This window comes from Gracilibacillus lacisalsi DSM 19029 (genome assembly GCF_000377765.1).
Classification (GTDB): Bacteria; Bacillota; Bacilli; order Bacillales; family Amphibacillaceae; genus Gracilibacillus; species Gracilibacillus lacisalsi.
In genome coordinates this window covers 13,094-109,402 of sequence record NZ_KB898673.1, presented here as the reverse complement: position 1 = coordinate 109,402, position 96,309 = coordinate 13,094, and the positions used below count along the sequence as shown (strand labels likewise).

Annotated in this window: 87 protein-coding genes, 1 pseudogene and 1 riboswitch; of the genes and pseudogenes, 23 read left to right on the top strand and 65 right to left on the bottom strand. The window is 37.9% G+C overall.

The genetic code is table 11. The annotated features are described in order from the left end of the window. Nucleotides 1-118: pseudogene (locus tag D569_RS24905) on the top strand (IS110 family transposase); the annotation flags it as partial. Between the two features lie 663 nt (nucleotides 119-781). Here the strand turns inward: D569_RS24905 and D569_RS0116455 are convergent. The 6 genes from D569_RS0116455 to D569_RS0116430 all read right to left on the bottom strand — a co-directional run bounded on the left by D569_RS0116455 (nucleotide 782) and on the right by D569_RS0116430 (nucleotide 7,288). After that, on the bottom strand, nucleotides 782-2,068 hold the full coding sequence (locus D569_RS0116455; RefSeq protein ID WP_018933529.1) for a UDP-N-acetylglucosamine 1-carboxyvinyltransferase: 1,287 nt from the start codon (nucleotides 2,066-2,068) through the stop codon (nucleotides 782-784). A gap of 361 nt (nucleotides 2,069-2,429) precedes the next feature. After that, nucleotides 2,430-3,284, bottom strand: a complete 855-nt coding sequence (gene fba / locus D569_RS0116450) for a class II fructose-1,6-bisphosphate aldolase (RefSeq protein WP_018933528.1) — start codon at nucleotides 3,282-3,284, stop codon at nucleotides 2,430-2,432. 181 nt (nucleotides 3,285-3,465) lie between these two features. Beyond that, nucleotides 3,466-3,825, bottom strand: a complete 360-nt coding sequence (locus tag D569_RS0116445) for a response regulator (RefSeq protein ID WP_018933527.1) — start codon at nucleotides 3,823-3,825, stop codon at nucleotides 3,466-3,468. Between the two features lie 270 nt (nucleotides 3,826-4,095). Continuing rightward, the gene (locus D569_RS0116440) at nucleotides 4,096-5,694 is read right to left on the bottom strand and encodes a CTP synthase (protein ID WP_018933526.1); all 1,599 of its coding nucleotides are present in this window, start codon (nucleotides 5,692-5,694) and stop codon (nucleotides 4,096-4,098) included. Between the two features lie 388 nt (nucleotides 5,695-6,082). Then, nucleotides 6,083-6,589, bottom strand: coding sequence for a DNA-directed RNA polymerase subunit delta (rpoE, locus tag D569_RS0116435; protein WP_018933525.1), 507 nt, complete (start codon nucleotides 6,587-6,589; stop codon nucleotides 6,083-6,085). Between the two features lie 111 nt (nucleotides 6,590-6,700). Continuing rightward, nucleotides 6,701-7,288 carry a P-loop nucleotide/nucleoside kinase family protein gene (locus D569_RS0116430; protein ID WP_018933524.1) on the bottom strand — a complete coding sequence of 196 codons (588 nt, stop codon included), beginning with the start codon at nucleotides 7,286-7,288 and terminating at the stop codon, nucleotides 6,701-6,703. A 130-nt stretch (nucleotides 7,289-7,418) separates the two neighbouring features. On the opposite strand from D569_RS0116430, the gene D569_RS0116425 reads away from it, so the two are divergent. After that, nucleotides 7,419-8,558, top strand: a complete 1,140-nt coding sequence (locus tag D569_RS0116425; protein WP_018933523.1) for a phospholipase D-like domain-containing protein — start codon at nucleotides 7,419-7,421, stop codon at nucleotides 8,556-8,558. Nucleotides 8,559-9,451: 893 nt separating this feature from the next. Here the strand turns inward: D569_RS0116425 and argS are convergent. The 5 genes from argS to speE form a co-directional block, all read right to left on the bottom strand. After that, nucleotides 9,452-11,119 carry an arginine--tRNA ligase gene (argS, locus tag D569_RS0116420; protein ID WP_018933522.1) on the bottom strand — a complete coding sequence of 556 codons (1,668 nt, stop codon included), beginning with the start codon at nucleotides 11,117-11,119 and terminating at the stop codon, nucleotides 9,452-9,454. A gap of 13 nt (nucleotides 11,120-11,132) precedes the next feature. Then, complete coding sequence (locus D569_RS0116415) at nucleotides 11,133-11,561, bottom strand: YwiB family protein (RefSeq protein ID WP_018933521.1); 429 nt, start codon at nucleotides 11,559-11,561, stop codon at nucleotides 11,133-11,135. Nucleotides 11,562-11,574: 13 nt separating this feature from the next. After that, nucleotides 11,575-12,612 carry an AimR family lysis-lysogeny pheromone receptor gene (locus tag D569_RS0116410; protein WP_018933520.1) on the bottom strand — a complete coding sequence of 346 codons (1,038 nt, stop codon included), beginning with the start codon at nucleotides 12,610-12,612 and terminating at the stop codon, nucleotides 11,575-11,577. Between the two features lie 75 nt (nucleotides 12,613-12,687). Further along, complete coding sequence (gene speB / locus D569_RS0116405; protein WP_018933519.1) at nucleotides 12,688-13,560, bottom strand: agmatinase; 873 nt, start codon at nucleotides 13,558-13,560, stop codon at nucleotides 12,688-12,690. 14 nt (nucleotides 13,561-13,574) lie between these two features. Next, nucleotides 13,575-14,402: a polyamine aminopropyltransferase gene (gene speE / locus D569_RS0116400; RefSeq protein ID WP_018933518.1), complete on the bottom strand. Its 828-nt coding sequence runs from the start codon at nucleotides 14,400-14,402 to the stop codon at nucleotides 13,575-13,577. Nucleotides 14,403-14,599: 197 nt separating this feature from the next. Between speE and D569_RS0116395 the strand changes: the two genes are divergently transcribed. Further along, nucleotides 14,600-16,717 (top strand): transglycosylase domain-containing protein, encoded by a 2,118-nt coding sequence (locus D569_RS0116395; RefSeq protein WP_033405094.1) that lies wholly within the window; start codon nucleotides 14,600-14,602, stop codon nucleotides 16,715-16,717. 140 nt (nucleotides 16,718-16,857) lie between these two features. Here D569_RS0116395 and D569_RS0116390 read toward each other — a convergent pair whose 3' ends face one another. Then, nucleotides 16,858-17,367, bottom strand: a complete 510-nt coding sequence (locus tag D569_RS0116390; protein ID WP_018933516.1) for a YwhD family protein — start codon at nucleotides 17,365-17,367, stop codon at nucleotides 16,858-16,860. A 134-nt stretch (nucleotides 17,368-17,501) separates the two neighbouring features. Here D569_RS0116390 and D569_RS0116385 point away from each other — a divergent pair, with 134 nt between their 5' ends. Continuing rightward, on the top strand, nucleotides 17,502-17,684 hold the full coding sequence (locus tag D569_RS0116385) for a 2-hydroxymuconate tautomerase (RefSeq protein WP_018933515.1): 183 nt from the start codon (nucleotides 17,502-17,504) through the stop codon (nucleotides 17,682-17,684). A gap of 115 nt (nucleotides 17,685-17,799) precedes the next feature. Further along, nucleotides 17,800-17,991, top strand: coding sequence for a hypothetical protein (locus tag D569_RS0116375; RefSeq protein WP_018933514.1), 192 nt, complete (start codon nucleotides 17,800-17,802; stop codon nucleotides 17,989-17,991). Nucleotides 17,992-18,019: 28 nt separating this feature from the next. Here the strand turns inward: D569_RS0116375 and D569_RS0116370 are convergent, their stop codons facing one another. Both D569_RS0116370 and D569_RS0116365 read right to left on the bottom strand, forming a co-directional pair. Beyond that, nucleotides 18,020-18,514, bottom strand: a complete 495-nt coding sequence (locus D569_RS0116370) for a YwgA family protein (RefSeq protein ID WP_018933513.1) — start codon at nucleotides 18,512-18,514, stop codon at nucleotides 18,020-18,022. A gap of 18 nt (nucleotides 18,515-18,532) precedes the next feature. Continuing rightward, nucleotides 18,533-19,837, bottom strand: coding sequence for an HD domain-containing protein (locus D569_RS0116365; protein WP_018933512.1), 1,305 nt, complete (start codon nucleotides 19,835-19,837; stop codon nucleotides 18,533-18,535). A 76-nt stretch (nucleotides 19,838-19,913) separates the two neighbouring features. Here D569_RS0116365 and D569_RS0116360 point away from each other — a divergent pair, with 76 nt between their 5' ends. Continuing rightward, nucleotides 19,914-20,735 carry a lipoate--protein ligase family protein gene (locus D569_RS0116360; protein ID WP_018933511.1) on the top strand — a complete coding sequence of 274 codons (822 nt, stop codon included), beginning with the start codon at nucleotides 19,914-19,916 and terminating at the stop codon, nucleotides 20,733-20,735. On the opposite strand, the gene menC is transcribed toward D569_RS0116360, so the two are convergent. The 3 genes from menC to pta form a co-directional block, all read right to left on the bottom strand. Next, nucleotides 20,728-21,816, bottom strand: coding sequence for an o-succinylbenzoate synthase (gene menC / locus D569_RS0116355; protein WP_018933510.1), 1,089 nt, complete (start codon nucleotides 21,814-21,816; stop codon nucleotides 20,728-20,730). The genes D569_RS0116360 and menC overlap by 8 nt on opposite strands. Before the next feature lie 147 nt (nucleotides 21,817-21,963). Further along, nucleotides 21,964-22,920, bottom strand: a complete 957-nt coding sequence (locus tag D569_RS0116350; RefSeq protein ID WP_018933509.1) for a nuclease-related domain-containing protein — start codon at nucleotides 22,918-22,920, stop codon at nucleotides 21,964-21,966. Nucleotides 22,921-22,968: 48 nt separating this feature from the next. Beyond that, nucleotides 22,969-23,949 (bottom strand): phosphate acetyltransferase, encoded by a 981-nt coding sequence (pta, locus tag D569_RS0116345; RefSeq protein ID WP_018933508.1) that lies wholly within the window; start codon nucleotides 23,947-23,949, stop codon nucleotides 22,969-22,971. Nucleotides 23,950-24,164: 215 nt separating this feature from the next. Between pta and hemQ the strand changes: the two genes are divergently transcribed. From hemQ to D569_RS0116330, 3 genes are all read left to right on the top strand, one after another. After that, nucleotides 24,165-24,911 (top strand): hydrogen peroxide-dependent heme synthase, encoded by a 747-nt coding sequence (gene hemQ / locus D569_RS0116340; protein ID WP_018933507.1) that lies wholly within the window; start codon nucleotides 24,165-24,167, stop codon nucleotides 24,909-24,911. Between the two features lie 126 nt (nucleotides 24,912-25,037). Next, on the top strand, nucleotides 25,038-25,565 hold the full coding sequence (gene gerQ, locus D569_RS25100; protein WP_018933506.1) for a spore coat protein GerQ: 528 nt from the start codon (nucleotides 25,038-25,040) through the stop codon (nucleotides 25,563-25,565). A gap of 147 nt (nucleotides 25,566-25,712) precedes the next feature. Beyond that, the gene (locus tag D569_RS0116330) at nucleotides 25,713-25,958 is read left to right on the top strand and encodes a hypothetical protein (protein WP_018933505.1); all 246 of its coding nucleotides are present in this window, start codon (nucleotides 25,713-25,715) and stop codon (nucleotides 25,956-25,958) included. A gap of 43 nt (nucleotides 25,959-26,001) precedes the next feature. On the opposite strand, the gene D569_RS0116325 is transcribed toward D569_RS0116330, so the two are convergent. From D569_RS0116325 to D569_RS0116315, 3 genes are read right to left on the bottom strand one after another with little or no spacing between them, the layout of a single operon-like run. Then, entirely contained in the window at nucleotides 26,002-26,370 is a 369-nt protein-coding gene (locus tag D569_RS0116325) for a DUF423 domain-containing protein (protein WP_018933504.1), read from the bottom strand. A 19-nt stretch (nucleotides 26,371-26,389) separates the two neighbouring features. Then, entirely contained in the window at nucleotides 26,390-26,668 is a 279-nt protein-coding gene (locus tag D569_RS0116320; RefSeq protein ID WP_018933503.1) for a YwdI family protein, read from the bottom strand. 24 nt (nucleotides 26,669-26,692) lie between these two features. Beyond that, the gene (locus D569_RS0116315) at nucleotides 26,693-28,030 is read right to left on the bottom strand and encodes a sodium-dependent transporter (protein ID WP_018933502.1); all 1,338 of its coding nucleotides are present in this window, start codon (nucleotides 28,028-28,030) and stop codon (nucleotides 26,693-26,695) included. A gap of 115 nt (nucleotides 28,031-28,145) precedes the next feature. Here D569_RS0116315 and D569_RS0116310 point away from each other — a divergent pair, with 115 nt between their 5' ends. Next, the gene (locus D569_RS0116310) at nucleotides 28,146-29,009 is read left to right on the top strand and encodes a fructosamine kinase family protein (protein WP_018933501.1); all 864 of its coding nucleotides are present in this window, start codon (nucleotides 28,146-28,148) and stop codon (nucleotides 29,007-29,009) included. Between the two features lie 517 nt (nucleotides 29,010-29,526). Here D569_RS0116310 and D569_RS0116305 read toward each other — a convergent pair. Together D569_RS0116305 and D569_RS0116300 are read right to left on the bottom strand one after the other, a co-directional pair. Beyond that, on the bottom strand, nucleotides 29,527-30,570 hold the full coding sequence (locus tag D569_RS0116305; protein WP_018933500.1) for an acyltransferase family protein: 1,044 nt from the start codon (nucleotides 30,568-30,570) through the stop codon (nucleotides 29,527-29,529). A gap of 118 nt (nucleotides 30,571-30,688) precedes the next feature. Then, nucleotides 30,689-31,921 carry an aminopeptidase gene (locus tag D569_RS0116300; protein WP_018933499.1) on the bottom strand — a complete coding sequence of 411 codons (1,233 nt, stop codon included), beginning with the start codon at nucleotides 31,919-31,921 and terminating at the stop codon, nucleotides 30,689-30,691. Between the two features lie 149 nt (nucleotides 31,922-32,070). Here D569_RS0116300 and D569_RS0116295 point away from each other — a divergent pair, with 149 nt between their 5' ends. Then, nucleotides 32,071-35,115 carry an efflux RND transporter permease subunit gene (locus tag D569_RS0116295; protein WP_018933498.1) on the top strand — a complete coding sequence of 1,015 codons (3,045 nt, stop codon included), beginning with the start codon at nucleotides 32,071-32,073 and terminating at the stop codon, nucleotides 35,113-35,115. Nucleotides 35,116-35,190: 75 nt separating this feature from the next. Here D569_RS0116295 and D569_RS0116290 read toward each other — a convergent pair whose 3' ends face one another. The 4 genes from D569_RS0116290 to D569_RS0116275 all read right to left on the bottom strand — a co-directional run bounded on the left by D569_RS0116290 (nucleotide 35,191) and on the right by D569_RS0116275 (nucleotide 40,369). After that, nucleotides 35,191-36,585 (bottom strand): L-cystine transporter, encoded by a 1,395-nt coding sequence (locus D569_RS0116290; protein WP_018933497.1) that lies wholly within the window; start codon nucleotides 36,583-36,585, stop codon nucleotides 35,191-35,193. A 495-nt stretch (nucleotides 36,586-37,080) separates the two neighbouring features. After that, entirely contained in the window at nucleotides 37,081-37,530 is a 450-nt protein-coding gene (locus D569_RS0116285; protein WP_018933496.1) for an OsmC family protein, read from the bottom strand. 62 nt (nucleotides 37,531-37,592) lie between these two features. After that, nucleotides 37,593-38,369 (bottom strand): TerC family protein, encoded by a 777-nt coding sequence (locus tag D569_RS0116280; protein WP_018933495.1) that lies wholly within the window; start codon nucleotides 38,367-38,369, stop codon nucleotides 37,593-37,595. Nucleotides 38,370-38,650: 281 nt separating this feature from the next. Beyond that, nucleotides 38,651-40,369, bottom strand: coding sequence for a phospho-sugar mutase (locus D569_RS0116275; RefSeq protein ID WP_018933494.1), 1,719 nt, complete (start codon nucleotides 40,367-40,369; stop codon nucleotides 38,651-38,653). A gap of 147 nt (nucleotides 40,370-40,516) precedes the next feature. Between D569_RS0116275 and D569_RS0116270 the strand changes: the two genes are divergently transcribed. Next, nucleotides 40,517-41,623: an AI-2E family transporter gene (locus tag D569_RS0116270; RefSeq protein ID WP_018933493.1), complete on the top strand. Its 1,107-nt coding sequence runs from the start codon at nucleotides 40,517-40,519 to the stop codon at nucleotides 41,621-41,623. A gap of 111 nt (nucleotides 41,624-41,734) precedes the next feature. Here the strand turns inward: D569_RS0116270 and D569_RS0116265 are convergent, their stop codons facing one another. From D569_RS0116265 to D569_RS0116250, 4 genes are all read right to left on the bottom strand, one after another. Then, the gene (locus D569_RS0116265) at nucleotides 41,735-42,253 is read right to left on the bottom strand and encodes a GNAT family N-acetyltransferase (RefSeq protein ID WP_018933492.1); all 519 of its coding nucleotides are present in this window, start codon (nucleotides 42,251-42,253) and stop codon (nucleotides 41,735-41,737) included. A 674-nt stretch (nucleotides 42,254-42,927) separates the two neighbouring features. Beyond that, a complete protein-coding gene (gene dctP, locus D569_RS0116260; protein ID WP_018933491.1) occupies nucleotides 42,928-44,055 on the bottom strand; it encodes a TRAP transporter substrate-binding protein DctP in 1,128 nt (375 codons plus the stop codon). Between the two features lie 65 nt (nucleotides 44,056-44,120). Continuing rightward, complete coding sequence (locus tag D569_RS0116255; RefSeq protein ID WP_018933490.1) at nucleotides 44,121-45,392, bottom strand: TRAP transporter large permease; 1,272 nt, start codon at nucleotides 45,390-45,392, stop codon at nucleotides 44,121-44,123. Nucleotides 45,393-45,420: 28 nt separating this feature from the next. Then, nucleotides 45,421-45,993: a TRAP transporter small permease gene (locus D569_RS0116250; RefSeq protein ID WP_342662693.1), complete on the bottom strand. Its 573-nt coding sequence runs from the start codon at nucleotides 45,991-45,993 to the stop codon at nucleotides 45,421-45,423. 323 nt (nucleotides 45,994-46,316) lie between these two features. On the opposite strand from D569_RS0116250, the gene D569_RS0116245 reads away from it, so the two are divergent. Together D569_RS0116245 and D569_RS0116240 are read left to right on the top strand one after the other, a co-directional pair. Then, nucleotides 46,317-46,505: an SE1832 family protein gene (locus tag D569_RS0116245; protein WP_018933488.1), complete on the top strand. Its 189-nt coding sequence runs from the start codon at nucleotides 46,317-46,319 to the stop codon at nucleotides 46,503-46,505. A 5-nt stretch (nucleotides 46,506-46,510) separates the two neighbouring features. Beyond that, a complete protein-coding gene (locus D569_RS0116240; RefSeq protein WP_018933487.1) occupies nucleotides 46,511-46,693 on the top strand; it encodes an SE1832 family protein in 183 nt (60 codons plus the stop codon). Nucleotides 46,694-46,706: 13 nt separating this feature from the next. Here the strand turns inward: D569_RS0116240 and D569_RS0116235 are convergent, their stop codons facing one another. After that, on the bottom strand, nucleotides 46,707-48,554 hold the full coding sequence (locus tag D569_RS0116235; RefSeq protein ID WP_026287357.1) for a cation:proton antiporter: 1,848 nt from the start codon (nucleotides 48,552-48,554) through the stop codon (nucleotides 46,707-46,709). A 260-nt stretch (nucleotides 48,555-48,814) separates the two neighbouring features. Between D569_RS0116235 and recQ the strand changes: the two genes are divergently transcribed. Next, nucleotides 48,815-50,587 (top strand): DNA helicase RecQ, encoded by a 1,773-nt coding sequence (gene recQ, locus D569_RS0116230; RefSeq protein ID WP_018933485.1) that lies wholly within the window; start codon nucleotides 48,815-48,817, stop codon nucleotides 50,585-50,587. Nucleotides 50,588-50,743: 156 nt separating this feature from the next. Here the strand turns inward: recQ and D569_RS0116225 are convergent, their stop codons facing one another. The 4 genes from D569_RS0116225 to D569_RS0116205 form a co-directional block, all read right to left on the bottom strand. Continuing rightward, on the bottom strand, nucleotides 50,744-51,982 hold the full coding sequence (locus D569_RS0116225; RefSeq protein ID WP_018933484.1) for an aminopeptidase: 1,239 nt from the start codon (nucleotides 51,980-51,982) through the stop codon (nucleotides 50,744-50,746). Then, nucleotides 51,982-53,865 (bottom strand): ABC-F family ATP-binding cassette domain-containing protein, encoded by a 1,884-nt coding sequence (locus D569_RS0116220; RefSeq protein ID WP_018933483.1) that lies wholly within the window; start codon nucleotides 53,863-53,865, stop codon nucleotides 51,982-51,984. The genes D569_RS0116225 and D569_RS0116220 overlap by 1 nt, the downstream gene beginning before the upstream one ends. Before the next feature lie 717 nt (nucleotides 53,866-54,582). Continuing rightward, nucleotides 54,583-56,025 (bottom strand): cardiolipin synthase, encoded by a 1,443-nt coding sequence (cls, locus tag D569_RS0116210; RefSeq protein WP_018933481.1) that lies wholly within the window; start codon nucleotides 56,023-56,025, stop codon nucleotides 54,583-54,585. 82 nt (nucleotides 56,026-56,107) lie between these two features. Beyond that, nucleotides 56,108-56,563, bottom strand: a complete 456-nt coding sequence (locus D569_RS0116205) for an Hsp20/alpha crystallin family protein (protein ID WP_018933480.1) — start codon at nucleotides 56,561-56,563, stop codon at nucleotides 56,108-56,110. Between the two features lie 154 nt (nucleotides 56,564-56,717). Further along, nucleotides 56,718-56,829: riboswitch (SAM riboswitch) on the top strand. 76 nt (nucleotides 56,830-56,905) lie between these two features. Between D569_RS0116205 and D569_RS0116200 the strand changes: the two genes are divergently transcribed. The 3 genes from D569_RS0116200 to D569_RS0116190 all read left to right on the top strand — a co-directional run bounded on the left by D569_RS0116200 (nucleotide 56,906) and on the right by D569_RS0116190 (nucleotide 60,675). Next, complete coding sequence (locus D569_RS0116200) at nucleotides 56,906-58,576, top strand: PLP-dependent aspartate aminotransferase family protein (protein WP_018933479.1); 1,671 nt, start codon at nucleotides 56,906-56,908, stop codon at nucleotides 58,574-58,576. Between the two features lie 599 nt (nucleotides 58,577-59,175). After that, nucleotides 59,176-60,060 (top strand): SGNH/GDSL hydrolase family protein, encoded by an 885-nt coding sequence (locus tag D569_RS0116195; RefSeq protein WP_018933478.1) that lies wholly within the window; start codon nucleotides 59,176-59,178, stop codon nucleotides 60,058-60,060. 12 nt (nucleotides 60,061-60,072) lie between these two features. Then, nucleotides 60,073-60,675 carry a YpmS family protein gene (locus D569_RS0116190; RefSeq protein ID WP_018933477.1) on the top strand — a complete coding sequence of 201 codons (603 nt, stop codon included), beginning with the start codon at nucleotides 60,073-60,075 and terminating at the stop codon, nucleotides 60,673-60,675. A gap of 39 nt (nucleotides 60,676-60,714) precedes the next feature. On the opposite strand, the gene D569_RS0116185 is transcribed toward D569_RS0116190, so the two are convergent. The 16 genes from D569_RS0116185 to D569_RS0116110 form a co-directional block, all read right to left on the bottom strand. After that, nucleotides 60,715-61,353 (bottom strand): response regulator, encoded by a 639-nt coding sequence (locus tag D569_RS0116185; protein ID WP_018933476.1) that lies wholly within the window; start codon nucleotides 61,351-61,353, stop codon nucleotides 60,715-60,717. Continuing rightward, a complete protein-coding gene (locus tag D569_RS0116180; protein ID WP_018933475.1) occupies nucleotides 61,350-62,387 on the bottom strand; it encodes a sensor histidine kinase in 1,038 nt (345 codons plus the stop codon). The genes D569_RS0116185 and D569_RS0116180 overlap by 4 nt, the downstream gene beginning before the upstream one ends. Next, a complete protein-coding gene (liaF, locus tag D569_RS0116175; RefSeq protein ID WP_018933474.1) occupies nucleotides 62,384-63,103 on the bottom strand; it encodes a cell wall-active antibiotics response protein LiaF in 720 nt (239 codons plus the stop codon). The genes D569_RS0116180 and liaF overlap by 4 nt, the downstream gene beginning before the upstream one ends. 141 nt (nucleotides 63,104-63,244) lie before the next feature. Further along, entirely contained in the window at nucleotides 63,245-63,874 is a 630-nt protein-coding gene (locus D569_RS0116170; RefSeq protein ID WP_018933473.1) for a PspA/IM30 family protein, read from the bottom strand. 23 nt (nucleotides 63,875-63,897) lie between these two features. Beyond that, on the bottom strand, nucleotides 63,898-64,206 hold the full coding sequence (locus tag D569_RS0116165) for a lmo0954 family membrane protein (protein WP_018933472.1): 309 nt from the start codon (nucleotides 64,204-64,206) through the stop codon (nucleotides 63,898-63,900). 375 nt (nucleotides 64,207-64,581) lie between these two features. Then, the gene (locus D569_RS0116160; RefSeq protein ID WP_018933471.1) at nucleotides 64,582-65,862 is read right to left on the bottom strand and encodes a TRAP transporter large permease; all 1,281 of its coding nucleotides are present in this window, start codon (nucleotides 65,860-65,862) and stop codon (nucleotides 64,582-64,584) included. Continuing rightward, nucleotides 65,837-66,367 (bottom strand): TRAP transporter small permease, encoded by a 531-nt coding sequence (locus D569_RS23080; RefSeq protein WP_018933470.1) that lies wholly within the window; start codon nucleotides 66,365-66,367, stop codon nucleotides 65,837-65,839. The genes D569_RS0116160 and D569_RS23080 overlap by 26 nt, the downstream gene beginning before the upstream one ends. A gap of 60 nt (nucleotides 66,368-66,427) precedes the next feature. Then, on the bottom strand, nucleotides 66,428-67,504 hold the full coding sequence (locus D569_RS0116150; protein ID WP_018933469.1) for a TRAP transporter substrate-binding protein: 1,077 nt from the start codon (nucleotides 67,502-67,504) through the stop codon (nucleotides 66,428-66,430). Between the two features lie 311 nt (nucleotides 67,505-67,815). Next, a complete protein-coding gene (locus D569_RS0116145; protein WP_018933468.1) occupies nucleotides 67,816-68,409 on the bottom strand; it encodes a DUF3889 domain-containing protein in 594 nt (197 codons plus the stop codon). Between the two features lie 145 nt (nucleotides 68,410-68,554). After that, entirely contained in the window at nucleotides 68,555-69,124 is a 570-nt protein-coding gene (locus D569_RS23075) for a hypothetical protein (protein ID WP_018933467.1), read from the bottom strand. Between the two features lie 515 nt (nucleotides 69,125-69,639). Continuing rightward, nucleotides 69,640-71,805 (bottom strand): DNA topoisomerase III, encoded by a 2,166-nt coding sequence (locus D569_RS0116135; protein ID WP_018933466.1) that lies wholly within the window; start codon nucleotides 71,803-71,805, stop codon nucleotides 69,640-69,642. A 157-nt stretch (nucleotides 71,806-71,962) separates the two neighbouring features. After that, complete coding sequence (locus tag D569_RS0116130; RefSeq protein ID WP_018933465.1) at nucleotides 71,963-73,222, bottom strand: YeeE/YedE family protein; 1,260 nt, start codon at nucleotides 73,220-73,222, stop codon at nucleotides 71,963-71,965. A gap of 369 nt (nucleotides 73,223-73,591) precedes the next feature. Beyond that, the gene (locus D569_RS0116125; protein WP_018933464.1) at nucleotides 73,592-73,825 is read right to left on the bottom strand and encodes a hypothetical protein; all 234 of its coding nucleotides are present in this window, start codon (nucleotides 73,823-73,825) and stop codon (nucleotides 73,592-73,594) included. 14 nt (nucleotides 73,826-73,839) lie between these two features. Continuing rightward, nucleotides 73,840-74,994 (bottom strand): Ger(x)C family spore germination protein, encoded by a 1,155-nt coding sequence (locus D569_RS0116120; protein WP_018933463.1) that lies wholly within the window; start codon nucleotides 74,992-74,994, stop codon nucleotides 73,840-73,842. Continuing rightward, nucleotides 74,991-76,526, bottom strand: a complete 1,536-nt coding sequence (locus D569_RS0116115; protein WP_018933462.1) for a spore germination protein — start codon at nucleotides 76,524-76,526, stop codon at nucleotides 74,991-74,993. Before D569_RS0116115 ends, D569_RS0116120 begins: the two co-directional genes overlap by 4 nt. 5 nt (nucleotides 76,527-76,531) lie before the next feature. Next, nucleotides 76,532-77,617: a GerAB/ArcD/ProY family transporter gene (locus D569_RS0116110; protein ID WP_018933461.1), complete on the bottom strand. Its 1,086-nt coding sequence runs from the start codon at nucleotides 77,615-77,617 to the stop codon at nucleotides 76,532-76,534. A gap of 259 nt (nucleotides 77,618-77,876) precedes the next feature. On the opposite strand from D569_RS0116110, the gene D569_RS0116105 reads away from it, so the two are divergent. Together D569_RS0116105 and D569_RS0116100 are read left to right on the top strand one after the other, a co-directional pair. Further along, the gene (locus D569_RS0116105) at nucleotides 77,877-78,992 is read left to right on the top strand and encodes a YibE/F family protein (RefSeq protein WP_018933460.1); all 1,116 of its coding nucleotides are present in this window, start codon (nucleotides 77,877-77,879) and stop codon (nucleotides 78,990-78,992) included. Next, on the top strand, nucleotides 78,989-79,753 hold the full coding sequence (locus D569_RS0116100; protein WP_018933459.1) for a YibE/F family protein: 765 nt from the start codon (nucleotides 78,989-78,991) through the stop codon (nucleotides 79,751-79,753). The genes D569_RS0116105 and D569_RS0116100 overlap by 4 nt, the downstream gene beginning before the upstream one ends. Before the next feature lie 203 nt (nucleotides 79,754-79,956). Here the strand turns inward: D569_RS0116100 and D569_RS0116095 are convergent, their stop codons facing one another. From D569_RS0116095 to D569_RS0116070, 5 genes are all read right to left on the bottom strand, one after another. After that, complete coding sequence (locus D569_RS0116095; protein WP_018933458.1) at nucleotides 79,957-80,475, bottom strand: redoxin domain-containing protein; 519 nt, start codon at nucleotides 80,473-80,475, stop codon at nucleotides 79,957-79,959. Beyond that, the gene (locus tag D569_RS23710) at nucleotides 80,475-81,122 is read right to left on the bottom strand and encodes a hypothetical protein (RefSeq protein ID WP_018933457.1); all 648 of its coding nucleotides are present in this window, start codon (nucleotides 81,120-81,122) and stop codon (nucleotides 80,475-80,477) included. The genes D569_RS0116095 and D569_RS23710 overlap by 1 nt, the downstream gene beginning before the upstream one ends. A gap of 593 nt (nucleotides 81,123-81,715) precedes the next feature. Beyond that, nucleotides 81,716-82,813, bottom strand: a complete 1,098-nt coding sequence (ftsW, locus tag D569_RS0116080) for a putative lipid II flippase FtsW (RefSeq protein WP_018933455.1) — start codon at nucleotides 82,811-82,813, stop codon at nucleotides 81,716-81,718. A gap of 12 nt (nucleotides 82,814-82,825) precedes the next feature. After that, nucleotides 82,826-83,989: a rod shape-determining protein RodA gene (gene rodA, locus D569_RS0116075; RefSeq protein WP_018933454.1), complete on the bottom strand. Its 1,164-nt coding sequence runs from the start codon at nucleotides 83,987-83,989 to the stop codon at nucleotides 82,826-82,828. Nucleotides 83,990-84,005: 16 nt separating this feature from the next. After that, nucleotides 84,006-84,614, bottom strand: a complete 609-nt coding sequence (locus D569_RS0116070; RefSeq protein ID WP_018933453.1) for a helix-turn-helix domain-containing protein — start codon at nucleotides 84,612-84,614, stop codon at nucleotides 84,006-84,008. A gap of 204 nt (nucleotides 84,615-84,818) precedes the next feature. Here D569_RS0116070 and D569_RS0116065 point away from each other — a divergent pair, with 204 nt between their 5' ends. Continuing rightward, the gene (locus D569_RS0116065; RefSeq protein WP_018933452.1) at nucleotides 84,819-85,469 is read left to right on the top strand and encodes a YczE/YyaS/YitT family protein; all 651 of its coding nucleotides are present in this window, start codon (nucleotides 84,819-84,821) and stop codon (nucleotides 85,467-85,469) included. Between the two features lie 165 nt (nucleotides 85,470-85,634). On the opposite strand, the gene D569_RS0116060 is transcribed toward D569_RS0116065, so the two are convergent. From D569_RS0116060 to D569_RS0116040, 5 genes are all read right to left on the bottom strand, one after another. Continuing rightward, a complete protein-coding gene (locus D569_RS0116060) occupies nucleotides 85,635-86,162 on the bottom strand; it encodes an SRPBCC domain-containing protein (protein WP_018933451.1) in 528 nt (175 codons plus the stop codon). 90 nt (nucleotides 86,163-86,252) lie between these two features. Continuing rightward, on the bottom strand, nucleotides 86,253-86,576 hold the full coding sequence (locus tag D569_RS0116055) for an ArsR/SmtB family transcription factor (protein ID WP_018933450.1): 324 nt from the start codon (nucleotides 86,574-86,576) through the stop codon (nucleotides 86,253-86,255). Between the two features lie 372 nt (nucleotides 86,577-86,948). Then, nucleotides 86,949-87,101, bottom strand: a complete 153-nt coding sequence (locus D569_RS24460; RefSeq protein ID WP_018933449.1) for a hypothetical protein — start codon at nucleotides 87,099-87,101, stop codon at nucleotides 86,949-86,951. A 16-nt stretch (nucleotides 87,102-87,117) separates the two neighbouring features. Further along, on the bottom strand, nucleotides 87,118-88,416 hold the full coding sequence (melA, locus tag D569_RS0116045) for an alpha-glucosidase/alpha-galactosidase (protein ID WP_018933448.1): 1,299 nt from the start codon (nucleotides 88,414-88,416) through the stop codon (nucleotides 87,118-87,120). Nucleotides 88,417-88,526: 110 nt separating this feature from the next. Then, entirely contained in the window at nucleotides 88,527-89,411 is an 885-nt protein-coding gene (locus tag D569_RS0116040; protein WP_018933447.1) for an AraC family transcriptional regulator, read from the bottom strand. 123 nt (nucleotides 89,412-89,534) lie between these two features. On the opposite strand from D569_RS0116040, the gene D569_RS0116035 reads away from it, so the two are divergent. Then, entirely contained in the window at nucleotides 89,535-91,154 is a 1,620-nt protein-coding gene (locus tag D569_RS0116035; protein ID WP_018933446.1) for an ABC-F family ATP-binding cassette domain-containing protein, read from the top strand. 34 nt (nucleotides 91,155-91,188) lie between these two features. On the opposite strand, the gene D569_RS24455 is transcribed toward D569_RS0116035, so the two are convergent. Further along, nucleotides 91,189-91,362 carry a hypothetical protein gene (locus D569_RS24455; RefSeq protein WP_156822979.1) on the bottom strand — a complete coding sequence of 58 codons (174 nt, stop codon included), beginning with the start codon at nucleotides 91,360-91,362 and terminating at the stop codon, nucleotides 91,189-91,191. Nucleotides 91,363-91,478: 116 nt separating this feature from the next. Here D569_RS24455 and D569_RS0116030 point away from each other — a divergent pair, with 116 nt between their 5' ends. Then, entirely contained in the window at nucleotides 91,479-92,084 is a 606-nt protein-coding gene (locus D569_RS0116030) for a YesL family protein (protein WP_018933445.1), read from the top strand. Between the two features lie 37 nt (nucleotides 92,085-92,121). Here the strand turns inward: D569_RS0116030 and D569_RS0116025 are convergent, their stop codons facing one another. From D569_RS0116025 to D569_RS0116015, 3 genes are all read right to left on the bottom strand, one after another. Next, nucleotides 92,122-93,036 (bottom strand): carbohydrate ABC transporter permease, encoded by a 915-nt coding sequence (locus tag D569_RS0116025; protein ID WP_018933444.1) that lies wholly within the window; start codon nucleotides 93,034-93,036, stop codon nucleotides 92,122-92,124. Between the two features lie 33 nt (nucleotides 93,037-93,069). Beyond that, on the bottom strand, nucleotides 93,070-94,020 hold the full coding sequence (locus D569_RS0116020; protein WP_018933443.1) for an ABC transporter permease: 951 nt from the start codon (nucleotides 94,018-94,020) through the stop codon (nucleotides 93,070-93,072). Between the two features lie 64 nt (nucleotides 94,021-94,084). Then, complete coding sequence (locus tag D569_RS0116015) at nucleotides 94,085-95,698, bottom strand: extracellular solute-binding protein (RefSeq protein ID WP_018933442.1); 1,614 nt, start codon at nucleotides 95,696-95,698, stop codon at nucleotides 94,085-94,087. Nucleotides 95,699-96,309 lie beyond the last annotated feature (611 nt).

The window sequence follows — 96,309 nt, the reverse complement described above, 5'->3', positions numbered from 1 at the left end:
ATTAAGAGAAAGAGGAAAAGGGCATTACGTAGCTGTTGGCGCCGTAGCCAGAAAGCTAACACATATTATTTTCGCCATATTACGAGATAACAAGCCATATGAACCACATGTTAAGTAAATAAAATTCGAACATACTTTCCCTTGAAACACCTCTCACATGAGGTGTATTTTCGCATGTCTTTTTTTAAATGAAAAATAATTCTTTAAAAATTACATCTTTATGGTTGACTTTCCATAGCTGGTCTTTCCGTGGGGTTTGCCCTTCAGCTAACTTTTTCGAGCAAAAACCGCTCGAAAAAGTGGATCTTCAGGCCAAACAATTCCCACAGGAGTGAAAGTGGGCGGCCTTCGTTAAGATATGCTCCACAACACTTATCCGAAATCAGCCAGTCGATTTCTCCACCATATGTAGTTCCGGAAGTGTCGCATTTTCCACAGCTTAGTATACAATTCTAATCAAGTGACAGAAATTCAAAGAGTTTAGTTCCATGAGTTCTATCCTTTCTATAACCAGAGCACAACAATAGCGTAGGCAGAATACGGAGACTCCTGTGGGAAAAGCACGAGCCGAAGATCCACTTGGTAAAGTGCTTTTCTTTACCAAGTTAGCTCAAGATCGCCCCCGGAAAGCGCAGTATTCTGCCGAAGCGGTATTCGGTGCACTCTCTATGGGGGATGGACAGAGCAGATCCTCAAGAGGAGCTACTTCGCAGTTTATGTTTTATGTGCATCATTTTCCTAATATCCAACAGAAAAGAGAGACTTCGTGGTCTCTCTTTCTTTAGGAATTCTGAAATTGTTGTATCTCTTTTTCGGTCATTTCTTCTCGCCAAACTCGGGCACCGAGCTCGTCTAATTTCTCTGTTAGGTTAGCGTAGCCTCTGTCAATATGTTCCAAACCTGTAATTTCCGTTACTCCATTTGCCATTAGACCGGCAACAATCAGAGATGCACCTGCTCGTAAATCACTCGCCTTTACTTTTGCACCTTCCAACGGTGTAGGTCCTTGAACAATGGCAGAACTTCCTTCTACTTTAATTTGAGCATTCATTCTTCTTAACTCATCGATATGTTTAAACCGTGCTTGGTATATAGTATCTGTGACAACTCCTGTACCTTCTGCTTTTGTCAATAAGGCTGTAAAAGGTTGCTGCAAATCCGTTGGGAAACCAGGATGTACAAGGGTTTTGATATCAACACTTTTGAGGCCATTTCCTCTATGGAGGAGTAATTGCTCTTCCCCTTCTTCTATATGTACACCCATTTCTCTTAATTTGGCCAACAATGGTTCAAGGTGTTGTGGAATAACATTATCAATCAGAACTTTCTCGCCTTGAGCAGCGGCCATTATTGTATAGGTACCCGCCTCAATACGATCGGGAATAATGGTATGCATGCATCCAGTTAATTGCTCTACACCATCAATACGAATAACGTCCGTACCTGCACCCTTAATTCTCGCACCCATACTGGTTAGTAAGGTGGCTACATCAATAATTTCCGGTTCTCTTGCTGCATTTTCAATAACTGTACGTCCTTTTGCTTTCACAGCAGCAAGCATAATATTGATCGTTGCACCCACACTGACAACATCCAAATAAATGCGGGCACCTTTCAGTTCTTTTGCTCGTAAATAAATAGCTCCTTGTTCATTCGTAACGGTCGCACCAAGAGCTTCAAAGCCCTTAATATGCTGGTCAATGGGTCTTGGACCAAGGTAACAGCCACCAGGTAAACCGATCACCGCTTCCTTAAAACGTCCCAGCATCGCACCCATAAAATAATAAGAGGCTCTCAATTTTTTGACACGTCCATTTGGTAGCGGCATAGCTGTCATATGAGCAGGATCTATATGAACCGTCTGTCCTTTTCGCTCTACTTCCCCACCAATTTCTTCCAGCAAATAACTTAACGTTTCTACATCAGAGATATCTGGTAATCCTTCTATAATTACTTTTGTATCCGCCAATATAGAAGCTGGTAATAATGCTACCGCACTATTTTTGGCACCGCTAATCCGAACTTTTCCATTTAATAAATGACCGCCCTCTATAAGCAACTTCTGCATATATTTCCCTCACTTTCAAGGATTCCTGTAAACATACAGCAACAACAATATTATAAACTTATTCTGTACGAAACCTGCCAATATTATGTAATAAAAACAAACTTAAAATCATTATATCTCATTTTCGAGTGATTTAAAACAGGAGATTGAGACAAGGGAAAGTAGATCGATTAATTTCAGCATTGATTTAATGCGAACGATTTAGATTTACTATCGACTTTGGGTTGGTTTCTGGCAACTTTTCGGATTTACTGGCGACTTCGGGCTGCTTTCTGGCAACTTTTCGGATTTACTGGCAACTTCTATCATCAATATACAGAAAAAAACCATACTCACTTAAGAGTATGGTTTGTAAATGAATTTATGCTTTACCTGAAGAACCGAATTCGCGCATTTTACCGATTACTGTATCTTTAATCGCGTCACGACTTGGTCCTAAGTATTTACGTGGATCGATCATTTCTGGATTCGCTTCTAATACTTCACGAACTACTTTTGTTTGTTGGATTTGGTTTTCTGTATTTACATTAATTTTAGATGTACCATAGGAGATTGCTTTTTGGATATCTGCAACTGGGATACCAGTTCCACCGTGAAGTACTAATGGTACTCCAGCTACTGTGTTGATTTCTTCCATTTCTTTGAAGCCTAAGTTTGGTTCGCCTTGGTAAGGTCCGTGTACAGAACCTAATGCTGGTGCAAGACAGTCAACTCCAGTACGTTCAACTAGCTCTTTACATTCGTTCGTATCAGCATACATGATGCCACCTTGTACACCATCTTCATTACCACCAACTGTACCAAGTTCTGCTTCAACAGATACTCCGTGGAAGTGTGCAAGTTCTACTACTTTAGAAGTAACCGCAATATTTTCTTCAAACGGATCGTGTGATGCGTCAATCATTACAGAAGTGAAACCTGCATGGATTGCTTTTGCACAAGACTCAAAGCTTGAACCATGGTCTAAGTGGATTGCTACAGGAACGGTTGTACCTTGTGCTTCCATTGTAGCTTTTACCATTGCTACGACTACATTGAAACCACCCATGTATTTTCCAGCACCTTCAGATACACCAAGGATTACCGGTGATTTTTCTTCTTCAGCTGCTTGAAGAATAGCTTGTACATACTCTAAGTTATTAAGATTAAATTGACCTACAGCATAACGATTTTTATTAGCTGTTTCAAGCATTTCTTTCATTGAAACTAATGGCATAATTGCTCCTCCTTTAAGGTATGTATATACAATTGATTTAACAATCGATCCTCTTACGAAAGATTGCACCCATTAATAGAATACCAATTCCGACAAAAAGGTGCAACAAAACAATCGATAGTAAACGCTTACCCCCGTAAATTTCTCAAAATCTTTGAACCATTGCAGAAAATTTAATCAGCTATTCCAAAATATTCTTCAGCAATTGTCTAATATCATTTAACTGAAATGGCTTTCCTATCGTTTTGGACACAGATTTTAGATTTTGTACATCACCTTCAGCTTTCTCTGGCAAACCACTCATTATAATAGTTGGTATTACAATGTTATCATTTTCCAATTCCTTGACTAATGTTGGACCATCGATGATTGGCAACTTATAATCTAACATAATCAAATCAGGCTTATTATCCAAAATTTTGTCTAACGCTTCTTTGCCATTTAAAGCTAACTCTACATTATACCCTTCTTGCTGAATTACTTCCTCAAGTAACAGCCGAATACCAATTTGATCATCGACTACTAATACTGTTTTGCTCATGCTCTGCCAGCTCCTTTATGTTTTTCTATTTATATATATTTAGTTGCTTGATACATTGTCATAAATTGCGAATTGGCGTCCATTTTGTAATAAGCCCTTTTTCTTATAGTTCGATATGATAGACGAAAATCCTGCAATATTCGTAGTATTTTATTAATTTTGTCTCTATTTGAGCTGAATAAAAGCAAAAACAAAGCAATTTTAGGTAAAAAGAAACCGTCATAGTAATGTACCATGACGATTGGTAAAATGGAACTTCTTCCTACATTATTATTTGTTTACGGCTGCGCTGATAAAGCCTTTAAACAGTTGTTGTGGTCGAGTTGGTCTTGATTTGAATTCTGGATGGAACTGCGATGCGACAAACCACGGGTGGTCGTTTAGCTCGATTGTTTCTACTAGCTTTTCATCAGGGCTTGTCCCTGAGAAAATAAAGCCATTCTGTTCCATCTGATCGCGATATTGATTATTAAATTCAAAACGGTGACGATGACGTTCATATACCACATCTTCATTATGATAGGCATCCTTTGTTTTTGTTCCTTCTTTTAAGCGGCAAGGATACAAACCTAAACGTAATGTTCCGCCAAGATCGGAAATATCTTTTTGCTCTGGCAAAAGGTCGATAATCGGGTGTGGTGTATTTGGATCAATTTCAGCTGAGTTAGCTCCTTCTAATCCTAACACATTACGTGCGAATTCAACTGTTGCCAGCTGCATACCTAAACAAATACCTAAGAAAGGTAATTTGGTTTCACGTGCAAAACGGATTGCTTCAATTTTACCTTCAATGCCACGATCCCCGAAGCCACCTGGTACTAATAAGCCATCTACGTCTGCTAATTCCTCTGCCACATTCTCAGCGCATACTTTTTCCGCGTTAATCCATTTCACATCGACATCTGCATCATGTGCGAATCCTGCATGTTTTAATGCTTCTACGACAGATATATATGCATCTGGTAATTCTACATATTTACCTACAAGTCCTATTGTGACTTTTTTCGAAAGGTTCAGTACTCTTTCCACTAATTGATTCCATTCTGTCATATCTGCTGGACCACAATCTAAACCAAAGTGATCACATGTTAGTTGATCCAGTTTTTGTTCCTGCATTGCTAAAGGGATATGATAAAGGGTATCAGCATCACCTGATTCAACAACTGCCTTTTCATCAATATCACAGAATAATGCGATTTTCTCTTTCATTTCCTGGCTGATTTCATGCTCTGTACGTAATACAATGACATCAGGCTGGATACCTAAAGAACGTAATTCCTTCACACTATGCTGGGTTGGTTTGGTTTTTAATTCTCCTGCTGCTGTAATATAAGGAACTAATGTACAGTGAATATACATGACATTCTCTCTACCAATGTTACTTTTGATTTGACGAATTGCTTCAATAAAAGGTAACGACTCAATGTCGCCAACAGTACCACCAATTTCAGTAATAACGATATCTGCGTTTGTTTGCTTTCCTGCTTGGAATACTTTGTCTTTAATTTCGTTCGTAATATGCGGAATAACTTGAACAGTTCCACCTAGGTAATCACCACGACGTTCTTTCTTAATAACCGTTGAATAAATTTTACCTGTTGTAATGTTACTATACTTGTTTAGGTTGATGTCGATAAATCGTTCATAGTGACCTAAGTCCAAGTCTGTTTCAGCACCATCATCTGTTACGAACACTTCACCATGTTGGTAAGGGCTCATCGTTCCCGGGTCAACATTAATGTAGGGGTCGAACTTTTGAATGGTTACTTTTAATCCTCTGTTTTTTAAAAGGCGGCCTAGAGATGCTGCTGTGATTCCTTTTCCAATGGAAGATACAACACCACCAGTTACAAAGATATATTTCGTCACACTGTATCCCTCTTTCTTTTGTAATTGTTCTATCTTTTGCTTAGTATTCTGTTTTTATAATAGTAGGCATACTAAGCTTGATGAAAAAATGATGTAAGGGGATGTTCAAAAAGTCCGGGAAAAATTGCTTTGAATCTCTGCGTCAGCTTGCTTCTCCGGTACTCACGTATTGAAAAGCATACGCTCCGGTCCTCAAAGGCTGCGCTTCCTTGATCTTCTTTGCCCTTTTTGTCCTCCTTTTTGAACATACACTTTAAATAATAATTGCTTGTTAAAAAATAAAAAGCGCTCCCCTTGAGCAGGGGAACGCTGTGTAATTCCATTAATTTATGGAGCCCAATAAAAATTTTACTCAGAAGCTTGTGGAAAGTCAAGTACTCTGATGGAACTATTTTTCTAGTTCGTCATCTGTGTCAAAATCATCATCAACTTCATCTTCGAGGTCATCATCATCGAAGTCAAAGTCATCATCCACGATGTCATCTGTATCCAGATCCTCATCAAAACCAGTTAAATCCTCATCACCAACAACTGTTTCATCAAGATCTTCTGTTTCTTCCAGTGGTTCTGGAGCTTTTTTCTTCTTCGCTTTTTTCTTTTTCTTCTTTTTCGGTACAGGAGTAATGTCTTCATCAATCTCTTCTACCGGATACCATCTTTTTAATCCCCACAGGTTAGAACCTTTCGTCATAAAACGGCCATCTATATTTAAATCAGTATAAAATTGCGAAATCCAGGCATCTTTTTCCGTCTCGGATAATTCCTTTAACTTTGCAACACTTTCAAAGATTTCACGGAAATCCATCGCTTTGTTTTCTTCTTCTAAAATTAACGTTGCAATATCAATCATTGCCAATTCATCTATTCTTTCTTTTGTTAAGTCCTTTAAACTCACGCTCTAGCACTCCTTTTTATCTAATCTATGTAAACAAATTCACTGACTAGTTAAGTTCTACCATCATATTATATGGCTTTGTTAATTGAATTGCAACAATCTTTAAGGAAGCTATTTTTGAATGAAACTTACCAGCTTATCAACCTTTTCTTCCGTTAAATCACCGGAATTATCAAAAATGTTGATATTTTCTTTTGGGATATCCCAATTAATGGTTGGTACAAAATCTACTCTTGTTTCATAAGAATCCCAATTTTCCAACTTCCATGTATCACGGTCTGTACCACGCTCTTCGATTCGTTCACGTTGTTGTTCCATATCCTGTAGTGTTACAACTACAACCTTCACATCAACCTCTGCTTTTGATTTGCCACTTGCTGCAATGACTTCTTCGATCCATTCTTTATTTTTTAATTCTGCAGTAAACGGTGAAATCATAAAAACATTTTGTCCAACACGTAAGTTTTCAATACATATATCTTTCGTTGTGTCATACTCTAAATCGCGAAGGTTTTCCTTATAAAATGTTGAATCACGATCGTTTGGATCTAAATCATTCATTTCTAGAAAACGTTCTACAAAACGTCCTCCAACTGTATCACGATCAAGAAATGCACACGAGATATCTTCTGATACTTTTTCTGCTACTGTTGTTTTACCTGTTCCTGCTACACCTACAAAAAACACTAATTTTTGCACGATTAACACCTCTTTTATTTATCTATCCTTCTATATGTTAACTTATTATTTCAAAAAACGCATCCATTATGTTGCTTATGATTTTAACCTTTTTTGGGTATAGTAACAACAAGAAATGAGGGAAAAATATATGCTTTGGATAATCTTCATTTTTATTCTCTTACTAATTATTGATTTCCAACTTGGCCGTTTTCTTGTTTCCCATCGTAATAAAAGTCAGAGTTGGCGAACCACTACTGAAGAAGTTGAATTGTTTGCTGACGGGAATTCACTATTTGAGTCGATGCTTTCTGATATCGAGAAAGCCACTGCGTCGATTGATATGCAATTTTTTATCATTCGTAACGATCGAATTAGTAACCAGTTTTATACCCTGCTCGCACGTAAACATGCGGAAGGAGTTCGTGTCAGGTTGTTAGCCGACTGGGTGGGCAGTTTTAAATTTCGTAAAAAATGGCTTGATCAAAAATTTTTCATGCGCAAAATGAATCCCCCGCGCTTTCCTTTTTTCTACCATCTACAACAGCGGAATCATCGCAAAGTGCTTGTGATTGATCAGAAGATTAGCTACTTTGGCGGCTTTAATCTAGGTAATGAATATGTTGGTAAAGATGTATTACTGGGAAGATGGCGTGATTATCATTTGCGAATGGTTGGGGAAATTAGCGAGGTGTTACGGAACAGCTTTGCTATCGATTGGGGAGAAACAAATACTAGCCAAAATGCTCAAACTGGTGATGTACAGGTATTAGCGACGGAAGGGGATGTATTGGAGAAAACATTGTTAGATTATATTAAGAAAGCAAACCAATCGATTGAAATCGGTTCTCCTTATTTTGTACCGACTCGACAACTTGCAGAGGCACTTATGGCTGCATTGGTAAGAGGTGTTGAAGTGACCATCTTAATTCCCGAAAAAGCGGATCACATTGTGGCTAAAGCTGCAGCTCTCCCTTATTTGAGAAAACTGAAAGAACACGGTGCAACCATTCATCTCTATGTTGATGGCTTTTTTCATGCAAAAGTTATATTTTTTGATCGAAAAACTTGTGATGCAGGTACAGCCAATTTCGACCGCAGAAGTCTGCAGTTGAATCAGGAGTTAAACCTGATCGTTAGCCATGAGCACCCTATTTACCAGAAAATGCGCAAAGCCTACGACGCCGATATCAGCAACAGCAAATTAATGACGGATACTTGGCTCACTCACCAACCGCTATACCTTAGAATCCTGTCATGGGTTAGCATCCCATTCCGGATCTTTTTATGATGTTTTTTTAACAGTGCTTGATCCACCTATAGTTTAACTCATAAATCAAGATACACGAAGTACCAAATTTTTTTATATAGGAATTAATTTGGTACTTAGTTACAGTTTAAGTACCATTTTTCCTTCTACAGGATTTAATTTGGTACTTAATCGCAATTTAAGTACCATTTTTCTTTCTTCAGATTTTAATTTGGTACTTAATTACAACTTAAGTACCATTTTTCTTTCTTCAGATTTTAGTTTGGTACTAAATTGCAAAATAAGTACCAATCTCGCTTTTAAATTTGGAAGTTAGTACTAAACGTCTTTCGATTGTTATTTAAGAAAAACCGGGAAAGCCCACCCGGTCCTGTCCAAAGTAGTTATTTTGACATGAATAATAGGCGTAACAACCGCTACGGCTTGCCCACTTCGCTTTCCGTGGGCCGTGTCTTCAGCTAACTTTTGTAAAGAAGATCGCTTTACAAAAGTGGATCTTCAGATCACGCTGATCCCACAGGAGTCGAAGTGGACGCCTACGCTCATTCATGCTCTACAATGAATGTACTCGCTGACATTCCAGTTTTATTACACAGGTTAAGAAGGCTCGAGCAGTTAGCAGTCACAAACGTTGTAGAACAGTTTCATAGCGGAGGCCGTCCACTTCCACTCCTACGGGATGATTTTCGACTAAGATCCACTTTGGTAAGCGCTCTTTGCTTACCAAAGTTAGCTTAGGCGAAAATCCCGTGGAAAGGGAAGTGGACAGCCGCAGCGATGGTTTCCTGTACAAGCTATTTCAAAATGGCTACTATGCTTACAAATGCGTTGATACCGCGGATTATATACTTTCCTATATTATAAAGAAAAAGGGTAGCCATAAGTCTTTAACTAAACTTATGACTAGCCCTTTCTTACATACTCTCCGGTGCGTGGACACCGATTAGTTTCATTCCGTTTGCCAGTGTGATGCGAACTGCTTGCATCAATGCAAGTCGTGCTTTTGTTGCATCTAAATCATCTTCATTGATTACTTTTTCGGCATTGTAGAAGCTGTGTAAGTTGGCTGCTAAATCAAAAATGTATTGAGTGATGCGATGTGGTGTACGGTTTTGTGCTGCATCGGCAACCACTTGGGTAAACTCGCCCATCTTTTTCAATAAATCTTCTGCTTTCTCAGACTGCAAAATGGTTGCATCGTAATCTGTAAAGTTGATTCCCTTCTCTTCTGCTTGCTTGAGCATTGTACAAATACGTGCGTGCGCATATTGTACATAATAAACTGGGTTATCGTTAGACTCTGATTTGGCTAAATCCATATCAAAATCTAGATGAGAGTCAGCTGAACGCATAACGAAGAAATAACGCATCGCATCAATACCGACTTCTTCCATTAACTCTCTTAATGTAACTGCTTTACCAGTACGTTTACTCATCTTTACCTTTTCACCATTTTCGAAAAGGTTGACCATTTGAATGATTTCCACTTCTAATGTATCGGCATCATAACCTAATGCTTGGATAGCTGCGCGCATTCTTGGGATATAACCGTGGTGGTCTGCACCCCATATGTTAATAAGCTTATCAAAGCCGCGATCTAGCTTATTTTTATGATAAGCGATATCTGGTGACAAATACGTATAAGAACCGTCTTGCTTGACTAAAACACGATCCTTATCATCTCCGAAATCCGTTGTGCGGAACCATGTCGCACCATCTTGTTCATAGATATAGCCTTTTTCTTTTAATAATTCAATTGCCGGGACAATTTTGTTTTCTTCATATAAGGACGTTTCGGAGAACCAATTATCAAAGGTTACACGGAATTGTGCTAGATCCTCTGCTAATTTATCTAATTCGAATTTCAATCCATATTCACGGAAAAAGGATTGCTGCTCTTCTTCTGATTTTTCCAACAACGCTTCTCCATGTTCCTTTGCTAACGTTTCTCCGATTCCGATAATATCGGCACCATGATAACCGTCTTCTGGCATTGGAAAATCTTTCCCAATTGCTTGCATATAACGTGCTTGGACGGATAACGCAAGATTATTAATTTGATTACCAGCATCATTAATGTAATATTCACGCTGCACATCATAGCCTGCTTTAGCTAAAATATTGCACAGTGCATCACCGACAGAAGCACCACGAGCATGACCAAGGTGCAAGTCTCCTGTTGGGTTGGCAGAAACGAACTCCACTTGAATTTTTTCGCCATTACCAGTGTTTGATGCTCCGTAGCTTTCAGCTTGTTCTAAAATAGTTGGAATTAAATTTGTTAAGTATTGATTGTCGATGAAAAAATTGATAAAGCCTGGGCCTGCAATATCGACACTTTTAATTGAAGCTTTCGATTGATCTAATTGTCTAACAATGTCTTCTGCAATTTGGCGTGGTGCTTTTTTAGCGACTTTAGCCAGTTGCATCGCGATATTCGTTGCATAATCACCGTGCGCTTTGTCCTTCGGTTGCTCGAGGACAACAGCAGGGATTTCTGCTTCTGTTGCCAACTCTGCCGACAGAACCGCACGCTTTATTTCTGCCTTTAAGTTTTCCTGCATCTTTTGCATCACGTTCATACAATAACCTCCATTAGTTTTCTTTTGCTAAGCTAATCGTTAAGCGGTGACGTCTCGGTGTTTCCCCGTTCAAACTGGTTTGATAACTGATGAATAATTTACCATCTTGATTTGCAACTGGTGGTTGGTATACTATTTGATCTGTTTCAGTTTCCATATGCATCGTACCAAACTGATGCCGATAAACATTTTCGGTTACTTGCTTACTTTGAAACTTTTGCAGCATCGATACCGCTCCAGACCTTTTGACACTAACTTTGTCCGGTTGAATCGTAATCAAGGAATCAGTTTGCTCATTATTTTCGTTTGTTTCACTAAATTTCAATACAGTAGTATCATCTTTCTCCAATAAATGACCTTTTTCTTCAACAATCGTAACATCTTTGTTTCCTAGTTCGGTAATTTCCATTGTCATTTTAATGGATACGGGAGATTTGTTCATTTTATTCATCCTTCTATTGATCAAGGGCGTTTAATGCCTCAAGAGGTAATCTCGCATAAAAATAATCGTCACGTTCTTCAATAAAACGTTGATAAGATGTGCGTAACAAATACTTATCCTGCTTAGCTCGTCCTAAATAATATTGTTGAAAAGGGGTAAGTTGCTCGAAACTTTCTAATATACGGATACATTTGTCTAGCTCATTTTCTGCCAAGGCAATATGGGCTTGCTCTGCCTGGTCTTCACTTGTGACACCTTCTGTCTTTTTATAATAAGCGGCGATAAAAGGCAACGTGAAGTTTTTCAAACCATACATCGCTCGTTCATATTGCAATTCTCTAGCGATCTCCAGTGCGACAGAAACATGGTACATGGCCTGATCATAGCTTTCAAATAAGTAACCTTGTGCCAAAATGTTATGAATATCAATTTTTTTGCATGGATTATTGGTATCCGTTAATAATTGATAACCATACTTCCGTGACAAAATCAGTTCATTTCGCTTCCAATGATAAATAAACAACGTCTCATTCAATCTCGATTCCAATAAAGTATACAATAATGGATCTTTTACATGGAGAAGATCTCTTTTAATCGATTGATTAAACGTCCCAATTTTGCCATACTGGTTCATATCAAAGTAACAGAAAATATGAACAAGATCACGAAGGATTTTCAAAGAGTATTCATCATCATTTATCCTCAACCGGTTTACGGCTTTAATATATTTTGCTGGTGCATCGGGCTTTAGTTGTTTAGCTCTTAATGTTTTCCGGTCATACATGATTTGATAAATTCGTGATGTTTTACGAACCAGCTTGTTGGTAGCATATTCGGTCTTTTCAATCAAGAGCTTTAATTCAGGAAATAAACCATTGGCATACAAATATTCCATCGCTGCACATTGATTTGCTGCACTTTTACTCTCTAAGCAAATCTCACTCATATCTTTTATTTCATTGGGCTGACCTTTCAACTGCTGATATACGACATGTAACGGCATCTCTGTCTCATTTAACAAAAAATCTCTCACGATTTGATTCCTTTTCATGTAATATCCCCTAATCAAAATATAAACTGTAACATATTTTATCATATTTACGTCATAGTTTACATATGGTGTGACTTATTTTACCCAACCTAACAACATTTCTCGGATAAACTTGCTCGCAGCAATTGCAGTCTGTTCTGTTGGGTCATAGTTTGGTGCTACTTCGACAAGATCTGCTCCGACTACATTTAGATTCGATCGGGCAATCAAATGAATAGCTGTCAATAATTCTTTTGACGAAATCCCTCCTGCTTCCGCTGTTCCTGTACCGGGTGCAAAAGCGGGATCTAGTACATCAATATCTACGGTAACATAAACGGGACGTCCCGCTAATTTTGGCAACATCTGCTCTAATGGCTCCACTACAGCAAATTTCGCCATATACATACCACTTTCTTCGGCATAACGGAACTCCTCACGGTCACCAGAACGGATGCCGAAGGAAAAAACATTTTCGGGTCCGATTTTTTCACATACTTTGCGAATTGGTGTCGAATGGGATAATGGCTCGCCTTCATATTCTTCACGCAAATCTGCATGGGCATCGATATGGATGACCGCGAGATTTGGATATTTTTCATACACCGCTTCAATAATTGGCCAACTGACCAGATGCTCGCCACCTAGACCTAATGGAAATTTCCCTTTTGCTAGAATTTGATCGACATAATTCCGGATCATCTCCAGACTCCGTTTGGGGTTACCAAAAGGGAGTGGAATATCACCTGCATCAAAATAATTCACTTCTTCTAAATGGCGATCTAAATAGGGACTATATTCCTCCAGACCAATCGATGCTTCCCGAATCCGGTTAGGGCCAAAACGTGACCCCGGACGGAAGCTGACTGTCCAATCCATTGGCATCCCATAAAGGATGGCATCTGCCTCTTCAAAATCCGGACGTGACATAATAAATACTTTTCCTGAATAGGCTTCGTCAAATCGCATTCCACTACCCCTTTCTAAACAGTTAAATCTGCTACAAATTTCGGTAAAACAAAACAAGCATGGTGCAGCTGTTTTGTATAATATTTCGTGTCTATTTCAAAAAAGCGTTCCTCTTTTACTTTTAATGGATCATGCATTTTACTACCGATCGTAAATGTCCACAATCCACTTGGATAAGTTGGAATATTCGCTGTATACAAGCGGGTAACAGGAAAAATTTCTTTCACGTCTGCATATACCTGACGAATTAAATCTGCTTTAAACCAAGGATTATCGGTTTGTGCCACAAAAATACCGTCATCTTTTAATGCTTTTGAGATCCCTGCATAAAAACCTTTAGTAAAAAGGTTGACAGCAGGCCCGACTGGCTCTGTAGAATCGACTAGGATGACATCGTACGCCTTTTCACTTTCGGCGATATGCATAAAGCCATCCGCTACACGTACCTCCACACGCGGATCATCTAATTTCGCTGCGATCGACGGTAGATATTTTTTAGAATACTCAATGACCTTTCCATCAATATCAACTAGTACTGCTTTTGTAACAGACGGGTGCTTTAAAATTTCACGAATCACCCCTCCGTCACCACCACCTACAACAAGTACTTCTTTCGGATTGGGATGTGTAAACAGTGGAACATGTGCAACCATTTCGTGATAGACAAATTCGTCTTTCTCTGTTGTCATCACCATGTCATCCAACAACAGCATGTTGCCCCATTCTGCCGTTTCGACCATGTCCAGTTTTTGAAAATCCGTTTGTTCTGTATGGTAGGTTTGCTTAATTTTTGCAGTAATCCCAAAGTTGTCTGTTTGTTTCTCGGTAAACCATAAACCCATCTGGATCGCTCCTCCATCTATGCATACAAATAATTATTTTAGTAGTAAACAATACTATTCTAGAGTTTTTCCGTAAAAAATCAAGTAATTCTTCCATCTTGTATGTTTATCACCGGTTTTTTTTATCCATAATGCTAATGATGAGCATTCTACTCATAATTGCTTCTTGATGAGATAAGAAGTGGAGGTGTGGTCCGGTGAGGCGTAGATATAGACGCAGGAAGAGAAAGAGACAGAGACGGTTATTAAAGTTTAGTTTTTTTCTAGTATTAATGATGGGGTCTTGTATTGCAGTGCTGTTGATTGCTAGCTTTTTACTTGGCCCACCGTCCTTAGAACGACCGCAAAATACGATTTATTATAGTAATACCGAAGAAGTGATTGGGGAGGAATACGGTTCAGAACAAAGATACTGGGTATCCCTTGCTGAAATAGATGACCGCTTGGAGCAGGCAACGGTCTTAACAGAGGATCAACATTTTTTTGATCACTTCGGGTTTGATCTTAAACGTTTAGTCGGAGCAATTTGGAAGGATATTCAGACGCTGTCCCTGAAAGAAGGGGCAAGTACGATTACACAGCAGTATGCTCGTAACCTTTTTCTTACACATGACAAAACATGGAAACGGAAATTATATGAGGCTTTTTATACGATTCGATTAGAAATGTTCTATGATAAAGACGAGCTGTTAGAGGGATATTTAAATACGATATATTTTGGACATGGTGCGTATGGTATCGAAGCTGCGAGCAAGTATTTTTTTGATAAATCTGCAGCTGATCTCAGTTGGGCCGAAGCTGCAATGCTGGCAGGAATACCGAAGGGGCCGTCTCACTACTCGCCTTTTCATAACTTAGATAATGCGAAAAACAGACAAGAATTAATCTTAAGTAATCTTCATGAGAAAAACGTGATCGATGATAGCGAATATGAAACTGCCTTGAATGAAGAATTATCTTTTTCTGAGGATCGTGATATTGCTAGCAAAAGTGTTGCACCGTATTTCCAGGATGTCGTTGTGAAGGAATTGCAAGAATTGTTGGATGTAAACATCGAGGATATTCGTTCAGGTGGGTATCAAGTTTATACGACATTAGATTTGAAGCAGCAACAAGCAATGGAACAAGCCTCTGAAACGATCGATAGCGACTCAGAAATCCAAGTTGGGGCTATGGCAATGGATCCAGATACGGGAGGTGTCACCGCACTGCTCGGCGGCAGGGACTATGAAGATTCTTCCTTTAATAGGGTAACACAAGCAAAAAGAATGCCAGGATCTGCTTTTAAACCGTTTCTTTATTATACAGCTTTAGAAAACGGGATGACGCCTGCCACGACCTTAATGAGTAAACCGACCACTTTTGAGTTAGCGGATGGCAAAAGTTATCAGCCTAGTAACTATAATGATTATTATGCCAACCAACCGATCACAATGGCCCAGGCAATGGCACTCTCTGACAATATATTTGCTGTCAAAACGAATTTGTATGTGACACCAGAACGGTTTGCACGAACAGCTAAAAATAAATTTAAATTTAATAGTGAACTGGAGCCAGTCGCATCGTTAGCATTAGGAACAGAGGTGGTAACGATGCAGGAGATGGTGACAGGATACAGCATGATAGCAAATGGCGGTCTAGATGTCGAAAGCCATACGATTACAAAGGTTACCGACGCGTATGGAGAAGTCTTGTACGACAGAGAGGAAGAACAAGCAGAGAATAAAGGATGGAACCCATTCTCTAAACAAGAGGATAACCAAGTATTGCGAAAAGAATATGCCTATATTCTTGCTGATATGATGAAAGGAATGTTTGAGCAAGAATTAAACGGCTATATGAGTGTGACTGGTGCTTCTATCGCTGACAAGCTGACACATGAATATGCTGGTAAATCTGGAACAACCAATGTCGATAACTGGATGATGGGTTTTAGCCCTGCCTTAACCGCTGGTGTTTGGGTTGGATATGATGATAATCGCGAAATTGTACGAACCAGTGATCAGCAGTATGCGAAGGAAGTTTGGGCAAGTTTTATGGAATCAGCTCATGAAAACTTACCTGAAGAACATATCGTAAAACCGGACAATGTGGTGGAGGCATCGATTGATTTAAATACGGGTTTTCTGGCAGGAGATGGATGTGGACAGACACACACGATGTCATTTGTCAGAGGAACAGAGCCAACGAGATATTGCACCGCCCATTTAGATGATGAGCATGAGCATCCTGAAGAATTAGATGAGATGATCCCTGAAGACCGCCTGCTGGAGAACTGGTGGGAATGGATGTGGACAGGCGAAGATGAGCAATAGAACGGAAAAAGGCTGGGCAAATGCCCAGCCTTTTCCGGTCCTAGTAACGAAGAGTTACCATGTGTGTATATTTTATAAAAAATTAATCTCTTAGGACAAGTATAATCGCTCATTTTCAGATAATGTTCACAAAATGTTCATTATTCTGGTAAAGCTTGCTTTAATTCATCGGATGAATTTTTCCACATCTCTGGATCAAATTCGCGTAAGAAATCAGCGAGTAACTTTAGTGACTTCTCATCCATATGCTCGACAATCACATGTCCTTTCATCGATTTATCCATATGATTGACATGCTCTGGCATTGATTTATAAGCACGTTTGATCGAACGGTCGACACGGATTTCACATCCTGTTACACCATGATAGTAAGGGCCTATTTCTCCACGTTCAACCGTAACCCAAACAATCCAGTACAGTTTACCATTTGGCACATCTTCTTTATTTGGAAGAAACTTCACACGACGTTCTACTTCACTTCTTGCGTGCATCGCTCCCATATCAACAAAGGCACGATCTTCATTCGGATCGATAATCACTGGGGAGATATTTTCTAAACTAATCGACCCGACACCATATCCGCCATGACCATCCGTGGAATCGTCCTTCATGATCGTAAATTGATTGGATTTCTTTTTTTCTTCACTCATGACAATCCATCCTCCTACTTATTTTACTTATTATTGTAGCATGTTTAAAACTGAGTTTTCATCTTCTGTGTTTCCCTCTTTTTGTTTTTACGATACAATAATATCGATATCCCATAACAGAAGGAGAGAAACATATGCCATACGTAACAGTACAAATGCTAGAAGGCAGAACAGATGAACAGCGCAAAGCTTTAATTGAAAAAGTAACAGATGCGGTTGTAGAAACAACCGGGGCATCTCGAGAAAAAGTTGTTGTGTTTGTCGAAGATATCGATAAGCGTAATTATGGTGTTGGCGGCAAACGGTTAATCGATTGATAGGTACTTGGATTCGAGAGGATGAAGGACACTTTTTTCAGTTTGATGTTTTTTTCCTTTACCTTCCATTATTATCCTTCCATTGATATACTAGGAATAAAAGGATGTGTTTTATTTGCTTTACGCGGGTATAGGTGGATTGCAAGGTGGCGATATGTTTTTCGCTCTTATTTCGTTTATCCTATTTCTAAGCATCATTACGATTTTAATCCTATTGATATTTCGTTTAGGAAGGAAAAAGAAACAATTAGAACGAATCGAAAGTAAGCTAGATCAATTGTTAAATGAGCAGAATAACAACATATAATTGCAAACAAAAATAACCCATCACAGGGTTATTTTTGCAATCTATTGATAAATGCCCAGGCTTCTTTGATATCCTCTGGTGTATAGTTCGACTTCTTTTTCACTTCTTGTACCTTTTGTTCGATCTCAGGCTTTGGTAAATGATCGAAATATAGCATCGTACTTACAAGCTCCAAAAAGCGTGAGCTCTGTTCTTTCATCTCCTGCAAAAGCGACTGTTCTAATGGCAGCTCGGTGTTGGAATGTTTAAGAAAATCCTCTCCCTGCTCTGTTACTTGGTATCGATATTGATAATAATTGCTCTTCTTTTCTCTTACTTCTGAGACAAAACCTAGGTTAGTAATCTCCTCAATTCGCAAACTTAACTCCTCAGAATACGGCCCGTAAAAATAGAACGTATACTTTTCTTCAAAAGGTAGTCCAAGTTTTTTCATGATGTAAATGATTTTTTGCAACTTTTTGCGCCCGACAATTCCTTCCGATGCTGCGATCACTTTTACAAGCTTTGCATGATTATCTAGCAATGAAAACACCCCAGTTTCTTAACTTTCTTGTTTATGTAAAATTTTCTTTATTTGCTGTTTCTCCGGTCTATCCTCTGGCAACTTTTCGATTAAATCTTTTGGATAATATAACTTATGATCAGTCCGTTTCTTCCCTGATATCGCCTCTACAATATCAGACTGACGAGATAATTCACGTAATTCCTTATTTGGCATTAGTAAATGAATCGGTAACCGTTCTTCTTCCTCTCCTGGTCGGTAAAAATCATACGGCAAATCGGAGGAGGAATCTACTACTAAATAATAGTCTGGATCAAGGTCAATATCTCGGAACAGTTGATACAACTCCATCCATTCATTCATTTGCAAATTTGGATTAAATTCGGCATATTTAAACAAACGACGATTGATAAAACGATAGGCCAAATCACTTAAAATCGGATCATCTTCTTCCGCCCACATTTGGAAATAATACAAGACTACCGCTTCATCCAACTTAATGTAATCCTCCAGTGACACTTGTTCCTCGAAGAAAGATACAAAAGGTGCCGGTTCCACTTTAAACGTGTATCCTTCGTCATATAATTGTTTGACACGGTGCAAAATCTTCGTCAAAATCACTTCGGCACTACGAGTAACCGGGTGAAAATAGACTTGCCAATACATCTGGTAACGGCTCATAATATAATCTTCAACTGCATGCATACCCGATTCCTTGATCACGACTTGGTCTTCTACCGGTCGCATAACACGCAAAATCCGCTCCATATCAAAGTGGCCATAGCTAACCCCAGTAAAATAGGCATCACGCTGTAAGTAATCCATCCGGTCCGCATCAATCTGACTCGAGATCAAACTTACTACTAATTTGTCGTGATAGGTCTTATTAATAACATCGGCAACTTTTTGTGGAAATTCAATACTAATATTTGTTAATACTTGATTCACTTCGGTATCACCAAGAATAATCGATCTCGTGAAATCCTCGTGATCTAATTTAAAGACTTTCTCGAACGAATGGGAAAACGGTCCATGTCCTAAATCATGAAGCAATGCGGCACATAAACAGAGCAATCGTTCCTCATGATTCCAGTTAGGCCTGTCCTCAAAATTGATGAGTATTCGACGGACAATTTCATAAACTCCTAGTGAATGGTTAAAACGACTATGTTCCGCTCCGTGAAAGGTTAAAAAAGATGTGCCTAATTGCTTGATCCGTCTCAATCGCTGGAATTCTTTGGTGCCGATCAAATCCCAGATCACTCGATCACGAACGTGGACATAGCGATGGACTGGATCTTTAAATACCTTCTCCTCGTGTAACTTTTCATCTTTATAAGCCATGGCAAATACCTTCCTCTTTTTTCTTACTATTAGTATAATATAGTTTTAGGTGAACGAAAAGGTTTGGAGGATAATAATGAAAGATTGGAAGCAATTTTTTAAAGATAAACAAATAAGAGTAATTGACCATAGTGATCCGGAGGTGCTAGGAACAGCAATGGCATCATTTGCAGTCGATGATACGTTGTGTGAATCGATAGGGCGAAGCAGTAACAAGGTTGCGTGTCGATTCTGGGTCCATGATAACACGGTTGTTCTTGGCATTATCGATAGTCGCTTGCCAGCCGTGGACGAAGCAGTCGTTTTTTTACAAGAAAAAGGGTTTGATGTTGTCGTTCGGAATTCTGGTGGTCTTGCGGTAGTGCTTGATCGGGATGTCTTGAATTTTTCATTTGTGGTGCCGGATTTGGATGAGATGGGGATTCATTCCGGGTATGAGCTGATGACAGCCTTTGTCCAGGATATGTACGCAGATCTTACGGATGGAATTGAAGCGTTTGAAGTCGTTGGTTCGTATTGTCCTGGTGATTATGATTTGAGTATTGGTGGCAAGAAGTTTGCTGGTATCTCACAGCGACGGGTCAAGAAAGGGATTGCGGTGCAAATCTATATTTGTGTACGTGGTAGTGGAGCGGCACGTGCTGAGTTAGTTCATGATTTTTATCGTGCGGGGCGTTCGATTGATGATGAACGCTTTGCGTACCCGGAAGTGGAGCCTGATACGATGAGGTCCTTGTCAGAGTTGGTTGGTAAGGAGTTAACAGTCGAGGACAGCATAGACCGCGTTTTGCGTTTGTTAGGGGATGTACAATACACTGACTTAGCTGGTGATGAGTTAGCTGTTTTTGAAAAAAGGATGAAACAAATGGTAGAGCGGAATCAAAAAGCACTTAAGTGAGCACTTTTTGATCCGTTGTGGGTAGATTGAGATCATAGCCGATTCCTGGCCTTTTTGGCAGCGTAACATAACCGTTATGGACTTCAACCTCTGGAGTGATAATATCTTGATGCCAATAACGGTTGGATGCTCCTGGATCTGCGGGTAGCGTGAAGTTTGGTAATGTTGCTAACGCCAATGATTGGGCGCGCCCTACTCCTGCTTCTAGCATTCCACCACACCAGACTGGAATGTTATATTTTTGGCAATAGTCATGAATCTTGATCGCATTCGTGAATCCACCGACTTTCGCTAATTTAATACTGATGATTTTACAGCTGTTAAGTGCGATCGCTGTTTGAACATCTGCTAGAGTATGGATACTTTCATCAAGGCAGATCGGTGTGTTGATTTCATGCTGGAGTTTGGCATGATCGATGAAATCATCAGATGCTAGCGGTTGTTCAATCATCATTAAGTTGTATAGATCCATTTTTTTAAGATGATCGATATCGTTGATTGTATAGGCAGAATTGGCATCGACCATTAGTGGTGTTGTCGGAAAATGGTTGCGCACTGTTTCTAAGGTGTGCAAGTCGTTTTCCGGCTTTATTTTTAATTTGATTCGTTGATAACCTTGCTCAAGTGCTTGTGCAATTTTTCCAATGACCTGCTCATCGGTGGATTGCAGGCCGATCGCTGCTCCTACTGGTATTTGGTTGGTTGTACCTCCGATTGCCTGATAAAGTGGTTGTTGCGTTCGCTTCGCATAGATATCCCACACTGCTCCTTCGATAGCTGTTTTTGCCATATGGTTGCGGCGAATGTTGTCGAGCTTGAGTTCTGTCGGATGGTTGATCTGCTGCTTTTTGATCAATGGCCAAAGGTGATGCTCCATCATATATTGCACTGTATCTGTCGTTTCTTCTGTGTACCAAGGGGAATCAAAGGCTACAGACTCGCCATAACCGATAAATCCATCTTGATCATGAAGCTCGGTAATGATGATATCCTTTTCTGTAATCGTTGTATTACTGTTCTTAAACGGATATTTTAGCGGCATTTTCAACCGGTGCATGATTAATTTTTTGAATGAAGTCATATGCGTGGCTCCTTTTTATGAGTTGCATTTTATTGGACACTTTTTCAAGTTTATTGGACACTTTCGAGTATTTACTGGACACTTTTAATCGTTTATTGGACACTTTCGGGAATTTACTGGACACTTTTTGATGTTTATTGGACACTTTTAATAAAAAGGGATTAGTTTTGGATGTTTATAGATAGCATTTTTATTTGCTCCTTCTTTAATGAAACCTGCGCGTACCATCAACTTTCGAGCAGCGTCAGGAGATTTCATACATAAAAAGTGAGATGCTAACTGCTTTGTCACTCTATTATTCGATAGTAGTGCGATCTGATATAAAAACTTATGGTGTGCATCGGTACTTCTCGTTCGACAAAAAGGACATTGCCAACGCATTCGCTCTCTTCGCATGGACCGTTTGTTACAAGAGGGGCATGGTAATCCTTTGTGTAAATCATCCCACAAAATGGCGTGTTTTTCTAGTATCGAAATCGCACGCTCACGATGATTTTCCACTAAGAATTGTTCGATTTGTTGGTTTGCTTCTTCGGAAATAACGGGAGGGTGCTTTTCTGCTAAATTTTCTAAAATAGCTGGCACTCTTTGGGATGTTAGTACGCGTTGATATTCAGGATAGTCATGTAAACGGAGGATCGCGTTAGGATTGACAAAGACTGCGAAGCGATAAGTTGGTAATTGGTCGATGTTGTGAGCGATAAAATAGGCACGTAAATTAGCATATTGGCGATCGACTTGCAAAAGCGGATCATCAAAACCTTCTTTGATGCCGTCTATGATACGTGTCAACTGATGGGACTTCGCATCAAAATAAATTTCTCCTGTGTGACTTTTCACTTCAAATATAACTCGGAATCCTAATCCGAGAACGAGCCAATCGAGTTGGAATGCACTGTGGTGTTCGAGTCGTAACCTTTTGATACATGTTAGAGATGGAACCTGTGCTTGATCGAGGTAGTAAGCGAGGTTGTCTTCTCCAGCTTGTCCAGCTTCTTGGCGCCGGAATTGGTTGATAATGTTTGGGTACTCAGGATGTTGTTCTGGAAGGAGTTCTAGGAGTGCCCGATATTGTTGCCATAAAATGGGGCTGTCGGGTTTCATATCTATTCTCCTTTCTCCCCTTAATATAGCAAAAAGCACAGTAGAAATCTACTGTGCGTCTAATGCTTGTGCTGCGGTGATTAGTGCTAATTTATAAGCATCTTCACTGCTGCATCCACGTGATAGGTCATTTACAGGCTGGTTAAGTCCTTGCAGAATTGGGCCAACTGCATCAAAGCCACCTAAGCGTTGGGCAATTTTGTAGCCTATGTTACCAGCTTCAAGGCCCGGGAATACAAAGACATTTGCGTCACCATTCAAAACAGAGCCCGGTGCTTTTTTCTCTGCTACCGATGGTACAAAAGCTGCATCAAACTGGAATTCGCCATCTAATGTTAATTCCGGAGCTTTTTCTTTTGCGATGTTAACTGCTTCGGCAACTTTCTCTGTTTCTTCTGATTTTGCTGAACCTTTTGTTGAGAAGCTAAGCATTGCAACGCGAGGGTCAATATCAAACAGTTTTGCGGTTTCGGCACTGCCAACTGCAATTTCTGCTAAGTCTTGACTGTCTGGTGCAATGTTGATCGCACAGTCTGCGAAAACATATTTCTCCTCTTCGCGCACCATAATAAAGACGCCAGAAGTTTTCTTGATACCTTCTTTCGTCTTGATAATTTGTAATGCTGGGCGTACTGTGTCAGCTGTAGAATGCGCTGCACCACTTACTAAACCGTCTGCTTTGCCCATGTAAACAAGCATCGTACCAAAATAATTTTCGTCTACTAACATCTTACGTGCATCTTCTTCTGTAGCTTTCCCTTTACGGCGTTCCACGAAAGACGTAACCATTTCGTCAAATTCAGCGTAAGTGCTTGGATCGAGAATTTCCACTCCATCGATAGCAACACCTAGCTCTTTCGCCTTCTGTTCCACTTTTTCATGTATTCCGACTAATACAGGTTCAACTAATCCATCTTTTTTCAACATGCTTGCTGCAGTTAAAATTCGTTCGTCTAAACCTTCAGGAAACACGATTTTTCGAGCATTTCCTTCTAATCTACCTTTAATATCCGCAAATAAATCGCTCATGTTATAACCCTCCAAATTATTATCTGTATTATATGATACGCGTTTTTGTGTAATAATGAAAGTAGGAATCAAAATGAATGCGTTTCATTATAAAAAATTTTTAAATTGTTCATTTTTCTGTAAAAATTTGTTATTTGATACAGCATTTCAATAAGTATTTTTCCCCAAATATGTTATATTAAAACGAAAGAATCAATTCTAAGGAGTGAATCAAAATGCCAGAAGCAGTCGAAACAATGGATGGTTGGTACTGTTTACACGATTTACGTAAAATAGATTGGACAAAATGGAAAAAAGCTTCCGAACAGGAGCGCAAAGAAGCAGTCGATGAATTACAAAAGATGCTCCGTGAATGGGAAGAAGTATCAGAAGCACGTGATGGCAGTCATGCGTTCTACTCTATAATGGGACAAAAAGCAGATATCATATTAATGATTCTTCGCCCAACAATGAAAGAACTAGAAGAAATTGAATTGCGTTTTAATAAATCAAAATTTGCTGAGTTCACAACACCAAGTTACTCATATGTATCTGTTGTAGAACTATCCAAATATATGTCGAAAGACAATGACAACCCTGAAGACAATCCTGGTGTTCGCGCACGCTTAAAACCGAAGTTGCCACAATGGGATCATATTTGCTTCTACCCGATGGACAAGCGTCGTGAAGGTAATGATAACTGGTATATGCTGCCGATGGATGAACGCCGCCAATTAATGTATGAGCATAGTTTGACGGGCAGAAAATATGCTGGTGAAATCAAACAAATTATTACCGGTTCTATGGGCTTTGATGATTGGGAGTGGAGTGTGACATTATTCGCCAAAGACGTGCTACAACTTAAAAAGATTGTCTATGAAATGCGTTTTGATGTTGTCAGTGCACGATATGGTGAGTTCGGACCATTCTATGTTGGCAATATATTAAATACAGATGAGATTCCAGCTTATTTAGCTGTCTAAACACACGGTATTTACCGTGTGTTTTTTCTTTATGCATGTTTACGAAACAAAATGCATATAGATGGCTAGTAGGAATGCGGAAAAAGCACGAGCATATTTCCGATTATAGAAAGGAGTCTTTTATCGATGAGTCAAAATCAAAACCAGAACCAACAGCAACCTGTGAATATGCAACCATATACTCCACAAGGCTATTATGGTATGCAAAGCGGTTATGGAGGATATCAGTATCCATATGGACATATGCCACGAATGGATCAACTTGGACAGATGGGACAGATGGGACAGATGGGGCAGATGGCACAGTCGGGAGGGCCGATTGGAAATGGACAACAACAGCAACCATCTGTTTCAGACGTACCTGGCATGCTTCCGGCAGAGGAGTCCTATATTGAAAACATCCTTCGCTTAAACAAAGGCAAAAGGGCTACCGTGTACATGACGTTCGAAAATAATGACCGCTGGAATGCCAAAGTATTTAAAGGAACGATTGAAGCAGCAGGCCGTGATCACATTATTTTAAGTGATGCAGAAACAGGTAAGCGTTATGTGTTATTGATGGTATACTTAGATTATATTACATTCGATGAAGAGATAAATTATGACTATCCATTTAATCAAAATCCAGGTACCGCAAACTATTCGCCACGCTAAAGCTTATCGCCTACTGCAGGTAAAAAACCTGAGTCTACGTGAATTAACTACTTTACTGTAATCTATTTTCCTAACGTGGAAAAAGTATATACTTCAACAGCGCAGACACAAGTAATTGCTTGTGTCTTTTTTATGGAGGTAAAGATCGTGAAGAAAAAAGCTTCAAACGATGAAATAACGGTTGCCTGTTTTAGTTTGACACTCGTATTTATTATACTTGCATGGCAAAATCAATCAACTTTGCTAGGGGTGATTGCTTTAGCAAGTTTAAGTATAAATTTATTTATCGAAGCTTGGAAAGAGTGGAAAAAGGGGCATACATTTTTCTTTTCACAATTTATATTACGAGGTATTGGCATCATCGGAATTATGGCGCTTTTACTTTTTCTATAGGTAAAACAATGACCCTTTGGTGATAGCAAAGGGTCATAAAAAGCTAGATAAACTTAATTACGGCATAGCCTAACAACACCCAGCCGACTAAAAATGCCAGTCCCCCAATTGGTGTAATCATCGCAAATGTTTTGATCTGGGTTGTGGAATAGATATAGAGACTGCCAGAGAACAAAATGATTCCCGCAAAGAAAAACCAGCCTGCTGCCACGATACTTCCAGACGTAATTTTAGGCATTAATAAACCTGTTGCAAGTAAGGCGACAGTATGAAACATTTGATATTGTACTGCTTTTTCCCACGTAGCAAGCATCTTCTCTGATAATTTTCCTTCTAGACCATGGGCACCAAAAGCTCCCAATGCCACGGCCAGAAAACCATTTAGAATACCTAATAATAAAAAGATTTTCATCTGTATCTCCACTCCCTATTTAAAAGTCAAGTAGTGAATCTCCATTAGCACCGTCATCTTCCACCTTTTTCTCTTGTTTTAACGGTGGTTTTGGCGCAGGTTGTCCCACCATTTTCTGCCACTCTAAATCATCAATTGAGCTCGTAGATTGAGCCGGAGCACTCTTATCCTGATCTAATAATAAATCTGTTAAAGATTGTACTGCTTTCGCATGCTCTCGTACTTTGCTTTCATTATTTAATGCTTGTTCACATTCGGCTATTATCTTTCGTAAAATCTGCTGATTGGTAATCGCCATAATCGCTCATCCCCTCTCCCGCTATTATACAATTCCAAGCGAATTTAAGAAAATGATAGCAATGATAAATGGTGCGATGAATTTTACTAGTACATACCAGAGACCACCAATTGGATTATTCGTTAAATCCGATGCTTCCAACGCCTCTTGTTTGCTAAAATACCAGCCGACAAATAATGCCATCGTTACTCCTCCAATTGGTAAGAACACATTGGATGATAGAAAGTCCATCGAATCTAAGATGTTGCGATCGCCAATTAAGGTGATCCCGCTCCATTTTCCCATTCCTAAAGAAACTGTAACACCTGATGCAAAAATCACGAGTCCGACAATAAGTGATGCTAATTTTCTCGACATATTAGCCGCACGCATCAAATAGGCAACCGGCACTTCTAGCAATGAAATCGAAGAAGAAATCGCCGCTAAGCTTAATGCTGTAAAGAATACCAAACCAATAACACCACCGAAATTCATTTGATAAAAAATTTCCGGTAATGTGATAAATACAAGTGGCGGTCCAGAACTAGGGTCAATGCCAAAGGCAAATACAGCTGGGAAAATGACAATCCCTGAAATGATCGCAAATAAAGTATCCATCACACCAATTCCCACTGTCGCACCTGGTAACTGATGTTGTTTCGTTAAGTAACTTCCGTAGGTCATCATCGTACCAACACCTAAACTTAGTGAAAAGAAGGCTTGTCCCAATGCTGCAATATAGACAGAAGGATCATCTAATACAGACCAATCCGGTTGAAAAAGAAAAGCAAGTCCTTCACCTGCGCCAGGTAATGTCACACTATAAATCGCTAGTGCAATCATCATTAATGCTAAAATCGGCATTAATATTTTATTGGCTAGCTCTATTCCCTTCTTTACCCCGACTAATACGATAAACATGGTAATCCCCATGAAAAGTGCATGCCAGAATAATGGCGCATAATCCTGTGAAATAAAAGCCTCAAAGGAGCCACCAAATCCAATGTCCGGCATCTCGGTCATTGCACCTGTTACATATCTCCACCAGTAGTACAACGCCCAGCCAGCTACGACACTGTAGAAGCTTAGAATCAGAAAGGCACTTGCAACACCTAAGTAACCGACCATAAACCATGGTTGTTTCGGTGCTAATTTCTTATACGATCCAACTATATCTCTTTGCGCCTTTCTTCCGATGCTCACTTCTACTAATAATAATGGAATACCGATAACTAACACACTCAAAATATATAAAATTAAAAATGCGCCTCCACCATTTTCACCAGCAACATAAGAGAACCGCCAAATATTACCTAAACCAACAGCAGAACCCATTGCAGCTAGCATAAAACCTAACCTTGATGCCCAATTTTCTCGTTGCATATATCTTTTCACCTCTATTACCTATTAATAAATTCTTTCCTATTGTACACGATAGAACCTCGCTTTTCTACCTTGATTTTTAGATGCTATACTAGTTTTACAAGGAGGGAGCGTTATGCACGAAAAGTTACAATTAATCGGGGATAATTCCCCTGTCCAGCTTGTTCAACCAATAGCTGGTGGTGATATCAACCAGGCTTATTATGTCCAAACAGCTGAAAAGCATTATTTCATCAAAACCAATCAACATGTACCTGCAGATTTCTTTAAAATGGAAGCGGATGGCTTAGAACGAATTCGTGCTACCAATACTATTGCTGTACCAGAAGTATATTATTATGACATCGCTAAAGGTTATGAAGAAATGGTGCTAATCATGGAATGGGTGGAAGGAAACAAAAGTAATTCGACTGGTCGAGTATTAGGAGAGAATTTAGCAGCTTTACATTTAGCTGAGACAAGTTCATCTTATGGGTTAGATCAAACAACTTTTGTCGGGGAATTGACACAGGAAAATATCTGGTATGACAGTTGGGTTGACTATTACCGGGAGATGCGCCTTCGCCCACAAATGGAAATTGCTATGGAAAAAGGGAGAATGAAGGGTAAAAGACAGAAGCGGATGGAATCTTTGTTAGTAAATCTCGATCAATACATACCGAAAACTCCGCCAGTATCACTGCTGCATGGTGATTTATGGGGTGGTAACTGGCTTGTTGGAAAAGACGGAGAACCTTATTTAATTGATCCATCTGTTGTTTACGGGGATCATTTATTCGAAATAGCGTTTACTGAGTTATTTGGCGGTTTTCCGGCTGATTTTTACCAGAGTTATCAAGCAGTGTTTCCTTTGGAGAATTATTACGAAGAAGTAAAGCCAATTTATCAATTGTTTTATTTGCTTGTCCATTTGAATTTATTTGGCGAAGGATATGGTGGGGGTGTAGACAGAATTCTTGCACGATATGGCAAGCTTTAAAGTAGTTGACTGGTATTTAAACGACAAATCTTTTTTCGTGATAGAAGATTTGTCGTTTATACAACTACTGAGCAAAATCCGCTCAGGCCTTATGACTAAAAGCTAAAGATTTACCATTTCTCTAGCATCCATTATGAAATACTTGAACAGCTTAACCACCGCTCCGGCTGCCCACTTCCCTTTCCGTGGGGTTTGACCTTCAGCTAACTTTTTCGAGCAAAAACCGCTCGAAAAAGTGGATCTTCAGGCCAAACGATTCCCACAGGAGTTGAAGTGGGCGGCCTTCGCTAAGATCTGCTCTACAACGCTAGCATGAAGTAACACGGCTGCTTTTATACTCACGGATAGCGGCCAATTGTAAAAATGTCAACCTATTACTTATGACAAGAATTGTTGGGCCTTTTCCGAACGAAGTAATTAGTCGGAGCGTTGCCATAAAATATTTCACAATAACTACTTCGTTTTACATGGTTAATGCGCTGTTTTTATACTTTCTTTCCATACAAGAAAAGCCATCTTATGATGACTTTTCTTGGTATTGATATACTTGATCTGACGATTGGCGTTTGTTTTTTCGTTCTTTCCACCATTGTTGAATGCGGTCTGTTCTTCCTTCGACGATTGGTTGAGTGAAGGTTACAACCCATTTGGATGCTAAGAACCATACAATGGCAGCCGCAATGACAGCAAGGCCCAATGTGTCAAGGTTTTGGTCTACTGCCAATAAATGCGCTTGACGACCGTATTGAATAATAACACCATGTAATAAATAGACATACATCGTATTTTGACCAAGTGTTGTAAAAGAGTAATGTTTATTCGGGACTAAAAGTAATACCGAAAAAACCATTATTGTTGCTACGATATATAACAATGCACGAATCAAACCACCATTAGCCGCTGCATCCAACATCTGATAAGAATGGGAACCAAATAACCATTCGGAAGGGATTGTTGGTGTCACATAACTTACAATAAACACCGCAATTAACGCGCCTACTGCGATTGCCTTTTTATTGACTGTCTGCCATTTAAATATTTGATCCTTGCTCAGCCAGTATCCGATTAAGAAAAAAGGGAAAAAGACAAGCGTTCTTGATAAACTAAAAGATGGTCCGATAAATGGTAAATACCCAACCAAAACACCTATTACAAAAGCTAAAGAAATTCCGTAAAAAGGTTTTAACTTTTTAAATCCAATCAATAATATGTGCCAGCTAAATAAACTTAATAAGAACCACAATCCCCAATGCGGATCATACAACGTGGTATCCCAGCTATTCTTACCTATGCTTAAAAAGTAGACAGAATAAAATACCTGGAATAAGAAATATGGAATTAGGATCCTTTTGGCTAATTTAAGCAAGTAGCCTTTATCACTTGCACCTTTCGCAAAAAAACCACTCACTAAGATAAACACCGGCATATGAAATAAATATATCCATTGATATAGAACATTAACTAATTCGATATGCTGTTTTAAAGGTTGAATTAAATGACCAAACACAACTAAAAATATAAAGACTAGCTTGGCATTATCAAAATAAGCTTCACGTTGCATCTATTTATTCTCCCTTTTTTAACGGTTTTATACTATCTTACCCTCTATAAGGAAGAACCAAAAGTAATTCCGTTTATTGTTAACAATTTGTAAATGTTGTGTTAAAGTTTTGAAATTTTTAGAAAGAGATCGCCCATGTACCATTACGGAAAATCGCCTCTTTTTCTCCGTCTTTTGTAATACCATCAATATTCATATCTGCAGAGCCAATCATAAAATCTTCATGGACAATACTGTCATTGACACCGTATTGATCCATCTCCTTCTCCTTCATATCAGAGCCGCCTTTGATATTCGTTGGGTACGCTTTTCCTAAAGCTATGTGACAGGAAGCATTCTCATCAAATAGGGTATTAAAGAAAATAATCCCCGCTTGAGAGACTGGAGATTCATGCGGTACTAAGGCAACTTCACCTAAGCGAGATGCTCCATCATCATCTGCTTCTAATAACTGTTTAAGCGCTCCTTCTCCCTTCTTGCATGAGTAATCAACTACCTTACCGTCTTTAAATGTCAGGGTGAAATTCTCAATTAATTGGCCTTGGAAACTAAGAGGTTTTGTACTAGTTACTTGACCGTTAACTCCGTACTTATGTGGCATCGAGAATACTTCTTCTGTCGGTATATTCGGATTGAATGTCACGCCATCTGTCGCCTTTGCTGCTCCTCCATGCCAAATATGTCCTTCTGGTAATTCAATCGTTAAGTCAGTACCTGTCGCTTGAAAATGGAGTTTTGCATAATTTTTCTCATTTAAATATTCACGTGCATTGCGTAATAATTGATTATGTTCATTCCACGCTTCGATTGGATCATCTTGATCAGCGCGCGCAATACGGAAGATTTCTTTCCAAAGTTGTTCCTTCGCTTCTTTTGCATTTAAATCTGGATATATTTTTTGTGCCCACTCTGTAGTAGGATAACCAACAATCGACCAACGTGCTCGGTCGTTCATCAGGTAATCACGGTATTCTTTTAAAGCAGTAGAACTTGCTTTCGTTACGGCTGCCATTCGTTTCCCGTCAATATCTTGCAAGAGGTCAGGGTTTTCACCATAAATATTTAATACTGCATAGCCCTCCTTCACCATGCTAACCATGGCATCTTTTCGCCATTCGGGGAACGTTTCTAACACTTCCATTGGCGCATGTTTCATTTTTAAATACGTTAATTGATCATCTTTCCATTCAACATGGACATTTTTTGCTCCCATTTCATACGCTTCTTTGACAACGATTCGGACTAATTCAATCGCTTCAATCGGGGCCTGGACTAGTAATCCTTGACCTTCTTGTAAATTCACACCTGTATGTAATGCTAGTTGAGCATATTTTTTTAATAATTCCTGCATATGTCATCCTCCTCTAATTAGGGTACTATCATATTATGCTAGTTGATTGGATGAAAATGCAAACGTTTGTTGTTTTCATTTATTTAATTATATACAATATACATAAATCAAACCCCATCATTGTGGGGAATTTAATGAGGTGGAGTTTTTTGGAAACATTAATTAAATATCGAAAAATAGTTTGGATTTTCGTATTATTATTTATGATCACTGGAATTTTCACCTATATACAAACGCCAAAACGAGACATACCGGAAATAGAACAAAATATCGCTACTATTTCAACTGTCTACCCTGGTGCAAGTCCTGAAATAGTCGAACAGATGGTTACAAATATTGTTGAAGAGGCAGTAATGGAGATTGATGGGGTTGATCAAGTGACATCTGCTTCCACATATGGTTTTTCCAACATATCTGTTAAATTAGAAGATAATGTTAATAGTGATCTCGTTAATTCCACGATACGTCAGACAGTACAAGATGCTCAAAACAGCCTACCTGATGAAGTAATGTCACCCGATGTAACCACAAATTTAGCAACCTCCAGTGTTGCTACTTACCATCTATTAAGTGATGATCGTAAACAATTGTTGTCTACTTATGAACAAATAGAAAATTGGAAGTCTACTTTAAGCGAAATAAACGGAATAGCTGACATTTCAGTGAAAGGATTACCAGATCAAAAATTAGTTATTTCACTAGACCAAGAATTACTTCAAGAAAATCAAATTCAACCAAATCAAGTAATTGAAGTCATTCAAAATGAATTAACTCCAAGTGCGTTAGGAACTGAACGAGACCAAGATCAAAATATCTTATTACATATTGACTCTGTAAACCAACTGTCACAGTTAGAGACTATTAAGATAACAGCGGATAAAAATCTTACTGACCTTGCTACCATTTCGATAACCAATAATTCGGTTGAAGATTTAATCACACATAATCAAAAAAACGTCATCTCGCTAACACTGTTCGCAGAAAATGGTGTGAACATCTCAAGCCTGCAATCCAAAATCGATGATAGAATATTGAGCTTAAAAGAGGAGTTACCTGCTAATATTTCTGTAGAACAATTTTATTCACAAAGCACAATTATCGATGAAGTTTATACGAATTTACTCATTTCCTTTGCAATATCCTTACTAGCTGTTATCGTTATTATGATTCTCGGGTTACCATTATCTTCTGCTATATTAGTAGCATTCGCTATCCCTATCTCGATTATTATTGGGTTAATTCCTTTGCCATACACAGGAGTAGATCTTAACCAAATCTCGATTATAGGTATTATTGTAGCGATAGGTATTCTAGTAGATGATGCAATTGTTGTAAATGATAATATAATGCGACGTTATCAATTGGGAGACGCACCACTCGAGGGAGCAAAAAAAGGAGTAAAAGAAGTTGGTGTGTCGATTGTGACATCCACGTTATTAATCGTGTTCAGCTTTTTTCCTTTAACCTTTTTGTCCGGTAGTAATGGAGAATTTATTAGAGCTTTACCAATTGCCCTTATCGGAACGATTATTGCTTCTACGCTTCTTTCTTTGATGGTTATTCCTACTATTCAATATACAAGACAATTAAAATTGCATCGTTTTAAAAAACGCAAGTCCGGGTTACTAACAGGCCTTTTCCAGTGGTTAGAAGATCGCTACACGAAAAACATTTTACCTGTAACACTGAAAAAACCTTTGTTTACCGTAGTAAGTGGGATAGTTGTATGTATTTTGTTACTGTTACTTGTTATCAAAGTACCATTTGAATTCTTCCCTGCTGCAGATCGCCAGGAAGTAACACTGTCCTTTACACTGGATGAAGGTACACCAATAGAGGAAACAGATCAAAAACTAGCTGAAATTGAGCAATTTATTCAGGAAAATATGGATCATGTTGATGAAACCGTTCGGTATACTGGGTCAGGGCTACCTAACATCTTTAACTCAAGCCTAACGAGGGCCGGTGCAAATACCGGTCAAATAGTTGTACGTGTTGACCGTGACCAAACCTCTGCCGATCAATTTATTAATCTCTATCAGGATGAACTACGAGAGCAATTCCCTGATGGAGAAATCTTTCTAGAAACAATTGTTTCCGGTCCACCGCCATCGCCAACAATGGAGTTAAAACTTAAAGGATCTGATTTAGCGGTGTTACAGGAGCAATCTAATTTTTTAAAGGATGAATTAATTAAACTTGATTCTGTTGATATTGCAACAGTAAATACTGGAACAAGTCAATTAGTAAAAACTTATGAGATCGATCGTGACTTCATAGCAGAAAATGGGATTGCGATTCGTGAAGTAAAAAACACACTTCAGCTTGTCAATGCTGGTATACCACTTTCTGAAATAAATACAGATACCAGTAGGTGGAGCATGGAATTAGTATTGGATGAAGGAGCAGAACAAGAAATCGATCTTAGCTCATTACATGTATTCGTGGCTTCAGACGAGGGCATGCCGGAAATTTATTCATATGATGAGTTTGTATCTACTACAACTGAAGAGCAAACCGCAGCAATCACTCATGAGAATGGGGAAAGAACTTTTACTATTGCTGCATATGATTCTGGTGAAGGAGATTTCGCTGCTGATACATCAGACTTAATTGAAAAACAGAACACAGCGTTTGCTCAGTTAGGTGATAATTATGAGTTAACTGAAGATGGGGAAGCAAGTGCAGAGACAGAATTTTTTGTTGAAATCGCTAAGTTATTTGTGATTGTACTATTTTTAATCTATATAACACTGGCCATCCAATTTAATTCATTATTGATGCCTATCTTAATTACAAGTACTGTTTTTTTAGCTATGACAGGAGCAGTTGTTGGTTTATTTATTAGTGGTCAGCCTCTAAGTTTTTTAGCAGTACTTGGTATTGTTTCTTTATCTGGTATTGTAGTTCGTAACTCGATATTAATCATAGAATTTATTGAACAGAACAAAGAGCGTTATGTCGGTAATACCATTGAAGCCATTATTGCAGCAGCTCGTGCAAGATTACGACCAATCATTTTAACAGCGTTGACTTCGATTGCTGCGTTAACACCCATTATCATTATTGGTGATGTCTTATTTCAACCATTAGCAGTATCGATTGTGTCTGGGGTAATTTTCTCGACAGTGTTGACTTTATTATTACTTCCAGCCTTTTATATAACAATGGATCGATTAAGCGTTAAAGAATAATAAAGCAGTTGATATGCTTGATCATCATACATGACAAAACCCCTCTTACGGCTTGTAAGAGGGGTTTTAAGATAACTATACTGCGATGTCTTTATTGATTGCTTCTTTATCATTATATTTTTTAATGTTTAGTTTTTTCATTATTTTAGATGTTAGTGTGCCAGATAAAATCGAGTCATTAACGTTTAACGCTGTACGCCCCATATCGATCAGTGGTTCTACAGTGATAAGTAAACCTGCTAATGCTACTGGTAAGTTCATCGATGATAACACAATTAATGCAGCAAATGTTGCTCCACCACCAACACCGGCAACACCGAAGGAACTAATACCAATGATTAAAATCAATGGCAATAAGAAACCTGGTGATAATGGATCAATACCTTGCGTTGGTGCGATCATTACCGCTAACATCGCAGGGTAGATACCCGCACAACCATTTTGACCAATCGTTGCCCCAAATGATGCTGCCATATTCGCTGTACCACTATGGACACCTAGACTTTCCTTCTGTACCTGAATCGTTAACGGAATAGTACCTGCACTTGACCTAGATGTGAAGGCAAAGCTTAATACTGGTAATACTTTTCGTGTGTAAGTCAATGGATTCAATCCAAACAAAGCTAAGAGAATCATGTGAATGATAAACATGATAATCAACGCAACATAAGACGCACCAACAAATTTACCGAGCTCAATAATACCTGCTACATTTGTTTGTGCTACCGTATTTGCCATTAATCCTAAAATACCAAATGGTGCTAAGCGTAAAATGATGGTTACAATACGCATGATTACAGTGTAGAAAGTGTTGACGATATCTACAAATTTCTCTGCTTGTTCCGGTTGTTTTCTTCTTACACCTAATACGGCAACCCCAACTAGAATCGAGAAAATAACAACAGCAATAACAGATGTTGCACGTTCTCCTGTCATATCTAAGAAAATATTAGATGGAATAAATTCTAGAATTTTTTGAGGTGTTGTCATCCCTTCAACTGATCCTAGTGTTTCTTCTAGTGACTCCGCTCGCTCTTGCTCAGCTTGCCCCATTTCTATTTGGTCTGCATTTAAATTAAAGATAGAAGAACTAGTTACACCAACTACTGCAGCAACCATAGCGGTAGAAACAAGAATACCAATAATCCATGCTGACATTTTTCCTAATTCTGATGATTTCTCTAAATTAATGATAGATTGAATAATAGAAACCATTACTAATGGTATAACGATCATCATTAATAGGCGAACATAGCCGCGACCTACAATGTTATACCAATCTGTCGTAGCCGTAACGACTTCAGAATCTGCTGAATAAGCAATCTGTAAAAAGGCACCTAGAAGAATACCTAGACCTAAACCTGCGAAAACTCGTTTACTGAACGATACATATTTTCGCTGCATACCTATTAAAATACCAATGAATAATAGCATAATGGCAATATTGATAATTATGAAGACTGTGTTCATCTTTTTTCCTCCTTCTAATTAATCTGATATAAATACTTGGAATATCATACAGTTAATTATGTATTATGTCAAAACTTATGTTTTGTGCTTGTATCAACGTTTATTTTGAGATGGATATTGGGCGTAACAACCGCTACGGCTTGCCCACTTCGCTTTCCGTGGGGCGTGTCTTCAGCTAACTTTTGTAAAGAAGATCGCTTTACAAAAGTGGATCTTCAGATCACGCTGATCCCACAGGAGTCGAAGTGGACGCCTACGCTAATTAATGCTCTACAATGAATGTACTCGCTGACATCCATTTTTTATTACACAGGTTAAGAAAGCTCGAGAAGTTAGCTTAGGCGAAAATCCCGTGGAAAGGGAAATGGACAGCCGCAGCGATGGTTTCCTGTACAAGCTATTTCAAAATGGCTACTCTGCTTACAGATGCGTTGATACCGCGGATTATACACTTTCCTATATTACAAAAAAACTTGCACTCACGAGGAGTACAAGTTAGCTTGCAATTGAAAGGTCTTCTTCTAACACTAGTTCGACGTTTCCTTTAATTGCTCGAGAGATCATACAGGATGACTCTGCTTGTTTCACGATATTTTTTAGTTTTTGCAAATGATCGGCCGTTGCCTCTTTATTTAATACGACAACAGGACGATGAGTGATTCGTTGATAAGTAAATACTCCATTGGTGACATCCACATCACCTACAGAGCTTAACTCTATGTGTTCAAGAGGCAAATGCGCTCGTTCAATCATTGCGGCCATCGTAATTAAATAACAAGTAGCAGCAGCACCTAATAACATTTCATCTGGATTCGTACCAACACCTGGACCATCCATTTCAGGCGGAATGGAAATCTTAGTGTTTAAATTACCTGATTCAATATGTCCTACTTCGTTTCTGCCACCAGGCCACGTGGCCTTTAACGTAAATTGGTGTAATGCCATTTTATTCATCCTTTCTCTTCCACCATTATAGCGATGGTTGACTTGGTGATAAAATGATTTGTTTACGCTTCAGCTTCTCCTTTTTTACTAGATAGAAACCAACCAGCTACTGCGATAGCAACAAGGACAAGGTAGAACGTTAATTTCCAAGGTAAGGAATGTGCAAAATCATGTGATAATAAATGAACATCTTCATGCGCTAATACACTTACTACTAATTTAATACCAACCCATCCGACAATAACAAATGCTGCCACTTCCAATCCAGGACGGTCCTGTAATAATTTAACAAATACATTCGCAGCAAAACGCATAATGATTAGTCCGATCATCCCACCTGCTAGTACAACAAGGAATTGCCCTGTATCAAGGCTTCCAATTGTACCTAAACCTGTTGCTGGTAAAGCAACGGCTAATGCAACAGCTGCTAAAATCGAGTCCACTGCAAATGCTAAATCGGCAAGCTCAACTTTTAAGACGGTCATCCAGAAGCCAGTTCCGCCTTTTTCCACTGCCTCTTCTGCCTGTTCTTCTGCACCCGTTTCTCCTTTATTCTTCTTACGATATGTGTCGTATAAGTGCTTAATCGAGATAAATAATAAATAAGCAGCTCCAATTGCCTGTACTTGCCAGACATCAACAAGGAACGAAATAATAAATAAGGAACCGAATCTTAAGATAAAAGCACCAGCCAAACCATAAAACAATGCTTTTTTTCGTTGTTCTTCAGGCAAATGCTTAACCATAATCGCTAAAACAAGCGCATTATCTGCTGCTAAGATCCCTTCTAAACCAATTAAAACTAATAAAACCCATCCGTACTCTAATAATAATTCCAAACTACTCCATCTCCTTTAAAAAAATATGATCTTCACCAGTTGGTAAAGATCACACAAAAAAACGAGACCTTTACCACTGGTGGTAAAGGTCTCGCCAACAACGCCTGAGTTGCCAATAATGCCGGAGATAATTCTCGAAATGACGACATTTATTGTAATAGCTACTCCCCTTTATGTATGTTATTACTATAAGTCTTTTTTTACTTTCTGTCAATCTCTACCTATCAAAAAGAATCTATACCATCGCAGTGATAGCATTAGGTTCTTCTTTTTCCGATTCATTATACATTAATAATCTTATTTATTCTTTCCTCTACTTCTGCTTGGATTGTTTGCAATAGCGATTCGCTCTTCTCTGCGTTATCTGTTTTAACACCGAAATAGCTCTTAATTTTAGGTTCTGTACCAGAAGGACGGAAGCATACCCATGCATCATTTTCCAGTAAAAATTTCATCACGTTTTCTTTTGGTAAAGTAATGTCTTCCTCGGTCGCATCTACTGGTAACTGACGCTTGCTGCTTTGATAATCTTCAATAGCCATTACTTGTAATCCACCTAATTGTGTAAATGGATTTTCACGAATATCTTCCATAATGGAGGCAATTTGCTCCGCACCATCTTTACCTTTTAAGGTTAAAGACTTCTGTCCTTCTAAGTAATAACCGTGACGTTCGTACAATGTGTCTAATGCTTCTAATAATGTTTTGCCTTTCGCTTTCCAATAATTCGCCATTTCACATGCTGCTACTGCTGCTTGTACCGCATCTTTATCACGAACGAAATCACCAATTAAGTAGCCATAACTTTCTTCATAACCGAAAAGGAAATGTCTTTGATCTGATTCAAATTGCTTGATTTTCTCACCGATAAATTTAAATCCTGTTAACGTGTCGAGCGTATTAACACCATAATAGGAAGCGATTGCTCTTCCTAACTCTGAGGTTACAATCGTTTTAATTACTTGTCCATGTTCAAGTTCCTTCTCACTTACATGAGATAATGTGTAATCTAATAATAGTGACCCAAGCTGATTACCTGTTAAGACTTGGTAGGACCCACTGCTATTCTTTACAGCAACACCTAAACGGTCAGCATCTGGGTCTGTACCAATTAGAATATCCGCATCGATTTCTTTCCCTTGCTTGATTGCCAATTCAAATGCTTGATGCTCTTCAGGATTTGGCGACTGTACTGTCGAGAATTCCGGATCAGGCTTTGCTTGTTCTTCTACGACATGTACTTGATCATAACCTATTTGAGCTAACCCTTTTAATACGAGGTCATGTGCCGTCCCGTGCAATGGTGTAAAGACTATATTCACATTATTTTCTTCTGCTTGCTTTTGAATGGTTTTGAGCTCGCTAAGATAGGCATTATCTACCGTTTCGCCAACCCACTCCAATAGACCAGCAGTTTCGACTTCTTCTTTGCTTTTGACGGTAACATTTAATTCATCTTCTACTTTATTTACCTCTTCTATGATCGCAGCAGCTTCTTGTAATGGTACTTGTCCGCCATCCTCGTTATACACTTTAAAACCATTATACTCAGGAGGATTATGACTCGCGGTAATCATAATACCAGCAGCTGTCTTTAAATAGCGCACCGCAAATGATAGTAATGGTGTTGGGCGTAGTGATTCAAATACATACGCTTTAATATCATGTGCACCTAATACCTTTGCCACTTCAACGGCAAATTCTTGTGACATATAGCGGGAATCATACGCAATCACAACTCCTCTGTTATGTGCATTATCTACATTTTTCGTTATGTAATTTGCTAATCCTTCCACCGCTTTACGAACGGTATAAATATTCATTCGATTGGTTCCAGGCCCCAGCATCCCTCGCATTCCACCTGTACCAAAAGTTAAATTCTTGTAAAAGGAATCTTCTAACTCCTTCTCATTTTGGGATAGTTGTTTTAGTTGTTCTTGTAAATCTTCATCTAGCGTTACATGAGTTGTCCATCTTTTTAATGTATCTTGCCATGACATGTGATTTCCCCCTTAGTCCTACATTATATATTCTTATACTAGCATAGACTTTCTATTGTTTCTATTGTAATCTCACACTATTTGGAAGAGACTTGTGTTCCAAAAACCATTTTTTTCATTTATATGATAGAATAGGATTAACGAATAATGACAGAAAAGGTTGTGGCACTTTTGTTTGAAAAAAAGAGCATACGGATTCTCGTAACATGCATACTTATTTTTACGCTAATCTATCTCCTCTCTTTAACTAAGTTTATATTTGAACCTGTTGGTGCTTATCTGACTGCCATTGCGGTTCCTATCATAGGAGCTGGGATTATCTTTTATATTACAAATCCTATTGTTAATTGGTTAGAAAAAAAGAAAGTACCGCGTATTGCCGGTACGTTTATCGTATTTCTCATCATCGTCTTAGTGATTACGATTATTATTAACTTCGTTGCTCCTATTGTACAAAGACAATTTTCAAACTTTGTTGATAGCATTCCAAAAATGGTAGAAAACGCAGAGAGACTGTTTAAAATGTGGCAGGAAAATCAAAACATTATACCACCGCAATTTGAAAATGCGATCCAAAATGTAATGGATAACTTAGACCAATATGCAGAAACCATTACGTCCAGTATTATCGGAGTTATCGGCCAAATTTTCAGCTTTGTTTTTGCCTTTTTCTTAATTCCATTCTTCCTTTTCTTCATGTTAAAGGATGGATATAAATTTGTACCTTTTGTTTCAAAATTTCTTAGCCCTAAAAAGGCACAAAGCTTTAAAACTTTAACTACAAACATTAATCATACATTGGCATCCTTCATCCAAGGGCAGTTTATCGTCAGTGTTTGTGTCGGTGCTATGCTTTATATTGGTTATTTGATCATTGGTCTCGATTACTCCTTGTCCTTAGCGTTGTTCGGATTATTAATGAACTTCATTCCATTCTTAGGTCCGTTTTTATCAGCAATTCCTGCCATTATCGTTGGGTTCTTTCAAGAACCGATCATGGCTTTTTGGGCTGCAATCGTGATGATAGTCGCACAACAGATTGAAAGTAACCTTATCTCACCAAATGTAATGGGAAGAGCGCTATCCATTCATCCGTTAACGGTTATTACCTTGATTCTAGCAGCAGGAGGAATTGCAGGATTTTTAGGATTATTGTTTATCATTCCTGCTTATGCAGTTGTCAAAACGATCATTGCGCATTTCTATCGTGAGTGGAAGAAAAAACAACCAGAAGAGGATCCAGATTTGTTTTAAGCGTGAAGAATTGATGATAGTATAAGATACCATGGCATTTCGCCAATTAAGTTGGCGAAAGCCTGTTACCTTATAGAAGATTATAAGACTTATAATGATAGATACTCTGCATTATTTTAACTGCTTGACCATAATATAATTATTTTGTTCCTCATCTCCTATATAAATCGAGTAGGATCCTCTCTTTTCAAATCCCATTTTTTCGTGAAAATCAATAGCATTTTTGTTTTTCCGCCATATGCCTAACCAGATCTCACTTTTGTCTCGCTCTCTTGCGATGTCAATTGCTGTTTGTAGTAATAATTTACCTAATCCTTTCTCATGAAAGGTATTTTTCACGTAAATGCGTTCGATTTCCAGTGCATTATCACCAATTTGGTATGTTTGAGCTTCTCCTTCATTTACTTTTAAGTAACCTGTTAGCATGTTGTCTACGTATTGGAATAAAAATGTTGAGGATGGATTGGATAATTCTTTCGTAAGTTGTTCTGTATTGAAGGCTTGGTCTAAATATTCGTTAATATTTTCGGGTGTGTTTAGATGACTGTAAGTTTCATTATATGTTTCTGTACCTATGTCCTGTAACAAATGCAAATCTTCCAGTGTACATTTCCTGATACTTGTCTTCACTTAACCCTCTCCTTTACAGTTTAGATTTACATTAAACTTTGCTTATGCAGCAAAATTTAACGGCAGATAATTTAAGTATATTGTGAAATTCATTCAGAGTCAATGAAAGCGAATTCAGATTTAAAATATTTTTTTATGTATAGTCCTTATCACTAACTGTTAAGTGGATCTGCGATTGTTTTAGTAGCCATTTTCAAATATATCAATCGCATAACCACCACTCCAACAATTTCCACAGGAGTGAAAGTGGGCTGCCTTCGCTAAGGTCTGCTCTACAACTCTAGCATGAAGTAACATTGCTGCTTTTATACTTATGGATAACGATTCTTGCTATTTTCTATTTTATAAAAGTCAACCTATTACTTCTGACAAAAATTGCTACACCTCTTCAAAGCTGGAAACTAATTACGTAGACTCCTGCGGGAATAGCGCGAGCCGAAAATCCACTTTACAAAGTGATTTTCTTTGCAAAGTTAGTTGAGGCCGTGCCCGCGGAAAGCGAAGTAATTAGTTGGAGCGTTGGCAAACACACATAAAATATATCAAAATAACTACTTCGCTAAACACGGTCATTGCACTGATTATATACTTTCTTACCTTTTAAAAAAAGTTGTGATACTAAGGTTTAGACAGAAAAAAGCCTTAGCATTCCGCTAAGGCTTTTTGATGAATGTTTATTCACCCATTATTTCTGCAATTTCTTCTTGCAGTTTATCGAAGATTGCCGGATCAATACCTTCTACTTCATCACGATAGTATTGATGTACTGGCTCTGCAACTTCTCTAAACTCAGCGATCTGATCTTCTGTCAGTTCGATAATCTTAGTTTCGTTGTCAGTATCAGCTTCAATTGCTTCTAAACCTGCTTCATTTTGAGCTTTTTGCTCATCAAATACCCAATCTTGCATTTCTTCTACAGTTTCATCTACTACTGCTTTTACATTGTCATCAAGACCGTTATACCAATCCGTATTAGCCGTAGTCATCGCTACATAATTATTATGGTTCGAAATGGTGACAGTGTCTTGTACTTCATGGAAACTTGCAGATTCAATAAAGAAAATCGGATTTTCTTGAGCGTCAACTGTTTCACGGTCTAGTGCTTGGTACAGTTCACCCCAACTTAATGACTGTACTGTTGCACCGTATGCATCATATGTTTCACGCATTAATGGTGACTCTTGCACACGCATATTGAGCCCTTCCCAATCAGAAGGAGATTCAATACCAACATTACTAGACCAAGCCATTGCACCTTCAGTCCAGAATGAAAGTGGTGAAATACTGTGTTCTTCATATTTTGCACGTAAATCCTGGTTCAAAGCTTCACTATTTGTTAATACTTCCTGTACTTGCTCTTGATCCGATGGGAAGAAATAGTGAAGTGAGAAAATCTGTCCGTCTGGTACTTGCCCACCTGTAAAACCTGGTGACATGACTGCAAGCTCAACTCCACCTTGTTGTAATAATTGCGCTTGGTCAACTTCACTTCCAAGTGCACCATACTCTAGTGGTTCTACAGTAATTGCTCCGCCAGTTTTTTCACTAATACGGTTAGCAAACTCTGCTGCATATTCGTATTGAACCTCTCCTTGAAGTTCTTCTGTTACGAATTGCCAACTATCTTCTTCAAAATCTCCAGCAGCTTCTTCTCCGCCTTCGTCCGTTTCTTCTGTAGCTGTATCGTCACCTGTGTCTTCTGTTCCTTCTTCTTCGTCGCCTCCACCACATGCTGCTAGCAAAAAGCTAAGCGTTAAAATGGAGATCATCATAAGGAAAAACTTTTTGTTTAAAATGATCATTACCCCCTAATAATTTTTGTAACAATTTATTTAAAGTGGCTGAATAGATAAACCACTTTAATAACTTAGATTAATACTAATGATAATTGTGGGAAGATAATTAGTAGAACACCAATTATCAATAACATGATAATAAATGGCGGTGTACTTCTAATAACTTCTAAGTATGGTTTCTTAAATACCGCACTTGCTGTAAAAATATCTACACCAAATGGTGGTGTTGCTGAACCTAGTGCTGCTTGGAATGTAATAATAATTCCAAGGTGTATTAAATCTACACCTGCTTGCTCTGCTGCAGGAGCAAAAATAGGTGTCAATATTAAAATAACCACAATAGGATCTACGAACATACATCCTACAAAGAAAAATATACTGACAATAATTAACACATATACTGCACTTGGGTCAGTTCCCAACACAGCTTCAGTGATCTGTTGTGGAATTCTAGCATACCCAAGTACCCACGTAAATAATTGTCCACCAGCCACTAAAATAAATACGGCCGATGTAACTAACCCTGTTGAAAGGGCGATGCTAGGGAGTTTTTTCCACGGTATTGTTTTGAAAATGAGTACTTCTAAAATAATCGCATATAATACCGAGATACCGGATGCTTCAACCGGTGTAAAATATCCTAAATAAATACCACCGATGATAATAACAGGAAAACCTAGTGGTAATAAAGATTTTCTTAAAAACTTAAATCTGTCTGGCCATGATACTCTTTCAGCTAACGGGATATCTTTTATTCTTGCATAAATAACACTATAAATTGTAAACGCTAAGAACACCATCAGACCTGGAATAATACCAGCAATAAATAAATCACCAACTGATACACCTGATCCTGCCGCCATAGCGTAGATAATCATCCCAATACTTGGAGGTACAAGCAATGCGGCATCACTTGAGTTAATGATAAGTGCCATGGCACTAGAATCTTTATAACCGACCTTTAATAATCTTTCACGCATTGGTCGACCTATTGCAACAACCGTTGCCTGTGTTGATCCCGAAATTGCACCAAACAATGTACATGCTGCTGCTGTCGTAACTGCATATCCCCCACGAATATGGCCTACAAACGCACCAATAAAGTCCAATAATCTGTTTGACGTTTTTCCAGATGTCATAATGTCTGCTGCAAATATGAATAACGGAACACATAATAATACAGGTGATTCAATACCTGTTAACAATTGCCCCATTAATAAATCCATATTTAAATTCGGATTAAAAATTAACATGATGATAACTGGTCCTAAGATTAACGGTATCATCATCGGGAAATTTAACAGCAATAATATAACCATTATCGTTAATAATGTGGCTAACATAAACTTTTCCTCTCTACTCTTTTATCGTTTATACAGATAAATCTTCCAACTTTACTTCTTTTGTCTCTTTATCATTGTAATCTACTGCATCGATACCTAAATATACTTTATCTTTTGCCTTAGCTGTAAAGTTAACGTACGTATTACGTAAAAATTGAATACCTGCTGTTACGAAACCGATTGGAATAAAGACAGCCATTAAATATCTAGGAAGTTCTAATGAAGTCGTGATTGCTCCTGTACTATGTTCAAACATCACATAGCTGTAGGAGAAGTATGCCATAGCAAACATCACAATCGCAGTTACGAAATTAATAAAAATCATCATAATTTTACGCACTTTGAACGGAGCAAAATCATAAAATGCTGACATACTGATATGTCGCCCTTTTCTAGCTGCATATGCAATCCCCATGAATGTGGCAATAACGATTGCGAATTTACTTACTTCATATGCAAAGTAGAAAGCTCCCGATTGAAACACTTCACGTGCTATAACATTACCTACTATCATGATGGAAATTAATATAATCGAGAAGCTAAGGATAAATTCCTCCAACTTCATAACAATCTTGTCTATCCAACGAAATATTTTCAACAATTCCTTCCTCCTCTGTATAAAGGATTACTGCATTTCCGAATTTATACTATATTTAATGTTACAAAAATGTTGCATTCTTCACAAATTTACTATACCCTGATTGAGATCAATTAAACCACAAATAGTCGTATATAAAAAAAATGTTCGGCTTTCATGGATATATAATGTCGTATGCTCATAAATAATTCATAATCCTCCAAAAAAGGTACATCCTTTTCATTTTTTTGGTAGTTTTTGTTTATTTTAGCATGTTACTTGCCTATTCTCGTTAACTGATTTACGCTTTACTATGAAGTAAAGAATTCATATTTGGAGTGAATAAGATGAATAAAAAAGAAATCGAAGCGGAAATAGAAGACTTAAAAGCTGATTATACAAGACTATCTGCCGACCTTGAAAAATTAGTATATGTTGGCGGGAACACAGAATATAATGAAAAAGAATTGGAACGCTTAGCAGCTAAAATTTCCTCCCTTCGCCAAAAGCTCCAAAAGAATTCATATTTGGAGTGAATAAGATGAATAAAAAAGAAATCGAAGCGGAAATAGAAGACTTAAAAGCTGATTATACAAGACTATCTGCCGACCTTGAAAAATTAGTATATGTTGGCGGGAACACAGAATATAATGAAAAAGAATTGGAACGCTTAGCAGCTAAAATTTCCTCCCTTCGCCAAAAGCTCCAGCAGCAAAAAAGCTAGCAACAGTTTGTTGCTAGCTTTTTTCATTTCTTTTTTCCTCTAGTTTTTCCTTGATTTTATGAAATTCTTTACTTGGTGGTGTTAAGCTGACAATCGTATCGCCTGCTGTTGCTGTTGTCTCTAAATCATCGGTAAAGAACTCGATTTGTTTAGACTGTTTTAACACAAATAACAGTACGGTTTCCTTGTCACGATCCTTCAAATAATCTTCATACAAATAACGATCTGTTAGGGATGTCTTTCGTAAAACATAACCGCTCTTTAATTTGTATTTCAATTCTTCGATGCCTTCTGTAGGTGTAAATACTTCTCTTCCACCAATCGTATGATCAATATCTACTAAATGATCTCCGCTATGATTTTGTTTTGGTAAACGGAACACATTCTTTCGACCAAACTCAGGCAAGAATGTAGAACATACTAAGGCATTATAGGAATCATATTCAGTTGCTGTTAACAAGTAATCATACGGTGTGAAATCCATCGTATATTCTGTTTGCTCTGATAAAATCTCACAATGGTTATGCTGAATACCTGCTTTTCTGGCACCGTTTAGACGATCCCACGATGAATCAACAACAACTGCTGGAATACCTAGTTCTTTCATCGTCTTTGCTAATCCATTAGTAAAGCGGTTAGAACCGACAATTAATACACCAGGGTTTCCTTCTGATGAAAGATTTAGTTTTTTCGCTAGCCAGCCAATTGAAAAGCCATGGACAACAACCGTGGAAAATACTAATGCAAAGGTTAAAGGTGTGACAAGTGACGCACCTGCAAAACCTTCATCTGCCAAAATAGTTGCAAAATAACTTGCTACGGTTAAAGCAACAATCCCTCGTGGTGCGATCCAGCCCACCAATGTTTTCTCTTGCAACGATAAACCCGAGTTAATCGTCGATAAGAAAATCGATAGTGGGCGAACGACAAATAGCATTAATAATACATATCCAATAATTGCTGGCTGGAAAACATCCATTAATGTGTCCATTGTCAGCGATGAAGTTAAAAGAATAAATACTGTTGATATTAAAAGCATCGAGATATTCTCTTTAAAGTGACGCATATCCCTAATAGAAGATATACCAAGATTCGCCAACGTCATCCCCATTGCGGTTACTGCTAATAAACCTGTTTCATGTTTCACTTCATCCGCTATGATAAAGCAAGCAATAACTAATGCGAAAACAGCAGGTGATTTTAGAAATTCTGGTATATGCCCTGACTCAAACATCGATCCAGTAATTTTCCCAAAGACAACCCCTAGCACTACAGCAAATAAGGATGCTAATAAGAAAAACAATAATGCTGTTGCATCTCTTCCATCAGCTAACAAGAATAAAATGAATTCAAACGCAAAAACAGCTAATAAGGCACCAAATGGGTCGACGACAATCCCTTCCCATTTTAATATTTTTGCTGGTGTTGGTTTTAATTTTGATTGCCTTAACAGTGGTAAAATAACGGTAGGACCTGTTACAATAAAGATACCACCGATGACAAATGCAACTGCCCAGGATAAGCCAGCTACATAATGGGCAGTTAAAGATCCGAAAATCCAGGCAAGAAACGCTCCCCATGTAACAATACGAAAGACTGGCTTGCCTAACCCTTTTACTTCTTTAAAATTCAGATTCAAGCTTCCTTCAAAAAGAATAATCGCCACAGCTATGGAAATAAATGGGCGATATAAATCACCGAAAGCTTCCTCTGGATTCATTAGTCCGAATATCGGCCCAGCTAGTAACCCTGCTATTGACATCACGACGATTGCCGGCAGTCGAAATTTCCAGGCTACCCACTGCGAACCTACACCAAGCACAGCAATAAGCATGAGTATTAATAATAATGAGTCCATCATTATCCCCCTTTACCTTCTATCTTTTATCTATATTTACTTTCATTAATTTCATCAGAAGCTAGCATTATTTTAAAGGTTAATAGGTTGGATGTAAATATTTTTATTTCAAACTTTTTTCTTTGTACGATAAAGGGATTTATTTCTATAGAAGTAGGACAATGAAATCCGCCAACATAACAGCGATAAGCCAAGTTTTGCTATATGTATTGTGGTTAAAAAATGTTATGCTAACAATGAGTTTATTAAAAGGATGATATTTTATGAGTACGTTGGATTTATTAAAAAAATATTTTGGGTATGATGCTTTCCGACCTGGACAAGAAAAAATTGTGAACCATATCCTCCATCAAGAAAATACGCTAGCTATTATGCCTACTGGTGGAGGGAAATCTATCTGTTATCAAATCCCCGGTCTTGCACAAGAGGGGATTACCGTCGTGATCTCCCCACTGATTTCCTTGATGAAAGACCAGGTGGATGCCTTACAATCTTTAGGTGTTGCAGCTACCTACATAAACAGCTCCCTGACAACAGAAGAACAATTCAGCAGATTAGCTGAGATTCGTAACGGTGAATACAGCTTTGTCTATGTTGCACCAGAACGTTTTGATTCTAATGCTTTTTTTGCTGCCATTAATTCGTTGAATGTGTCATTGATTGCTTTTGATGAAGCTCATTGTATTTCACAATGGGGACATGATTTCCGTCCCAGTTATCGGACCGTTGTTCAAGCCGTTCATCAATTACGGAACCGTCCTGTACTGATTGGTTTAACAGCAACAGCTACCGCGGAAGTGATTCGTGATTTACAGCAACTGCTCGCTGTCGAGGATCATGCTGTTGTTAACACTGGCTTTGCACGTAGTAACCTTACCTTCCAGGTTGTAAAAGGACATGATCGTCAAGAATATGTCACGGATTATTTAAAGGCGCATCAAGATGACACTGGTATTATTTATGCGATAACCCGGAAACAAGTCGATCAGCTATATTTTTTGTTACAGGAAAAAGGATTCTCTGTTAGAAAGTATCATGCAGGTATGTCAGAGGAAGCTCGAAAAGAAGCACAAAATGATTTTATTTATGATAATGCACGAGTAATGGTCGCTACCAATGCATTTGGGATGGGGATTGATAAGTCCAATGTCCGTTATGTACTCCACTATGCCTTACCGAAGAATCTAGAAAGTTATTATCAAGAGGCAGGACGCGCTGGACGGGATGGTGAACCAAGTCAATGTGTGATACTTTTTTCTGGACAAGATATTACGTTGCAAAAATATTTAATTGATCAATCTGAAATGATGGATGAGGAGAAAAAGAAAGGTGAATATGATAAATTACAGGCAATGATTAACTATTGCCATACCGATCAATGCCTGCAGCAATATATTCTCCGTTATTTTAATGATACAATTTCTTCAACAGAAGCATGTGGCAATTGCTCTAACTGTGACAGTGATTTAGAAAAAGTTGACCGTACAAAGGAAGCACAGATGGTACTATCTTGTGTCAAGCGGATGGATGAACGATTCGGAGCCAGTTTAGTAGCGAAGGTGTTAAAAGGATCCAATGATAAAAAAGTAAAGCAATTTCGCTTTGACCGACTATCCACGTACGGACTGATGAAAGAGATGACAGAGAAAGAGCTTGTTTCCTTTATTCAATTTTTAGTTGCAGAGGATTTTTTAGTATCTGAAGGCGGGCGTTACCCGATCCTACGTCTAAGCAAGCGAGCTCTATCGGTTTTAACAGGAGAAGAAAAAGTATATGTACAGGCTGCCAAAGTGGAGACCAAAGAAGTGGTTGCATACGATACGGAAATGTTTGAACAATTACGGAGATTACGAAAGTCTTTAGCAGATCAGCAAGGTGTTCCGCCATATGTGATTTTCTCTGATAAAAGCTTACGTGAAATGTCTGTAGTCAAGCCAAAATCGAAATACGAAATGCTACAAATACATGGTGTTGGTGAGCGCAAGTTCGAACAATATGGGGAAGTGTTTTTAGAGTGCTTTTTGGAAAAGGCCTAGATTTTATTGTACACTTTTCATATTTTACTGGACACTTCCTAATAAAAGAACTCTCGAAAATCAAACGAGAGTTCTTTCTTTTCCTGTACAGAAAGTATAAAAATTGGGTGTCTGTCTAGCTCCGAACGCCCAGAAACTAGGCGGCTTCGCGAATCCTTAATCAAAATCAATGGCCCATGCACCTTGACGGAATACCGGTTCTTTTTCTCCATCTGCCGTTTCTCCATCGATATCTAAGTCAGCAGATCCGATCATGAAATCAACATGTGTCAGACTATCATTGACACCATGTTTGTCCAGCTCTTCTTCATTCATATCAGATCCGCCTTCAAGGTTTGTTGGATATGCTTTTCCTAATGCAATGTGGCAAGAAGCATTTTCATCATATAAGGTGTTATAGAAAATTAAACCAGATTGTGATATCGGAGATGCATGTGGTACTAATGCTAATTCTCCAAGGCGTGTTGCTCCTTCATCTGTCTCCAATAAATGCTTTAATGTATCATGCCCTTGTTCTGCTTCAAAGTCGACTACTTTCCCATCCTTAAACGTTAAACTGAAGCCATTAATCATATTACCACCATATACAAGTGGTTTTGTTGCAGTTACTTTACCATCTACGTTGTATTTATGTGGCATTGTAAAGACTTCTTCTGTCGGCATATTCGGGTTGAAATTATTACCATTTGGTAATTTCGCAGATCCACCCTTCCAAATATGACCTTCTGGTAGTTCAAAGCGAATATCTGTACCTTCTGACTTGAATATTAACGCTTTATAAGATTTTTTATTTAAGTATTCTCGAGCTTGTTTTAATGTACGATTATGTTCATCCCATGCAGCGACAGGATCTTCCTGATCAACACGAACAATCTTAAAAATCTCTTCCCATAAGCTTTCGATTGCATCTTCTTTCGATTTATCTGGAAAGATTTTTTGTGCCCAGTCACCTGTTGGAATGGAGATGATTGACCATGGAATCCGATCATTCATCGTATATTGACGAAATTCTTTCATCGCTTGCCCACTTGCTTTGTTTGCTTTTGCGACTTTCGCAGAATCGATATCTTTCAATAAATCCGGATTAGTCGAGCGGATCGATAATAGCGCCGCACCATCTTCAGCAAAATCTAAATGCTTCGCTACTTGCCATTCCGGTATATCTGTTAACACTTCTTCTGATGCATAGTTAAATTTCAAATAGGTAAGCTCATCATCTGACCAATTAATATGGACATTTTTAGCACCCATTTCATATGCCTTACGGGCAACAATTCTCGTAAAATCTGCTCCTTCGATGGAAGAATTGATGACTAGTGCTTGTCCTTCTTGTAAGTTCACACCTGTTTTTAATGCGAGTTCTGCGTATTTTTCCTGTAGTTGTTTGTCTGCCATTATGATTCCTCCTTCAGTTCTTCTATTAAAAGGGATAGTTCTTCCCATCTTTCCATTTTTTCTTCTAGTTGTTGCTCGATTTCACTTTGTTTATTGTATAGTGGTTGAATTTTGCCTATATCACTACCTGCTTCGGCAATTTCTGTAGCGATTTGCTCAAGTTCTGTTTCCAATTCGGTTATTTCATCTTCAATTGTATCCCACTCTTTTTGTTCATGATAGGATAGCTTTTTCTTTTTTCGTTTCGGTTTATGCTTGGATGTCGTTTTATTTTGCTTATCCTCTGATTCTTTTTGCTGTTCGCGGAATTCAGAATAATTGCCATAAAAAAAGGTTAAAGTTTCATTTTCAGTAAAGGCAATAATCTGTTCAACGGTTTTATCCAGAAAGTAGCGATCATGAGATACTGTGATTACGACACCCGGAAATTGATCTAAATAGTCTTCAAGTATCGCGAGTGTTTCGGTATCTAGGTCATTAGTGGGCTCATCGAGAAATAATACATTTGGTTCGCGCATTAATACGGTTAATAAATATAATCTGCGGCGTTCCCCACCTGATAACTTCTTAACATATGTCCATTGTTGTGATCTTGGAAATAAAAATCGTTCCAGCATTTGTTCAGCGGTGATAACACTGCCATCTATGGTATGGACAACCTCTGCAACATTGCGGACAAGGTCAATTACTTTGACACTATCATCTAGTCGTGGATGATCCTGGGTATAATAACCGATTTTCACGGTTTCCCCAATATCGATTGTACCTGTATCCGGCTCGACACGACCAGCTAAAATATTCAGTAATGTCGTTTTCCCACTACCATTAGCACCAACTATTCCTAGTCTGTCACCAGGCTTAATTAGAAAATTAAAATCTTTAAACAAGGTTTTTCCATCATATGATTTACCTAGATTTTTAACTTCCATGACTTTTTTCCCAAGGCGAGTGGATCCGACTTGAAACGATAGATCCTGTTTTTTTGTGTCGAAGGTTTTCTCTTTCATCTCTTCTACACGATCAATCCTTGCTTTTTGTTTCGTTGTTCTGGCCTTCACACCTGCTTTGAGCCAGGCAATTTCTTTTTTTAGAATATTTTTATGCTTTTGTTCTGCTTGTATTTCTTGTTCTTCTCGTATCGCTTTTTGTTCTAAAAAGGTTTGATAATTGCCTTCATATGTATATAAGTTACCCTTATCCAACTCAAAAATACGGTTAGTAATTCGGTTAAGAAAATAGCGATCGTGTGTAACAAGCAAAATAGCTCCCTGATAAGTTGGTAAATATTCTTCGAGCCATTCGATCGTATCGTTGTCAAGATGGTTGGTTGGCTCATCAAGTATCAGTAAATCTGCTGGTTGAATTAAAGCTTTGGCTATTGCTACACGTTTACGTTGACCGCCAGAAAGATTTTCGGTTTTTTGGTCAAACGCTGGAACTCCTAATTTGGTTAAGATTGTTTTAGCAACAGTCATGGCGTCCCATGCTTCGATTTGATCCATTTTTTCCTGCATTTTCAAAAGTTGATTTTGCATGGTTACATTTTCAGGATCTCTCTCCAAAGCTAATACAGCTGATTCGTATTGTCGTAAGGTGACCATCATCTCTGCATCACCATAATATATTTGATTTAGCACCGTGCCCCCGTCCGTTAATTGCGGGTCTTGATCTAGGTATTCTATCCTGTAATCGTTGGGATGATCGATCATGCCGGATTCTGCCTGATCAATACCTGCTAATACTTTTAGCAAGGTGGATTTCCCTGTACCATTAACCCCAATTAAACCAATACGATCGCTGTCTGTAATCGAAAATGATATCTCGTCAAACAATACTTTCTCACCATACGTTTTGACTAGATCCTCTACTTTAATCGTGCGCATTGTATCTATCCTTTCTAGTTAAGAAAAACTAAGCAAAACCTCCACGTTCCTTTACGTTCACCTGATTCCTAGTCGATATATACTGCGAAGTAATGAAAGTTCTGTCTGAAGTAGCGTGGTAATTAGATGTGCGGCCACCTAAGAGATAATTTTGAAATATATTGTGATGATAACTACCACTCCGGCTGCCCAATTCCCTTTCCGTGGGGTTTGCCCTTCAGCTAACTTTTTCGAGCAAAAACCACTCGAAAAAGTGGATCTTCAGGTCAAACATTTCCCACAGGAGTGGAAGTGGGCGGCCTTCGTTAAGATATGCTCCATAACGCTTATCCGAAATCAGCTAGTCGATTTCTCCACCATATGTAGCGTAGGGTACGACTATGCTAAAGAGGCATTCACACCCAATTAGTACTGTAATAAAACAGAAAATTTTAGTTCCATGAGTTCATTTCTTTCTATAATTAGAGAACAAAAATAGCGTAGGCAGAATACGGAGACTCCTGTGGGACAGCGAGAGCTGAAGATCCACTTGGTGAAGTGCCTTTCTTCACCAAGTTAGCTGAAGCCGAGCCCACGGAAAGCGCAGTATTCTGCCGGAGCGGTTTGCATGCACTCTCTAAGTCAAGAATGATGGTAGAGAGCAATTCCTTGTCCTCGTTACTGCGCAGTTTATGTTTTTTTGTACAGCAAATTGATTCTGTTTCTTTGTCCGAATTTCTACAAAATCGGTGAAATCAATCTTGAAATAGACTCTTTGAAACGAATCCATAAGGAACGTTGTTGATAGAGAGAATAGGTAAGATTGGTTACGTGCTCCATATCTTTTTCAAATTCATCGACTAGCATTTCTGCCATCGTTTCATTATATAAAAAAGCATTTACTTCGAAGTTAAGACGAAAACTTCGCACATCAATATTTGCCGTTCCAATCGATGCTATTTTGCTATCGACTACTATCATTTTAGCATGCAGGAAACCTTTTTGATAAATATAAACGGTTGCTCCGGCTTTTAACATCTCCCCGATATAGGAATAGGTTGCCCAGTAAACAAAGGGGTGGTCCGGCTTGTTCGGGATCATTATCCGGACGTCCACACCTGACAGGCAGGCAATCTTCAAAGCATCCAACAGGCTTTCATCGGGAATAAAATAAGGCGTTTGTATAAAAATATAATCCTTTGCTGACATAATCATTTTTATATAACCATGTTTTATCTGTTCCCATTCGGAGTCCGGACCACTTGAAACAATTTGCATGCCGACATTACCAGCAGGAACAGGTGTATAATAACGTTCATTATATTCAATATCATGACGGGATGCCTGATTCCAGTCCAGAATAAAACGTGTTTGCAAATGCTTCACCGCACTACCGGTAATGCGCAAATGCGTATCGCGCCAATATCCAAATCGCTTATCTTTTCCCAGATATTCATCACCAATATTAAAACCACCTATATAGCCGACTTTGCCATCTATAATAACCAGCTTACGGTGGTTACGGTGATTGATCTTTAAATTGACTTTCGGAATCAATGGTGGGAAAAATCCTTCGACCTCTGCCCCCGCATGCCGCATTTTTCGAATCAGCTTTCTGCTTAACGTCCGGGAACCTAAATCGTCATATAAAAAACGGACTTCGACTCCTTCTTTTGCTTTTTTTATCAACGCATCTGCTAAGCGGGAACCGAGATGATCAGATCTAACTATGTAATACAGTAAATGAATATGATCGGTCGCATTTTCGATATCTTCCAATAACGAATTAAACTTTCGATTGCCATCGGTAAATATGTTAACTTCGTTATCCTGTGAAAAGATGGCATCATTATTACGTAAATGCAAGTAAAATAAATCTTTATATTGGTACATCCTAGGATCATTAATAAAGAAATCCCCATTTTCAATGTCTCGCAATTGATGCTGTACAGCAGTTTTGACACCTAACTTGCTTTTGGTATCCCATGTAAAAATCGTTTTATTACTTAATTTTCGACCAAAAATAAGATATAAGATAAAACCAAAAATTGGGATGAACGTCAAGACCATAATCCAAGCCCATGTAGCAGTAGCATTTTTGCGCTCTAAAAAGATAATGGTTAAAGATAAAAGAATATTAAAAATTAAGATAAAACTAACAACTAGTTGTGTAATCTCCACATGAAGCCCTCCCTTCCCTTGACACCTTACACACTATAAATATAGCACAATTATGACCAAGCTAATAGCAATCGCTATCAGCTTAGTCGATCGTAATCGAATCATTGTCTTTTTTCGTTTTAGGACCTCTAATTTCTAACACTCCATTTTGGAAGCTTGCTTTGGCTGTTCTTTTATCAACTGCATATGGCAATGTAATGGTGCGCTCGTTACGATGCTGTCTTCTTTCCTTATGATAATAATGATACGATTCATCATACTGTTCGGTTTCCTCATGATGATCTATCATTACTGTAATTTGATTACCGACTATACGCAGTTGTATTTGATCTTTTTTAAGACCTGGCAAATCGACACGGACGATCCACTCTTGCTCTGTTTCGGCAACATCTACAGGAATTTGTTTCGGTACTTTTGCTTGTTCAAAAAAACTATCGATTGTTCCCATCACATTACGTGTCGGTTTTTCGTAAAGAAACGCATCTAGTTTCTTAATGAAGTCTTCTCCCCACTCTGGTATTCCACCTTTTTGTGCCATTTTGCTCACTCCTTTCTAATAAAATTCCCACTTTATTTTATGCATCAAGCTGACAAATGATCCTGTCGTTAATTTTTATTAATATTCTGATTTTTTATTGACGGTTTCCAATATATAACTTATAATAAGTACAATTGAATTGTATAAGTAGTAACTCTTATCTAGAGTGGCAGAGGGAATAGGCCCTATGAAGCCCGGCAACCGTCAGTTTGAACATCAAATTGAAAAGGTGCTAAATCCTACAGGTTTAACCTGAAAGATAAGAGGAGGACAACTAGTATTTTCAACCTCTTCTTACCTTTTGTTAAGAAGAGGTTTTTTATTTTATAAGGAGGGTACATAATGACAAACTCGTTCCAATTTCCAGGTAGTGAAACCAATCTATTACACGGAGGACAACAAGTAGACCCTGCAACAAATGCCCGTGCTGTTCCAATCTATCAAACTACGTCTTACGTATTTAATGATACGGAACATGCACAGAATTTATTTGCTTTAGCAGAAATGGGCAATATTTATTCTCGGATTATGAATCCTACAGTCGATGCGTTCGAACAACGTATTGCCCTGTTAGAAGATGGCGTAGCGGCAGTCGGGACAGCATCTGGTGCATCTGCGATCACGTTAGCTATTTTAAACCTTGCAAATGCAGGGGACGAAATTATTGCAGATAGTAATTTATACGGTGGTACTTTCAATTTGTTTAACAAAACATTGCCTAAATACGGTATTGACGTGAAATTTGTAGACGGAACAGATCCAGAAAATTTCCGAAATGCGATTACACCTAAAACAAAAGCAATTTTTGGTGAAGTAATTACAAACCCTAGTTTGAATGTATTTGATATTGAAGCTGTCGCTGATATCGCACATGAACAAGGTGTACCATTAATTATTGATAATACTTTCGCAACGCCATATGTATGTAAGCCGATCAGTTGGGGTGCTGATATCGTAGTACACTCTGCAACTAAATGGATTGGCGGCCATGGAACATCGATCGGTGGTATTGTCGTAGATAGTGGCAGATTTAATTGGAATAATGAACGATTCCCTGGCTTCACTGAACCTGATGAAACATATCACGGTATACGTTTTGGAATTGATATTGGACCACCTGCATTTGCCATTAAATTGCGGGTACAATTATTACGAGATATCGGTCCATCCTTAAGTCCACAAAATGCATTTTATTTCTTACAAGGACTAGAGACGTTACATTTACGTATTGAGCGCCATAGTGAGAACACGAAGGCTGTTGCAAATTACTTAGAAAACCATCCGCAAGTTGAATGGGTATCTTATCCTGGTCTTGAAAATCATCCGTCTCACCAATTAGCAAAAAAATATTTGTGTAACCATTTTGGCTCTATTATCGTCTTTGGTATAAAGGGTGGTAGAGAAGCAGGTCGTCAAGTAATAGATAATATTAATCTATGGTCTCATGTGGCCAACGTTGGTGATGCTAAATCATTAATAATTCATCCTGCATCTACTACACACCAGCAGTTAAATGAAGAAGAACTAGAGTCTTCTGGTGTTAAAGAAGAATTAATTCGTTTATCTGTCGGAATTGAAACGGCAGAGGATATTATCGCAGACCTGGATCAGGCAATTGCAAAAGCAACAAATAGTGAACCGTCGATCCAACCAAATACTGAGAAAGCCATTGCATGGGCACTTTCATCTCCATTAGCTCGAGAGAATGGCGATATTCGCCCGAAAACAATTGCAGTAGCAGGTGACATCAAAGGTTCAGAAGCACTAGCTAAATTGAAAAAGTTAGGCTACCAAATTGTTTCTGCAAATACTGCAGAGGGTGAAATTGATATTTTATTTGTCACTGATAGTAAGGAAGCAGCAACTGCATATACTGATCAAGCCAAAATTGTCTGGTTTGCCAAAGAGCAAACAGATACTGAAACGAAGACTAAGGCGGAAGCAAACGGGCAAATTGTCGTTGAAGATAAATGTCCGTTCCAAGAAGCAGATCGCTTACGCCGAGGAGAATAACTTTCTCCCTGAACATCGTTATTTATCTCCCCAAGATAAATATATATACATAAGACCGCAGACCTTTTATATGGCTTGCGGTCTTATCCTATTTACAGCACATTTTCCTATTTACCATAAAATCTTTCATGTGATACAATACATACCATTATACAAAACAAGCATTTTCATCCCATGAATTGCATAACCTGTAACACATAACCAAAGATTAATTGCCGAGCTCTGCTCTAATTATCTGATTCGAAATAGATACATACTGCGAACTAGTGATCTAGGTGCTTACATTGATGAAGCGGACATTTAGTACGTTATTTCACTAGAAATCACCTATTTTTTGATGTTAGCGGACATTGAATACCTTATTTGGTTCATTTCGGCTTGCATTAGCACTATTTTCGATGAATAACGGAATAGATGTCCGCGACTACTCTAAAAACGGCACTTTTGCGACAAATAGCGGAACAAATGTCCGCGCTCATCCCAAAATTCACTTGGGCGTCCACTTTATTTCGCAGTTTGTACTATATTTAGATTTTCTGTTAACAAATTTAAAAGACGGGTATAATCAAGTAAGAGACTTTTTAATGTAGGTGTTGGTAATGAGCAAAAAGGTGTTCATTTTTCTTATTATATTTATCTTCGTAGCTGGATTCGCTATCTTTCTATTGTTTTTCCAAACGGATAATAATAAAACAAATGAATCTATTTCACAACCAAGTGAAGAAACAGCAGAAGAGACGACAGAACAAGAAACAATTGAAGAGGAAGAAGAAGAATCACTTAGCCAAAACGTACGCAACGCAGTGAGAGAGGCACTCAGTTTTTTTCAAAAAGATACACATATTACTGCGATTGGCGATTCCTTAACTCAAGGGGTTGGCGATGAAACAGGCAATGGTGGCTATATTGGTATTTTAGATGAACGATTGGACGAACAAGATATCGATGTGACATTTGATAACTTTGGCAAACGAGGTAATCGTACCGATCATTTATTAAAAAGATTAGAGGAAAATCCTGAGATAAATGAATCTTTAGCAAAAGCAGATATGGTTCTTATTACGATTGGTGCAAATGATATTATGCAAATTATGAAAGATAATTTTATGAATCTAACAGAAGAACCTTTCATCGAAGGACGCGGACCATATGGTGAGCGCTTATCACAAATATTAGATCACATTATATCAGTACAACCAGAAGCAGAGATTTATCTGTTAGGCTTTTTCAACCCTTTCGAGAAATATTTTGGTGATATTGAAGCCTTAAATCAGATTTTGACACGTTGGAATAATGAAAGCTTACAAGTTACCAATCAATATGAACAGGTTCATTATATTCCGATGCAGGATATCTATCAATACGAGACAACAGAGAATGTCTTTTCAGATGATAATTTCCATCCGAATCATAAAGGATACCAATTGATGGCAGAACGAGTCATTACTTATTTAGAAAATGATTTAGAAGAAGCCCAAAACTAAAGGATGACATAAATGAAAGACAAAATAACCAATTGGAAAAAATTATTTATTACTTTAGCTTCAGTTAACCTTGCTCTTTTTGTGGGGATTGTCCTTTTCATTTTCTGGCCGGCGCCTGGTGCGGAACCACCAGAAAAAGTTTTTCTTGAGGATGAAGCAGGGGCGGAATTTACCATCCGTTCCAGCAAAGATAACTTGAATGAGCTTGTCAACGCTTATATCGCGAAATTACCGAAACTGGATAATATTCAATATTCACTTCGGCTAGATGAAGAAGTCCATTTAATGGGGAGTGTGGAAGCTTTTTCAACAGAAGTACCCGTCAACATTTCGTTTGAACCGATCGTACAAGAAAATGGTGACGTTATTCTTCAATCAACCGGAATGTCACTGGGATTATTACGATTACCACAAGATCGTATCTTGCAATATGTCAGTAGTCGAGTGACAACGCCCGAATGGATCACAATCAATCCAAAAGAAGAACATATTTATATTGCTTTAACTCAGATGGAATTAAAAAGTAATTTCCGTGTACGGGCACAGCAAATTGATTTAATCAATGATAATATTTCATTCCGTATTAAAGTACCAAATGACACTTTGGGCTTATAAAGAGGCAGGGAAAGTTCCCGCCTTTTTTTGTGGTCACTACTATTCATTTTCAATTAATCCGTTTTGGTAGGCATAGACCGCTGCCTGTGTACGATCTTGTACTTCAAGCTTGCTTAAAATATTGCTGACGTGGACTTTTGTGGTTTTGAGCGCAATAAAAAGGTCATCCGCAATTTCCTGGTTAGTCTTGCCTTGGGCGATCAATAATAAGATTTCTAGCTCTCTTTTAGTTAAGCTGTCATGTAAGCTTTTCGACTTTTGATTACTGAATTTCGCCATCATTTTAGCTGTCACTTCTTTTTCAAGAACTGATTCGCCAGCATAGGTATCACGAATAGCTTTAGCAATGACATCTGCCTTGGAAGTCTTTAATAAATAACTCGTCGCACCAGCTTCTAAAGCAGGATAGACTTTATCGTCGTCGATAAAACTCGTAACAATTAATATCTTTGCTTCCGGCCATTTAGCGATAATTCTTCGTGTTGCTTCGATGCCATCCATCCCATCCATGACTAAGTCCATTAAAATTACATCTGGTTTATGTTCTAGGGCTAATTCTACTGCTTTTTGACCATTATCCGCCTCTGCAATCACATCGATATCATCTTGTGTCATCAAATACGCACTCACACCGATTCGCACCATTTCATGGTCATCAACAAATAATACGCTTATCATTCTTTCTCACCTTCTTCACTGATTAATGGAACACGCACTTCTATTTTGGTCCCCTCATCTGCCAGACTTACGATGTTGAGCCTGGCACCCACTTCTGCTGCTCGTTCATACATGTTAGTGAGGCCATAAGAACTTTCTTTTTTTTCCTGTACATTAAATCCAATACCGTCATCAACTATTCTTAGTATTAAAAAATCATCACGTTCGATTAATAATACGTCAATCGTCGAAGCTTTCGCATGTCTTAACGCATTGGAAATCGCTTCTTGTAAGATTCGGAACAGCTGATCTTCAATTCCTTTGTTTACTTTGATTTCTTCCAAACGCCAGGAAATATCCATTGGGACTTTGGCATGAAGCTCTTCTAGTAGTTGCTCCATTCCTTCTTTTAATGATTTATCTTTTAATAAGACCGGGCGTAAATGTAACAGCAGTGCCCGCATTTCTAATTGTGCCTGTTGAATCATTGCTTCAATTTGGTGTAATTGTTTGGTCTTTGTTTCTTTTTGCTCCTGATTTGAAGCGATCACAGCTGAAACAAGCATAGATGCGGCGAAAAGCTCTTGACTGACAGAATCATGTAACTCTCTTGCTAAACGATTACGCTCCTCGGAAATAACTTGATTAATCGTCTCTTCCTGTGCACTTGCTCTTTCATCGATTAGTTTCTGGGTTCGTTTCGTTTGATCCTGAATGTATTGCTGGACTTCTTTTAACCGGCTAAGTACATGATTCATTTCTTCATACGATACAGGATCAGAAAAGGTTTGATTTTTTAGCAATCTTGCTAAACTATTTTCTAAAAATTGAATCCGACGTTGCCAAATTGCAGCGACAATAATACCGATAATTGAGCCGAAAAGGATTGTAATAGTCGGTAGCATGACGACAAATGGAATCTCTAAAACTTTTGTCGTCCATAATAATTGCCAATCTTCAATTGGAAATGCTAAATAGTAGAATACACTTAAAATGATGAGAAGGAATAAAGCAAACAGAGACCCGGTAGCGATCATTCTAGTATACATTTTCATCCTCTTCTCACCTCGAGCTTTCCGGCAATCATTTGGGTAAAGATTTTTACCCTTTGAGGTGATTCATGGTACCCTTTTGTTTGCAGTTGAATATGGCGATTAAAGGCGTTTTTCTCCTCATGATCAAATGCTTCAATATCACCAAATACAACCGCATGATCGATTGTAACTTCTATATCATACGGTACGATAATAACAATTTTTCCAGCGAGATGGCGAATTACCATTACTGACTCTTCCTTAGGCAGCATCGTATCATTTAAATCAACGACAACATCACCAACTGCTGATTGAATATTAAGGTCTTGCCAGGAGAAACCATTTTGAGTTGTATGGTATTTGCCAAACCATTTATTTTGAATAACACGGTCTTCATATAGTGTTTCTTCTGTTATATCAATATGATTAGGCAACGGCTGCTTTTCTTTTTGTTTCTGTTGATACCAATGCCAAGCGAAATAAAGTATAATAACAAAAATAAAAAAGCGTATTACAAATGTATTAATAACAGCAATAAAAACAATAAATGCGCCACCCCAGAAGAGCGTTTTACCTGTTGTAGTATGAAAGGAACGCCTTCCGAAGTACATGCCGACTGCCCCTAATGCAATAAGAAAAAGGAGGCCAGCATCCATAAAAATGAATTCTACAAGTAAAAATACACAGCCAATGATCAATAAAGTCTTTAATAGATCATTATTTGGTTTGATTGACATTGGTGCAGACCTCCTTTTTGTACATTTTTAACGGGAAGTAAAAGGTGCAGTATAGACTGCACCTACTTGTATTACTTCACTAACGGCCATGGAGAATTACTCCACCATGATCGTAGTTCCTCTTTATAGGATAGCATGTTTTTAGTTGTTTGTTGTAGCTTTTTTTTCTAATTCTTGAAAGCGTGCATCTAAAGTATGCAGGCGATAATCTGATTGAACACGCTGTTCAATGCGTTCAATGTAGCTCTCAAGCTCTGCAAATTTCGAAGCACTCTTAGAAACTAATTCGGTTTCCAACACTTTGTTCATCCCTTGTTTCGTACGAGCAACATTTTCTCTGCTGCGTAATTCCAGTCGCTTAACATATAGATCCTTTAATTTCTGTTTCATTTGGACATATTTTGTCTCAAGGGTTTCTAGATCTTTGACTGATTTATCGGACATTTCATTTAAATGAGCAACGCGTGCTTCGAATTGCTCTAATTCTGTTTGTGCCTCCGTCTTCAATTCCGTTTCTTGCATTTCTTCTGCTAATTGGACTTGGCGTTTACGCTTTTCAACCATCATTTTGGCATGGTTTAATTCTTTTGCAATATCCTGTTTTATTTCATATTGTTTTTCCACCAACCGTTTGATCTTCTTTACTTCCTGCTCACACTCACGAATGTACTGGTTAACGTGTGCGATTGGATTTTTCTCCTCTTTTCGATCCATAGCCTCGTGTAAATCTGCCATCACCGAATCTTTAATACGTGTAAATAAGTTTGACATATTATATTCCTCCTTCATTTGAATTAAAGCTTGTCCCACTCTAAGTAATCTTGACGTTCTTTTTCTTCCTGATATTTTTTATAACTGTAATACAATACGACTAAAGCTACTACACCGATTAGTGCCGGTATGTTCGACAGTGACATGGAAACACCGATTAAGATGACTATTCCCCAGCCGACTTTTTTTCCGGTAGTATTCGCTAAGATGAATTGCTTCACACCATAGTAAGCAAGTACCACACTAATCAATAGCATGATCATCGGACCTAGATTTGCTAATAAAATGATTGAGGCGATCACCGCTAAACTGATAAGTAGAAATGTTTTCAATTGCGTTCCCTCCTTCCATAACTTAATGATAGCTTGTCTCATCGATTTGGGTAACGGACTGCGGATATATTTTAGACTAAGACCCGAGGCTTATTTTTACTAGGACCATGCGTGTCACAGTTCAAATCAAGTTCCTCCCCAACTCAGTCAGTCGTTCAGATTCGATTTTGGAGAAAGGTTGCTTGAGCGGACATTTAATTCGTCATTTGGTTCAATTTGGTAAATGTCCGCACTCAGCCCGGATTTACCGGGAGATAATCTATACCCACTTTTTTGCACATTTTTTCCATTGCCGGGGACTATTTCGTTAAATTAGGAACACACGCATTTCGTGAAAACGGAATGCGTGTGTTTACTCTTATATAGATCATACGGCTAATAGCCAAACAGTGTTGGCAGGAATAGGGATACTTGTGGGAAGTAGGCTACTACTAATAATATTACAATCATGGCTGCGTAGAATGGAAGCATTCCAAGTGATGCTCTTTCAACCGAGATCCTCCCTATCGCAGAACCAACAAATAACACTGAGCCAACTGGAGGTGTCACAAGCCCTACTGCTAAACACAAAATAAGTAATACACCAAAGTGAACCGGATCAATTCCAACATTCATCGCAACTGGCAACAAAATAGGTGTAGCGATTAAAATAAGTGGTGCCATATCCATTACCATCCCTAATGCCAATAGAATGAGGACAATAAATAATATGGTTATATAATCATTCGGTGAAATACCGATCAATGTGTCCGATACCATTTTTGGTACTTGCAATAACGCTAACAGCCATCCAAAGGAAGAAGATGTTGCAATTAGGAACATAACCATCGCTAACGTTTTAAATGTTTTATGCAGGATTACTTTCATATGCTTCAATGTTATTTCTCTATAGATAAAAAAGGTGATGATAAAGGCATAAAGTGCACCTATTGCCGCCGATTCTGTAGCTGTAAAGAAACCACTAAGAATTCCACCCATAATGATAACCACTGTAAATAAACCTAATATGCCTTCCCAAAGAATCTTCGGAACATCTTTTTTCTTAATAATATCACCTGCTGGATAATTTCGTTTTACAGCAATCATATAGGTCAATATCATAAATGCCAATCCTAACAATAGCCCAGGTCCTAACCCTCCCATAAACAAGGCTCCTACCGAAACACCGCCGGCAGCTGTTGAATAAATAATCATATTATGGCTGGGAGGAATTAAAACGCCTTGCGCAGCACTTGAAATCGTTACCGATACCGCGTAATCCGAATCATATCCGTTTTTCTTCATCATGGGAATAAGTACAGAACCTAGTGAAGATGTATCCGCTAGAGCTGATCCAGAAATACCACCAAAAAAAGTACTAGCCAGCACATTCACCATAGCTAACCCTCCGCGGATTTTACCTATAATGACATTGGCAAAGTTAATCAGCCTCCTCGAAATGCCACCCTCATTCATTATTTCACCAGCTAAAATAAAGAATGGAATAGCTAATAACGAAAACGAATTCATCCCACTTACCATACGTTGTAATATAGCCGCTGGATCGATATCCATATATAAACCTGTTAATATAGAGGATATGATTAAGGTTAATGCAATTGGTACACGAAGTAATAATAATAGGACAAAGCTACCTAGCAGTATGGTTATTTCCATAATCCTCATCCTCACTTATCTCTTCAGTATAGTTCTTGTACAATCCACGTTGAAATAATAGTTCAACTCCATACAATATCAGAAAAACTCCCCCAATCGGAATACATGCATATAAATAGCTGGACTTCAATCCTAAGCCTGGCATTGTCGAGCCACCCATTAACACGGTAAATTGATAACCGTAGTAAACCATCATGATTCCAAATCCTATTAGTAGTAACTTGGAAAACAGGTCCAATATATGCTGTACCGGCTTTGGCAGCATATGAACAAAAAGCCCGAGCGCAATATGCAGCTTTTCCTTCACACCGTATGCCACTCCTAAAAAGCTAATCCAGATCAGTAACACCCTGGAAAGCTCTTCTGACCATGATGGAGTATAACTAAATAACTGTCGAGAGAAAACTTGTATCACAATAACAATTACCATCACTGAAAGCATAGTTAGTGCCGTAAATAAAAATAGCTTATCAATCAGTAGTTTGATTTTTTTTAAAATACCCATACTATTTCCCCCCAGAATAAAGAAAGGGACGAGACGTTCTCCCTTTCTTATTCTATTTGACTAATCTGATAGTTTGTCGATCCATTCTCCGTATTGGTCACCAAATTCATCATATACAGGTTGAACAGCATCTCTCCATTCTGAAATATCTTCTACTTCTGTTATCTCAGACCCAGCTTCTTCCACCGCAGTTCGTGATTCTTCTGTAAGTTCTGCCCAAGCTTGACGCTGCGCTTCAACAGATTCAAGTGCCGCTTCACTAAATGCTTGTTTATCTTCGTCACTTAAGGTATCCCAAACTTGTTGAGAGGCAATTACTACCTCGGGTGTCCCCGTATAACCTGGTAATGTGTAATATGGTGCTACCTCATAGTGGTTAACTGTATAGTAACTTGGAAAGTTATTTTCTGCTCCATCAATAACTCCTGTTTGAAGACCGGAATATACTTCTTCGTATGCCATTGGTGTAGCGGAAGCTCCAAGTGCTTCGACAACTGAAATCGCTAAATCAGATTGTTGGACACGAATTTTCATTCCAGCTAAATCATCTGGAGATGTTACAGGCTGTTCTGTATTATAAAATGCTCTTTCCCCGGAATCATAAAAAGCTAATCCAACTAAACCAGAGCCTTCAAATGTTTCCAAAAGTTCTTTTCCTATTTCTCCATTTAACTTCTCCCACTTCTGTTCTTCACTTTCAAAAAGATAAGGCATAGATAATACACCTATTTGTTCATTAAATTGCGTTAATGGAGATGCGTTTACACGGGCAAAATCAATGGACCCTAACTGAACTTGTTCGATGGCACTTACTTCATCCCCCAATTGCCCACCTGCATAAACTTCAATTTTATATCGCCCATTTGTTTTTTCTTCTACTAATCTAGCGAATTCTTCAACACCTACTACCGTTGGATAACCTTCAGGTTGATTATCTGCTAGACGATAAGTAATAGTCTCTCCAGATGATTCTTCACTATCAGTTTCAGAATCATTGCTTTCTTCTGTTACTGGAGTTTCTGTGTCCGCTTGGTTATCTTCAGCATCATTTCCAGACTCGGATGAACCTCCACATGCGGCCAGCACTAACACTAAACTGAAGAAAATTGCCACTACCATTAACCATTTTTTGTTCATGTGCATTACCCCCTAAAATAAATATGTAACACATTAATTTGTTTAGTAACCAAAGTGTTCACTTTTGCATGTAACCGCTTAACAAAAATGTGTTTGATACCCTAGTACTGCTCAAACCTCTATGGTAATTACATATATATTCTAAATGATTGGATATATGCTTATATGATTAGACATGTTATTCTGTCTAAATAGTAGGGCGCTCTCGGGAAATCTCCTAGTTTTTGGAGGTCGGGGCTAGACATCTGCGTTTATACTTTCTTTACCAACTAAAAAAAGCACCCGCCATTCGGAAAACGAGTGCTCTCATTCTATAGTTCTCTAATATCAAATGATATAACGCGTTCTGTTGTCGGGTTATAAACTACTGTTCCTCTGACAGTTATCCGTTCTTGCGTGTTTTGTAAAGAATAATCGTAGACTTCTCTCACTTGATTTTGCGACGGTTGTGTTTTTTCAACAAAACTATAATCTGTCACATTATAGTTCGGATAAGCGGTCTGGGTAACTTCTAACAAATACTTCCCCCATTTAACCTGCTCCAATTCTGGAGAGGGTTCAAATTGAATGGACAACACTCCTACAGATGGATTTACACCTAATGCCTCAAATGCTCTGCGATGCAAGTTTAAATTTGTTTCCGGTGCGTTCGGTACTGTATCCACGACCATCACAATAACTTCTCTAGCATTCTGCGGGTTTCTTACTTTAATCGTTTGACCACATTGATAAGGGGAATTGGTGCTGACCGCTACTGTCATGTATTGATTATAAGACCAAGGAATATTACATTGGGTTATATTTCCGCCTTCTGTCCAAGTCGCCTGCCCATTAATAATATTTTGCCGGAAATCATAAGGATAGATTTGATATTGCGGATAGCCGTACTGGTAATATGGGTACATATTCTTTTCCTCCTAAACATTTACTCAAGATATTCTATGAAAAACTGGGCAAATGTTGTGACTGGAATATTCAATAGCGAGCTTTCACCAAAAAAACAAGAGCCTTGTTAAAGACTCTTGAAAAATTAATATATAAATAATTGCGTTAACTATAAATTCTTTTCCATAATGGTATTTTCACTTGATAACCACCATGATGCTCTAAATAAACGGGTAAATCACCGTGATAAATTAATTCTAACGCTTTCCACTCTTTTAAGTCCTGCGGTTTCACCAGACATGCCGGTTTCTCATCAACGTAAATCCCCGCCTCTTTCAAGATGGTAACGACAAATTCCGAACAGAAATAAGCGTGTTCGCGTTGCCATTCCAAGTTTAAGAGGACCCCAAATAGACCTAACAAATTATAGCGGTATTGATCTGTTTCAGCTTCCATTTTTTCTATCCGTTGCTTTAATACATAATATGTATCATCTGATATCGATAATTGATAAATTGCACATTTCGAATGACTAAAAAATGGAGTGCGTAAATTTTCTCTAACAAACCCGCCAATCCAAGGATTATATGGATGCTTTCTTCCGAAACTATATACTTCTGTTAAAGAAGAATCAAAAGCAATCGATGCATGATTTAAAGTTGATTTTGTACACAGATTAATCATACGCGATAAAAGCGTTCCAGTATCTGTGAAAAGAAGATAAACTTTTTTCACCTTCGCCCCCTCCTTCCATCTCTATATGATAGTTTGTCTTATCGGTTTGGATAATGGGCTATAGATATATTTTGATGTAAGACTTGAGGCGTATTTTCATCATTTATTTACTTTGATTTTCTTAGGTGGAAAAAAATTCAATACGAACGTATTTTTACTATAGTATATTTTTTACCGATGTGCAAGGGTGACTTGTCAATAAGTGTAAGAAGATCGGGTGATTGACCTAGTAGCCATGTGAAAGTGAGTGGCCTACGCTAAAAAACGATCTACATTTTTTTAACATACGGACATTATGTCTTTTATTTTACATTGTATAAAACCTGAAAAAGTTAGCTGAAGGTAAAACCCCACGGAAAGGGAAGCGGGCAGCCGGAGCGTTGCTTTCCGTCTACATATCATTTCCAAATGACCACCTATAATACAAAAACACTATCATGCCGCGTACTATATACTTTCTTTACAAGTAAGAAAAAACAACGTGACGGAGCTAACCATCACGTTGTTTTTTTCTTTTATTTCTTCTTTAATTTCGCAAGTGCATCTGCCAATGCAGTGTTGGTAAATTCGTCGTCCTGCTGTTTCATATATTTGTTTACATCACGTTTCGTTGCCTTATTCTTGCCTTGTTTTTCTTTTCGTTTTTGAAATGAAGATAACTTTTCACGATATCCACATACACAAGAAAAGGTTTGTCCTTCACCTTGTCCGCGTAGTTCCATTCTTTTATGGCAATTTGGGCAACGTGCATTTGTTTTCTTGGCGATCGGCTTACGCTCCCCACACTCTCTATCTTGGCAGACAAGCATGCGACCTTTCTTTCCATTTACTTCTAACATAAGCTTTCCACATTTAGGACATTTCGTACCGGTCATGTTGTCGTGTTTATACTTGGCATCCGTCGTTTTCACCTGGTGTACGATTTCCTTGGTATATCCTTTAATTTCACTGATAAAGGCTGTTTTCTTCAGTTGGCCATTTGCGATCTGGTTCAGCTTCTTCTCCCACTCTGCTGTTAACAACGGAGAACGTAAATCAGCTGGTACAAGCTCCAGTAGTTGTTTACCTTTTGACGTAAGGTGAAGATATTTTCCTTTTTTCTCGATGTAAAAGGTATTGAACAATTTCTCGATAATATCCGCTCTCGTTGCAACAGTTCCTAATCCACCAGTAGCTTGTAGCGTTTTGGATGCATGTTTTTCATTTTGTTCTAAAAACTTCGCTGGATTTTCCATCGCTTGTAGTAATGTCCCCTCTGTTAAGCGTTCTGGCGGTTTTGTCTCCCCTTCGCTCAATGTTAAGGTTGGTTTTTCCCAGACATGCTTTTCTTGGATTTCACTGATTTTTTGTTCATCATTATCGTCATTGTCATGGTTATACACCGCTTTAAAGCCTTGGTCAATCACATTTTTCCCACTAGCAGTAAATATTTCACCAGCTACTTCTGCCTGCAACTCAATCTTCTCATATTGAAATGGCGGCAATAAAACAGCTAAGAAACGTTTGATTACGAGATCATATATTTTCTGTTCCTGATCAGATAATTTCGATAGATACACCGGCTCTTCTGTCGGGATAATCGCATGGTGGTCGGAAACTTTGCTATTATCAACAAACGATTTATGAGCTTTAATCGGCTGTTTTTTTATTTTGTTTGCTGTCTTCGCATACGGACCTACTCCACAGCTTGTCACTCGTTCCTTTAATGTCGGGACAATATCGGTAGAAATATATTTAGAATCAGTTCTTGGATAAGTCAATACTTTATGCTGTTCATATAGCTTCTGCATGATCGATAATGTTTGTTTTCCGGAGAAACCGAAAATACGGTTTGCATCTCGCTGCAAATCGGTTAAGTCATAAAGGCTAGGTGCATAGCTTTTTTTATTCTTTTTGTCGATATGAGTGACGGTTAACGGTTTATTTTGCAATCTGGATTGAAGCTCTTTTGCCGTTGATTGATCAAACAGGCGTGTTTCTCCTTTAGTATTTCGCCAAGTTAGAGTAATGCCGTCCTTTGTTCGCGCCTTGATTTGAAAATACTTTTTCGGCTGGAATTGTTTAATTTCCTTTTCTCTTGATGCAATCATCGCCAGAGTTGGGGTTTGTACACGACCACTTGATAGTTGCGCATTATATTTCGTCGTTAGCGCTCTCGTTGCATTCAATCCGACATACCAGTCAGCTTCTGAGCGAGCAACTGCTGATGCATAGAGGTTATCGTATTGTTTGGCTGGTTTTAAGTTTTGAAAACCTTGCTTAATCGCTTGATCTGTTACAGAAGAGATCCATAATCTTTTGAAGGGTTTGTTCACACGAACCTTTTCCAAAATCCAACGAGCCACTAATTCCCCTTCTCGTCCAGCATCCGTAGCAATCACGATATCCTGCACATCTTTTCGAACAAGCTGACTTTTTACTGATTGAAACTGTTTGCCGGTTTTCTTAATTACTACTAATTTCAAACGCTCTGGTAACATCGGCAATTCATCCAGTTTCCATGTTTTATATTTATCATCGTAAACCTCGGGATCTGCTAGTGTAACTAAATGTCCTAACGCCCAGGTAACGATATATTTTTGACCTTCTAAAAAGCCATTTCCTTTTTTATTACACTGTAATACTCGAGCTATATCCCGAGCAACAGAAGGCTTTTCCGCTAACACTACGGTTTTCTTCATGAAGGAACATCCTTTCCATAATCATTACACTTTAATATAACATACTAGCGACTTTACTGACATTTAAATGAGTACAAATATCTAATCATAGTTATAAAAACTATAGATTAAAAAATCACCATGGGTATATCCCGCATGGTGATTTTTTCTTTCCTTATCAACAAAATGAATCTTTTGGTTTCGGTACGGACAATCCAAACAAAGGTCTGAGATATAGTGCCACAAAAGTGCCTGCTAATGCTAGAATCCCCCAAATATAACCGTGAAGGCTAAAGGAGGCAATTCCGCCAAAATAAGCACCGATATTACATCCGAATGCAAGGCGGGCACCATAGCCCATCAGTAGACCGCCTATAACAGATGCCAGCGCATTTTTTCCAGTTATTTTAGAAAATTTGAAGAGCCCACCTGCTGCTGATGCGAGGAATGCCCCAAGAATAACACCTAAATTTAACACAGTAGTAGAGTCAGCAAAAATAGATGCCTCTAATGCTGACGCGTTTGCGCCTTGCCAATATCCCCAACTAGCTACATCGACTCCGAAGAATTGTGCTACTTTCGAGCCCCATAAAGCAAAAGCAGAGGTAACCCCCCATGGAGCACCGCGCGTCATTAATGTTAAGGCATTAAGAACGGCCAAAACAATTGCTGCAGCAAATAATGGCCATGACCCTCGGAAAATCCTGCGCCATCCTTTTTCAGAAGGTAAGGGAGCCATTTTAGGTGCACGTTTCTTTTTCTCTACAACTAAGGATACCCAAGCTATTAATCCAAATAATACAATCGATAAGATCCAAGCACCACCATAGCCAAGTCCTGTAGATGTTGCTAGAGACACAGGTTCAAAGGCTGGTAAATCTTCTGTCCAAAACGGTAGATGATAGGCTCCTATTGTTGAGCCAATAATAAAGAATAATAGCGTGACAAACATGACAGAGCGTCCACCACCGACTGCATAGAGGGTACCAGAAGCACATCCTCCGCCTAATTGCATCCCTATCCCAAACATGAAGGCTCCTACAACGAGACTTACTCCAACTGGTGACACATAACCAGCAACTTCTCCTCCAAAGAATGAAAAGCCAAATGCTAGAATAGGAGCAAATAATGTAACAGCAACTGCTAACATTAACATATGTGACCGTAACGCCTGCCCATTTCCAACAGACATAAATCTACGGAATGCAGAAGTAAAACCAAAGCGTGCATGGAACAATGTATAACCAAGTAACAAACCAATTACTAATAATAACGGTTGAACACTATTTTGGGTGAACATTAAATAAATCATTAATATCAAACCAACCGCTAATCCACCAATTATAAGTGGCATTTGTGGTTTATTTAAATTTGAATCTTTTGGTTGCACGGATTCTTCTACTTCATTTATAGTTTGTAGTTTCGTTGTTGTTTCCATCCAAATCACTCTTTCCCCATTAATTTACTAGGATTTTACTTCTATTATCATAACGGCAAGTTGTCTTGGTGTCAAAGGAATAATTTAGGTTTGCGATCTCTTAAAGCAATTTTATATGCTCAGTAGATCTACAATTCCCTAGTAGCCATTATGAAATACTTGAATAGCTTAACCACCGCTCTGGTTGCCCACTTCCCTCCGTAGGGGTTGCCCTTCAGCTAACTTTTTCGAGCAAAACCGCTCATCATTGCACTGATTTTATACTTGTCTTATTAAACGCCCTAACAATGTTAAGGCGCTTTTCACTATATTGTGATCTTATCTCTAAGAGGTTATCTCCCAAATATTACAGCAAATCACAAAGGAAAACTAAATTTTATGGTCTATTGGTAAGAAAAGTTGAACAAAATCCGTGATGATTTGAATGGAACTAAATGATTCTAGCGAGAAAAGGTGTAGTCTGTTGACGATGAACAAAAAATAAGCTGTTGTTAAAAAAGAGAAATACAGAATTAACTCTCTTTTATTTTTTCTTTTCCATAACTGTTTAGCATCTATAATGATAAGCACTATAAATAGAAGTGATAATCCAGCAAACCACATCTTTCAGCATCCTTTCACTCTATCTCCGTTTGAGTTGGTTCGATAATTAATCCTGACCTTCGAATATTTGCTTCCACTTGAATATCAAATGTCACTTTTTCAAGCATTTCATCTGGTTGATCTTGAGCTGTTTTCCATGCATCCGGATAGACTCTTCTCAATTTCTGCCCAATCCCATAAATATCTGAACCCATCTCTTTTGCACGTTCAAATTCATTCTCAATCCGTGAGGTAATCACTTCACCTATTTCCTTTTCCACCTGCTCCATTCTCTCCGGATCTAGTAGATCTGCTGAACATGTCTGATCAGAAAGGTTTCCTTCTACGAATATATCCAATTTATAGGTCAATTCCTCGTTTTTTAATGTCAGCTCATCTTCACTTTCATAGTCAGTGGACTGAAAGGAAAAAAAACCCTCCTCATTCCCAGGGCATACTCCTTCTACAATGAAATAATCATATGTGTCCTTCAAAAGCTCAGTACCCGACATAATAGCGCCACCAATATATCCCACTAGTTGATCGTCTTTAAATACGGCAACATCATTCAGCTCGTAAGCTTCCACTTCTCCTCGTATGTTTTTCGGTTGTATCACATCAAGAGATGGATCAATTCCAGGCGTTGTTAATACTGTAGTAAAGTCACGCAGTTTAACTTTCCTGGCAATAATTTGTCGCTGTTCAGCTGAATCTAAAAGGTCACTCATTGCTTTTGCCGGAATACTGCCAAGCTCTATTTTTTGATTTAATAAATCTTGGGCACTGTCTCGGGTTACTACTACATAGGAACCAGCACGACTATCTCTATCTCGTTCAAACCATGTGATAATCGGCGCAACACCTTCTCTAGCTAATCCTTCACTAAAAATGATAATCTGAAGGTGGGACCAGTATAACCGTCGTGGGGAAAGTCTATTTAAATTTTTAATCGCATCCATGATCGTTTCACCTTGAGCTGTCACACTCCATGTTGGTAATTCTGATCCTTGTTGATCATCTTCTTGCGGTTTGATTACCTGTGCTGTTATTTCATAAACCCCCTCATTTTCACTAACTTTATCAATACCAACTCCAATTACAACAGCAACTTCATTTAATTCTTTCTTATCCCAGCAACCACTTAAAAGTACAATACAAACAAATAGCAAAGCTAATCTTATTATTTTCACTTTTTTTGTCTCCTATTTAAATGGTTATTATCTCTTGAATCAGACATCCTATCCTTGTTTTCACCTGCAACCTCATTTGGCCGTTCTCTCATCGCCCACCATGGTGTTCTTATCAATAAATCTCCCCAATTGTCTTTATGAAAAGGTACAATAGGAGTTAAATATGGAACACCAAAGGAGCGCAGTGTAGTCAAGTGGATATACATAAATATTAGCCCAAAAATTAAGCCAAAAGCTCCGAGAACGGCAGATAATGTTATTAGCGCAAACCTTAGCAATCTTGCCGATATTGCTAAGTTATAGGAAGGTGTTGTAAAAGAACATATTGCCGTTAACGAAACGGCAATTACGGTTGCTTGTCCAACTAGACCAGCTTCTACTGCTGCTTGTCCTAACACTAATCCACCCACGATGGATACTGCTGCACCAATTGTTTTAGGGAGCCTGAGTCCTGCTTCCCTTAATATTTCAAACGTTATCTCCATGAAAAGTACCTCAATAGCTATTGCAAATGGTACCCCTTCTCGTTGTCCGGTTAAGGCAATAAGTAGTGGTGTCGGTATCATTTCCTGATGATAAGTAAGCAACGCTACATAAAAACCTGGTAAAACAACAGATAAAAAAAACGCAAAACCTCTTAGCATTTTAAGAAAACTTGCAAAATCATATCGTTGATAATAATCTTCATTCGATGTCAAAAATAAGCCAATTGTAGCTGGCACCAATAAGGTACCTGGGCTGCCCTCTAACAAAATGGCAATTCTACCTTCTAACAAACCAGCTGCAATTCGGTCAGGTCTTTCTGAATTAAAAATGGTTGGAAATGGCGTATAACCATTTGGATCTTCAATAATTTCCTCTAAATATAAAGAATCAAGAATGCCATCTATTTCGATTTTCTCCAAACGGCTTTTAACTTCCTCATACATTTCTGGTTTCACAACCCCATCAATGCCTAATATAGCAACTGGGGTTTGGGATAACTCGCCAATCTTCATCTCATGAACCTTTAATTTATGCGTATGGAGACGTCTTCTGACTAAACCGATGTTGGTTTGTAACGATTCATTGAAGGACTCTCTTGGCCCGCGGACAACTGTCTCCACTTCAGATTCAGAAACTTGACGTCTCTCCCCACCTGCCGTGTCAAGTGCAATTCCACTTGTTTGATTCTCTCTTAAAACAAGGGAATATCCTTGTAACAAGTATGTAAGGGAGTCCTTTATAGACGATGTAGCTTCTTTTTTTATCGTAGCAAAATGAAGTTCTCTTAAATTTTGATCTTGCTTATAGTTTTCGTTTAGTTCACTGATTACATATTCTTCAATCGATTCCCTTTCGATTAAACTGTCTAGATACAGAACGGCAACAGAGCTCTCCTTTTCATTGTCAATAAAACGAACAACTAAATCAGAACTATCCCCAAACAATTCTTTGATGATTTTGATATCATCATTGAGGTTACCTTGAAAGCGAAGATCTTCTATTTTCCTGTTCTGTTTCTTATTTAATTTTGGTTTTCTTCTAAACATATCATTCAACCTCTTTTTAACTGCTTAAATTGACTGATTAGGAGTAACAGTAAAGGAATAACTAATGCTATTAACGTTGCGAAGTATGGATAAATATGCATGAGAAATCGATATATCCCAATTAAGTCATCACTTGTAATTAAAGAAAAAATAGCTAATAAAGCAGCTGTTGGAATCGTTAAAATTTTGTAATCATCTAAATGAAATAATTGTGCCAACCCTAAGACAATTGCGTAGAAAAATAAGGCAATTTTAGAAAAAGACCCTAATGACCATAATAAAACGCCAAGAATATCCAACCTTTGCAGTGCACCAATTTCGATATCTCTTAATGTTTGAAAGGTCGGAAAGTATAGCCCCATCGCACGCTCTTCTCCGAAAACTGTCACTACACCTGAAACAGGGCCCAAGAACATAACAATCAAAATCAGCATCGTCAGAATACTAAACCTCTTTAATTTTTTCTTATTAGAAACAAACGGAAAAACCATAGCCATAACAATAAATGAACTATATAGTGAGGTGATGTTAAATGCCCCCATCACGACAGGACTGAAACCATCCTCAAGTATAGGGAGTAAATTTTGATAGTCTTTATCTTTGTGCGTTAAAAATGATGCCAATATACCAATTGGTATCATTAATATAAGGAAGGTTTGATTCGTTCTTGCTAATATTTCTAACCGATTTCGAATCGCATATGTGGCCAGAATTAACATTGCCACCAAATAAATCATCAGTGGTGTTCGAGGAGTAATCGCAGAATTGTAAAATTCGCTAAAACCTCTTAAGGATAAACTTGCCTCATGAAAAAAATAAAAAAGAAATATAATGGCTACTATCTTTCCAATCCATTTTCCAAGAATAGTCTGTGAATATTCAATTAATGATTGTTCAGGATACCGCTGTGCAAGTAAAGCTATCACAAATCCAATCAGAACGGCAGGAATGATAGCAAAGAGTAAAGATATCCAACTGTCTCTCCCGGCGTGATTAATAATAACGGGAATAAACAATAAATGGCCTGTAACAGTAATACTAGCTACTGCCAGCATTAAAGCTTGAATCGATGAAATTCTAATACCCTCCATATATCCCCACCTCCATCGTACATACAGTTATTAACCAGTATTGTCTATTGGTGGTATATTTATACAGACCTTAATGAAGAATCACCCTATCTGTATGACAGAAGGTTTAAAGGGATGGTATTATATGTAGGAAACGAGTTCTTGGAAGAATCAAAAGGTGTTTAATCGATACTCTACTCCTTTTGCATCTATACAAGAGAACGAATTATACATGTATCTGACATTAGTGTTTTTAATCTATATAATGGAGTGAACCAGCTTGAAAGCATGGATAAGAAATTTATCAAAGCAGCAACTTTTAATATACATCCTTATTACGGTAGCCTTTATCAGTTCGATTATTTTTGTCAATCACAATCACGAATTCTATGACAGACCCATTGCTAAAATTACCAATACAGTAGAAACAGATAAAGCAGAAACGGTTGATCAGCACCAAAATCAAGATTATCGGGTTACCCAGGAGATCACCGCTGAAATACAAAACGGTTCCAACAAAGGGGAAATGATCGAAATAACGAATGAGTACTCCGGATCACAGGCGGTTGATCAATTATTTGATACAGGGGATGAAGTATTTGTCACCATTGATGAATCCACTTCTTCCGGAACCATTGAAGATGTCAAACGTGATAAGTATCTCATCTTGGTAGCTTGGATTTTTATCATTATTTTGCTGGCCGTCGGCAAGAAACAGGGAGCTCTATCGGTTATCAGCTTAGCGGTAAATGCCGGCATCTTATCGCTGGCACTCGATATCTATCTGCAAAATTCAGATCTTAGTCTGGTGATCATTTGTGGTATTAGCATTGTCCTTTTTACCGTGATATCGTTACTGTTGGTCAGTGGTTTCAATGAAAAAACATATACAGCGATTGTCGCTACTTTACTTGGTACGTTAAGTTCACTTTTGATTGGCTACTTTGCTCTATCTGTGACAGGAGAACAAGGATTACGATATGAGGAAATGTCCTTTCTAAGCAGAAATCCACAAATTGTTTTTATGGCAGGGCTTTTAATTGGCTCCTTAGGGGCGGTAATGGATGTCGCCATCACCATGTCGTCATCTATCTTTGAGCTATATGAGAAAAATAACCAGATAAGTCTAAAGAAGCTTAAAGCATCTGGCATCGATATAGGCAAAGATATTATGGGGACGATGATTAATGTATTATTTTTTGCCTATGTAAGTGGATCAATCCCGATGCTACTTTTATATTTTAAAAATGCATCACCAATAGGATTCACACTATCCATGAATCTATCTATTGAATTGGCACGTGCCTTAGCTGGTGGTATCGGAATTGTACTGACTATTCCGATTGCTATCTATACATCGATTTTCTTTATCCGAAGAAAGAGGGCTAGAACATGAATGTATTAGTGTTATTGTCGATCATCTTATTTACGTTGATGGCCATTGTTGGAGGAAAAAAAGGAATAAAATCTTTCATCGCTTTATTCTTAAATTTTGCCATCGTTATCGCCACGGTTTTAGTGATGAACGATCCAAATGCCAATCCGATTTGGCTAACGCTTTTAGCATGTGCCTTCATTAGTGCTATCAGTCTGTTCTATATTAACGAGGTCAACAGTAAAACAATGATGGCCTTCTTATCTACGATTGTAACGTTAGTGATATTGTTACTTTTCATCATTATCATCACGGATCAATCCATGATCCAAGGTTTCGGTGAGGAAGAACGAGAAGAAATGATGGCTTTTTCCTTAAATATTGGGATTGACTTTGTAAAAGTGGCCACTTCAGTAATTATTATGAGTACAATCGGGGCAATTGTTGATACAGCTATTTCGATTACTTCACCGATGCGTGAAATTCATTACCATAATCCAACGATTAGTAGAAAAGAGTTATTTCTGGCTGGAATTCGAATCGGGAGAGATATACTCAATACAAGTACCAACACATTGTTCTTCGCCTTTTTCGGTGGCTATATGGGCCTCTTAATGTGGTTCAAAGATTTATCTTATTCATTCGGGGAGATTATTAATTCCAAAGTATTTAGTGACGAAATGATTACCATCTTTACCGCGGGAATGGGAGTGGCGATTGTTATCCCAATCGCTTCGGGGATGACTGCCTATTACCTTGTTAGGGGTAAGCAAAAAAACTAGACTCGGGAATATTATTGAGCGGACATTCGTTCCGTTATTTGGTTAAATAGTGCCCTTTTTTAGCAGTGAACGGACATTTAATCCCTTATTTGACGACTTTAACCAGAAATAAGTACTATTTATCTGAAATAACGGAATAGATGTCCGCGAACACCTTCAAAACAGCAATTCCGTCACAAATAGCGGATTAAATGTCCGCTACATCATTTCAATTTATTATATTCCAACATCATCTGGTCGTAGTTAAGCGGACCAAATACATTAAACTGGATGATACCATTGGAATCTAACATATAGGTGGTAGGAATTGGACGAATTTGATAGCGATCACCCACGATATTTCCCTGATCTAACGGAATCGTAAATGTCAGATCATATTCTTCTATAAACTGACCAACATCTTCAACATTAGCTTCCGTATCCGTTAAATTAATCGCTAAAATGTTCATGTCTGTATCCTGATAAAACCGTTGCATATCTGGCATTTCCGATCGGCATGGAGGACACCATGTTGCCCAAAAGTTAAGCATTACCGGCTCACCACGGTAATCAGATAATTTCACCGTTTCGCCATCCAATGTTTCCAGTTCAAAATCCGGCGCAATATTTCCTACTTCCAAACCAATATTATCTGCTTCAGTTACCTTGTTATCTGTTACCATGTCGATAACAGCCCATACCACCATTGCTAGTAAAACGGCACTAATGATCCATTTTTTCATCACAGACTCCCCCTGTTACGGTAATATGTATATCCTTGGAGAACGCCAATCATGACTAAAAAGATATAAAAGATTAAGTGTGGTTTAAATTGAAAAATCGATGTTGATATTACGATTTGCAGTAATCCCCATCCGATCAATGTAATATTTGCAATGATGATCGGTGATTTTTTATCACTGGAATAGATGATAAAAAATAAGAGTGTGATCAAAGCTATCAGATATAACCAGTTCTCATGGTACAATATATGATCTAAAAAAGAATAAATGAAACTAGCACTGAGAAATACTGTGCTAAATACATAGAGATTGTCATAATATTGCTCAATCGTCTTGATCCATCTCCACTTACTAAACAGAATGGTTATGATAACCGCTAGGTAAAATGCATTCGTATTAGCTGGATAAGCTAAGATAGCAACTGGGTCTGACAAAAACGTTTGGAATTGAAGCACTATTTTTCCAATCCAAATGGAAATCAAGCATGTAATGAAAATATTAGAAACCGTATCGATTAAGTTCTTCGTTTTTTGCTTTTGATATGGGCTAATCCAGTAAAAGAAAAGAAAGCCTAGTACAAAACCAATAATGATTAGAACCAGATCAATCTTAATCACGAACGGGCCAAGCAACCAAGCTTGAGGCATGTCCCCACCTCCATCCTCTATTATATATCGATTGGGAGAGAAGTTGATAGGGCAATACCATTTAATTTTCCATATGCTTACTAAGAAAAGCTTAGTGCGTCCGATTAGAAACGTAGCGACTGGAACGAATTAACTGAGATAAAGGAATCACGGTGAGTTTACGAACCGATGATGAATTCACCTAAAGGCATAAGTGCGACTAAGCCTCTGGTTTCACCAATCGGCAAGTCTTCTTTATCGTAGGGCAATTCGTGAAGTCGCCTAGTTTCTGGGCGCTCGGAGCTAGACATCTGCGCAAAATTTATACTTTCTTATCATATAAGAAAACCGGGGAAGCCCACCCGTTCCTGTCCAAAGTAGTTATTTTGGCATGAATAATAGGCGTAATAACCGCTGCGGCTTGCCCACTTCGCTTTCCGTGGGGCGTGTCTTCAGCTAACTTTTTCAAGCGGTTTTTGCTTGGAAAAGTTAGCTGAAGGTAAAACCCCACGGAAAGGGAAGCGGGCAGCCGGAGCGTTGCTTTCCGTCTACATATCATTTCAAAATGACCACCTATGATACAAAACACTATCATGCCGCGCATTATACTTTCCTTATAGTTTAGAATAGGCAGAAATATTTAATAATATTCCTGCCGAAACCATCGTGACTATTAATGACGAACCACCGTAACTAATAAAAGGTAAGGTAATACCAGTAATGGGCAACATCCCCAAAATTGCACCTAAATTAACAAACGCTTGGATAATGATTTGAAAGGTAATCCCAATGGCTAACAGCTTACCAAATTCATCGCTTGCATGCATTGCAATACGAATCCCTTTCACAAAAAGAAAGAAATAGAAGCTTAACACAACTACGACTCCAAACAGGCCTAATTCTTCCGTTATAATCGACATAATAAAGTCTGTATGTGCCTCTGGTAAAAAGCCAAGCTTCTGAACACTTCCTCCTAATCCATTTCCAGTAATACCTCCTGTATGAATCGAGATATAAGAATTAACTAACTGATAACCTGATCCTTGAGCATCTGCAAAGGGATCAATGAATGATGTAATTCGCTCGAGTCGATAAGGGGACATCATTGCGAAGAAAATAAATATCGAGACCGCAACACTTCCTAATAAAAATAAGTGACGAAATCGAATCTTTGTAAAAAACAAAATGATTCCACACGAAAATAATATTAATGTTGCAGACCCTAAATCTGGTTGTTTCAACAACAAACCAAATATAATTGCCAAGATAATAAGTGGTGGAATGACTCCTTTACCAAAATGACCAATATAGGCTTCTTTTCTACTATAAAAGTAAGCAAAATAAATCAGCATAGCTAGTTTCGCAAATTCAACCGGCTGAAATAGAAATCCACCGATTGAAATCCATCTAGTTGAAAAATTCCGTTCCACTCCAACTCCAGGTATTAAAACGAGAATTAAGGCGGCCAACGTAAACAAAACAAGCAATGGACTTAACTTTCCATATATCTGATATGGTAATAACATAGCGCCTATTAAAAACAAACTGCTAATAAAAGCCCAAAATAACTGTCTGTGAAAATAGTATGCTGCACTATCATACTGGATATATGCATAAGGATAGCTTGCACTATAAACCATTACGACACCAAAGGTAACAAACAACAAAAGTACCATTAACAATGTTAAGTCTATATTTCTCATACGCTTCATCACATACTCCCCTTATGCAGCCATATCATTCTCTGATGCAAACATATAATCTTTAGAGCGCACATAAATACTTTGAACTAAGCCTAATGCCAGCATATTGGTAATTAACGCACTTCCACCATAACTAATAAACGGTAGCGCAATTCCTGTTACAGGCATTAATCCTATCGTCATCGCGATATTTTGAAAGATTTGGAAGGATAAAAGTGTAATAATACCAACACAAATATAAACACCGAATAAATCGTCTGTTTTTAGCGCAATCACTATGATGCGATAAATTAGTAAGAAATAGAGAACGATTAAGATACTTCCTCCTATGAAGCCAAATTCCTCCCCAATCACAGCGAACACAAAGTCAGTATGCGCTTCAGGCACACGCCCACTTTGGACTTGAAACCCTTGGTTAAAACCTGATCCTGTCAACTGACCTGCACCTATCCCTAACATCGCCTGTCTTAATTGATAGCCGAAATTCATCGTATATTCAGCCGGGTTAATCCAGCTGTAAATGCGGCCTAATTGATGTGGCTCAAAAAATCTTGATATCCATTCTTCATGATACGTAAATAAATAGATTACTAATATTATGCCGGAGGTCAATATTGACACAACACAGGCAATCATCTTATTACTTATAGTTGACATCAATAATAAACCTAGTGCTGCCACCGCAATTAAAAGGGCAGAACCTAAATCTGGTTGTTTAAGAATCAAAATAAACGGAATCGCCAATGCAGCGACAGTTTTTAAAACAAGTGGAATACTTTTGATAAAGGTTAATTTTTCTTTACCATATCTTTTATACATAGCTGCCAGATAAATCACTAAAAACATTTTCATTAATTCCGATGGTTGTAGATCCATAAATCCCAGATCCATCCACCTTTGAGAACCATTTCTTTCAATACCAAAATAACGAACATAAATAAGTAACAAAATCCCCAAAATATATAAATAAACGGCCCACTTTTCAAGTAAGTCATAGTCAAAATAAGCAATACCAATCATCATAGCGATACTGACGATGTACCAAATAAGTTGTCTCCTGGCGAAATAAAAGGATTGCCCATCCGTGTATTGACCTGTTCCACTGTAAACAGCTAACAAACTAATCATTAATAGACCGATTAAAATAAGGAGCATTAGATAATCAAGTGTAGGTTTCTTTGTCATTTGTCTCTTCCTTTGTTTAATGCTTCAGTGATAAAGATTGCATAACGTATTGTATTACTAATGCATCATCTAAATACCCTACAGGAAATAAATAATCGGGAATCATATCCATTGATGCAATAAAATAAAACAATGCGCTTCCCATTAATAAAAGCTCTTTTTTAGATGCTTTCTTTTCCTTGAAGGTTTGATACATAGACTCTAACTGTTGTATATACGGACCTTGTCCCCCTAGAGCAGCCATTTTAGATTTGAACTGTTCCAAAATGGTAGCTCTTCCCTCTTCTGTATTACTTTTTTTCTCATACTTTTGTATATTATCTTTCAAGTTGTCAGCTGAAAAATCTTCTACAGGTAGATTCATTTCCGAGATGATGGCACGTACATGATTAAAAGATAATGGATGAGTTGGCTCACCAATTTCTTCAGAACTTACCAAGTCTGATAAAGGAATATGTAAGCTTGTTGAAATTGCTTTTAGATGATCTAAATTTGCTTTTCTCTTCCCGTTCAGAATTCTAGAGATAGTGGAAACGTTAATCCCTGTTTCTTTTGCCAATTGACGCATACTTTTATTACTTTCACGTAATGCTTCTTTTATTAACACAACAACATTTGTTGACATAGGTGTGCACCTTCTTTTTCAAATCTATATTTAAGATAAAGGAGCGTTGACAAAATGTCAACACTCCTTATGTTTATGGGTTTTACTTCCTTTATCATTCATCAGTTTATTCTATCCATATCGGAACATTTCGGATATAATATCTATGGGGCATTACTAAACTAAAATAGTTTTTAAAATAAAAGAGATAAAAGGGGATACAACATGAAAGCGATGACATGGAAAAGGTTTAATATGGTGCTTATCGGAAACCTGTTTATCGGGATTGCTGTAGCACTGCTACGAATTAGCGCTTTAGGGACAGATCCTTTTTCAACATTAAACTTAGGAATAAGTGGGTTTCTTGGTATATCATTTGGTGTTTATCAATTGATATTTAACCCTTTTCTACTAGGTATTGTATTTATTTATTATCGAAGTTTAATTGGAATCGGAACTATCGTGAATATGGTTGGAATCGGTTTTATTTCTGATTTTATAGTCTTTGGTTATAACTTCTTCTTCGATGATATGTCTATTCTTGCCATTCGAATGGTCATGATGGCAGCAGCAGTTATTTTTGCAAGTCTAGGTGTTGCTTTATATATTACGCCGAATTTAGGCATTTCACCCTATGATGCATTAGCTTTTGTTGTTGAAAAAGTATCAAAAAACAAAATTCCTTTTCCCATTGCGCGGATTACGACAGATATTTTATGTGTTGCGATTGGATTTTCATTTGGAGCGATAGTCGGTGTTGCTACCGTTATATTCGCCTTTTTTACTGGACCTCTTATCCAATTTTTCCGTAAGCATGTAGCTGAACCAATGCTCTCTCATGAGAAAGCACCAGCTGTTGCTGTAAGTTTGAAATAAGGTTTAATTTGATAAAACACCTTTCAAACCTACACCTTACTACAAATAGGAAGAATCCATTTTGGGAAAAGTTCGACCAAAACGGATTCTCTTTACAGATTTATAATGGATTTTTTAAAAGTTTAATTTTGGTCGTTTCTTTAATTTAAACTTCATTTGAACTGATTAATTAGATAACTGTTTAAGATATTCATCAAGATCATTAAATTGTGAGGCCATTCCTTCCTTTAAGCCCATTTCTATAACGACTTTAAGTGCTTCTTCTGATTCAAATTGGCTTTGTATAATTAGCTTTGTCTTCCCAGACTGCTCTTCAAAGTTGATAGTAATTAATTGTTTAGGGGCATTCGAACTAACATTACCCTCTTCATCAGAGAATGTATCAGTATATACAATCTTCTCCGGTACAATAATTTCATGGTAAGTAACCTTTCCCCAAGATTTTTGGCCATAAAAATCTTTTTGGTTTTTATCTTCACAAGTCATACAAAAATGCCAAACTCCTCCAGGCTTAAAATCGAATGATTTATTCTCTGTTGTCCAGCCGGTAGGCCCCCACCAGTTTGCTAAATGTTCTGATTCTGAGAATGTTTTAAAGACGAGTTCCCTTGGTGCCTCAAACATTCTCTCCAACACAAGTTTCTTCCCATTCACATACGAATTCAAACGATTTGCTGCATTTTTTTCAGACATTTATTTCCCTCCTTATTTTGAGACATTTTTCTTCTCGATAACCGATCCTCCCTCATAGTTATTAAAAGCATATTGTCTCAGATACGCTTTTTATTCGCCCTTTTCCTTCCGTTGCAGTTCCTTTAGGTAATCGTCCAATTGATCCAATCTGTCTTCCCACAAATGTCTAAAGGAATCAAGCCAACTGTCTATTTCTTTCAATCCTTGGACGTGTAACTTATAAATACGACGATTGGCCATTGGATGAACTTCTACGAGCTTTGCTTCACACAGTACCCGAAGGTGTTTGGAAACTTGAGGCTGGCGAAGACGAAGATGTTCAGCGATTTCCCCTACTGTACAAGGGCCATCGCGCAATAGTTCAATGATGCTTAGTCTATTTGGTTCGGCAATTGCACTCAATATCTTTTCCATATTTACAATATACCACTAAAAGAATATTCCTGTAAAGGAATATTTAAATTTCCTCACGCAAATCTTATCTAATATAAAAAAGGATCTCTACTAGCAAAGCAGAGATCCTTTTTTAATATTTCTTATGAAGTACAAATAAGCGAGAATAGAAGTCCCCGGATACTTCGTGTTCATGATGTTCACGGAATCATTCGTGATCTAATGGTATACCAATCTCCATTAATTCATCACCATGATATGTCCCTTCCTATCCTTCGATTTCATAGCTTGCCTCTGGGGGTCTAATCCTTTCAGTAACAATCGTTTGAAGCCTGGATAGTAGCAGCTATTGCCTTCGACTTATCATCCGATACTGAAATCCATGATGTTCGATTACAGATAATGTTGAAAAGAAGCTTTATGTTTCATTTTTTTGCCATAATAGAGATGTCCGAGTTGTTCATTTTCTAATACTGTAAAAATATAGCTAGATTGATTTGTTTGTAGATGGCATTCTCTTGTTTGTTCATTATAAGTTATTGCCATATAAATACTCCTTACCTTAATAATATTCTGGCAACCAATCTCCATGTTCTTCGATTAAATCGTCACATAAAGCGATAATATCATCTATGGATAATTCTGCTGCAGTATGTGGATCGAGCAGTGCTGCCTGATAAATGTTTTCTTTTTTCTTCGTGAGTGCCGCTTCGATCGTTAATAGTTGTGTATTAATGTTGGTCCTGTTCAGTGCTGCCAATTGTTCTGGTAAATCACCAACATAGGTAGGTGTTACCCCACTGGCATCCACTAAACAAGGGACTTCAACGACAGCATTTTCCGGCAAGTTGCTGATTAGTCCTCCAGTATTCAGGACATTACCACCTATTTTAAATGGTTGATTCGTTTCCATTGCTTCAATGATGTATGAACCATATTCATGTGTACGTTCATGTTGTAAGTTTTGATCATTGACAAGGTCATCGCGCATTTTCTTCCAGCCTTCGATCTGATTCACACAGCGACGCGGATATTCATCTAATGGAATATTATATTTCTCGATTAATTCCGGATATTTGCTCTTAATAAAGTATGGGTGGTATTCGGCGTTATGCTCCGATGACTCTGTCACATAGTAGCCGAACTTATCCATTAATTCAAAACGCACCATGTCGTCATGCTTTTCTTGTTGTTTTTCCTTTGCACGCTTTTTTATTTCTGGATAGAGATCTTCCCCATTCCTTGTTATTTCAAGTAACCATGCCATATGATTAATGCCGGCAATTTTCCACTGTATATTATCTTTCGGCATGTCTAAAGAATCTAATAAATGGCTAGCACATACTTGAACACTGTGGCATAACCCGACAGTTTTAATCCCTTCTTTTAGCATCACATTGGTTAATACCGCCATTGGATTGGTATAATTTAAAAACCATGCATCAGGGCAAACTTCTTTCATATCACGGGCGAACTCCTGCATCACAGGAATTGTTCTTAAATTTCTGAAGATCCCGCCTATCCCTAGTGTATCTGCAATCGTCTGGCGTAATCCGTATTTCTTTGGAACTTCAAAGTCAGTAATTGTACACGGGTCGTAACCACCAACTTGTATAGCATTAATCACATATTTGGCATCCCTCAGTGCCTCTTTGCGATCATGGTAAGCTGTTACTTTCACATTCGCGTTTAAGCTTTTCTTTAAATTGTTTAACATCATTTCCGAATCATTCAAACGCTCGTGATCAATATCAAACAAGGCAAATTCGAAACCTTGTAAAGCCTCAACTGTCATACAGTCACCTAGTACATTTTTGGCGAAAACCGTACTTCCTGCTCCTAGAAATGTAATTTTAGCCATCCTTCTCCTCCTCATTCGCATTAAATTGCTATTACTTACTATCATCTTACGAGGATCTTGAAACGTTTACAATCGTAAATATTTTTAATAAGAGTAAAATATTGCGGTTATTAATCAATGAATAATCGATCGACGGGCATCACGTATTTATTTTGACGATACTCACTTGGTGTCTCATTCAATAATTTCTTAAACACTTTACTAAAATAATTGCTAGAAGAAAATCCGGTTTCTTGGGCAATTTCTTCTATTGTCTTCTCATTATTTTGTAAAAGGTCTAAAGCGTGCTGAATGCGTACTTTCGTTAAATATTGAACTGGAGTTTGATTGATAGAAGTAGCAAATAGTCTCGTGAAATGATATTTGGATAAACCAGAGACGGCAACCATATCATCTAATGAGATATCCTCTCTATAATTTTTTTCAATAAAAGAGACTGCCGTAGCGACCGCAACAGGCAACTGATCCTCTTGAAATTGCTCATGTTCAAAATATTGCGAGCATTCCATCAAAAAACTATAGGCATAGCCTGAAGCTTCATAACCATGCTCAATACCTGTTGCTTCAATTTTCTGCAGTACTCGCAATATGTGTTTAATTGGTCTGGAATGGTCCGGGAGTTGAAGGATATGACCATGTTTTTCTGATAAATACTGAAAGTGACGAATGGCTTCATTTCCATAAACGGTCATATAGATGAAATCCCAGTTTGTTGATTCTTGAGGTAAGTAGTAACAATGGTCACTAGGAATTTTCACAAAAAAAGCATTCCCTTTCGTTAATGGATAGATGTCGTTACCAATTCTAATTGCTCCTTTACCACTTAATGTATACTGAAAAACTACTCTTCCTTCTTCCCCTCTTTTTAATCCATCCCAAATATAAGTATGATCGGTGCGTGACTCCCTTCCGATTGAATGAAGACCTGCAACGCGTTCTTGATAATCTCCTTTTAAACGAAAACCGTATGACTGATGTTTAGAATATGTCTGCATGAGAACTTTCCTCCTTACTTCTATCATACCGAATTTCCTCAGAATGTCATTCCTTGATTGACTTCCTATCCCAAATCGCTTAAGCTTGCTTTATGATATGAGATAATGGAGGAATTTTGGAGTATGCTACAAGCAACTAATGTAAGTTTACGTTTTGGTGATAAGAAGTTATTTGAAGACGTTAATATTAAGTTTACTGCTGGAAATTGCTATGGTTTGATTGGTGCCAATGGTGCTGGTAAATCTACTTTTCTTAAAATATTGTCAGGTGAGATCGAACCACAGACTGGCCACGTTTCACTTGGGAAAGATGAACGCCTTGCTGTATTAAAACAGGATCACTTCGCTTATGAAGAATACGAAGTGTTAAAGACAGTTGTCATGGGGCACACTCGGTTGTATGAAGTGATGCAGGAAAAAGACGCTATTTATGCAAAAGGAGAATTCACAGAAGAAGACGGTATGCGTGCTGCTGAATTGGAAGGCGAATTTGCCGAGATGAACGGTTGGGAAGCAGAATCAGATGCTGCAATTCTGTTAAAAGGTCTTGGTATAAGTGAAGACCTCCACACGAAAAAAATGGCTGATTTAATAGGTTCTGAAAAGGTAAAAGTATTATTAGCACAAGCATTGTTCGGTAATCCAGATATTTTATTATTAGATGAGCCGACAAACCACTTGGATATTCAAGCGATTCAATGGTTGGAAGAATTTTTAATTAACTTTGAAAATACCGTTATTGTTGTATCCCACGATCGTCACTTTTTAAATAAAGTATGTACACATATTGCTGATGTCGACTATGGCAAAATCGAAATGTACGTCGGAAACTATGATTTCTGGTATGAATCCAGTCAACTAGCCTTACAAATGGCTAAGGATCAAAACAAGAAAAAAGAAGAGAAGATTAAAGAATTACAAAACTTTATCGCTCGCTTTAGTGCCAATGCATCGAAATCAAAGCAAGCAACTTCTCGTAAAAAAATGCTCGATAACATTACACTGGACGATATTAAACCATCTTCCCGTCGTTATCCGTATGTAGCCTTTCAGCCTGGTCGTGACATTGGTAATGATTTATTACGTGTCGAAGGTATTTCAAAAACAATTGATGGCGTGAAGGTGTTAGATAATGTTAGTTTTACATTAAAACCGTATGACAAAGTGGCATTTATTGGACCAAATGAAAATGCTAAAACCGTGTTATTTGATATCCTAATGGGTGAAATGGAACCTGACGAAGGAAGCTATACTTGGGGTGTTACCACTTCCCAGTCTTACTTCCCGAAAGATAACTCAGCATTTTTCGATGGCAATGACATGACCTTAGTAGAATGGTTGCGTCAATATTCACCAGAAGATCAAACCGAAACTTTCTTACGTGGATTCCTTGGTCGTATGTTATTCTCTGGAGAAGAAGCACTGAAAAAAGCAAATGTATTATCTGGTGGAGAAAAAGTACGTTGTATGTTATCAAAAATGATGTTATCGAATGCCAATGTGCTTGTATTAGATGAACCGACAAACCACTTAGACCTAGAATCAATCACTGCGTTGAACAATGGTTTAATTAAATTTAAAGGTTCGATTCTGTTCACATCACATGACCATCAATTCATTAACAGTATCGCCAATCGCCTAATCGAGATTACACCTAAAGGAATTGTCGATAAAGAAATTAGCTATGATGAGTATGTAGCAGATCAGAAGTTACAAAAGGAAATTAGTGCGATGTACGTATAATATGTAGGCTATCTCTTTTTAAGAGGTAGCTTTTTTATTGCGGGAAATTAGTTTGATTATTGCGAATTGCAGCGACTTTATTGTGAAATCCTGCTTGATTATTGCGAATAGGACCTGCTTTATTGCGAAATCCACTCTGATTATTGCGAATTCGACCTGCTTTATTGCGAAATTCGCTTTGATTATTGCGAAACCTCTTTGAACCCATTTATCCTATTTTTAGAATCTATATCTTTTCTTTTAAATTCCTCCTATGAAATTTACCATTCTAATATTTTTGTGTATGCTTAATAGATAGATATTGAGATCGGGAGGTTCCTTGCTATGAATAAAGGTATTTCAGTTTATATAACGGTTGGAGAGTGGATTTTTAAGATTCTGCTGTTAAACCTGTATTGGTTCATCTTTACAATACTCGGATTATTTATAGTTGGAATTTTCCCAGCTACCGCAGCCTTGTTTGCAACAATTAGGCAAGATATCAAATCAAAGGAAGATATTAAGCTTTTTCGCGAATTTATTCACTATTACAAACAGGAGTTTATCAAATCTAATATCCTTGGGTATATACTCGCGATCGCCACAGCTATTTTACTGTTGAACATTCAAATCTTAGGCCAGTTAGACAGTTCACTATTAAACTCTACATTAATGGTGATGACCTATATTTTATTAGCTATTATTGCGCTTGTTGCTGTGTTCATTTTCCCAATCTATGTGCATTATCAATTTTCCGTACTTGGTTATCTTAAATATTCTGCTATATTGGTTATTGGTAAGCCACTGCATACGATTGCCATGCTCGTGTTAATTGCGGCGACTTTTTACCTTTATTATTTAGTACCAGGTTTTATACCTGCTTTAGGAGTTAGTTTACTAGCTTATATTATTATGCGGACGGCTTATTCTTTTTTTGCAACACCGAATTAAAAGGACAGAACTGAGATTTCAGTTCTGTCCTTTTTACTTATCCTTTCACTGATCCGATTAGTACACCTTTTTCAAAGTATTTCTGGATAAACGGATACAAAATTAGCACTGGCAGCGAAGATACGATAATAACACCATATTTAACCTGATCGGCATAACGTTGTGCATAACCTCCACCTGTTCCACCGCTCCCCGCACCTTCGGCAAACACTTGATTGGATAAAAGAATATCTCGCAACACAATCTGCAATGGCTGTAAATCGTAATTACGGATATAAATTAACCCAGTAAAGAAATCATTCCAGTGCCACACTAGATAATAAAGTCCAATTACAGCAGTTACAGCTTTGGACAATGGCAATACGATCGATGAGAAAAACTTAAAATGTGAGCAGCCATCCATTGTTGCAGCTTCAAACATCTCGTGCGGTATGTTGTTCTCAAAGAATGTTCTTGTAATAATTAAATTAAATACATTCACCGTAAGTGGATTAAAGATAAACACCCACGGCGTATCAATTAAACTTAAATCTCTCATTAACATATAGGTAGGAATTAACCCACCATTAAAAAACATTGTGAAGATAAAGAAAAACATCAAAAATCTTCGAGCTTTAAACTCATGGCGTGACAACACATATGCTGCCGGTAAAGTTAACAATAAATTAACGAACGTCCCAAAAAGGGCGTAGAACAATGTATTGCGATAGCCAATCCAAACTCTCGAATCGGAAAAAATCTGTTCATATCCAAATAAACTAAAACCTTTCGGAACAAAAAGTACTTTTCCGGTTGAAACATAAGTAGGATCACTAATCGAAGCAATCACGATAAAATAAATCGGATAGGCTACAATAAAGAATATTAAAATGCATACCGCCACTACAGTAGCATCGAATAGTAAATCAGTTGGTTTTTTATTTCTTATTCTATTCATTGTGATAGAAGGCATTGCACTTCCTCCTTCAAATTGATTTGAGCTAATTTACCACAAACTAATGCGAGCCACTTTCTTTGCAATGGTATTAACAATAACTAGCATCATAAAATTAATCATCGTATTAAACAGACCAATCGCAGCGGCATAGCTAAATTGATTGGATACGATACCAGTTTTATAAACATATGTTTCAATCACTTCTGATATTGGTAAGTTGAGAGAATTTTGCATCAGGAATATTTTTTCAAATCCTGTACTGATAACTGTCCCCATGTTTAGTATTAATAAAATGATGATGGTCGGAATGATAGCCGGTATCTCTACATTTCTAATGATTTGCCATTTATTCGCTCCATCAATTTTGGCTGCATCATATAGCTGTGGATCAACAGCAGCCAATGCGGCTAGATAAATAATGCTGTTCCATCCGACATGCTGCCACACATCTGATAATACATAGATTGGAACAAATGCTTTTACAGACGCTAACAGGTTGCCTTCCACACCTAGTTTTGCTAATAATAAACCGATAACTCCAGTATTTGGAGATAACATTACATTTAATAACCCTACTAATACAACGATGGAAATAAAATGAGGCAAATAAACGGTCGTTTGTAAGATCCGTTTTCCTCTTTTCCATCTGATTTGGTTTACTAATAATGCGAGTGCAATTGGTGCCGGGAAACCAACAACAATCGTCGTGATACTGATGAGTAAGGTATTACGAATCAGATCCCAAAAAAGGTGACTATTGATAAACTGTTCGAAATATTTAAGTCCTGCCCAATCTCCACCCGTCAAACCAGCCGTGAAATCATATTCCCGAAATGCTAATTGAATCCCATACATCGGAATATAATTAAATATAATTACACAGATGATTGCAGGTAGAATCATTAACCACAATTGATAGTCTCTTCTTAACGTATTAAGAATGGTTGCTTTCTTCGCCTTGGGCAAAGTCTCCGTATTCGTTCCTTGGGTCAAGGCCATGATATGACTCTCCTTTTTTATAGAGAGATATCAGCCTTTAGCTAATATCTCTCCTTCTAGTTTTCTAATTTAATTGTTCCTTGTAATCATCATAGTAACCTTGGATAATCTCAATGTTGGATGGTAATCCCATCTGTTCTACTTGTTGCACATAGCTATCCCACTCATCTTCAATACCACCTGAGGTGATCCACTCGCCAAACTTGGAGATTGCAATATTCATAAAGTCTGTATTAACAAGCGTCATTTGGTTATGGTCCTCTTCGGAGTATTTCAGCATCATTCCCGGGAACACATCATTTTCACGATCCAATGATTCAAATACATCATTAAATGGTGCTTGTTGTTCATCTACTGCCTGCATATCAACAGGTAATTCGACATCTAATTGATCAGAGATGAACATTGGACCGTTATCTGCCCAAGTAGAAGTCCATTTCCATGTGCCTGGATCCATTTCTTCATCTTGAGGTTCGAGAATCTTGTAGGAGTTATCTCCAGTCTTTTCAATATTAGGGCCGATAGAACCAAATAGCACTTGGAGACTGACTTCAGGGTCGTATAGTTCATTGATAAACTTCATGGCTGCTTCTTTATTGCTTGTCGCCGATGACATTTGAATGAAGTTAACACCGAAGTTCAATTCATTATAGTCATAAGACCAGCTTACTTCACCGTCATAATCAGCCGAAACTTTCATCGGATCAAACGTTTCGTATTGATCTGCAACACCTAAACCGAATCTGTCTGTTTTTTCCCAACCAAATGTATAACCTATTTTGGCATCTTCACCTTCACCACGTGCTAAAGCCTGATATTGTGAATAATCTTGTGTAAAAGCTTCATCATTTATTAAACCGTTTTCATATAATTTATTTAAAAAGGAAACGAATGTTTTGTATCTCTCATCAACAAAGAAGTTTTTCACTTCACCGTCTTCCAGGAAGTAACCTTGGCCACCACCACCAGTTACTGTCATTCCCATACTGCCAAGTAATACAGTTGGATGGAAATAACCAAATCCAGTTTCCGCAACTGGGGCAAAGTCCATTGGAATCTCATCATTTGGATCACCATTTTCATTGGCATCCTCTTCTTTAAAAGCCATTAATACGTCAAACAATTCATCCCAATTCGTTGGGGTATCTAACCCTAGATTGTCTAGCCATTGTTGATTAATAAATTGCATGGTAGCTGTTTCTGGCCAGAACTGTTGATATTTGGATAAGCCATAAATTTCTCCATCCGTTTGTGTTGAAAGTAATTCCGTTTCTGGTTGTTCCTCAAACATAGCTTGGATATTTGGTCCATGTTCTTCTATCAATGGTTTTAAGTCTGCAAATAAACCAGGGAACTGTGCAAAGTCTGCATCTGTGATCGCATTTGGACCGACGATAATATCAGGAATATCACCACCTGCTAACATGGCACCTTTCTTTTGATCCCAGTCAGCAGTAACTTCTTCCCATTGGATTTCTACACCTGCTCGTTCTTCTACTTCTGCTAACCATTCCATGTCTTCAAGGTCTTTGGTTAATGGGTGCTTTGTAATCAGCCCTGTTAAAACAACCTTTCCATCTTCGGTTTCTTCGGGCTCATTACTGGTTTCGTCATTACTACAAGCTGCTAATATAAGCATCAAGCAAATTGTGATAAATAAAATAATTTTGTTCTTCACACCTAATTCCCCCTCATTCATTCTTCACTACTAAACAAATTGATACGCATATTTTTCAGGTCAAACTATGAATATATAAAACTAAAAATGAAGTTTTTAAAGAGTTTAAAAATGTACATAATGGAAAATCACAGAATATTATGGTGAGCTAAAACACTTAAATATTCGCCACCTCCCTCGATAAATCAAACAATTAATGATATCGCTTACAACATTTAGGTAATAAATAAGTTTCTTTATTTCTTGTTCGTACATGTTTTCGATCTATTGCAATAGAACTTATTTACAGTATGCCATTATATACATAGTGTGTGAATTCACTTTTTTTATAAAAACATATCCTTTTTTTAGATTCAACTATATTTTTTCTATAATGTCAGTTCGTTTGATTAATGGATATACTAACTAAACACTAGTAATATAGATAGACTAAGAAAGTTGTTTGGATAAGAAGATAAGATTATGTGAAAATTTGTGCTTACAAATTTTCATGCTTTACAGTTTAGATTTCGCGGGTTTATTTGCAACTTCGGGATTTTATTTGCAACTTCGGGATTTTATTTGCAACTTCGGGATTTTATTTGCAACTTCGGGATTTTATTTGCAACTTC

Excerpts from the sequence above, each read along its gene's own strand:
- speE (WP_018933518.1), bottom strand. The coding sequence starts at position 14,402 with ATGGGTTTATGGTTTACCGAGAAACAAACAGACAACTTTGGGATTACT.
- D569_RS0116065 (WP_018933452.1), top strand. The coding sequence starts at position 84,819 with ATGAAAGCGATGACATGGAAAAGGTTTAATATGGTGCTTATCGGAAAC.
- D569_RS0116195 (WP_018933478.1), top strand. The coding sequence starts at position 59,176 with ATGAGCAAAAAGGTGTTCATTTTTCTTATTATATTTATCTTCGTAGCT.
- D569_RS0116125 (WP_018933464.1), bottom strand. The coding sequence starts at position 73,825 with ATGTGGTTTGCTGGATTATCACTTCTATTTATAGTGCTTATCATTATA.
- D569_RS0116145 (WP_018933468.1), bottom strand. The coding sequence starts at position 68,409 with ATGTACCCATATTACCAGTACGGCTATCCGCAATATCAAATCTATCCT.
- fba (WP_018933528.1), bottom strand. The coding sequence starts at position 3,284 with ATGCCATTAGTTTCAATGAAAGAAATGCTTGAAACAGCTAATAAAAAT.
- D569_RS0116310 (WP_018933501.1), top strand. The coding sequence starts at position 28,146 with ATGCACGAAAAGTTACAATTAATCGGGGATAATTCCCCTGTCCAGCTT.
- D569_RS0116180 (WP_018933475.1), bottom strand. The coding sequence starts at position 62,387 with ATGAAAATGTATACTAGAATGATCGCTACCGGGTCTCTGTTTGCTTTA.
- D569_RS0116245 (WP_018933488.1), top strand. The coding sequence starts at position 46,317 with ATGAATAAAAAAGAAATCGAAGCGGAAATAGAAGACTTAAAAGCTGAT.
- D569_RS0116225 (WP_018933484.1), bottom strand. The coding sequence starts at position 51,982 with ATGGCAGACAAACAACTACAGGAAAAATACGCAGAACTCGCATTAAAA.
- D569_RS23710 (WP_018933457.1), bottom strand. The coding sequence starts at position 81,122 with ATGCCTCAAGCTTGGTTGCTTGGCCCGTTCGTGATTAAGATTGATCTG.
- D569_RS24455 (WP_156822979.1), bottom strand. The coding sequence starts at position 91,362 with ATGGGTTCAAAGAGGTTTCGCAATAATCAAAGCGAATTTCGCAATAAA.
- D569_RS0116020 (WP_018933443.1), bottom strand. The coding sequence starts at position 94,020 with ATGGCCTTGACCCAAGGAACGAATACGGAGACTTTGCCCAAGGCGAAG.
- D569_RS0116365 (WP_018933512.1), bottom strand. The coding sequence starts at position 19,837 with ATGGCTTATAAAGATGAAAAGTTACACGAGGAGAAGGTATTTAAAGAT.
- D569_RS0116305 (WP_018933500.1), bottom strand. The coding sequence starts at position 30,570 with ATGCAACGTGAAGCTTATTTTGATAATGCCAAGCTAGTCTTTATATTT.
- D569_RS24460 (WP_018933449.1), bottom strand. The coding sequence starts at position 87,101 with ATGGCAATAACTTATAATGAACAAACAAGAGAATGCCATCTACAAACA.
- D569_RS0116170 (WP_018933473.1), bottom strand. The coding sequence starts at position 63,874 with ATGTCAAACTTATTTACACGTATTAAAGATTCGGTGATGGCAGATTTA.
- D569_RS0116410 (WP_018933520.1), bottom strand. The coding sequence starts at position 12,612 with ATGAAAAGGAATCAAATCGTGAGAGATTTTTTGTTAAATGAGACAGAG.
- pta (WP_018933508.1), bottom strand. The coding sequence starts at position 23,949 with ATGAGCGATTTATTTGCGGATATTAAAGGTAGATTAGAAGGAAATGCT.
- D569_RS0116220 (WP_018933483.1), bottom strand. The coding sequence starts at position 53,865 with ATGCGCACGATTAAAGTAGAGGATCTAGTCAAAACGTATGGTGAGAAA.
- D569_RS0116290 (WP_018933497.1), bottom strand. The coding sequence starts at position 36,585 with ATGAACACAGTCTTCATAATTATCAATATTGCCATTATGCTATTATTC.
- D569_RS0116060 (WP_018933451.1), bottom strand. The coding sequence starts at position 86,162 with ATGTCTGAAAAAAATGCAGCAAATCGTTTGAATTCGTATGTGAATGGG.
- D569_RS0116030 (WP_018933445.1), top strand. The coding sequence starts at position 91,479 with ATGAATAAAGGTATTTCAGTTTATATAACGGTTGGAGAGTGGATTTTT.
- liaF (WP_018933474.1), bottom strand. The coding sequence starts at position 63,103 with ATGTCAATCAAACCAAATAATGATCTATTAAAGACTTTATTGATCATT.
- gerQ (WP_018933506.1), top strand. The coding sequence starts at position 25,038 with ATGAGTCAAAATCAAAACCAGAACCAACAGCAACCTGTGAATATGCAA.
- D569_RS0116275 (WP_018933494.1), bottom strand. The coding sequence starts at position 40,369 with ATGTCATGGCAAGATACATTAAAAAGATGGACAACTCATGTAACGCTA.
- D569_RS0116415 (WP_018933521.1), bottom strand. The coding sequence starts at position 11,561 with ATGAACAAATCTCCCGTATCCATTAAAATGACAATGGAAATTACCGAA.
- D569_RS0116130 (WP_018933465.1), bottom strand. The coding sequence starts at position 73,222 with ATGGAAACAACAACGAAACTACAAACTATAAATGAAGTAGAAGAATCC.
- D569_RS0116235 (WP_026287357.1), bottom strand. The coding sequence starts at position 48,554 with ATGATGGACTCATTATTATTAATACTCATGCTTATTGCTGTGCTTGGT.
- D569_RS0116070 (WP_018933453.1), bottom strand. The coding sequence starts at position 84,614 with ATGTCAACAAATGTTGTTGTGTTAATAAAAGAAGCATTACGTGAAAGT.
- D569_RS0116095 (WP_018933458.1), bottom strand. The coding sequence starts at position 80,475 with ATGAAAAAATGGATCATTAGTGCCGTTTTACTAGCAATGGTGGTATGG.
- recQ (WP_018933485.1), top strand. The coding sequence starts at position 48,815 with ATGAGTACGTTGGATTTATTAAAAAAATATTTTGGGTATGATGCTTTC.
- D569_RS0116135 (WP_018933466.1), bottom strand. The coding sequence starts at position 71,805 with ATGAAGAAAACCGTAGTGTTAGCGGAAAAGCCTTCTGTTGCTCGGGAT.
- D569_RS0116270 (WP_018933493.1), top strand. The coding sequence starts at position 40,517 with ATGACAGAAAAGGTTGTGGCACTTTTGTTTGAAAAAAAGAGCATACGG.
- D569_RS0116325 (WP_018933504.1), bottom strand. The coding sequence starts at position 26,370 with ATGAAAATCTTTTTATTATTAGGTATTCTAAATGGTTTTCTGGCCGTG.
- D569_RS0116205 (WP_018933480.1), bottom strand. The coding sequence starts at position 56,563 with ATGGCACAAAAAGGTGGAATACCAGAGTGGGGAGAAGACTTCATTAAG.
- D569_RS0116190 (WP_018933477.1), top strand. The coding sequence starts at position 60,073 with ATGAAAGACAAAATAACCAATTGGAAAAAATTATTTATTACTTTAGCT.
- D569_RS0116240 (WP_018933487.1), top strand. The coding sequence starts at position 46,511 with ATGAATAAAAAAGAAATCGAAGCGGAAATAGAAGACTTAAAAGCTGAT.
- D569_RS0116255 (WP_018933490.1), bottom strand. The coding sequence starts at position 45,392 with ATGTTAGCCACATTATTAACGATAATGGTTATATTATTGCTGTTAAAT.
- D569_RS0116315 (WP_018933502.1), bottom strand. The coding sequence starts at position 28,030 with ATGCAACGAGAAAATTGGGCATCAAGGTTAGGTTTTATGCTAGCTGCA.
- D569_RS0116025 (WP_018933444.1), bottom strand. The coding sequence starts at position 93,036 with ATGCCTTCTATCACAATGAATAGAATAAGAAATAAAAAACCAACTGAT.
- argS (WP_018933522.1), bottom strand. The coding sequence starts at position 11,119 with ATGAACGTGATGCAAAAGATGCAGGAAAACTTAAAGGCAGAAATAAAG.
- D569_RS0116455 (WP_018933529.1), bottom strand. The coding sequence starts at position 2,068 with ATGCAGAAGTTGCTTATAGAGGGCGGTCATTTATTAAATGGAAAAGTT.
- speB (WP_018933519.1), bottom strand. The coding sequence starts at position 13,560 with ATGCGATTTGACGAAGCCTATTCAGGAAAAGTATTTATTATGTCACGT.
- hemQ (WP_018933507.1), top strand. The coding sequence starts at position 24,165 with ATGCCAGAAGCAGTCGAAACAATGGATGGTTGGTACTGTTTACACGAT.
- D569_RS0116040 (WP_018933447.1), bottom strand. The coding sequence starts at position 89,411 with ATGCAGACATATTCTAAACATCAGTCATACGGTTTTCGTTTAAAAGGA.
- D569_RS0116055 (WP_018933450.1), bottom strand. The coding sequence starts at position 86,576 with ATGGAAAAGATATTGAGTGCAATTGCCGAACCAAATAGACTAAGCATC.
- D569_RS0116185 (WP_018933476.1), bottom strand. The coding sequence starts at position 61,353 with ATGATAAGCGTATTATTTGTTGATGACCATGAAATGGTGCGAATCGGT.
- D569_RS0116320 (WP_018933503.1), bottom strand. The coding sequence starts at position 26,668 with ATGGCGATTACCAATCAGCAGATTTTACGAAAGATAATAGCCGAATGT.
- D569_RS0116035 (WP_018933446.1), top strand. The coding sequence starts at position 89,535 with ATGCTACAAGCAACTAATGTAAGTTTACGTTTTGGTGATAAGAAGTTA.
- D569_RS0116285 (WP_018933496.1), bottom strand. The coding sequence starts at position 37,530 with ATGGCATTACACCAATTTACGTTAAAGGCCACGTGGCCTGGTGGCAGA.
- rodA (WP_018933454.1), bottom strand. The coding sequence starts at position 83,989 with ATGACAAAGAAACCTACACTTGATTATCTAATGCTCCTTATTTTAATC.
- menC (WP_018933510.1), bottom strand. The coding sequence starts at position 21,816 with ATGACTTCATTCAAAAAATTAATCATGCACCGGTTGAAAATGCCGCTA.
- D569_RS0116385 (WP_018933515.1), top strand. The coding sequence starts at position 17,502 with ATGCCATACGTAACAGTACAAATGCTAGAAGGCAGAACAGATGAACAG.
- melA (WP_018933448.1), bottom strand. The coding sequence starts at position 88,416 with ATGGCTAAAATTACATTTCTAGGAGCAGGAAGTACGGTTTTCGCCAAA.
- D569_RS0116200 (WP_018933479.1), top strand. The coding sequence starts at position 56,906 with ATGACAAACTCGTTCCAATTTCCAGGTAGTGAAACCAATCTATTACAC.
- D569_RS0116160 (WP_018933471.1), bottom strand. The coding sequence starts at position 65,862 with ATGGAAATAACCATACTGCTAGGTAGCTTTGTCCTATTATTATTACTT.
- D569_RS0116360 (WP_018933511.1), top strand. The coding sequence starts at position 19,914 with ATGAAAGATTGGAAGCAATTTTTTAAAGATAAACAAATAAGAGTAATT.
- ftsW (WP_018933455.1), bottom strand. The coding sequence starts at position 82,813 with ATGAAGCGTATGAGAAATATAGACTTAACATTGTTAATGGTACTTTTG.
- D569_RS0116100 (WP_018933459.1), top strand. The coding sequence starts at position 78,989 with ATGAATGTATTAGTGTTATTGTCGATCATCTTATTTACGTTGATGGCC.
- D569_RS0116390 (WP_018933516.1), bottom strand. The coding sequence starts at position 17,367 with ATGAGTGAAGAAAAAAAGAAATCCAATCAATTTACGATCATGAAGGAC.
- D569_RS0116110 (WP_018933461.1), bottom strand. The coding sequence starts at position 77,617 with ATGGAGGGTATTAGAATTTCATCGATTCAAGCTTTAATGCTGGCAGTA.
- D569_RS0116425 (WP_018933523.1), top strand. The coding sequence starts at position 7,419 with ATGCTTTGGATAATCTTCATTTTTATTCTCTTACTAATTATTGATTTC.
- D569_RS0116115 (WP_018933462.1), bottom strand. The coding sequence starts at position 76,526 with ATGTTTAGAAGAAAACCAAAATTAAATAAGAAACAGAACAGGAAAATA.
- D569_RS0116350 (WP_018933509.1), bottom strand. The coding sequence starts at position 22,920 with ATGAAACCCGACAGCCCCATTTTATGGCAACAATATCGGGCACTCCTA.
- D569_RS0116150 (WP_018933469.1), bottom strand. The coding sequence starts at position 67,504 with ATGAACAAAAAATGGTTAATGGTAGTGGCAATTTTCTTCAGTTTAGTG.
- D569_RS0116445 (WP_018933527.1), bottom strand. The coding sequence starts at position 3,825 with ATGAGCAAAACAGTATTAGTAGTCGATGATCAAATTGGTATTCGGCTG.
- dctP (WP_018933491.1), bottom strand. The coding sequence starts at position 44,055 with ATGATCATTTTAAACAAAAAGTTTTTCCTTATGATGATCTCCATTTTA.
- D569_RS0116300 (WP_018933499.1), bottom strand. The coding sequence starts at position 31,921 with ATGCAGGAATTATTAAAAAAATATGCTCAACTAGCATTACATACAGGT.
- D569_RS23080 (WP_018933470.1), bottom strand. The coding sequence starts at position 66,367 with ATGGGTATTTTAAAAAAAATCAAACTACTGATTGATAAGCTATTTTTA.